The organism is Flavobacterium lacus (genome assembly GCF_003268815.1).
GTDB lineage: Bacteria > Bacteroidota > Bacteroidia > Flavobacteriales > Flavobacteriaceae > Flavobacterium > Flavobacterium lacus.
The window spans coordinates 230686-336611 of the sequence record NZ_QLSV01000002.1 but is presented as its reverse complement, the minus strand read 5'-3'; the positions used below and the strand labels follow the sequence as shown (position 1 = coordinate 336611).

Below are 105926 nucleotides of genomic sequence, written 5' to 3'. Positions count from 1 at the left end.
TTTAGGATGATAATTATTTTTCTAATTTCTCCAATTTTTATAATCCGTGTTCAACAAATGATGCATAAGATTTAGAACACAGATATAAGAAATTATAATAATCTTTAAAATTTAGGTTGATAATTATTTTTCAAATTTCTCCAATTTTTATAATCCGTGTTCAACAAATGATGCATAAGATTTAGAACACAGATATAAGAAATTATAATAATCTTTAAAATTTAGGATGATAATTATTTTTCTAATTTCTCCAATTTTTATAATCCGTGTTCAACAAATGATGCATAAGATTTAGAACACAGATATAAGAAATTATAATAATCTTTAAAATTTAGGATGATAATTATTTTTCAAATTTCTCCAATTTTTCGAATCCGCGTTCAAAAAAATTAATACTCAATCTTCCCCAAATAACTCATCTGTCGCACAATAAATCCTTTTCTTCTATTGATGTAATTAGATGAATTGGAAGCCTTAAATTTTCTTGGATTAGGTAAGATTGCCGCAATTCCCGCCGCTTCTCGTGGAGTTAAATTCTTGGCATCTTTTCCATACCAAACGCGGGATGCTTCTTGGGCTCCATACACGCCGTTACCCATTTCGATGCTATTGAGGTACACTTCCATGATGCGTTCTTTGCCCCAAATGAGTTCGATTAAAACGGTGAAATAGGCTTCCAAACCTTTACGCAAATAACTTCGTCCCGACCAGAGAAAAACATTTTTAGCCGTTTGTTGCGAAATGGTACTTCCGCCACGCAATTTCTTTCCTTTTTTATTGGCTTCCATTGCTTTCTCAATGGCTTTAAAATCAAAGCCGCTGTGGGTTAAAAAATTCCCGTCTTCACTGGCAATTACTGCTTTTTGGAGATTGATGGAAATTTCTTCTATCGGAACCCAATCGTGGCTGCAAATCATTTCTTTACCTTCTTTTTTTTGTTCGATGGCTCTAATTCCCATTAAAGGTGTAAAAGGCACCGGAACAAATTTGAACAGAATCACTAAGAAAATAGAAATTCCAAAAAACCACAACATTGCTTTCCAAAGGAAGCGGACTATTTTTTTTATCATAAATTAATTCATTAAATCTGCTAATTCTTTTCCAATCAAACTACCAATTGCCACGCCCATTCCGCCTAAGCGAACGCCACAAAACACATTTTCACTCAGTTGTCTTACAACTGGGTTTTTATGATTGCCAACGCCCATGATTCCGCTCCAGCGGTGTTCTATTTCAAACGATTGGTTGGGCAAAATTACTTCTTTTAGTAATTGCTCCAACTTATTCTGAATAATTTCTGTTTGACCTAATGCTGTCGTGGTTTCGCCTTCAAAATCTAAATTTCTTCCGCCACCAAGCAAAATCCTATTTTCAAAATTTCTAAAATAATAATACCCTTTATCTAAATGAAAGGTTCCTTTGATGTCCAAATTCGCAATAGGTTTTGTAATTAACACTTGAGCTCTGGCTGGTTTTACTTCACCATTGGTTAATTCTTTAGCAAAACCATTGGTAGCAAAAAACAATTTTTTGGTTTGAAAGGAAAAATCGTCTAAAACAACTTCTACCTCATTATTTTTTTCAACATAGGAAGTAACCGTTTGTTGATTTAGAATGAGAATATGCTTATTCGTAGCCATTCTCAAAAGCTGTTGCATCATATTTCCGGTATCGATTTGAGCTTCGTACGGATTAAAAAGGACATATTCATGAATTCCTTGAAAAGCAAATCGATCAATTTCTTTCGAAAAAACGTCATTTTTAAACAACGGTTTTAGAAGTTCATTGATAAACGGAAGCTTTTGCAAACAGTCTTCATACGTTGATTCATCGTCCTTCAAAAACAATTCATATCCACCATAAGGTTTTAAATCTAAGGCTTCATCGCCAATTCGTTTGCGAAGTAATTGCAATCCTTCCCATCTTTTTTGAACTAGCTGCAACACTTCTTCTTCCGAGTGCGAACGCAAATCATCTAAAATTTCAGAAACCGATCCAAAGCAAGCAAATCCGGCATTTTTCGTACTGGCTCCCTGCGGTAGAATACCTTTTTCAAGCACTAAAATTTTAGCCAAAGGAAATTTTTCACGTAATTCAAGTGCACAATGCAAGCCGACAATTCCGCTACCCACAATAGTGAAATCGATATTTGTAAACCAATTTTTAAGTTCCCAAAAACTTAGTTGCATGTTTCTACAATTTTTTCATAAATGTACTTTTTATTTTAATGGATAGAAAATATTTTCTAAATGGGATGTTTTTTTGCGGTGTTGTTATTTCATTAGTACTGAAATTTAACAAATGTGTTGCCAATATGATAAAGTGTCAAACATAAATTTTTTAAATTGTTAATAAATTAGTAGAATCATCCATTAACGACAACAAAATAATTTTACATTTGGCTCGGTATTAACTAATCAACCAAAAATTTATGAAGCTCAAATTACTCACCATTGCACTTCTGTCAAGTGTATGCTTTTTGAATGCTCAAGAGAAAAGCAATTTCTGGAAAGCTTCTGCTTTAAAAAGTAATGCTATACTTTTAGAAAGTAAGACGGCCCTTCCACAAAACAAAGTTTTTGAATTAGATGTAGCAGGAATTACAGCGGTACTTTCCTCAGCACCGAATCGGTTTGCCCAAACCAAAAATGGAAAAGTGATTTCATTTCCAAATGAAAATGGAGAAGCGGAACGGTTCAGCGTTTATGAAAACTCGATCATGGCTCCTGAATTAGCAGCCAATTATCCTGAAATTAAATCGTATATCGGTATTGGAATAGATAACCCTACCTCAACGGTTTATTTTAGTATTTCTCCGCTAGGGTTTCAATCCATGCAATTGAATGCCGGAAAATCAGCCGTTTTTATTGAACCCTTAACGGAAGATTTAACAACTTATTCAGTTTACAAAAAAGCAGATAAAGTCAAACATTTTTCGCCTTTTGAATGTGGCGTAATTGATGCTGTCAATGAGCAAGTTGATCCGTATGCTTTGCGACCAAATGCTGATGATAGCACATTGCGAACATTTCGATTAGCCGTTTCAACAACAGGTGAATACACGGCTTACTTTGGCGGCACAAAAGCACAAGCTTTAGCGGCTATTAATGCAACCATGACACGTGTGAATGGTGTTTTTGAAAAAGATTTTGCCATACGAATGGTCTTAATTGCAAATAATGATTTAGTAATTTATACCAATGCTTCTACGGACCCTTACACTACAAGTTATAACAGTCAAGTGCAAAGTACATTAACTTCTGTAATTGGCGAGGCAAATTACGATGTTGGTCATTTATTTGTCAGAGCTTCTAACAATGGAAACGCAGGTTGTATTGGTTGTGTTTGCGTGAATGGTTCTAAAGGAAGTGCTTTTACAGCTGCTACAATACCAACAGGAGATTTATTTGATATTGATTATGTAGCTCATGAGATTGGTCATCAATTTGGTGCTAATCATACTTTTTCTTTCAGTAATGAAGGTACAGGTGCCAATATGGAACCAGGTTCCGGATCTACTATTATGGGATATGCGGGTATAACCAACCAAGATGTTCAACCCAACTCGGATGCTTATTTTCATGCTTTTAGTATTCAACAAGTAACAAATAATGTAAAAAACAAAACTTGTCAGACCAATACTGCAACGGGCAACGCTGTTCCAACTGCTAATGCAGGTTTAGACTACACGATTCCAAGAAGTACCCCCTTCATGTTGACCGGTTCCGGAACCGATGCAAATGGAGATGCCTTAACGTTCAATTGGGAGCAATTTGATAATGCAGCTTCAACGGCTACCGGAGCAAGCTCAGCAGCCAGTGCAACCAGAACGACAGGGCCAACTTTCAGATCTTACAATTCAAGTACTTCTCCTGTACGTTATTTCCCAAGAATACAATCTATATTAACAGGTGCCACTACAACAGCAGGTACAGAAATTACTGTAGAAGCTCTTCCTTCTGTTGCTAGAACAATGAATTTCAGATTAACTGTTCGTGATAACAGAGCCGGTGGTTCTGCCAACAATAGTGATGATATGATTGTTACAGTAAATGGAACTGCCGGACCATTTACCGTAACTTCTCCAAATACAGCAGTTTCTTATGCCGGTGGCAGTTCTCAAACCGTAACTTGGAACGTAGCCGGAACAACTGCTAACAATGTAAATTGTGCCAACGTTGATATTTTAATTTCAACAGACGGTGGAAATACTTGGTCAACTTTGTTAACTGCTACACCAAATGATGGTTCACAAGCGGTAACAATGCCAAACGTGAGTAGCTCTACCTGTCGCATTATGGTAAAAGGAAATAATCACATTTTCTTTGATGTTTCCAACGCTAATTTTACGTTGACATCAGCTGTAGCTGATACTACTGCACCAACGGCACCAACGAATTTAACCGCTTCCGGAACAACACAAACATCCACAAATTTATCATGGACTGCTTCCACAGACAATGTTGGTGTTACAGGATATGATGTGTATAGAGGAGGTTCATTAATTGCTTCTGTAACCGGAACAACTTATATTGCTACAGGTTTAGTTGCTTCAACTACTTACTCTTTCTTTGTTCGTGCGAAAGACGCTGCCGGAAATATCTCCGGTAATAGTAACACGGTTTCAGTAACCACTCCATCTGCTCCTGCTCCTGATACAACAGCTCCAACAGCTCCAACATTATCAGCCTCAGGAACTACTCAAACATCCACAAATTTATCATGGTCTGGTGCTACTGACAATGTGGGTGTAACAGGTTATGATGTGCTTAGAAATGGAATTTTAATTGGCTCTACAACCACTGCAACAACGTTTGCTGTAACAGGTTTAACCGCTTCTACAACTTATACTTTTAATGTTAGAGCAAAAGATGCGGCTGGAAATACTTCTGTAAATAGCAACACGGTGAGTGTAACTACTTTGGCCAATACCGTTAACTATTGTGCTTCGAGAGGAAATAGTACGGCAGATGAATTCATCAATAGAGTGCAATTAGGAACAATTAATAACTTGTCAGGAAATAACGGAGGATATGGAAACTTTACGAATCTATCCACTAATTTAGTAAGAGGAACAAGTAATACCATCACTATTACTCCTGCTTGGACTAGCACCGTTTATCGTGAAGGTTACCGTGTTTGGATCGATTGGAATAGAGACGGTGACTTTTTAGACAGCGGCGAACAAGTGGTTAACGTAACCCGAACTAATGCAACTCCTATTGCCAGAAGTTTTACGGTTCCAACAACTGCTCTTTTAGGCCAAACTAGAATGAGAGTTTCGATGAAGTACAACGCTTCGCCAACTTCATGTGAAATATTCTCTTTTGGGGAGGTAGAAGATTATACGGTAAATATTGTTTCATCCGGAAGAGAAGGCGAAGTGGAGGTTGAATTAGTTTCTAAAGCTTCCTTTACACTTTATCCAAATCCGGTGAAAGATGGATTGTTATATGTTTCCAGCGAAACAAATTTCACCTCTTACCGAATCATCAACCTAATGGGACAAGTGGTAGCAACAGGAAAATTAGAGGCTAACAGTGTTTCTGTTTCTTCTTTGGCATCCGGAACCTACTTATTAGAGGTGTCTAACAATGAAACTGTTGACACGAAACGATTCATCAAACAATAATTTAATTACCTATTTTATAAGGCCATCTCTATTGAGGTGGCTTTTTTTATGGCAAAAAATTCCTTACTTTTATCCTTTAAATTTTTATCAAATGAAGAAAATAATTTTAATCGTATCTTGTTTTATGGGATTAACCGCCGCTACTGCTCAACAAGTGCTAACTCCGGAAATGTTGTGGAAATTAGGAAGAGTATCACCTTTAGGAATTACAAAAGACGGAAAAAGTATTCTGTATAAAGTCACTACACCTTCGGTAGAAGAAAACAAATCCAATTCCAAAATCTATAGTATTTCAGTTAATGGAGGCGTCGCAACAGAAATTACCGAAACCAAAGAACTTTTGAATGATAAAAATGTTTCTCCTGACGGAAAATACATTCTTTCCCACAAAGAGGTAAAAATGGAAAAAATCAACGGGAAAGACATTTATCCTGAATTAGACAAATCGGACGTTCAAATTTATAACGGATTGAATTACCGTCATTGGGATACGTGGAACGAAGGGAATCACAATCATGTTGGCTTTGCAGCAGTAAATAAAGAAGATTCTTTTTTTGATATTATGAAAGACGAACCGTACGATGCTCCTCAAAAACCATTTGGTGGCGATGAAGATTATGTATGGTCAAAAGACGGGAAAAGCATTATTTATGTTTCTAAAAAGAAATCAGGAACGGCTTATGCCATTTCCACCAACACCGATTTGTACGAGTATAATTTAGAATCAAAAACCACAAAAAATTTAACCGAAAGCAATTTAGGTTACGACACACATCCCACCATTTCTCCCAACGGCGATTTGTCTTGGTTACAAATGAAACGCGATGGTTTTGAAGCGGATAAAAACGACATCATCGTTCGTTTTAAAGGAATAGACATGAACCTTACCTCGAATTGGGACGGAACTGTTGATAGTTTCACTTGGAGTGCAGACGGAAAAAAAGTCTATTTCTTAGCTCCCGTTGATGGTACAAAACAATTATTTGAAGTGAACTTTCCGGGTGTGACTCGAATTGCCATTACCGTTCGGCAAATTACTTCCGGTGATTTTGATGTAACTGATATTGTAGGTTTTTCAGGCGACAAAGTAATTCTTGGCAGAACCGATATGAATAACGCCAAAGAACTATTTTCGTATGATTTTAAGAAAAAAACGTGGCTTCAATTGACCAAAGTAAATGATGAAACCTATAGCAAATTAGCCTTACCAAAATTCGAAAAAAGATACGTCTCCACCACCGATAACAAGCAAATGTTGGTATGGGTAATTCTTCCTCCTAACTTTGATAAAACAAAAAAATACCCCACGTTATTGTATTGCCAAGGCGGTCCGCAAGGGGCTTTGTCGCAGTTTTATTCTTTCCGTTGGAATTTCAGTTTGATGGCTTCTCAAGGGTATGTGGTCGTTGCTCCCAACCGTCGCGGAATGCCGGGGCATGGTGTGGAATGGAATGAACAAATCAGTAAAGATTGGGGCGGACAAGTGATGGATGATTATTTGTCAGCCATTGATGATGTGGCCAAAGAAAGTTATGTGGACAAATCAAGATTGGCGGCTGTTGGAGCAAGTTATGGCGGATACTCTGTCTTTTATTTGGCCGGAATCCATAACAAACGCTTCAAAACATTCATCTCTCATTGCGGTGTGTTCAACCTAGAAAGTATGTACGGAACCACCGAAGAAGTGTTCTTCACTAATTGGGATATCGGCGGAGCTTATTGGGAAAAAGACAATGTTGCCGCTCAAAAATCATACAATCAATTCAATCCTGTGAAGATGGTGAACAAATGGGACACGCCTATGCTCATTATCCAAGGCGGAAAAGATTACCGTGTACCCATCGGACAAGGACAAGAGGCGTTTCAAGCTGCTCAATTGCAAGGTATCAAAAGCCGTTTTATCCTTTTTCCGGATGAAAATCACTGGGTGCTCAAACCGCAAAACGCCATTATTTGGCAACGTGAATTTTTTGGTTGGTTAAAAGAGACTCTATAAAATAAATGGATAAACAGCCTTTACACATGTGAAAGGCTGTTTTTTTTAATTTCTGCTTCGTTATGAATTCTTTTCCGGACAAACTTCTACACAAACTCAACGAAAGAGAACAAAGAAATTCCTTCCGGAGATTGACCACGCCTACTAATTTGGTTGATTTTTCTTCCAATGATTATTTGGGTTTTGCCAAAAATGAGGAAATTTTTCAGCAAACACATGACTTTTTAGTTGAAAGAAATTGTAAAGTAAACGGAGCCACGGGTTCTCGATTGCTTTCAGGAAACCATTCGATTTACACCGAAACGGAAGAATACATCGCCCACTTTCACCAAGCCGAAGCGGCCTTAATTTTCAATTCCGGTTACGATGCCAATGTGGGCTTTTTTAGTTCTGTCCCGCAACGTAACGACATTATTCTATATGATGAACTCAGCCATGCCTCCATCCGCGACGGCATTCAAATGAGTTTAGCCAAATCATTCAAATTCAAACATAATAATGTAGTCGATTTAGAAAATCTACTAAACAAGCACACCCAGACAACGGATAACCGACAACCGACAACCGACAACGAACAACGGACAACCGTTTACATCATCACCGAAAGTGTTTTTTCCATGGATGGCGACTCACCCGATTTAGAAAAAATGGTACATTTAGCTGAAAAGTTTAACGCCTATTTAGTAGTGGATGAAGCCCATGCTTTGGGTGTTTTTGGAAAAAACGGTGCAGGTTTGGTACAGCAATTGAACTTACACGACAAGGTTTTTGCTCGAATCATCACCTTCGGGAAAGCAGTAGGATGTCATGGAGCCGCTCTTTTAGGCAGTGTACAACTCAAGAACTATCTAGTCAATTTTGCACGTAGTTTTATTTATACCACCGGATTATCGCCCCATTCGGTGGCTACGATTTTTGTGGCTTATCAGCACTTATCAAAAAGTTTGCAAGAAAGAGAACGACTTTTTCAAAACATTACTTATTTTAAGTCATGTCTTCCCTCTACTGTCTTTTCTCTGCCGTCTTCTTCCAGTATCCATTCCGTTATTATCCCCGGAAACGAGCGAGTAAAAACGATTGCTCAACAACTCCAACAAAACGGGTTTGATGTAAAACCGATTTTGTCACCTACCGTTCCCGAAGGTCAGGAACGATTGCGGTTTTGTTTGCATTCGTATAATTCTCAAAAAGAAATTTTTACTGTTTTAGATTTGTTAAGTACTTTTGTATTTTAAGCCACGGATAAAACTGATTTTAACAGATTTAGACAGATGATATGACAAATTTATTACACCAATCAATTACAGATGCAATTTTAAAAGTTTATTACAACGTATACAATGAATTAGGCTCGGGATTTCTTGAGAAAGTATACCAAAATTAGATGTATTTTGAATGAAAATCGTTAGGCCTCAAAGTTGAAGCTCAAAAACAAATTAAAGTCTATTTTAAGAACCAGCTTGTCGGAGATTTTTATTCAGATCTATTAATAGAAGACAAAGTGATCGTTGAGTTAAAAGCGACTGAGTTTCTCATGGATATTCATACCGCACAAATAATGAATTACTTAAAGGCAACTCCCATCGAAGTAGGGATGTTGTTAAATTTTGGAGAAGAACCTGAATTTAAAAGAGTAATTTGCACTAACAACAGAAAGACGAACATAAAAAATCAACTATAATCCGTTCAATCCTTATAATCCGTGGTTAAAAATAGTGCTGCAAAAGGGTAGAAGAAGAAAAGTAACAAGCCTAATTTTAATCTTTTCTAAAATCCTTGTGAACTTTGCGTATTCTTTGCGAACTTTGCGGTTAAACAAACGCCATGAAATTATTTATTACCGGAATAGGTACTGATGTTGGAAAAACAATCACATCCGCCATTATCACCGAAGCTCTGGAAGCCGATTACTGGAAACCTATTCAAGCCGGCGATTTACAATTTTCGGACAGTGACAAAATACAATCACTCATCAGCAATTCCAAAACAAAAATTCACGCCAATAGTTATGCCTTGCAAACACCTGCAAGTCCGCATTTGGCTGCCGCACTTGACGGAATTTCCATCAGCACGCAAACCATCATTGAACCCAACACAACAAATCATTTGGTTGTAGAAGGAGCAGGAGGTGTTTTTGTGCCGCTAAATGATACTGAAACCGTGATGGATTTAATTCAACCTGATTACAACGTAATTGTTGTTTCTCGTCATTATTTAGGCAGTATTAATCATACGTTGTTAACGATTGAAGCATTAAAAAACAGAAAAATTTCAATCGCAGGAATTGTTTTTTCAGGCGATGAATATCCTTCAACCGAATCAATTATTCTATCTAAAACCGGCGTCACTTTTTTAGGAAGAATTGATAACGAACCCTATTTTGATCAAAATGTCATTTCCTATTACGCTGAAAAGTTTAAAGAAAATATTCAACGTATCGCCTAAAAATTCAACCCTCCAACCATGAACCTTTCCCAAAAAGATCAACTTTACAATTGGCATCCGTACACCCAACATCAAACCACCGGACTTTTACCGGCGATTGTTAAAGGAGAAGGCGTTTATTTGTGGGATGAAAACGGCAAAGAATACATCGATGCCATTTCCAGTTGGTGGGTCAATCCGTTTGGGCATTCTAACCCGATTATTGCCCAGGCAATATACAAGCAGTTAACTACATTAGAGCATGTGCTGTTCGGTGGTTTTACGAATAAACCCGCAGTAGAATTGGCCGAAAAATTACTTTCTATTTTGCCTTCCAATCAAAAAAAACTGTTTTATTCTGATAATGGTTCAACCGCCGTAGAAATAGCCCTCAAAGCGGCTTTGCAGTATTTTTATAACAAAGGAGAAAAGCGTACCAAAATCATTGCTTTTGAAAACGGTTTTCACGGCGATACGTTCGGAGCCATGGCGGCAAGTGGCATAACTTTTTTTACTGAAGCATTTCAAGGTTCGCTGTTGGAAGTGGTTCGGATTCCGGTGCCAACAGCAGAAAACGATAGTTTGAATTTATTGGAAAATCTATTGCAATCCAACGATTTTGCCGCTTTTATTTTTGAACCCCTCGTGCAAGGGGCGGCCGGAATGGTCATGTATGCACCGCAAGAATTAGATCGATTAATTTCGCTTTGCAAAAAAAATAAGGTGTTTACCATTGCCGATGAAATCATGACCGGATTTGGCAAAACCGGAAAAACCTTTGCGTGTGATTATTTGAATGAACAACCCGATATGATTTGCTTGTCAAAAGCCTTGACCGGCGGCACCATTCCAATGGCGGTGACAAGTTTCTCACAAGAAATTTTTGATGGATTTTTATCCAATGACGTGAATAAAGCGTTATTTCACGGACACACGTTTACCGGAAATCCGACCGGTTGTGCGGCGGCATTGGCAGCGATTGAGTTGCTTTTTACAGAAGAAATGCAGCACAACATCAAGCGAGTAGCACAACAACAGTATCAATTTAAAAACCGATTAGAACAACATCCAACCGTAGAGCACATCCGAACGTTAGGTATTATTCTCGCTTTTGAAATCAAAAGAGAAACTTCGGAAAGCTATTATGGTGATTTTAGGAATAAATTATATGCTTTTTTTATCGAAAACGGCATCATTCTCCGCCCGGTTGGCAATACGATTTACATCCTTCCACCGTATGTGACCACCAATGAACAATTGGAAATAATTTATAAAACCATTGAAAAAGCTTTGGAGATAGTGTAAATTTGCATTTTATCAATTTCACTCAAATTCCTTTTTTTGAACTCAAAAATCGCCATCACTTCCTTTGCCTCCGTTTCTCCTTTGGGAAATGATTCAGTTGCTGTGTGGGAAGCCTATCAATCCGAACAATCGTTAATCAAGCCCCATCAAATTGGAACTTCTACCGTGTTTAGTTCTTCTATATCCGAAGAAAATAAACAAAAAGTAACAGCGTTGCGGTTATCCGAATCAAAATATAAATTTTTAGACGATTCGGTTTTGTTTGCCATTTTAGCTTCACGACAAGCTTTTTCACTATCCGGATGGGATGCCGATTCAGTTTTCGGAATAAACATTGGTTCTTCACGAGGAGCCACACAATTGTTTGAAAAACACCATGCCGAATTTTTATCTACCGGGAAAGCTCAAACCTTAGCTTCACCCACTACGACCTTGGGAAATATTTCCAGCTGGGTGGCTCAGGATTTGCAAAATAACGGGCCGGAAATTTCGCATTCCATTACCTGTTCAACGGCGTTACATGCGTTGCTGAATGGCATAGCATGGCTTCGGTCGGGCATGGCTGATAAATTTTTGGTAGGCGGAAGCGAAGCCCCGCTAACACCGTTCACCATCGCTCAAATGCAGGCGTTGAAAATTTATTCCTCGGCGGAAAGTGCAGACCCTTATCCTTCTAAAACCTTTGATTTTACTAAAACAAAAAACACGATGGTCTTGGGAGAAGCTGCTGCGGTAATTTGTTTAGAAAGCGGTGAAAACGAAAAAGCCTTAGCTTATGTGGACGGTTTTGGTTATGCCACTGAAAACTTAAAACATTCCATTTCCATTTCAGCGGAAGCGACTTGTTTTCAAAAATCGATGAAAATGGCGTTAGGAACCATTGATCGGGAAGAAATAGATGTCATCATTACCCATTCACCCGGAACGATTCAAGGTGATTTAAGCGAGATGAAAGCGATTGAAATTGTTTTTGGAAACAACCTCCCATTACTCACCAATAACAAATGGAAAATCGGTCACACCTTTGGAGCATCAGGCATGTTGAGTGTGGAAATGGCGTTGTTGATGTTGCAGCATAATCAATTTATTCAAGTACCTTTTTTAAAATTACAACCGCAAACGCGTCCATTGAAAAAAATCATGGTCAATGCCGTTGGTTTTGGAGGCAATGCGGTGAGTATTGTGTTGTGTAAAAACGTGTAGTTTACGTGTTTTTTTCTAACGTTTTCACTTTTTCATACACCCAATCGCTTTCCCATCCTTTTCGGAGTAAGGTATCGCAAAATTTCTTTCGTTTTTTTAGGGCATTTCTTTCGGTAATGGCTTCCCATGTTTTTTCGGCTAAATCGGTAAAGGTGATTTCATATTCTTCTTCGGGAATTTCTTTTAAACCCATTCGAATCAAATAATCAGAAATGTTTCGTTGTTTTAATTCGTTTGAAATGCGTTTCTTCCCCCATTTTTTTTGGTGAAATTTACTAATGGAAAACAGCTTGGCAAACCGTTCTTCATTCAGAAAATTATGATGAATTAAATGCACAATTACTTCGTCCTGCCGGTTTTGAGGAACCGATAACGTATATAACTTTTGCACCACTTCGGCATGGCAACGTTCCTGATACGAACAGTAAAATTCCATCTTCTGAACAATTTCCGAAAGTGAAGTGGTTGATTGTGAACTCAATGATAGAAATTTAATGGTTTTTTGTTAATAATTTAGTAACGCAAAGGTATTGAAATTCTGCAATTTAGCTGTAAATTTGTACCCGCTTAAAAGCCATGGCTAAGGCAATTAAAATTACAAAAAAATATCATTTCCATAAAATGAAAACAAGACTACTTTTATTGGTGCTTTTTATGAGTGCTTTTTCGTGGGGGCAATCAATTTTTACCAATCCGATTACCGGAACGAATCCTGATACAGCTAATCCTTACACAACCGGTCAAGTTGTAGCACCTAATTTAACTGTATCCGGAATTGGAAGAGGTGCAGGAGTAGCAGGAAATAACGCAAATGACCGATACAACGCAAACAGCTGGAATACTGCAGCTATCGATTTAACTGCCTATTTTGAATTTATCTTAACACCAGCTCCCGGATATCAGATAGACTTTGTTAGTTTTGTTTATACAGGGCAAGCCTCAGGAACCGGACCTACAAGTGTTGCTTTTCGTTCGAGTGTAGATGGCTATACTTCAAATATTGGAACGTCAACTGTAGCAGGTACAACAATTTCGCTCACAGCAGCGGCTTATCAAGGAATTACATCTGAGATAAGATTTAGAATTTATGGATGGGGTGCTAGTGCTGCTGCTGGAACTTTTAGTATAAATGATTTCACTTTTAATGGATTTGTCTATTCAACAACTCCTTCTGCACCGGTAATTACTAGTGATTTAAATGCTTCGGGTTTTGTAGGAGTGCCATTTTCATACACTATAACAGCTATAAACAGCCCAACCTCATACAACGCAACAGGATTACCTCCTGGTTTTAGCATCAATACTACAACCGGCGTAATCTCTGGAACACCGGGAGTAACCGGTACATTTTTTATTACCATTACTGCAACGAACGGAAGCGGCTTTGATGAACAAACCTTAATTTTAACCGTCACCAATCCCGGTCCGGAGATCAATATTCGAGGGGCAACGGGTGGAACAAATAATATTGTCAGCGGAAATATAATTCCCAATGCTTTTAACAATACGTTATTTGCCAGTATTGCGGTGGGAGCCAATCAAGACAAAGATTACCGTATACAAAATTTAGGAATTTCAAATCTTACCTTAACGGGTGTGCCAATTGTTCAAATCTCAGGAACGCATGCTGCCGATTTTACGGTTATTACACCACCGTCAACTTCCATCATTTCGGGAGCTAATAGTGTGTTTGTGATTCGTTTTTCGCCATTAGGGGGTGGAGTTAGAAATGCAACCGTTTCGATAATTAATAATGATTCAGATGAAAATCCGTATACATTTGCTATTCAAGGCGGTGGTTTAGCACCGGATATCAATATAGTTGGTAACGGAAACCAAGTTTTATCAGGCAGTACGATTCCTGATTTGAATAACCATACCAATTTTGGAAATGTAAATGAAGCTGGCACAATAAGTAAACTTCGCAACTTTTTTATCATCAATTTAGGGGGCGATATTTTAGATGTTACCGGTGTTACAATAACGGGTACACATGCTACTGACTTTACAGTAGCAGCTTCACCGTCTGCAACAGTGGGATTAAACAATAGTACAACCTTAGGAATTTCTTTTGACCCTTCTGCGTTAGGTTTACGGGAAGCATTGGTAACCATTACGAACAATGTACCCGGTAAAAGTCCGTATACCTTTGCCATTTCAGGGGTTGGAATTAATTTTGATGAGTGTCTAATTGGAGGTTCATCAGCGATAAGGACGCAGCAATTTACAAGCACCGGTGCTACAGCATGGGGATATAGTACTGCAACCGCACTAGGAGCTAATCCTCCAGTTCTAACAAACGGAAGTGCATTTGGTAGTAGTAGAACGGTTGCTTCGGATAAATTTATTACAACGAATAGTTTACAAGTAACGGGTCCTTACCCTAGTACATTTGACCCTAAAGCAAAAGTCATCGTGACATTTGATACAGTTGACACTTCTGCTTATCAAGATGTCTTGCTTGAGATGTTTATAGGTGCCTATTCTACTAATGGCTCGCAAGGTTTAGATGTTTCCGACTGGCTTACTGTTTTTGTAAGTGGAGATGATGGAGTAACGTGGTCTAGAGAAGCTATTGTAAAAGGGAATAGTAACTCTATTTGGAGTGTTGCTGCGGGTGGTACGTTGTTTACAAACCCATTTAAAGGATTAGATATACCGTATGAAGTGCAACCCACTGCCAACTCTGTTGGGAACGGAACAAGAAGACTGCAATTAACTAATTTACCTCAAGTGACACAACTGCGGGTAAAAATCGAGTTTGATGTTGATCGTAGTGATGAGGTTTGGGTTATTGACAATGTGCAATTGAGAGGAAGATTACCTGTTCCAAAAACATGGACAGGTGTTTGGAGTGGCGATGGCAATCCACCTACTTCTGTGGAAAGAGCCATATTCGCAGCTAATTATAACACTAGTTTAAATGGAAATGTTACTGCTTGTGAATGTCTTGTGAATACAAATAGAACCGTAACAATCACCGATGGAAATTACATTCAATCCGCCGGAAGAATTATCAATAATGGAACTTTAACCATACAAAACAATGGTAGTTTAGTGCAATTGGATGATTATGCAGTAAATACCGGAAACGCAACGGTACGAAGAACCGCCAATATCCGTCGTTTGGATTATGTATATTGGTCGTCGCCGGTGGCTTCTTTTCCGGTGTTGAGTATTTCGCCTGCTACTCCGGCAGCGGTGGTATTTAAATGGTTGCCAACTATTTCCGGCAACTTTGGCAATTGGACCAACGCCAACGAAAACATGGTGAGAGGAAAAGGATATATCGTGCGTGGGCCATCTACGTATACGACTACTATTCAGCCCTTTAATACAGCGTTTACAGGAGTGCCTAATAATGGTATTTTTACGCCAACAATCGAACGAGGGAATTATACGGGAGGAGGTTATCCAAGTCCAACAAACCCGGCGATAACGGTTACTGCCAATGATGATAATTTTAATTTACTTGGAAACCCATATCCGTCGGCCATTCGAGCCTTGGATTTTTTAACAGAAAACACAAATATTGAAGGTTCTGTTCGAATTTGGACACACGGGTTGTTACCGGATGTTGCGTTTAACGATCCGTTTTATAATAATTTCGGATACAATTACAGTCCGAATGATTATATCGTACACAACGGAACAGGAACGGTAAGTGGTCCGGGAGGATACAATGGTTTTATCGCTTCGGGACAAGGCTTTTTTGTGTTGATGAATGATGGACCGGCAGCAACAGAAACGGTGACCTTTAAAAATTCCATGCGAAATGTGACGCATGCCAATAATCAGTTTTACAGACAGTCAACTCAACCGCAAGGAGAAGAAGATTTTAAAATTTGGTTAGATTTTATTCCGCAAAATGGAAATGCGGTACGAACGTTGGTGGGTTATGTAGATGGAGCAACGAATGAAAAAGACAGGTTGTTTGACGCCTCTACCAAAGTAGATGGTTCCTCTAAAATGTATTCTTTGATTGATGATAAACCGTTTATCATTCAAGGAAGAGCGTTGCCTTTTGATGAAAATGATACTGTACCAATGGGATACAATACAACAACGGCCGGCACATTTACCATCGCCATCGCGGATGTGATTGGCATGGGGTATAAAAGGGTATTTTTGGAGGATAAACTAGTCAATACAGTCCATGATTTAACTGCCAGTCCGTATATTTTTGATTCTACTGTTGGTGTATTTGATACTCGTTTTGTACTTCGATACAACAATGGGCTATTATCAAATCCTGTTTTTACCGAAGTGGCATCGAGCGTAATTGCATTTGCGTCTAACGGACAGCTTACTGTAAAATCTTCGCACGAAAGGATTAATAAAGTAACGGTGTACGATGTCTTGGGGAGAACCTTGTTTTCTCAAAATATACAAAACTCAAACGAGTTTGTTTCAAACACAACCCTCTCAAAACAAACTGTAATTGTCCAAATTGAATTAGAAAATGGGCAAGTTGTTTCTAAAAAACTGATTTTATAAAATAATTTCTAAATAAATTAAGAAATCCCTTCCATTTTATGGTTGGGATTTTTTATTTGGTAGTGTATTTCGTCGATTTTTTAACAAATAAGTGCTATTTTTTTTAAAATGCAATAATAAAATGGATTTTTTTTGTCATTTTTGAAAGACTAATTTCCAAAATACCATTAAAATGCCCACAACGAAACAAATTCTACTCTTTTTAGTAGTGGTTGTTTTTTCATTTGAAATGACTGCCCAACGCCAAAACCCCTGGCAAAAAAGTTCAACAGCTGTTTTAGAAAGTCAAATAAAAGTAAAAAGAACAAGTTTAGTAACTGAATTTGAGGTTTTTTCTTTAGATATGGCAACTTTCAGAAATCAACTTAGTAATGCTCCTAAAAGAGGGAGTTTAATAGGAGTTTCTAACCATGAGGTTACTTTCCCTGATGTTGATGGAACCACTAAACGCTACAGAATTTACGAAGCTCCTGTCATGCACCCCGAGTTGCAGGCACAGTTTCCTGACATCAAATCTTATGTTGGGGTTTGTCTGGATAATAGATCTTCGGTCATCCGTTTTAGCATGACGATTTTTGGTTTACATGCGATGATTCTTTCTCCAAAAGGGACAGTTTACATAGACCCCTATACTGCTGATTTAAATAATTATATGGTGTACAAGAAGAAAAACGCAATTTCGGGTTCTTCTTTTGAATGTTTGACTTCCGATATAGAAATTCCGGACGATACTCCAGTTCATTTCTCTCCCAGAAACGCTTATGATATTGAATCAAACACCGGAATTTTTAGAACGTATCGACTTGGTCTAGCTTGTACTGTAGAGTATGCTCAATTCCATATTAACTTGGCGGGAGTTGCCGGAGGTACGGTTGCAGAAAGAGATGCTGCTGTTTTATCAGCCATGAATGTAACCATGACTCGTGTAAATGGATTATTTGAAAGAGACATGTCCCTGACAATGGTTATTGTTCCGAACAATACTAACGTGATTTTTTTCCTACCTGAGAAACCTGACACCTTAACAAATAGTGACGGAGGTGCTTTAATCAATGAAATTCAGCCTATTATTAATGCAGGAATTGGCACCGCCAATTATGATATTGGACATGTTTTTAGTACCGGTGGTGGTGGTATTGCTCAGTTAAACTCGCCCTGCGGAACAGGAAAAGCCAGAGGTGTTACCGGTCAAAATAATCCAATTGGAGATCCTTTTGATGTTGATTATGTGGCTCACGAAATGGGACATCAATACGGTGCTACACATACACAAAATAATAATTGTAATCGAACAGGGTCAACGGCTGTTGAACCGGGAAGTGCTTCCACGATATTAGGTTATGCAGGGATTTGTAGCCCGAACGTGCAGAACAATTCTGATGATCATTTTCACGCGGTGAGTAGTGCCCAAATGGACAGTTTTGTTGCCGGCTCCGGAAATTGTTCGGTTAACATTTCAAATAACAATAGTGCACCGGTTATCCAACCTATTCCTAATTACACGGTTCCAAGAAGTACACCGTTAATTTTACCGGGAAATGCAACTGACGCCGATGGTGATGCGTTAACTTATTGTTGGGAACAAATTGATAATCAGGTGTCAACTCAACCTCCGGTGGCTACCGCTACTGGTGGACCTAATTTTCGTTCATTAAGTCCACAAACAAGCCCAGACCGTTATCTGCCTAATTTAGCTACCGTTTTGACGGGAGTAACAGCCAATACTTGGGAAGTAATTCCAAGCGTGAACAGAACGATGAATTTTGCGTTAACAGTAAGAGACAATGAGTTAATAAATGGAGGCCAAACCGCAAGAGCGAACATGACGGTTACAACCAATGCGGCTGCAGGCCCCTTTGTGGTTAACTCACCTAACACCAATGTTTCATGGTTAGCCGGTAGTAACCAAACAATAACTTGGGATGTGGCCGGAACAACGGCTAATGGAATTAATACGGCATTGGTAGACATTTATCTCTCAACAAATGGCGGAACAAGTTTTCCGGTTTTAGTGGCATCTAATGTTCCGAATGATGGTTCTGAAACGATTACAATTCCAAATAATGTTGGAACTCAAAACAGAATTATGGTTCGTGGAGATAATCATATTTTTTATGATGTTTCCAATACCAATTTTACTATAGCAACTAGCACACCTACATTTGCTTTAGCCTTTAATGGTCAAGAAGATGGTCAAAACAAAGGGGTTTGTCAAGGTCAATCCGTTAATTTTGACATGAATTATTCAACAATTGGTGGCTTTTCCGGGAATACAACTTTTTCTGTGAGCGGCAATCCTATTGGTACTACAGTTGTTTTTTCACCCTCAACTATATCTTCAAGCGGGATAGTTCAAATGACATTAAGTGATACAGACATTGTAGCTCCCGGGATTTATCAAATGACTGTGACCGGTACTTCCGGGTCTATTACCAAAGCAGTCAATTTATATGTTGAAGTTTTAAATTCAACTTTTCAAGGGATTTCATCTATTGCTCCATTGGATTTAGCGACAGGCGTTTCCAATAATTCAGTGGTCATCGAATGGTCGGCTGATCCAAGTGCAACCAACTATGATTTCGAATTGGCCAGTGATGTAGATTTTACTACGGTGTTAGTAAGTCAAAACGTGACGACAAATCAATACACTGCCACCAATTTAGATGAAAACACCAATTATTTTTGGAGAGTTTTACCGAAAAATAGCGGTTGTCAAGGGGAATTGAGTGCAGTGTTCAGATTTACTACCGGAAGCGGAATTAGTTGCGATCCAATAGTCAATTCTACCAATGTTCCTTTAACAATATCGGCTTCAGGAACACCAACAATCAATTCAACTTTAACGATTCCAACGAATCAAAATCAAAGTATTGATAAAATAACGGTTACCTTAAATATTACCCATACTTGGGTTAGTGATTTAACAGTTACCTTGATTAGTCCAACAGGTACTCAAGTTCAATTGTTTTCCGGACAATGTGGTAGTGCAGATAATGCGATAGCTACATTTAATGATGATGGTATTACATTAACTTGTCAAGGAACAACACCCGCCATAACAGGAACGTTGATTCCTGCCCAAGCCCTTTCAGCACTAATAGGAGAAAATACTCAAGGGACATGGACATTAAGAGTTTTTGATGCATTTAATCAAGACGGCGGTTCTTTAAACAGTTGGGGTATCACTATTTGTACCATCGAAGATACTCCATTGAGTTGTGGTGATATTACTTCAGTGTGGAATGGAACAACATGGAGCAATGGTTATCCGGTTAATAATGTAGCCGCTGTGATTAATGATGATTTAGTAATTTCCAGCAATCTTGAATGTTGTTCGGTTACGATAAATAATACGGCTCAAGTAGTGGTGGAATCCGGAAATAATTTAATTGTGGAAAATGAAGTATCAGTTGCCGGTACGGCATCACTAGCCATTGAAAATAATGCGAATTTGATTCAGATAACTAACGCTTCAAATAGCGGTATCCTAACTCAGTTTAGAAATACCAGTCCGTTGATGCGTTTAGATTATGTGATGTGGTCTTCGCCGGTTACCGGTGCTCAAAGTTTAAAAGATTTTTCACCGTTAACAATGAATAATCGTTTTTACAATTACATCACCACCACTAATATTTATTCTAGTGTTTCCAATCCATTAAATTTAACATGGACAAAAGGGGTAGGCTATTTAATTCGTATGCCGGATAACCATCCTACTACGCCAACCAATTGGACCGGTGAATTTGAAGGCCAACCAAACAATGGCGAAATCGATATTGACTTAACTTACATTAGCGGAACTCAAAAATATAATGCCATCGGCAATCCGTATCCGTCAACCATAAGTGCAGCAACTTTTCTTCAGTCGAATGCCGCCTCTATTGAGGGAACTATTTATTTTTGGAGAAAGACAAATAATGCTGCAGGTACTGCTTATGCCACTTATACACTGGGTGGGGCTACTACCACATCGCCAACGAGTCCGGTGCCAAACGGAACCGTTCAAGTAGGTCAAGGATTTATAGTGGCTGCTCAAAATGTTGCTAATCCAACCGCATTATTCAGCAATGCTATGCGGGTTGATAACAACAGTAATCAATCGTTCCGTTCCAATTTTGGGCTACCATTTGTCACGCAAAGTGAAATGGAACGGCACAGAATATGGTTGAATCTTACTAATTCAAACGGCTTTTTCAGCCAAATGATGGTGGGATATATGAGCAATGCAACTAATGAAGTAGATCAATTGATTGACGGGAAATATATTGGTGATAGTCAAATTGCTTTATCTTCTTTAGTAAACAATGAAGAGTATGTTATCCAAGGGAAAGCCTTGCCTTTTGAAGTTTCAGATGTGATACCGCTGGTATTCAGAACCAATATATCCGGAAATTTCACGATTTCACTATCCGGTGTTGATGGTTTGTTTGAGGGAGAACAATTGATTTATTTACGCGACAATCTAACCGGAACGGTGCATAATCTAAAATTAAACGACTATTCTTTTTTTACCGAAATTGGTGTTTTTGCTAGTCGTTTTGAACTACTTTATGAAAATGTCACGTTAGGAATTGAAAATCCGGAGTTATCGAATTTGGTCATGGTAGCTACCGGAAACCAACAAATTGAATTACAATCATTCGCTGAAATCATTCAAAAAATTCAAGTGTTTGATGTGTTGGGAAGAACTTTGTACCAAAATGATGCTGTCCAGCGTCAATCGTTTGTTATTCCGGGATTACGTCAGGAAAACCAAGCTCTTTTCTTAAACATTGAGTTGAATAATGGTAAAATGTTGACCAAGAAGATCATTTTTTAAACAATCAACCTATTCTATAGTAAAAGCCGGAAATTATCCGGCTTTTTTAATGCAGTTCATCGATGTTCTTTACCGATTACCGAACTTAACGAATTGATAACCTGTTATTAATTTGTTTCGAAGTAATCTACTTAAATTTGTATTGTCAAAAATTAAAACTATTTATATGATGAAAACAATTTTACAAGATTCTTCCAAGAGAGTATTTCTGTTGGTCATGTTTTTTGCTCTGTCTTTTATAGGCAATGCTCAAACAACTTTGGTTGCTTGGGAAGTTAATGGGCTGACGGCTTATGGGCCTTCTCCATTTAATCCTACCACTGTACTAGCAAATGTTACATCTGTAACGGGCTTGTCAAGAGGTGCTGGAATAACCACAACTCCATCCGCTGCTGGTAATGCGTGGGGTGGAAATGGTATGACTGAAACTTCATTTGCTAATGCAGTTTCTGGGAATGATTTTGTGTTCTTTAGATTTAAAGCCGCAACAGGTTATAAAATGTCTTTAAATTCAATTCCAGCCTATAACATTAGAAGATCTGGTACCGGTTCGACAACTGGTCAATGGCAATATCAAATTGATAGCGGTTCTTGGATAAATATTGGAAGTCCAATCACGTGGGGAGGCACAACTACCTCTGCTGGTAATACACAACCTGTTATCAATTTAAGTTCTATATCAGCTTTACAAAATGTAGGTTCAGATTCAGAAGTTGGATTAAGAATTGTTGTTTGGGGTGGATCTGCTGCTGGAGGAACTTGGTATATTAATAATATTACCGGAAACGATCTAGCAGTAACAGGTACAGTTGAATTAGCGGCTACTCCTGGTACGCCTATTTTAACTCTTTCTGAAGAGGTGTTGTCTTTCGGTAATGTGAACGTAGGAGATAATTCTTCAAGCCAATCTTTCAATGTAGAGGGTAGTGATTTAACCGCTAATGTTGGGGTATCAGCCACTTCTGATTTTCAAGTGAGTTTAAATCCCACTACTGGTTTTTCAAGTGGATTAACTCTTAACCAAGCCAGTGGAAGCTTAATTGGCCAGCCTGTAACACTATATGTTCGTTTTTCGCCAACCTCTTCAGGATTGAATAACGGGACGGTTACTTTAACATCAACTGATGCAGATAATAAAATAGTCACTGTTTCCGGAACAGGTGTAATACCAACACCGGAATTAACAGTTTCAACAAATACGTTACCTGATTTTGGTGATGTAACAGTTGGTGAAGAATCGCCAAGTCAATCATTTACGGTTTCAGGGTCTTTGTTAACGGCAAATACATTAATAGTAGCACCCGGTGATTTTGTGGTGAGTACAAATGATGTAACGTTTTCTTCTTTCTTAAACTTAGGTCAAACCGGCGGGAACATCAATGGGCAACCGGTTACCATTTATGTTCGTTTTCAACCTTCTTTTACCGGTGCAACCGGTGGAGATATTGAAATTTCATCAACCGGAGCCACTTCACAAATTGTTTCTGTAAGCGGAACTGGAGTAGACCCTATTATTGGTGCTCCAATTGCCATTGATGCAACCGATATTCAAACCAATTCTTTTATTGCCAATTGGGAAGAAGTGAGCGGAGCAGCATCGTATCGATTAGACGTTTCAACAAGTGCAAGTTTTTCAAGCCTTGTTGCAGGTTCAACTACAGTAGAAACCTTTACGGCTATAGGTGGTGGTTCTTCAACTTCTTATTTTACCCGTTCTTGGACGGGTGTTGACGGTGTAAATTGGACAGCTTTTAAATCAAGAACAGATCAAGTAGTTAATGCAGGAGATGAGGCTATAACATTACGAAATGAAGCAGATTCGTATATTATTTCTGATGAAATTGAAAATGGTTTAACTGCATTAAGTTTTGATGTGAAACAAAATTTCACTGGAACCGGCGGTCAATTAACTGTTCGTGTTTTTCATGGCCCTGGACTTGCGACAGAGACAAATTTAGGAACATTTCCTTATTCTGCAACAGCATCTACCTTTACTAGTGGTGCATTGAATATTACCGGAAGTTTTATCATTAGAATTGATAATAATACTTCAGCACGTCCGGCCATTGATAATTTAAGCTTTACCAGAAATTTAACTGAGGTGCCTTCGTTTGTTTCAGGTTATGAAGATTTGACAGTAAACGGATTGTCTCAAACCGTAAGTGGATTATTAGGAAACACTGAATATCATTATAGAGTAAGAGCATTTGACGGCACAACCTCTGAAAATTCAAACGTAATTGCTGTTACAACTTTACCTGAAACGGATCCAATTATCACACCTTCTGTTACTTCTTTACCTGATTTTGGTGAAGTAATTGTTGGTACGGATTCAACTTCGCAAAGTTTTACTGTAACGGCTGAAAATTTAGATGAAGTGGTATTAGTAACGGGATCAGCTGATTTTTCGGTAAGTTTAGATGATGTTACTTTTTCGTCAACAGTAGACTTAACACAAACAGCAGGAGTATTAAACGGTGAGCCGGTCACGGTTTATGTTCGTTTTTCACCAACTTCGGTAGGTTTAAATAATGGTACAATTACCTTAACCTCAGCTGGTGCTGACAATCAAACGGTAACTGTTTTAGGAACCGGATATATTCCAACACCTGAATTAACAACTTCGGTTAATTCATTACCTGATTTTGGTAATGTGACGATTGGAGAAGAATCGGCAAGTCAGTCATTCACCGTTTCCGGTTCTTTTTTAACATCGAATACGTTGATCGTAGCACCTGAAGATTTTGTATTAAGTACTAACGATACTAACTTTTCTTCCTTCTTAAATTTAGGACAAACCGGCGGAAGTCTTACTGGTCAACCGGTAACCGTTTATGTGCGTTTTCAACCTTCTTTTGCAGGGACTACCGGTGGTGATGTTGAAATTTCATCAACGGGTGCTACTACACAGGTTGTTGCGGTAAGCGGTACAGGGGTGAATCCAATTATTGAAGCACCGGTTGCAATTGCAGCTACTTCAATTGCAGCTGATTCTTTTACTGCAAATTGGAATGCAGTAGAAGGTGCAACAAGCTATCAAATAGATGTTTACTCAATTGAAGCAGGAAGTCCGGCTGCCGATTTATTCATTTCAGAATATGGTGAAGGAGCACCAGGAAATAGAAAATTTGTTGAGATCTTTAACGGAACAGGTGCCGACGTAAATTTATCTCAATATGAGTTAATTAGAGCCACAAACGGTGCAGGATGGCCAACAACCGGAACAGCAATTTTAGCTTTATCCGGTACGTTAGCAAACGGTGAAACACTTGTGGTAGCTAATAATGCAACTGATGTAACAGGTGCCGATATCTACAACGCAGGTTTTGCAAGTTGGAACGGAGATGATGCCATCGGCTTATTTAAAAATGATGTATTGATTGATGTATTTGGAACTCCTGATGCCGATCCAGGAGCTGGTTGGAGTGTTGCCGGAACTAATAATGCTACAGTAGATAACATACTTGTAAGAAAATCATCAGTAAGTGAAGGAAATACAAACTGGTCTGTTTCAGCAGGAACTTCAACGGAAGATTCAGAGTGGATCATTTCAAGAGTTTGGAGTGCCGTTGACCCGAGTACACCTGCTACTTTAGGTTCTCATAGTTTCGATGGAAGCGGAAATACTATTGTATATGTTTCCGGTTATGAGAATTTAACGGTGAACGGAACTTCTCAATTAGTTTCAGGACTTACTGCTAACACGACCTATTATTATGTAGTTCGTGCTGTTGATGCTGTTTCAACCTCTGAAAACTCAAATGTAATTTCAGTATTAACACTAAATCCAACGCTTTGGTATGCTGATACGGATAACGATGGTTTTGGCGATGATAATGATACGCTTTTAGCTGTTGAGCAACCGTTAGGCTATGTAGCTGTTGGCGGCGACTGCGACGACACGAATAACACCATCTTCCCAGGAGCAACAGAAATCTGCTACGATGGTTTAGACAACGATTGTGATGGTATTGTCGATAACGGTTGTACGCCGATTGTTTCAGTGGTATTGCCTAATCAATGTGGTACGACATTGCCATTTGTAAACAGTTATGTGTATGCTGCTTTAGTGCCCGGAGCTCAAGGTTACCGCTTTAGAGTAACCAATACTGCTACGAATGATGTACAAACCATTGATCAATTGTTACGAGGTTTCCGTTTTACGCAATTGACTACTTATGCCTTTAACACAACCTATTCCGTAGAAGTTTCAGTGCGAATTAACAACGTATGGCAACCGTTCTACGGAACCCCCTGTACAGTTTCCACGCCGGATACTACTACACAAGTTCAGGCTTCACAGTGTAACACTACGTTGAGTAATTTGAATAACTCAATTATTGCTAACATTGTACCGTTTGCAACCGGCTACCGCTTTAGAATCACGAATACATTGAATCCAATTGACGTACAAACGATTGATCGTCCAATTAGAGATTTCAGAATGAGTTCGTTGTCGAACATCCAGTTCAACACGACGTATAATGTGGAAGTAGCGGTTAGAAATACCGATGGCACGTACTTGTCGTATGGTCCGGTTTGTAACATTACAACCCCATTATTCCCAACGATTGGCTTGCAAGATGCTCAGTGTGATGAATACCAAGTTATTTCAAACACTGAAACATTATTTGCTGAGTCTTATCCGGGTGTTGAACAATACCGTTTCTTGTTAGAAAACGTAAGTCAGCCTTACAGCCAGACTTTTGATAGACCATTGAGAACTGTGACGTTGAATAACTTCACCGGATTACTACCCGGAACAGCCTATACGGTACGCGTTGCTATACGCTTAAACGGCGTTTGGGGACCTTACGGTAAGTCTTGTAGTATTATTACTCCAGGAGCCGGAAGACCGGATGCAGTTTCAAGAATGGATGCAACCAATGTAAATGAGTTCAAAGCGATTGCTTATCCAAACCCATTTGCCACGAGTTTTGCTATTGATGTGAAAACTTCCAACACCGAACCAGTAAGCTTGGCCTTGTATGACATGACCGGACGATTATTGGAAGTAAAAGAAGTAAAAGCACAAGATGCAACCAACTATCAATTTGGAGACCGTTATCCATCGGGTGTTTACAACGTGACTGTAACCCAAGGTGAAGAAACGAAAACCGTGCGAGTGATTAAACAATAGATTTTTGTTTTTATCTATCCTACTAAAGCCGCTCCGAAAGGGGCGGTTTTTTTGTTTTTTATTTTCTTTTCGGACGTTTCGCTTGGGATTTACCGCAGATGCGTAGATTTTATTGCTATTGCAGATTGGTGTTTTGCTTGTGAAATTGATAATAGGGTTGGATGGAGAAAAGCCGCTGCATTTGTGGTGTACTGCAGAATGCCACAGTTACTAAAGTGTTTTAGAGTATTCTTGTGGGGTTCCGCCAGTGATTGATTTGAAACTAGTGTAGAATGGCTTGTAAGAGGAAAAGCCTACTTCCATGGCAAGCGATTCCATCGTGCTGGATTTTAAAAAACCAGTTTCCAGCAACTTGGTAGCATCATGAATGCGAACCATTTTTTTATAGTCGACAAAGGTAATGGTGCAGTGGTATTTAAAAACATATAGCAAATGCACCTTGGGAAGGTTTAGTTTTTGGGCAAAATCTTCCACCGTTATCGCGGGATTTCTAAAGGTATTGGTATGAAAAGAAAGGCTTTCTATTTGGTGGATGTAGCTGTTTAGATTGGTTGTCACGATACCACTAATCTTGAGGTCTTTTTGGTTGGTTATCTCTGGCCTTGTGTCTACTATCCAAATAGCATTTAAAACAACATCGGCTTTTTTGAGGGTCTCTATTTTTATTTTCATAAAATCATAGCCGTACAAGAGTTCGGGTGTTGCCAGCAGTTTAATGAAAAAAGCTAACCAAAAAAGTGCTGCAATGGTTATTTGATAACTATTTCCATTCCTGTTGTAATTGAAACCATTGGTAATGAACACCAAGACAATCATCCATCCAAGCAGTACGATGGCGGTATAAAGGTATACAGTCCAGTTCTTGATTGCTTTGGTTTGCTTTGCAAGGAAAGGTGCCCCTCTTTTTTTTGACCAAATGGTATTGCGCAACAATCGGTAGCTAAGAAAATTATAAGTTGCAACACACACGATTAATAAGGCCACATAGACCATTCGGATGGTTGGAGCATGCTCGTATCGTTGTTGGACATTCAATAGATGGAGTAGCACTACTACGAAAGGTACGATAAGGTGGATGGCATCTTTGACACGCCATTTTTTACTGTAAACCAAATCTCTGAAGTATAAATGCGTGCAAGCACCCAGCAAGATCACCATAAACACACTGATCCCAGTAAATATTTCGGTCGGGATTTCATTGAGGTAGACCGAAAAGCCACGAACGAGAAATCGAACGGAAAGGACGCTTAAAAGAATAATTAGATACTTGTTGATAAGCGGGTTGGCTTTGTGACGGAATACGGCAATGGCAGTGGTAATCAAACCCACAATGCCCGTCATTAAAGTCAATAAATTAATCAGCATGTTCTCTTGGGGTCAGGTAGTCAACTGCAAGGCGTTGCGAAAGGCGTTCTTGCTTGACAAAGAAACAACATTTACTGATTTATATTGCTTTTATTTTTGGAATAAAATAACGGCATGAATGGTCAAAATAACGGCATGAGTAAAATATTCATGCGATGTGTTTTATTTTTTGCTTTGAAAGCCAAAACCTTTTGTTAAAGGAACGGCATTCTGGTCCATTTTAACGGCATCGTTCATCTATTGAATAACGCTCCCTTGTTTATCTTTAATTTTGTTTGTACTTTTTAAAATAAAACATTTATGAATTTAAAATTAGAAATACCCAGTAAAATCATTTTAATGGTAGTATTTATGTTCTTTGGTTTTGCACAAGCACAATCCCCTTTAGAACCCACCAGTTTGGTGGTCACTTCCATGAATACCGGGGGGATGATACAATTTACCGGACCTTCCAATAACGGAGGATCTGCAATCTTTAATTATGAGTATTCTACTGATAATGGGGTAAGTTGGGTTACGCCTTCACCCGAAGTAACAGCAAGTCCGCTGGTTATCAGCAGTGGCTTAACCAATTGTGTTACTTATCAGGTGAAGCTACGTGCTGTAAATGCCACAGGCAGTGGCACAGCTTCGGTAGCTATGAGCTTAACGCCCACCACATCTCAGAGTAGTGGAATAATATGGACAAGTAGAGCCTCCGCAGGCAATAATATATGGAATTCCATCACCTACGGCAATGGTCTTTTTGTGGCGGTGGCATCTAGTGGTACCGGCAACCGTTTGATGACCAGCCCAGACGGAATTACTTGGACTTCGAGAGCCTCCGCCGCCGATAATACATGGAATTCCATCACCTACGGCAATGGCCTTTTTGTGGCGGTGGCATCTAATGGTACTGGTAACCGTGTGATGACCAGCCCAGATGGATTTACTTGGACTTCGCGAACCTCTGTGGTGGATAATAATTGGCAAAGCGTTACCTATGGTAACAGTCTTTTTGTGGCTGTAGCAACTTCGGGTGCGGGTAACCGCGTGATGACCAGCCTAGACGGAATTACTTGGACTTCCAGAGCCTCAGCAGTGAATAATAGCTGGAACAGCATTGCCTATGGGAACGGACTTTTTGTGGCAGTGGCAAGCTCTGGTAGTAGTACCCGTGTTATGACTAGCCCAGATGGAATTACTTGGACGTCGAGGACCTCTGCAGCGGACAACAGTTGGCAAAGTGTTACCTATGGCGATGGCCTTTTTGTGGCGGTGGCATCTAATGGTACTGGTAACCGTGTAATGACCAGCCCAGACGGAATTACCTGGACTTCGCTAACCTCTGTGGTGGATAATAATTGGCAAAGCGTCACCTATGGTGACAGTCTTTTTGTGGCTGTAGCAACTTTAGGCACGGGTAACCGCGTGATGACCAGCGCAGACGGAATTACTTGGACGTTGAGAACCTCCGCAGCGGACATTAACTGGCGCAGCGTTGCCTATGGCAACGGACTTTTTGTTGCGGTTGCGCAGTCTGGTTCAGGAAACCGGGTGATGACAAGTAGTTTTTCTTTGGTGCCCGATGCACCGGCGATAACTTCAATTAGTGAAAGAAATAATTCCCTACGGGTTACTTTTACGCAAACCGCTTCGGTACATGCGCCTTTGACTAGCAATTATGAGTATTCAACTGATAATGGGAGCACTTGGACAGTTCGTAATCCAGCCTCTAATCTAAGTCCGATAGACATCGCAGGCCTTAGCAATGGAACAACTTATCCTGTTGTAATAAGAGCGATTAATTCAGTTGGTAGTTCTTGTATTTCCAATGAGGAAGAAGCAACGCCTTCCTTTGGCACGGTTCCAGATGCACCTACCAATTTGGTGGTAACCCCCATTGATACCGGCGGTATTGTACAGTTTACTGCACCTATCAATGATGGAGGATCTGCAATCACTAATTATGAGTATTCAACTGATAACGGAGAAAGTTGGATAACACCTTCTCCATCAATAACCGGTAGTCAATTGTTCATAGGTAGTGGATTAATCAATTGTTTTACCTACCAAGTGAAGCTCCGTGCGGTTAATTTAGCCAGCAGTGGTTCGGCTTCGGTAGCCATTAGTTTAACGCCCAACACATCAGGAAGTAGCGGTATTACCTGGATTGCAGGAACAGCTGCGGCAGAAAGTGAGTGGATTAGTGTTACTTACGGTAACGGCATTTTTGTAGCGGTGGCGGCCACCGGCACTGCTAATCGTGTGATGACAAGCTTGGATGGAATTAACTGGACGGCTAGAACCTCAGCGAATAACAACCAGTGGGTTAACGTTACTTATGGCAACGGACTTTTTGTGGCGGTCTCACAATCTGGTTCGGGAACTCGTGTGATGACGAGTCCGGATGGGATTATTTGGACGGCAAGAACCTCAGCGTCGGATAATAATTGGGTGAGCGTTATTTACGGCAACGGACTTTTTGTGGCAGTGGGACAGTCTGGTTCGGGTAACCGCGTGATGACTAGCCCGGACGGGATTAACTGGACGTCGAGGAGCTCTGCAGCAGATTATAGCTGGAGTAGTGTTACCTATGGCAATAGCGTTTTTGTGGCAGTGGGATTTTCTAGTTCTGGAAACCGTGTGATGACTAGTCCAGATGGAATTAACTGGACTTTGAGAACCTCAGCGGCGGATAATATTTGGCGTGGCGTTACTTACGGAAACGGTCTTTTTGTAGCGGTGGCAGGTAGTGGTTCGGGTAACCGAGTAATGACAAGTCCTGACGGGATTACTTGGACGGCAAGAGCTTCTGCTTTGGATAATGCCTGGGTTAGCGTTACCTATGGCTACGGTCTTTTTGTTGCAGTGGCACAAAATGGAATAAGTAACCGTGTGATGACCAGCCCGGATGGAATTATTTGGACGTTAAGAACTTCCGCAGCTGAAAACATGTGGAATAGTGTCACTTATGGTAATGGAATTTTTGTAGCAGTAGCAGGCAATGGCTCGGGCAACCGTGTGATGACCAGTAGTTTTTTACCATCAGCCGATGCACCCCTAATTACTGAGGCATCGATTAGTGGTACAACTGTTTCAGTTGAATTTACGCAAACTGCTTTATTAGTAGCACCAACAATAACGAATTATGAATATTCTTTAGATAATGGTAGTACTTTTACGGCATTATCACCAGATGTCACTACAAGTCCTTTAACATTAGAATTGCCAAGTGTACCAAGTACTATCATGATTCGAGCAATCAACAGTGTTGGTGCATCTTGTGTTTCAAATAATTATATTTTTTGCACACCAACTACAACAACCGAAACGATCACCGCTTGTGATAGTTATACTTGGGCGGAAAACGATCAAATTTATACTCAAAGTGGTGTCTATACTAATGTGGTTGATTGTGCTACCGCTACGTTGAATTTAACAATCAACATTACTTCTGTAGCACCAACGGCTTCAGCTCAAATTTTTTACGGAAATACTACGGTTGCCGCTTTAACCGCAACGGGAAGTAACCTTCAATGGTATACTTCTGAAACCGGGGGAACTGTTTTACCACCAACAACGCCGATTGCTACAGGAATCTACTATGTTTCACAAACACAAAATAGCTGTGAGACTATAAGAACTGTGGTAACAGTTACAGTAAATAGTACTGCAGCACCCGCTGCTTCATTTCAAACTTTTTGCGGAAATGCTATGGTTTCAGATTTAGTTGCAATAGGTGCTGCCTTGCAATGGTATGATGTTGCCACAGGAGGTGCTGCTCTAAACACTAATACAGTTTTATTATCGGGGAACTATTATGTTTCCCAAACGCTTGATGGACTTGAAAGTGAACGAACACTTGTTGTGGTAACTATTTTAATTCCAATCACGTATTATGCGGATAGTGATAGTGATGGGTATGGAGACGCTGCTATTTCACAACAAGCTTGTGTGGCGCCAGTAGGTTATGTACTCAATAGTTTAGACTGCGACGACAACAATCCAGCAATTAACCCCGGAGCAACAGAAATCTGCTACGATGGTTTAGACAACGATTGTGATGGCACTATCGATAACGGTTGTACACCTATTGTTTCAGTGGTACTACCTAATCAGTGTGGTACGACGTTGCCATTTGTAAACAGTTATGTGAATGCTGCTTTGGTGCCGGGAGCTCAAGGTTACCGTTTTAGAGTAACCAACATGGCAACTAATGAAGTACAAACAATCGACAGATTTTTACGTCAATTCCGTATCACGCAATTAAGCAATTATGCGTTTAATACAACCTATGCGGTTGAAGTTTCTGTTAGAATCAACAACGTGTGGCAACCGTTTTACGGCACACCATGTACAATAACCACACCGGATACGACCACACAAATTCAAGCTTCGCAGTGCAATACAACAATGAACAATATCAATAATGCAATTTTTGCAAACATTGTTCCTTTTGCCACTGGATATAGATTTAGAATTACCAATACTTTGGATCCAATTGACGTTCAAACAAGTGATCGTGTGATTAGGGATTTAAGATTGAATACTTTACCAAACATCCAATACAACACGACTTACAATGTTGAGGTAGCGGTGAGAAATACAGATGGAACGTACTTGTCGTACGGATCGGTTTGTAACATTACTACCCCCTTATTCCCAACGATTGGCTTGCAAGATGCGCAGTGTGATGAATACCAAGTTACTTCAAACACAACAACTCTTTTTGCAGCGTCTTATCCAGGTGCCCAACAATACCGTTTCTTATTAGAAAACGAGAGTCAGTCATACAGCCAAACGTTTGATAGACCCTTGCGAACAGTAACGTTGAATAATTTCACCGGTTTGTTATCAGGTACAACTTACACTGTTAGAGTAGCCATTCGTTTGAATGGAGTTTGGGGGCCTTACGGAAAATCGTGTAGCATTATTACGCCAGGAGCCGGAAGACCGGATGAAGTAACCAGAATGGATGTAACTACAATTGATGGATTCAAAGCCATTGCTATTCCAAACCCATTTGCCACAAGTTTTGGTATTGATGTGAAAACTTCTAACACTGAACCAGTAAGTTTGACCGTGTATGACATGACCGGAAGACTTTTAGAAGTGAAGGAAGTGAAAGCACAAGATGGAACCAACTACCAATTCGGAGACCGTTATCCATCGGGTGTTTACAACGTGATTGTAACGCAAGGGGAAGAAACGAAAACCGTGCGGGTGGTGAAACAATAGGACAAAGGTGCTGAGGGACTGAGGTTCTAAGGTACTGAGTTAATAAAACTAGAACCTCCGAGAAATCGGAGGTTTTTTTATGTGCTTTTGTCTTTACATTAAATAAAGAGTGAAGTAGTTAAATTAATAATTTTATTAAGGGGAGTTCAAAAATGAAAAGTTACATTTGCAACCAATTAAAAATATAAACGATTACTTATTTATGAAAAATTTATTTTACCTATTGATTGCCGTATTTACTTTAAGTTTAACTTCGTGCTCATCTGATGATTCGTCAACCAATAATGATGATGAATTATATGTTCGATTTACATTAAACGGGGAACAAAAAGAGTATATGGATCCTGCCACTATTACATCTCTTAGAAGATTAATACTTGGTGACGATATGGAAAGTGCAGAATATGAAAGAATTTCGTTATGGATGCCGGTTGTTATTGAAACAGGAACATTTACAATTACAAGTGATACACCTACCGATGCAAATTTAGAGACACTTTATTCTGCAAACATTTGGATGGGAGAGGAAGTAATTGATGCTTCAACAGGAACACTTGTTATTACAGATTTAGATGCAGAGTATGTTAAGGGAACTTTTAGCTTTTCTGGCACTAACGATGAAGGTACTACTGTAGTGGTGACAAACGGAACTTTTAGAGCTTACAGATAAAACGTTTGAATTAAAGACAAAAAGACCTCCGAGAAATCAGGGGGGGGCTTTTTGCTTAACCTTTTTCTTGGTTTAATTATTTATTTTTAATAGAAGCATCTAAGTTTCTTTCAATAGTATGTCCGGGTCTTGACCATTTTGGCTTTTCGCCTAAGGCTTGAAATTTTGAATCTTCTGCTTCGACAGTTGTTGGTTGCATGATTTTGATGAATGGTTTTTGAGGTTTTAACCCCAACAAATCAAACATTTTCATGTCTTCATTCACATCCGGATTGGGTGTAGTGAGTAATTTGTCTCCTGCAAAAATAGAATTAGCACCTGCAAAAAAGCACAACGCTTGGCCTTCTCTACTCATTTCAGTTCTTCCGGCAGACAGACGCACTTGTGTTTCCGGCATCACAATTCGAGTGGTGGCGACCATACGAACCATTTCCCAGATTTCAATTGGGTTTTGTTCTTCTAGCGGCGTTCCTTCCACAGCAACCAAAGCATTAATAGGAACTGATTCCGGTTGCGGATTTAACGTGGATAAAGCAACTAACATTCCTGCTCTATCGTCTATACTTTCTCCCATGCCAATAATTCCACCACTGCAAACGGTAACATTTGTTTTTCGCACATTATCAATGGTTTGTAAACGGTCTTCAAAGCCACGGGTTGAAATCACTTCTTTATAATATTCTTCTGATGTATCTAGATTGTGGTTATAGGCATATAAACCGGCTTCGGCCAAACGGTGAGCTTGATTTTCTGTAAGCATACCTAATGTACAACAAACCTCCATGTCCAATTTATTGATGGTTCGCACCATTTCCAACACTTGATCAAATTCGGGCCCATCTTTTACATTCCGCCATGCTGCTCCCATGCACACACGTGAAGAACCGGTTGATTTAGCACGTAATGCTTGCGCTTTTACTTGTTGAACGCTCATTAAGTCATTTCCTTCAATGTTGGTGTGATACCGAGCGGCTTGCGGACAATAGCCACAATCTTCCGGGCAGCCACCGGTTTTGATGGATAGTAAAGTAGAAACTTGCACAACATTTGGGTCGTGGTGCTCCCGATGAATAGAAGCTGCCTCAAAAAGTAAGTCCATCATCGGTTTGTTGTAGATGGCAATAATTTCCTCTTTAGTCCAATTGTGTTTAGTGATGCTCATGGTTTTAATTTATGAGTCAAAAATACTTATTTTCTAAAGATTTAAGTAAAGGAGAAGTGAAGATTTTTTAAGAATTAATCAACAAAATTATTTTTCCATTAGATTTCAATTTTTATCATACAACAAAATCCAGTCATTATGGCCAAAATAATTCCACTCTGCTTCAGCAAAATCAACAGTGGGGTCGATAAAGGTTTTGTAGGGCTTGTTGTTAACGGACAGCTGTGAATCAATAAAAATACTGACCTCTATGTTTTTCTCCGCAAATTCTTTTTTAATGTGTTGAGCCATTTGCCATATTCCGTCCGGTTTACTGGAAACCAAACCAAGCTGTTTTCGGGTTAATTTTTCAACAATATTATACGGTAGTTCTTGGTTTGTTTTTTTATCAATTACTTTAAAATGTGTACTGCCGCTTTTTTGTCTGAGCATCATTCGCCAACTTAAGCGGTGGGCTTCTTCTGTCCAAAGCACATCTCCTTTAATAAAATAATGTCGGATAGGAAGAATGAGTTGAATGACAAAAAAAGGGATAAAAAAATACGTTATTGCTTTTGAATACGAATAGCTTGCACTTAAATCTTCTAATTGAAGTTGTGGTTTCTTTTTGAAAAAGAGGTTTCGAATGGTTTCGGGCGAATAGAAAAACACAATAAAACTTATGGCAAAATAAGGAAAAATACCAATTTGTAATGTAATGGAATTAAATAAGTGAAAAATCAAACTAGCGATTAAAGCACTATTTCTAGTTCTCTTCCAAAGCAGCGCAGGGATGATTAATCCATCAAAGAAAATTCCGGCGTACGCAATAAAAACATGAAACCATTTTTCGGTAAACACAGTGCCCAAAACGGGGAAGTTAGAAAGGTTTGAAAATAAAATACCTGTAAAAGTTCCATCTAGCCAATCCGGATAAAATTTCGCCAACGTTGCATAAAAATAGACAATGGTCATTTGAATAATCATCACCCATGCACTCCATCTAGGCATGGTAAGACTCTTTATGTTCGGATTTCTTTTAGCGTCTATAGCGGCATAGTGATTGGCAGGAAGAAAAAGCATGATTAAGCAAACCAAAATGAGTAAATAATAATGATTGTTGTAGGATGCTTTTTGCATTAAGTAAACACCAATCCACAACAATGTAAAAAAGCCTAAAGAATAGCGATATTTATAGCCAAGCATAATAAAAACGCCTAAAATCCCCATTATTACATAATACAAATACATGCCGTAACCGGGTAGAGGAACTAAAAAATCAAAACCAATATGTGGAATGTGAACTGTGGGGTCAATTAAATTTTTTTTAACCCAACCGGTAAAAATGGCTACAATGCTTTCTGCTGCAATTAAAAGCCCAAGTGTAATTCTAAATAGAATTAAAGGAGCATTATCGATGGGTTCAAAAGCTTTTTTTAGCATCACAGAGAATTTATATATTGAATGGCTGCTGTTTTATCTTTTAAAAGTTGCTCTTTTAATTTATCAACATTTTCAAATTTCACTTCATCACGAATTCGATCCAAAAACTGAATTTGAATTTTTTTAGAATACAAATCAGCATCAAAATCAAAAAAGTGTATTTCAATTGATTTTGAATCGCCATTAACCGTCGGATTAAATCCAATGTTCATCATTCCGTAAACCAATTTATTTTTCATCAAACTTTGAATAATATAAACGCCGTTTTTTGGAATCAATTTATAGGATTCGTGTAGTTGTAAATTAGCGGTGGGAAAATCCAACGTTCTTCCGATTCCTTTTCCCTTCACGATTGTTCCGGTTAAAAGATAATTGTATCCCAGGTAGTCATTTGCCAATTTTATCTGACCATCAATCAAAGCATTGCGAATTTTTGTAGAACTAACCGAAACTTCATCAATTTCCTGAGCCGAAATTTGTTCTACTTCAAAATTATATTTTTCGCCATATTCAATTAAATCATTTATGTCAGCCGTTCGATTTCTTCCGAAACGATGATCGTAGCCAATAATAATTTTTTTCACATTAAACTGATTTACTAAAATAGTGTAAACAAATTCTTCTGCCGTTAATCTGGAAAATGCTTGATCAAAAGGATGAATGATTAGGTTGTCTAAGCCGGATTTTTTTAATAATTCAGTACGTTCTTCAATGGTATTTAAGAGTTTAATTTCTGTACTGTCTTGGAGCACCATTCTTGGATGAGGAAAAAAAGTGAGCACCAAACTTTCGCATTCGCACAAAGTCGAATTTTGGATTAGTTTTTCAATAATTTTCTTGTGTCCAAAATGAACCCCGTCAAAGGTGCCAAGTGTCAACACAGTTTTGTTTTTGGGTTTGAAATCGTAAATAGATTGAAAAGTTTTCAAAGATTTTTTTTTACAAATTTAATTATTATAAAAATAAATCCAACAACTTTATAATTAATAAGAATATTCTAGATGAAAGAATTAAAAAATGATGTAAATCTTTAAAAATATTAAAGAATTATTAAAAATATGATATATTTGTCCCCTAATTAATTTCCAAAAAATGAAAAAAATAGTACTTTTAACCTTATTTACAGTGTTGTCTTTTCTAGACAGCAATGCTCAAAAAATTAATTTTTGGACACCTGTAAATGAAAATGTTACAGCAGTATCAAAAACTGCTCAAAGAGAATCATTTCCTTTAAATTTTACTTTGTATAGTCTCAATGTTGAGGCGTTTAAAGCTGTTTTGGTTACAGCACCGGATCGCTTTTTGTCTGAGAAAGGAGTCATTGTTACGTTGCCAAATGCACAAGGTGAAATGGAACGCTTTGAATTGTTTGAAGCTTCAAATTTTGAACCGGAATTGCAAGCCCAATACCCAGAAATCAGATCCTATATCGGAATTGGGATTGATGACAAAAAAGCTCAATTAAGAATGAGTATTGATCCAAAAGGAGTTCAAACCATGATTTTAAGAGCCGGTAAAAAAACTGAATTCATGGAGCCATATGCAGAAAGTGGAGTAATTTATGCTGCTTATGTATCTGCAAGACAAAAAGGAAAAATGCCATTTACATGTTCTACCGTTGATCATTCAGTAAGCAATAGGCTTTCTGAAGGGTTAGATAATCAAGAGGTTATGGCTAATAATGGTGTTTTAAAAACATTTCGATTAGCTTTATCATGTACCGGAGAATACGGTACTTATCACGGTGGGGCTGCAGGAGCCTTAGCGGCAATGAATGCAACAATGACCAGGGTTAATGGTGTATTTGAAAAAGATTTAGCCGTACGATTAAATATTATTGCTAATAATAATTTGGTCATTTATACTAACCCCGCTACTGACCCCTACTCTCCTGCTTCAGGTATAAATAATTGGAATAATCAATTACAAACAACGCTTACGAATGTAATTGGTGAAGCAAATTATGATATAGGCCATTTATTTGGTGCTACAGGTGGAGGTGGAAACGCAGGATGTATTGGATGTGTTTGCGTAGATGGCCAAAAAGGAAGTGGAATAACTTCACCGGCAGATGGTGTTCCTGCAGGGGACTTTTTTGATATCGATTATGTAGCTCATGAACTAGGGCATCAGTTGGGAGCCAATCACACTTTTTCTGAAAGCTTAGAGCCTTTTGGTGTAAATGTAGAACCCGGTAGTGGATCAACAATCATGGCATACGCAGGTTTAACAGATTTTAATGTGCAAAACAATAGTGACGATTATTTTACATATCGAAGTATTTTACAAATTCAAAATAATTTGGCCAATAAGCCTTGTGCCAATAATATTCCGCTTAATAACCCTGCTTTAACCATAACTTCAGGCGGAAATTGGACTATTCCCAATGGAACAGCATTTATTTTAACCGGTACAAATCCGAGCAATAACCCCGGAGCAACTTTTTCATGGGAGCAAAACAATAATGCAACCAGTGCGGTTACAGGCGCGAATAGTGTTTGTTACCCTACCAAACCGGCAGGGCCAAACTTTAGATCATTGCCTCCCGTTGACACGCCTATTCGTTATATGCCTGCATTTAGTTCGGTATTAAGCAATAATTTAACTACTACTTGGGAATCTGTTTCAACCATTGGAAGATCAATGTCATTTACGTTGACAGCCAGAGATAATATAGCGAATGGAGGACAAACCAGTACCGCAACTTCAAACATTACAGTGAGTGCTACAGTGGGTCCTTTTGCGGTTACTTCGCAAAATACTGCCGGAGTTTCATGGAATCAAGGGTCTACTCAAACCATCACTTGGTCTGTTAATAACACAACAACTTTACCCGGTTCAGCGAATGTTGATATTTTATTATCAACTGATGGCGGGCTAACGTTTCCAACCGTTTTAGCAGCCAATACACCTAATGATGGTTCAGAAACCATCACTGTTCCTACTGTTGCAGCCGTAAACTGTAGATTGTTGATTCGGCCTACAGGGAATATTTATTATGCTTTAAATTCAACCCCCTTTGCAATCGGCTATACCGTTACGGTAGCGTGTAATACTTATAGCGGTACCTCTTTGCCAATTATCACTGCTGCTGGAGTTCCTGCAAATCAAATTGGAACGATTAACGTACCGATGACCGGTGAGATTAACAGTATTTCTGTTTTCAATAACATCACACATACCTATTTATCAGATGTAATAACAGACATTAGTAGCCCGCAAAATCCAACTAACTTTGTACGTGTTTACAATCGATTATGCGGCCAAACAAATGGGACATTGAATTTGAAGTTCATGAACTCAGGTAATCCAATTAATTGTACAGCAGGTGCTGCAACATTGCAAACCTTACAATCTGCTGAAAGTTTTTCTGTTTTCAACGGACAAAACCCACAAGGAACATGGAGGTTAAGAGTGTATGATACTTTTCAAGGAGATAATGGAACATTAAACTCGTGGAGTATTGAAATTTGTACACAAACAGTAACTTTGTCGACTGAAAATTTTGGTTTTGATGCTTTCACGGTTTATCCAAATCCGAACAAAGGAAACTTTACCGTTAGTTTTGATAATCCTTCAGACGAAACGGTAATTATTGCAGTGATGGATATGAGAGGCAGAAAAATATTTGAAAAGAACTACCAATCAGGGTCTACTTTTAACCAAGAAATTCAACTAGAGAATGCCCAAACTGGGGTTTATTTATTGAATCTTACAAACGGTGACAGAAAAGAAGTAAAACGTATTGTTGTTGAATAAAACGCATAGTTTTTATCAAAATCATAGAAGACCGTCAGCTTTGACGGTCTTTTTTTTGCGTTTTCTAAATAAAATTCATTATTTTAGAGCCGTAAAACTAAATTTCATGAAAAAACTATTATTTTTAATTTTTTGCGTACTGATTTCTTTTTCAAGTTATTCTCAAAAGAATTACTGGGAAAAGAGCACTAAGGAAAATTTATCACCAATTCAAAGAGTACAAAGAACAACTATTCCCGTTGAATACGAGGTGTTTACTTTGGATTTGCAAAATTTTAAAGCAGAATTGCTTAAAGCCCCTAAAAGAGAATCATCACAATTACTTTCTAATGTGATCGTAAATTTTCCAAATGCCGAAGGAGAATTTGAAAGCTTCAGAATATACGAAGCTTCTATTATGCATCCCGATTTACAAGCTCAATTTCCTGACATAAAATCGTATGTTGGAGTAGGGTTGGGAAATAAGTCGGCCATGGTCCGATTCAGCACGACTCTATTTGGTGTTCATGCTATGCTTTTCGCTGCGGATAGAGAAGTACATTATATCGATACTTATACAAGCGATTTACGTCAATATATGGTTTATTCCAGAAAAAATATTTTACCAAGTTCTGCTTTTACTTGTCTTGTAGAAGATGAAATTATGGAAGAGGTTGAAGGGATTCATTTTTCTCCAAGAAATAGCAATACTATTTCATCCAATACGGGAATTTTCAGAACGTATCGATTAGCCTTAGCATCTACTGTAGAATATTCTCAATATCATATTAATCAAGCAGGTTTAGCCGGAGGAACGGTAGCCCAAAAAAATGCTGTGGTTTTGGCTGCAATGAATGTAACAATGACGCGTGTAAATGGTGTTTATGAACGGGACATGTCTTTAACGATGCAGATTGTCCCAACCAATACTAATATAATCTTTTTTACACCGGAAAAGCCTGATACATTAGATAATAATAATACAGGTAATGCATTGTTAAATCAAATTCAAGGTGTAATTGATACGGGTATTGGTTTTAATAATTATGATATTGGTCACGTATTTAGTACAGGTGGCGGCGGAGTTGCCTCTTTAGGATCACCCTGCACCGCGAACAAAGCGAGAGGAGTTACAGGATCTTTTGCCCCTGTTGGCGATCCATTTGATATTGATTTTGTAGCCCATGAAATGGGGCACCAGTTTGGAGCTACACATACACAAAATAATAGTTGCCAACGAACCGCTGCAACCGCAATCGAGCCAGGAAGTGCCTCAACCATTATGGGATATGCAGGAATTTGTGCACCAAATGTTCAAAATAATTCAGATGCTTATTTTCACGTAGCCAGTTTACTTCAAATGGATAATTTTGTTGCCGGAACCGGAAATTGTTCGGCCAATATCAATAATAATAATGATGCCCCAATCATTCAACCGATTCAAAATTATACTATTCCAAGAAGTACAGCTTTTGTTTTAGAAGGAAATGCCACCGATGCGAATGGTGATGCGTTGACCTATTGTTGGGAACAGACCGACACTGGAATTGCCATCCAACCTCCAACGGCAACTGATGCAGCAAACGGACCACGATTTCGTTCTAGAAATCCATCTACTAGTCCCAATCGATTTATGCCAATAATGTCAACCATTTTAACAGGAGCAACCGCAAATCAATGGGAAGTTGTTCCCTCCATCGCAAAAACGATGAATTTTTCCCTACTTGTTAGAGACAATGGTTTTCCTAATGGAGGGCAAACAGCACGAACAACTATGACCGTGACAACTGTGGCCAATGCCGGACCTTTTTTAGTTACCACACCAAACACCAATGTTGCTTGGGTTGCAGGTTCTAATCAAACAGTTTCATGGGATGTTGCCGGAACTACAGCCAACGGAGTAGATACTCCCTATGTAGATATTTATTTATCAACAAATGGCGGAGCAAGTTTTCCAACTCTTTTAGCAAGTAAAGTGCCGAATGATGGTTCAGAAATAATTACTGTGCCAGGGAGTATTGGAAACTCCAATAGAATAATGGTAAAAGGACACAACAATATATTTCTAGATGTTTCCAACACAAACTTTTCAATCACAGCTCCAGTATCAACAATGGCTATTGCCTTTAATGGGGTAGAGGGAGAGCAAAATAAATCAGTTTGCCAAGGAAGTAACGCCGTTTATAATTTAGCGTATCAAACTTTTGCCGGATTTACCGGTACTACAACCTTTTCTGCAACCGGCAATCCTTTCGGGACAACCGTTTCATTTGTGCCGGCTTCAGCCTCCGCTCAAGGAACTGTACAAATGCAAGTAACCACAAATGCTTTAACGCCAATAGGTATTCATGCAATTACTGTTACGGCAACTTCAGGAGCAACGATCAAAACAGTTAACATGTATCTGGAGGTTGTTAGTGGAAACTTTAGTTTAGTAACCTTAAATTCACCTGCCAATGCCGCAGTTGTAGAGCCTTCAGGTGTTTCTTTCACTTGGACAGCAGATCCAAATGCAACACTTTATTCTGTTCAAATTGCTTCTGATGCTTCATTTACAACAATCGTTGAAGCGAATGTAGTGTCTACCAACAGCTATATAGCCTCTAATTTACCAAATGCAACTACTTTATATTGGAGGGTTTCTCCCGGAAATGAATCTTGTTTAGGAGTGTTCTCTTCAGTATTCTCTTTTTCAACTACCTTTTGTGGCACGGCAATTTCAACTAATGTCCCCGTTGTGATTCCTGCTGCAGGAACACCAACAGTAAATTCAACCTTAACCATCCCTGCAGGAGACAATGTAGTAATTCAAAAAGTTACCGTTACCGTAAATATTGCTCATACTTGGATAAATGATTTGATTGTAACCTTGATAAGTCCAACCGGAACACAAGTTCAGTTGATGAATAGAGAATGTAATCCAAACCAAGGTATTCCAAATGCGATAGCGACATTTGATGACAATGGAATTGTTTTGGTATGTGGAACAAATCCCGGTGTTTCCGGAGTTATACTTCCCGAACAACCTCTCTCTGCTTTAAACGGTCAAAATTCGCAAGGGGTGTGGACACTTCGAGTACAAGATGTATTTAATCAAGACGGTGGTGCAATTAACAGTTGGAGTATTGCTATTTGTAGTGAAAATGCTCCGGCAAGTGTTGGGGACGTTACCCCTTTAAATTTCGGTTTGTATCCAAATCCAACCAAAGGGAACTTTACCGTTCAACTGGACCAAGTGCAGTCAGAAAAAGTTGGAATTACTGTTTATGATATGCGTGGACGTACAATTTTTGATCAATTCTTTTCTAATAACGGAGCTTTCAATCAAGAAATTCAACTGGCAAGTCCGCAAATAGGTGTTTATTTGGTGAAAGTTTCTGATGGAAATAGCACTGAAACAAAACGATTGATTATTGAATAATTTTTAGATAGTCTATACAACCCATTAGCAAATTTTGTTAATGGGTTTTTTTATTACCTTTTAGTTTCGATGAATGTAATGATCTGAGGCACCTTTTCGCAAATTAAAGAAAGACTAAAAGTAACTTCCTTTTTATTGGATGTTAATTTCAAATTTCCTTGATCAATTTTAAAGTAACCGGTTTGTCCTTTACAGAAGCAATGACGACCAAAAATAAGTTTGGTTTGCTGTAGAGCAGAATCAGTTAAATCCAGCGAGGTGTCTGAATTTTTAATTTCAAAAATAATGTCTTCACGATAATGACCGTCCTGCACATTAGCTTCTGTAGTTCGGTTGTATTGATAATGGATTACCGTGGTTCCTTCTTGATCCTTAATATCATAATACATGCCACCTAACTCATCATGAAGTAGAATGAGCTGTTTGTTTTTTAAAATTTCTACTTCGCATGTTCCGTCTTGCGGACATTCGCTGCTGAGTGTTGGCATAGCTGTTGAACTGTTTTTTTGAGCGTTACAGGAAAATAATAATCCAAATAAAAAGAGTGCAATTATTTTTTTCATGGTTGAGGTTTTTATTACTAGTTTCAAAAAGTAAGCCAATTATTTTCCGTTGAATTCGTTCATTGTATTGTTTAATCCGGCTAAGGCAAAGGATTGAATAATTTGAGCGGATAGTTCTAATCGTTCGGTTAATTTTGATTTTTCTTCTTCGTCCCATTCGCCCAAAACGTAATTCACTTGTTGACCTTTTTTAAATTGGTCACTAATGCCAAATCGGAAACGCGGATATTCCGTTGTGTTGAGTAAACTTTGGATACTTTTCAATCCGTTGTGACCGCCGTCGCTTCCTTTGGTTTTGATGCGGATGGTTCCAAAACTGAGGTTTAAATCGTCGGTGATAACTAACACATTTCCTTTTTCGATGTTTTCCTTTTCCATCCAATATTTCACCGCTTTTCCGCTGAGGTTCATATAGGTGTTGGGTTTGAGAAGAAGCAATGTTCGACCTTTGATTTTGAATTCGGCTACGTCGCCCAACTTGGCGGTTTGAAAACGGATGCTTTCTTTTTTGGCAAAATGGTCGAGTATTTTGAATCCGATGTTGTGGCGGGTATTGGCATATTCGGCTCCGATGTTTCCGAGTCCGACGATTAAAAATTTTTTCATATCCGATTCTGTAACGGTTTTTTGGGTTTGAAAAAGTGATGTTATCCAGTTGATCATGTTGCAAAAGTACGAAAGTTTCTAATTCTAGCCGATTTTGATTTGGAGCAGGTTCTACCCCTGATGGTAACGGAAAGCCTTGTGCGGCCAAAGCCGATTTTTTCTTGCTGACCCAAAGCGACCAGCGGTCCCGATAGCTATCGGGACTTGGGGCGGCTTAGAAAAAACGGGTTTGGCAAACAAGCTTGTAGTGGACAGCGGGATTGGGTTCTAAAAAAGTTGTCGGTTGAGAGTTTTCTGGGATTGCGATTCTGAAACAAGTTCAGAATAAAAAAAAGCACCGGCGTGAACCGATGCTTTTGCTATTGAGAAAATTGAAATTATTTTTTCTTTTTTGCTCCACCTTTTTCTGCTTTTGCAGCTTCTTGAGCGGCTTTCATAGCGGCACGTGAAATTCTCACTTGAGCTACCACAGTATTGTCCGGGTGCATTAATTTGAAGTTGTTGGTTTCAATTTTTGTAACGTATAATTTGTTACCCATTTCTAATGGAGAAATGTTTGCTTCTACGAAATCAGGAAGATTTTTTGGTAAAGCTTTCACTTTTAATCTTCTTTGGTTTAAACGTAAAACTCCACCGGCTAATACACCTGGTGATGTTCCTGTTACTTTTACAGGGATTTCCATAACGATTTCTTTGTCGTCTTTTAACGCATAGAAGTCGATGTGTAAAATTTTGTCTGATACCGGGTGAAATTGGATGTCTTGTAAAATCACATCTGCTTTTTTACCGTTATTTAGTTCGATTACAACAGTGTGTGCGTTGGGAGTGTACACCAAGTTTTTGAACGCTTTTTCTTCTGCTGTAAAATGCACTGGTTGATCTCCTCCGTAAATAACGCAAGGAACCATTCCAGCATCACGTACGGCCTTCGTTGCCTTTTTGCCTACGTTTTCTCTTTCTGATCCTTTAATCGTAATCGATTTCATTGTAAATAATATATAGTTAATAAATAAAAATTCGTTGTCTGTTGTCATTTGTCGGTTTTCTGTTGTCTGTTATTTGTGTCGGTTATTTTATATTCCAAATCACCAATTACCTTTCACCAATCACCCATTACCTTTCAAAAGCCTACATTAAAAATTTTCCACTAATGGAATTGTTGTGTTGCACCATGTGCATTACTTCTGCAAAAAGCGGTGCACAACTCACCACTCTGATTTTGTTAGATTCTTTCTTTAACGGAATTGAATCGGTCACTATTAATTCGCTCAATTTTGATTTTTCGATTTTTTCGTACGCATCGCCGGATAAAATGGCGTGTGTACAAATGGCTCGAACGCTCAGAGCTCCTTTTTCAATCATTAAATCGGCTGCCTTTGCGAGGGTTCCGCCGGTATCAATCATATCGTCTACTAAAACGACGTTTCTTCCTTTTACTTCTCCGATAAGTTCCATAGTGTCGATTACGTTGGCCACTTTTCGTTGTTTGTAACAAATTACAACATCCGATTCTAAAAATTTAGAATAGGCGTAGGCTCTTTTGGAACCGCCCATGTCGGGTGAAGCAATGGTCAGATGCTCCAAATTCAAACTTTTTACGTACGGCAAAAAGATGGTGGATGCGAATAAATGGTCAACCGGTTTTTCAAAGAAACCTTGAATTTGATCGGCATGTAAATCCATCGTCATAATTCGGGTTGCTCCGGCAGTTTCCAGTAATTTGGCTACTAGTTTTGCTCCAATTGGCACTCTTGGTTTGTCTTTTCTGTCTTGTCTGGCCCATCCAAAATAAGGAATTACAGGGGTTATGTGTCTGGCTGAGGCTCTTTTGGCAGCATCAATCATTAACAAAAGCTCCATCAAGTTATCCGCACTTGGAAAAGTGGAACAAACGATGAAGACCCGTAATCCGCGAATGGATTCTTCAAAAGACGGTTGAAACTCACCGTCACTATATTCAGAGAACGTTACTTTACCTAGCGGAATTCCATAGTTTTTGGCTATTTGTTCGGCTAAGTATACACTTTTTGAACAAGCAAATATTTTTGCTTCCGGTTCGTTGTGTGACATTTTAATTGGTTGTTATTACTCCGCTACGCTCCATACAATTCGGCTTCAGAATTCTGCTAAAACAAAACATATGTAAGCACCTCGGGTGTAGTTAGTTAGTTGTGTGTCGTCGAAACGAGGTGCAAATTTAGAAATAAAAATCAACTTGGAAAGCAATTTTTCCACAAATTTCTTTAAAATGTGTCAAAAAATTATTTACATTTGCACCCACAAATAAGCATCCCTGCCCGGATGGCGGAATTGGTAGACGCGCACGACTCAAACTCGTGTACTTAGGTGTGTGGGTTCGATTCCCACTCCGGGTACTTTTAAAGACCTCTAAAGTGTTGTAATTCAACAATTTAGAGGTTTTTTGTTTGGGTTTTTGCCGGAATTTTGCCGAAAATCATTTCTTAAATTTGCTAAAACATTTCTTAATTAGATATTGTATAGTTTCATTTTTAGCAATTAAATCTTTCTCATAAATTAGATTTTCATTTAATTTGTTTTCTATCATTTTAAGTAATTTGTATAATTCATCGTAGTTAAGATGAATTGCAACATTATAAACTGTCTCAGCTTTCATTTAAAAAATTTAGTTTTTTCAAAATATTCGTAAAGCCTTTGATCAATGTCTGGCTTGATTTCTGTTTTTTTTAATATTTATCCAAGTCCGATTTTAATTTTTATTGGATATTAATGAAAAACAATGTTTACTTATTATTATTTTTAACACGAATAAGGTAATATACTTAGCCCAAAACTCATGAAAAGGTTTTTAATACTTTTATTTCTTTTGCTCGGATTGTTTAGTTTTTCACAAACTAAATCTTTTAAAGTTGCTTTAAATAAAGCATATGATTTTGAAGTTGATGAAAATTTTGTAAAAGCAAAAAATATTTTTAAATCGATGAAAGATGGCAATGAAATTAATGTATCGGAGAAGAAATTTATCAATAATTATATTATTTTTTATGATTATTTATTGTCAGACAGAAGCGATGTTAAAAGCATTGATAATGTCATAAAAAATCTACTTTCTATTGAAAAAAGAAAGTATTACGAGACAGAGTTATTAATTAATGTAATTACATCTAAATATCATTTTTTAGCCAGTAATATTGGATGGAAAGAGGCATTGATTACTGCAGAAGTAGGATATAGTTTAAAAGATTTTAAGCAAGCAAAACAAGAAACTCAAACAGATTACTTATATGATTTGGGATATTTATACGACAAAGTAGGAAACTCATTTGAAGGAATTAAATTTTATAAAAAATCACTAAACTTATACATAAAAAAATATGGAGAGGTCAATAACGAAGTTGCATTGAATTATAATAACTTAGCCTATGCCTACACTAATGTTTACAATCAAAAAAACACAATTGCTTATTATGAAAAAGCAGCAAAAATCTGGGAAACTTTAAACAAGAATTCAAATGATAACAAAGATTATTTAGTTAGAGTTTATCATAATTTAATTTTTCAATATATTAATTACGGTGATTTAGAAAAAGCACAATTAAAATTAATAAAGTTAAATAATTATATCAAGAAAAAATACCAAACAGATGTTTCTAAAAGCGAAAACACTTATTTTCTCTCTTTTTCAGATTATTCATTGAGTAATATTAGAATGAGTTTAGCTTTAAACAAACAGAAAGAGGCACTACAATTTTTGAAGGTTTTTGAAGAAAATCAATTTTTACCTTACAAAAAAACTATACATTCTAAATATTTGATACAATGTTATGAAGAAGTTGCTGATTTTTTGATTGAAAAAAAAGAATATGAAACCGCTTTCAACCTTATTAAAAAAGGACTTTCTCTTGCTGATAAATATGATCAAAAACAATACTTAGTTACTTTAAACTCAAAAATAGCCACTATTTATAAATTTCAGAATAAAAATGATTTGGCTGTAAAATTTTACACAGTAGCACAAAACAACAATAATAACACCTATTTTAATTCAACCAAATATACACTCGAATTTTTAAAATCTGAAATATTTTTTGAAACAAACCAGACTAATAAAGCGGTTTCAATTATTAAAAATAATATTGAACAGTTACTTTTTGACTATGGCCAAAAGAAAAAAACTATCGATAAGCTCAAATTCTCAGACGTTAGAGAATTAGTCTCGACAGAATTTATAAACTTATTCTATAAATCAGGAAAGATCTATTTTCAAAATTATAAGAAATTTAAAAATAAAAATGATTTACAAATAGCTGATAATCTCTACAATATAAGCAATAAATTATTTAGAGAGTATTATTTAAAAGGCGAATACAACGAAGAGTTAAGTAAATACCACAGCGAAATTATCGAAGGGCTACTAGAGATTAGCTTAGAGAAAAAATTAACTTTCCAAGATAAAATAAATCTAATTAATGAAATCGAAAAAAGTGCATCACAACATCTAGCACAAGAATTTTTCAAAAAAATTACAACGAATAACAATGAGTCAAATGTAAATTTAGAAAAAATTAAAGAACTAAAAAACGAACTTAATTTTTATAAAAATCAAAGCAATTCAAGCGGTGAAAAATTAAATAAAAATAAAATTATTGAAATCGAAAATAGTATTGCCAGCTTAACTAAAAAAACATCAAGAACGTATCAAGATATTGATAAAAACTCTTTAGATAATTTTGACATAGTAAACGTTCAAAAAGTTGTAGATAAAGATGAGTTGGTCATTAAATATTATACATTAAAAAATTATGTATTCGCAATTTACATATCTTCAAACCATATTGATATTCAAAAAATTGCAACCACTCATCATCTTAAAAAAGAGGTTATGTTGTTTTTGCAACAAACCAAAAAAGTAAGTCAAGAAAGTTTTCCCGTTTCTAAAAATTTATCTGTAAGTTTAACGAAGGATTTAAATGCCAAAAAGGTGACTATCATTGCAGATGGATTTCTGAATTATTTGCCATTTGAAATGCTTTATGATGCAGCAAATCAAAAATATTTAGTACAAAAAAGCAGGGTTTCTTATAATTATACATTGCCATTTTATTTGTTTAACAAGCAAAACAACATAACAGTAAATAATGATAAATTAATTGCATTTGCTCCAAACTATGACATAAAAACAATTGCAACGGTCAGAAGCGGATTATCAGATTTAGAACATGCTAGAAAAGAAGCAGATTTAATATCAAAACTATTTAATGGTACAAGTTATATAAACGAGAAAGCCTCAAAAGCAAATTTCTTTAAAACTATTAACCAATTTGGATTTTATCATTTTGCGATGCATTCTTTGGTTGATGAAAATAACATAAATGAATCGTGTTTAGTCTTTTCAAACAATGAAAAGCTTTATTTTTCTGAACTTTATGGTCTAAATTTTTCCTCAAAAATGGTTGTTTTAAGTGCCTGCGATACAGGAAACGGTAACCTAAAGTCAGGCGAAGGCATTATGAGTTTGTCGCGTGCATTAACCTATTCCGGCGTACAGTCATCTGTGTTTAGCCTCTGGCAAGTGCCCGACAAAGAAACCTCAGAAATTATGATTTCTTTTTATGAAAATTTAAAAGATGGTCAATCAAAAGATGAAGCTTTAGCGAATGCCAAGCGTGATTTTATAGAAAATAATCCGATGAAAAACCATCCGTTTTATTGGGCTGGATTTGTGGTGAATGGTGATGTTTCTCCAATTCTGGAAGGTACAAACTGGTGGTTGTATATCGGAATTGGTTTAGCGATGGCTTTGCTGATTTTCCTATTCAGAAAAAAATTATTCTAATTCCGCCACTAATTTTTTAGCCATTTGTTGTTGCGGATTTTCCTTTTCAGACAATTCTTTTAAAAGTTGAATAGCCTTTTCTTTTTCATTTATTTTGAGATAAGAAAGGGCTTTGTACCATTTGACAAAAGGTGTAAAGGCATTGTTCTCCGATGTTTTAAATTGGTCAAATGTAGTAATAGCTTCATCGTATCGATTCAATTCCATTAACGACATGGCTTGATAAAAAAGAGCATAATCTACTTCTTCATCTACATAAATTTTTGAAAATAATTCAAGTGATTTTTGATAATTTCCGCTGTCATATTCATAAAATGCATCTGATTTTAGATTGCGGTCGTTATCGCCACGAACCGTTGGAGCCACTACATTTGGATACGATTGATAATATTCCTGATACAATTTTTCAGGTGAATCTTGCATAAATTGGAACCACGCCAATCCGCCAAAAAACAACAAAAACACAGCAGCAATAGACCAGAATTGGTAGGTTTTTTTTGGTTGTTTTTTATTTGATTCAAACGATTGTAGCGTTTGTTTTAGCGTTTCTCTTTCGTTTAACGTGATTGCTTTCTTTACATTTTTTTGATAGGCAACTTCTTTCGCAAATTCACTGTCATTTTGCAATAAAGATTCAAACACAACTTTTTCTTCTTCAGAAAGTTGCTGCTCAAAATACTTATTTACTAACTCTTCATTTTCCATTCTACTTTACTTTTTTGTTAAGTCTTTCAGTTGCTTCAAACAACGTGATTTTTGACTTTTTAAAACATCTTTGTTAGCGTAACCTAACAGCATTTGAATTTCATCTAACTTTTTCTCTTCATAATAAAATAGGGTTAATACTTTTAAGCATTGTTCTCCTAATTTTTTCAAATTTTCTCGGAGAGAGATAAGTTGAATATTAATTTCATCTTCTGAATAATCATCATACTCAAATTCAAAATGCTCCAGTTCATCACTCGGAATTGTTTTGTTTTTTTTCTTTAATCGTTGAAAAATCATAAATTTTCCGATACCAAATAAATAGGTAGTCAAACTACTTTTCAACTCATCAATCTTTCCTTTTTTAGCATTTTCAATCAAAGCAATTACGGCATCTTGATAAATATCAATTAATTCTTCTTTGTCTAATGTATAACGATTGGCAAAGAGTAAAAAACCATTTTTATTGTCTTCGTAAATTTTTCGAATGGTTTTTTCGTCGCCGGATTTTAATTGCTCAATCAAATTTGGGACATTTATCATTAGTGCAATTTTTTTTTGAAAGTAAACAAAGCTACCTAATTTTTTTTTTCTGTTGGCATGTTTACCTTTTTAAATTCTACACACTAAATGAAAAATAAATGAATGTTTAATTAAAATTTTATACAAATGAAAAATTTTTTAACCGGGTTAGTTTTTATGATTACCATCCAATTTTCTTTCGCACAAGAAACAACAGTTGGAGAACGTGTAATTAAAAACGCGAAAGACAAAACGTATGGTAGGGGCGAACAAAAAGGAGACGAAACTGTTGACAAAGCTTTAAACAAAGTAGAGGAAGGAATCACAGGTTTGTTTAAGAAAAAAGACAAAAAGAAAAAGAAAGAGGAAGCGGAACAACAAGAAGATCGTTCTGAACAATCATCCGATGAAAATCAAGAATCCAAATCACAATCATCTTCATCAAAAAAACCAGTAAAATCCAATTCAAAATTTGATTTTGTGGCGGGTGAAAAAGAATTGTATTTCGACAATTTTGAACGATTAGCTATGGGAGATTTTCCGGCAGAGTTCAATACCAATGCAAGTGGAGAAATTGTGAATGTGGATGGACAGTTCGGAAAATGGCTTTCGATGACCAAAAATGGAGCTTTTATTCCGGATAACATTAAAAATCTTCCTGAGAATTTTACGCTTGAATTTGAAGTAGGAATCAATACTGATCCAACCAATAATTATTCAGGTCTGGGATTAAATTTCACTATAAAACAACAGGAACTCATGAAAGATATGTTTTTCTCCAGAGGAACTTCAATTGTGTATTTACATCCTGGAGCTGGCGAAGCAGCGGTTTATGTAAATCCAAGTAGTGGAACAGCAATTGAAAACAATGTAAAAATGCCGCAATGGGATGTAGATACTAACACAAATTTTGTAAAAATTTCGGTTTGGAGACAAAAAGGGCGTTTGCGTGTGTATGCTAATGAAGACAAATTACTTGATATTCCACGATTTTTCTCGGAAACGACTAATTATGATTTTGCTTTTTTCAGAAGTTTTTTTGGCGACTGCGAAGTTTATTTAACTAATATCCGGTATGCAGTGGCCAGTGCCGATACACGAAATAAACTCATCACCGAAGGTCGTTTTGTGACCAACGGAATTCTCTTCGACGTAAACAGCGACAACATTAAACCTGAAAGCGGAACTGTGTTAAAAGAAATTGCCACAACATTACAAGAAAACTCGACGGTTAGAGTAAAAATCATTGGTCATACTGATAGTGATGGTGCCGATGCTGCCAATTTATCACTTTCACAAAAAAGAGCAGTTGCTGTTAAAACCGCTTTATCCAGTTTTTACGGAATTGAAAGTTCGCGATTAGAAACAGACGGAAAAGGAGAAAGTCAGCCACTTAATAAAAATGCAACTTCGGCTGAAAAAGCACAAAACAGACGAGTAGAATTTATAAAATTATAAAGATGAAAAAATTTTGCTTTTCTATAGTTGTATTGAGTTTAATCTCCTGCAATAAATTGAAAGAAAGTACTCAAGATGCTCTAACCAATTCGATGGAAAAAGCAATTGAAAGTAAAACCGGAACGCAAGTTGATTTGCCTGATGCAGCCGATATCGAAAACAATGGTGCATTTGTTAATTATAAAGTTGCTGATAAAGTTTATTTAAAATCTGATGAAAAGTTACAAGCCACAGCGATTTTCAATAAAGACAACAACGGTTTAGCTATTGCCTTGCAGTTAATTGGTGAAAACGGAAAATCATTTATGATAACAATAAATCACATTCCAGAAAATTTTTCATTGCCATTGACAGGAAATTTTTCCATGAGCAATGAGTACGATGGTGTTAACCCATCCGCCACAATTCTCTTTATGAACACCAATCCAAATGTATTGGACACTTCTGAGATGCCGTTTGAAGGACAAATTACGATTTCTCAACTTTCTTCAAAAAACATCGAGTTTACGATAAAAGGAAAAGGAGGTGATGCTTCCGATGTAGAAAGTCCAAGAAATTGGAAGCCTATTTCTGGAGACGGAAAAATCAGTAATCCAATCATTTTGAGTTACGGAATCGATAAAAACAAAATTTTAAAATAATATAAAATTAATTAAAACAATGAAAAAAATTATCACATTATTACTACTATTTATTGGTTTACAAAATAGTGCACAGTCAATGTCTGATGGAGTTTACAGTACAAATTTTGGAACCATCAATCTCACTTTTGAAGTTGGAAATGAATATCCAAATGGCGGAATAGTTTACGGTGATTATAAAGATAACGGAACCATTACCGGAAGCACAGCCAACAACGGAAAAGAAATCACCGGTAATTTTCATAACGGTGCTGCCGAAGGGAAATTTATATTCTTTTCACCCAGTGGAAAACAACATTTTTTTGATAGCGGAATAACCTCTTTTAATGGAAATTGGGGATATGGAACGGATAACAAATATTCTACTAATCCTGATTTTATTTGGAAAGCGACAAACAAAACAGCCGGAAAAGAGGTAATCAAAAATGTAACCAACGTTTGGAGTGGAAAATGGAACACCACCGATGGCAATCTCATCTTGCAACAAGTTGGCAATAAAGTGACCGGAACATACAAAGGAATTGGTACTGTTAATGCTACTTATACTCCACAAACCAGAAAATTAAAGGGAACATTCTATAATAACAATACCAAAAAAACAGGCCATTTTGAATTTAATTTTGAAGGCAATAGTTTTAAAGGGAAATGGGGTTGGAATACTTCAATGACTGATGGAGTGTGGAATGGAGATAAACATATAAAAAACAATAAAGAACTGCCAAAAGTAACGGTACCTTCAACAAATACTGCTTCTGGCTCAACAAAATTCACAGTTGCAGCAATAAATATTCAAGCATCAAATGATAATATTTATGGTTTTTGGGGATTTAAGCTATTTAAAGTTTCAGCCGCCGGAAGACAACAAGTGCAAAATTTCGGAAATAAATCTTCCGATGTTTATAATCAAACTGAAAATGGGTCAAAAATAATTACTTCAAAAAACCACAACTTTTCTCATAGTCCAGAATTTTTTAGAGAATTTATTATTCCAAATGCCGATCTAAATAATCCAGCTATAAAATTTGAATTGGAGGTATATGTCCATGCAAAAAATAAGAGAACGGGCACAAACATAGATTATGGAATGAGAAAAGAGATTTACAGATTAGATACCGTAGGTATTAATAAAAATATCACAATCCCTTTTTCGGCAGATGGAAATATTTTTACGTCTGGCATAGGGTCTTTTACATTTAAAATCGCGAAATCATAGTTATGAAAACAACGGTCATAGTCTTAGTTAGTATTTTCCTATTTGCATTTAGCTGCGAAGGAGATAAAAAAGAAAACAATTCCTCCATGGAAACAGAACTCAGTCAAGTCATAGAAGAGAACGTACTAATCGCAGAAGATTTCAAAGGCAAACTAGACGAATTGCTAACCCTTGAGATGGCTGCCGAAACAAGTGGTTATCCAGTTTCGGAAGCCAAAAAAAGTCCAAATTCTGAAATCGAAAAAAAGTCTAACAAAATTTCCGTTTCTTACTTTTGGGACAAAACAAACAGAACCCAACAAATTGAAATGATGGGGAGAAAAATGGATGTACCGGTAAATGATGAGGTAACGTTGAGTTGGGTGGAAAACATCACTTTAGACGGATTCAAAAAGAAGTACCACAATCTAACCGAAGCTGAAATCGAAGCTTCCAATCAAGGTATCGATGAAAAAACCGCAGAAATGAATGCTGACGGAAAAGCAACCCAAGAACAAACCGACATGGCAAAATCACTAGCTAAAAATGCCATGAAAAACTTTAGTGTAGAAGAGGTGCCTAATGTAGGCGAATATGCTGTTTTTGTCAATCAAAAATTTGCCGGAGTTCCTACACGTGAACTAAAAGTTTTTTACAAAGGTTTGTCTTTTTCGCTCTTGATCAATCTTTCGGAGGACGTTTCGTTCAACGATAAAAAAGCCATCGCTTTAGCACAAAAAATTATTAATCAAAAATTAAAATAAACATGAAAACAATTCAATTGTCAATACTACTTTTAGTAGTTTCTATTTCAACTTCTTTTGCTCAATCCTTACCTCAATTGGTAAAATATGATTTCAAATTCGATTGGTTTGCAGCACACACAGTCAATCAAAATATAAATATTGGCACCGAAAGTGTTCACGGAATTGGTTGGTGTCGTTTGTTTGTGAAAAATAAAACGACAGGCAACGAAGATCAAATTCAACCCACAGGATTCAAATACATTGGTGATTACGGACGCGTTTTTGAAGTGCCAAGAAAAAGCGGAATGAAAGTGAGCAACGGAAACATCAAATCGTTAATGAATACCAAAGTTCGTTTTCAATTTGAACCGTCAAAATACGGTTATAAAACAATGAAAGAATTGGAGGACAATGCCTACTTCAAAATTGTTTACGAATTAAAAGTATATAAACCGGCGAAAGATGAAATCGTAGGTAAACAAGAAGCTATCGTGTTTTTAAAAGATGCTAAAGTTCCTCCTGTTACTTTGGAACAAGCGAAAAGAACAAGTAACATTCCTACTCGACCCGGCTATATGCGATTTAATAAAGCAAAGTATAACCTTGGAATTGTCTACAGTATTGTCCCGGTAAATTAAGCAGAAATGAGATATCTTATATTTTTCCTTTTACTTGGATTAACAACGCAGGCTCAAATTAAGTTTTGGAATACCGATCCTACCTCTAATATGCCCAAATTTGAAGTTGTTTGGGGGACAAAAACCACTATTTTTAGTAAGGTGGGAGGTGATGTAAAGCCATTGTACGTATTCAATAAAACTGCTCAACAAACCTTTAATGGTGACGGAAGAACCAAATATCAAATGACGGTGGCCAGCACGGATAAAGTAGCCAAACGCACTTTTGAAATAAGTTATACCCACCACCGTCAAACCAATAATTATTTGGGCTATATTAAAGCAACGTATGTGTACTTTGATAAACGCCCTACTAAAGTGTTGGAAGAATATTTTGAAACAGTAAAAAACCCTTAAAATTGAAACAATGAGAAAAATTATTGTAACAGCAATTGTATGCTGTTTTACCTCAATTTCTTTTGCACAATTAGTGCAAGGCGAACTAAAAATAAAAGAACAATCTAAATTGGAGTTAACCGTTCAAAGCAATAAAGCCGTTAACTTATATGCCGATTTTAGAGAAAATAAATACCCAATTCAATTTGCGTTTACAGGAAATTCTATTCCTGTAAACAGCGATAAAAAAATGGTAGTTCAATTTATTTTTACAACTACTGTAAAAAAAGAAGGAAAAATTATTGGAACCACCAAGCGAAATCCTATTCCGTTTTTCCCGGGAGATATGTTCATGCCGGTGGAAACGTTTGATTTTATTTCGATTCTTTCCAATTTACAAACCAATTCAGAAGATAGAATTTCTGAGATTCCTAAAGGAAATTATGAAATTTTGTTAGAAGCAAAACCTGTTGGCGTGAAAGGTGAAATTGCCTCTGCACGGATGTATTTGAAAATCTAAATTCGTTAAATCCACTTATTTTTTTAAGTGGATTTTTTTTGATGTTTACTTTTTGGAAGATGTGACACTAATGAGAAATTAAAATAGGATTATCATGAAAAAAATTACATCTTTCTTAGTATTGTTATTTACACTACAAAATTTTGGGCAAGTAGAAGTGGTTGAAAACTTTCCGATTTACGGTTCAAAAATGGTGAATAGTAAAATTATTTTTGCACGGAATTCTCCTGAGTTTGGCAACGAATTATGGGTTTCAAATGGTACCGCAGGAAATGCTCAATTATTGAAAGATATTTTTGTAGGGTCACAAAGTAGTAATCCCGAAATAGGCACCGTAATTGGGAATAAGGTCTATTTTGTAGCCAATCAACACCAAATTTGGCAAACGGATGGTACCACAAGCGGTACATTTTTAATGGTCAATAATAATCAAATTACAAATCCTTCAGAATTTGTAGAGGTAGGTCAATTCATATTTTTTAAATCGGGAGGAAATTTATGGAAAATGTTAGGTACACCAAACAGTGAATCATTGGTAAACAATACTCCTGATATTTTTTTTACCGCTATTTCAGGAATAACAAAGTTGAATGATAGTGAAGTGTTATTCAATGCTAGACGAAATAGTAATAATACATGGGGAATATGGAGGTCAAACGGAGTGGTTCCACAGTTTGTTATTGATATAAACACAGGTACGGGTTCGTTAGAAATTGCACAAATGCGTTTACCCAAGAACATCGACGGAACCATCTATTTTGATGGATATTCAATTGAAACGGGTGGAGAATTATGGAAAACAAACGGTTCGGCAACCGGAACAGAATTAATTCTTGACATCTACAGTGTTAACGACAACCCATTTACAAGTTTTTCAGGGCCTCGTTATTTCACGGCGGTGAACGATATGATTTTCTTTTCTGCCAGAAATGCTCTCAATGGAATTGAGTTATGGAAAACAAACGGAACTTCCGCAGGAACTATGATGGTAAAAAACATCACACCCGGTAATAATACTAATGGAGGACCGTTCAGTCTAACGGCAGTAAACGACTTACTTTACTTTGTACAAAGTGACACTGAAAATACAGGAAGTGCTCAAATTTGGAAGTCAGATGGCTCAGAAATTGGGACAACTAAAGTAACTAATTTAACCGGCAGTTATTTAAATGTTTATGATTTGTTTGAAAGTAACAGTAACATTTATTTTAGTTATTTTCAACCTTCAACCGGACAAGAGTTATGGAAATTAAATACAGTAAATGATACTTATTCACTAATTGCAGACATTGCTCCAGGAACAATAAGCTCCGAACCAAGCGGTTTTTTTGAAATGAATGGTTATATTTATTTTAATGCAACGGATAACGGTTTTTTAGGAGGAACAAAATTCTACAGAATAGCTGATCAATCTTTGTCAACTGTTGATGGAAATAAAAAAGTAACATCTATTTATCCTAATCCAACCCATGGAATTATCACTATTCAAATAGAAGATTCCAACAATTTTGAAGTTGAACTATATGATGTATATGGAAAAAAAATAGCACACTTTTCAAATCAAAAAAAGATTGACATTTCAAACCTTACTAATGGAATGTACGTGCTTAAAATCGTGGATTCTGAAAACAACTTGATAAGTAACAATAAAATTATAAAAAAGTAAAATACAATCATTTTTCATCTACTTTCAAATTTGGAAATTTAGTTAGTAGTTGATCCCCTTTCGATTAGTGGTTTGCGGAAGGGGTTTTTTTTCTACGCTCATTTACGTATTTCAAAAAAGTTTTACTATTTTTAATATTGCATAGTAATTCTTTACGCATGAAAAAACGAATTGGTATTGTGGAAGACGACCGCGATTTGCGAGAGGCATTGGGCATGATGATTCAATTTACGGATCAGTATGAGCTGGCAGGAAGTTTTGAAAATGCCGAATTGGCTTTAAAAGAATTACCTGCTTTGGATGTTGATGCGGTTTTGATGGATATCAATCTACCAGGCGAAAGTGGCATTTGTTGTGTGAATAAACTCAAGACTTCTTGTCCGCTAGTATTTGTTCTAATGTGTACTTCCTATGAAGATGATGATAAAATTTTCCAGAGTTTAGAAGCCGGAGCCAGTGGTTATATTCTTAAAACCGAAGGGCCTGCAAAAATCATTGGAGCATTAGATGAATTGTTTGAAGGCGGAAGTCCGATGAGTAGCAGCATTGCCCGAAAAGTGGTGGCGAGTTTTTCTAAAATGGAATCGCAAAATAAATTAACTGAAATACTTACCACCAGAGAAAACGAAATTTTGAATTTATTGGCCAAAGGACAAATGAATAAAGAAGTTGCCAACCAATTGGAGATTAGTAATGGAACGGTTCGAAAGCACATCCAAAACATTTATGAGAAATTGCATGTCAACACAAGAGTTGAGGCGGTAAATTTATATCTAAAACGCTAAAAAAAGAGCATGAAATTTTTTTTAAATATATTTTTGCTTTTGATTTTTGCTGCCGGAAAAGCTCAGGATTTATCGTATAAAGTTAAACTGCAAGAATTCAAGAACTGTACAAAAGCAGAATGTAAGGTGACCAAGTCATTTCTTTTGGCGGAGCATTTTTTAGAAACCGATGACATTCAATCTTCTCAAAAATGGTTAGACGTTACCAAAGATTTAATTTCACCCGCACAATCTGATACCACCACTGTTTTTATTCACAGCTTACAGTCTGAACTTTTTTATTACGATGGATTATTTCAATTTGGTATTAATGAGGCAGAAAAAGCCATTCAAAAGGCTAAACAATTGAGTGAAAATTTGCTCATTGCCAATGGTTATTTTTTTAAAGGAATTAACCAAATGGAAATGAATCAGTTCAATGAAGCTGAAAAATCGCTTTGGAAAGCCAGAGACTTTCAACCGGATAATATAGCGAGATCATCTATTCGGAGTACTATTCAGGAAGAACATATTTTCAATAACATCGCACAATTAAAGCTAAAAATTTACCAATCGGACTCGGCGGTTTGGTATAATTCCAAAGCGTATCAATTTGCAAAAAAAGTAAATAGCAAAAGAGGAATTCCAAATGTTGAACAAACGTTTGGTCAAATTTATCTGGAAGAAAAGAAAATGGATAGTGCTGTTTTCTATTTTCAAAAGAGTATTCTTTCGGCCCAAAAAAGCGAATATTTTGACATTGTGCTGCTCAATTATGGCTTTATGATGCAATGCTATGAAGAAAATCAAATCGAAAATAATCGATGGTTTGAAAAAGGACTGGAATTGATTAATCAAAAGATAATTAATTCTACGTTTCAACATTATTTTTACAAAGTTGCATTGAATGTTTTTAAAAAGACAAATCAAATCGGAAAACTTTCTTTTGTTCAGGAGAAATTAATCAGCATCAATGAGGAAACTCGCTTAAAAGGGAACTTGAACATTCAAAACATTACCGAACAATATTCTAAGAATGAAAATAAACTCCTTTTACTTCAGGTAGAAGAATTAAAAAAACAACGAAAGTTTACTATTCTTCAACTGATTGCCGCTCTGCTTTCAGTAATTATTTTGTCCTTGGTGATTATCATTATCCGAAGAAAAAATAAAATACAGAAAACCTTACTTCAGCAAAAAAATGAAATCAGCAAAGATTTGCACGACGACATTGGAAGCGGTTTAAGCAGCATTCTCATTCACGCCGATTTGTTGTTAAAAAATGATGAAACATCTGACAAACAAAAAATATTGGCTTCGAAAATTAACCTAACCGGAAAAGAAATTTCACAACGGTTAAATACCTTTATTTGGTCATTAAACGCCGAACATAATACACTTCAACACTTTTCAGAATATGTAAAATTATATGGAGCAACACTTTTTGAAGAAACGCCAATTGCATTCTCCTTTAGCACTACCGTTGAAGACAGTGAATTAATAAAAATGCATGGTCATTTACGAAAGAACTTATTCTACGCCATAAAAGAAGTGCTAAATAATTCACTCAAACATGCTCAAGCCACTAAAATTGATGTGAAGATGAAGTTGATTTCCTCCAAACAATTTCAAATAGCCATTCAAGATAACGGAACCGGAATCAGTAAAGAAAATGCATTTGGAAATGGGTTGAAAAACATCCAAAACAGAGTTGAACAAATGAATGGAACTTTTTCAATGAAAACCGAAAAAGGATTGCTTACCCTCTTGATAATTCCGCTATAAATTGGAGTAAAATAAGTTTGTAAGAAAATTAGAATACGCTAAAAGGCGTATTTTTTTGTGCTTAAACAATTCATGTAAGTATAAATTGAATGGATTGGTTTTGTAAAGCCTTCTATTTGCTGACTTTCTTCTTTATAAATTAAATAAATGTAGTACGGATAAAATCGTATTGTGGTATTGTATTGATAGTGTGAATTTTATACTTCAGAAATAACTAAAAATAGTTCGTTCTGTTTTTTCAAAAAACCACTGTCATGAAGAAATTAATATTTTACTTTTTTGTATTGTTTTCCACTACCCTTTTAGCACAAGTGGGAATCAATACCACCACACCGAATGCACAATTGGATATCAGATCATCTAATCAAGTTGCTCCGGCTTCCACTGATGGAATGTTGATTCCTAAAATAGACACATTTCCGGCAACAAATCCTGCTGTGGATCAACAAGGAATGTTAGTTTATTTAACTTCAGATGTTGGAAGTAATCAACCGGGTTTTTATTATTGGGATAATATAACAACGAGTTGGATTCCGATAAAAGGAACTGATACGGGAACGCTAGATCAAGCCTATGACTTTGGAGGTGTGGGTAATGGAAGATCCATTACGGCTGATGGAGGTGCTGTAACCATAAATGGAACGGATGGGTTAGTATCTACAGGTACTTTAAGCTCTGGTGCAGTAGCTCCAAGTGGTGCAGGAACAAGAATGGTTTGGAATCCGCGAAAAGCAGCTTTTAGAGCGGGAAATGTCTCATCAAGCGGAAATTTTGCTTGGGATGATAATAGAATAGGCATAGGTTCAACAGCATTTGGACATACAACCCAAGCAACTGGTCAATATTCAACTGCCTTTGGTGATATGGCCGAGGCGACAGGATATGCTTCAACCTCCTTTGGGTTTCAGAATACAGCAAGTGGAAATATCTCAACCGCTTTTGGTGGAGGGAACGCTGCAAGCGGAGAATTATCTGTTGCTTTTGGTAATGGAGCAACTGCATCTGGTATGCGTTCAACAGCCTTTGGGACACAAAATGAAGCAAGTGGGTTTAATTCAACCGCTTTTGGCCAAAATAATCAAGCAAGAAGTTATAGTGAAACTGTAATAGGAATTGGTGCCACAACTTACACACCATCTACAAACGGAGCAACACAATTTAGAACCGCTAATGCGACTGATAGATTATTTGTAATTGGGAATGCCATTGATTCTAATAATAATAGCTCCGTTGATGCTACAGAAAGAAGCGATGCGATGGTGGTATTAAAAAATGGGGCAACCGGAATTGGCTCTTCTACACCAAATGCTTTATTAGATATAGATTCAAATGATAAAGGAGTATTAATACCACGAGTGATATTGGCATCAGCAAACATTGCTGCTCCAGTTGCAAACCCTAATGGAGGAGCAATTTTAGAGAGTACTTTAGTTTATAACACTGCAACTTCTGGGGTTAGTCCAAATAATGTTTATCCAGGATTTTATTATTGGAATGGAACTAGGTGGGTTCGTTTTAATGTTGATGGAGAAAATAATCCAACATATTATACAGCAGTTGGAACTTTTGATTCTTTTTCATTTTCTAGTTTCACTACACTTTCTCAGATGACAATCACTTTTACACCAAAAGATGATATTGCACTTGTAAATTTTTCAGCAGCAGGTCATCGATTTGATGCTAATTGTATTAATAGAGTTATTTTTTTTCAAATTGTAGTAAATGGAGTTCCGGTAACTGGTTGGCAAACATCAGCAAATCAATCTATTGTGAATTCTTCTTTTTTTGGAGACGACGACATCACAACTTGGGAAACAAATTTTTCATATCCAGTTAATGTTACAGTTGGAATCCCTCAAACAATTCAAATACAATGGACTACTCCCAATTGCCAAATGAGAAACAGTCCATCAACACCTTTTTCAGCATTTGGTTTTATTTTTAAGTCTTACAGGGTTTTAACGGTGATAGATCCTAATGGGGGAGGAGGAATTGTAGGTACACCTCCTGTGACAACAAATGTATGGTCACAGAATGGGAATACAGGTACAAATCCTTTTTTAAATTTTGTGGGTACCGCAGATGGTCAACCTTTGATTTTAAAAAGTAATAATAATGAAGGAATAAGAATAGCTACAAATGGGAATGTAGGTATTGGTTCAAATTCTCCACTAGATCGGTTACATGTAAATGGTAACATTCGAATGGTTGATGGCAATCAAGCCGCAGGTAGAGTGTTAACTAGTGACATAAATGGAACTGCCTCATGGCAAAATGCTCTTGCGAACGCATGGGGGATAACCGGAAATTCTGGAATTAATCCAACTACCAATTTTATTGGGACATCAGATAATCAGTCTGTTGCATTTAGGACGAATGATTTAGAGCGAATGCGATTAGACACAAGTGGAAATTTAGGACTGGGTTTAACAACCCCATCTGAAAGATTACATGTAGCTGGTAGATCTCTTTTCACAAATGGCTTCTCAGCAGATAATGCAGCACTTTTATATCAAAACAATACTGACTATATGTTCCTTGGTCCGCAATCCGGGAGTAGTTCAAATGGTGCGGCAATGGCACTTTTTGGAAGTACAAATAACAATGGTTCAAATCTAGGAGGGATTAATTTTAGTGTTCCGATTGGTGAAGTTAGAATAAATCATAACGGCGGGAATCATGTTTTCAGAGCAAATAGCACTAGCGGTTATTCTTCAACTTTTGAATTAAATGATGTAGGATTTCAAATCGGACATAATTCTGCAAGCCGTTCTATCTTATTTAATCCAAATAATACGGAACAGATGCGTTTAACTCCAGTTGGAAATTTAGGTATCGGAACACCAGCACCCACACGAAAATTGCATCTTTCAGAAAATACAACCTCAACAACTAACGGACAATTTTATATAGAACAACAAGGAACAGGTGATGCTTTAATGCATATTGGAAACACAGGAGGCAGACATTTTAATATAGGAGTAGACACTTCCACCGATAGCTTCAAAATAGGAACAAGTGCAACAACTGCAACTGCGATTACGACGGGTACGGTAATGACGCTGCAAGCTACCGGAGAAGTGGGAATTGGTACGATAACACCATCCGAAAAACTCCATGTTTCCGGACCTGCTGGGTTAACAGCAGTTCGAATTGCAAACACTTCATTAACAGGTAGTACAAGTAATGTGGCCTTAGATTTTTTAAGAGGAGGAAATGCTAATACGGACTGGAGAATATTTAATAGTGGAGCTAACTTAACTTTAGGGAATAGTGCTGACGATTTAGCAACTATAAATAATTTATATCAATTTCAAGGAGTGCGTTTTATACCGATGACCGATGCTACGATTAGTTTGGGACAAGGACTGAATCGTTGGAATACCGTTTTCGCTTCCAACGGTACAATCAACACCAGTGATGCAAGAGAGAAAAAAAACATACAAAATTTAAATTATGGTCTAAACACACTCATGCAACTACGTCCCGTGAGTTTTGAATGGAAAAAAGACGATGGAAGCGGAACAAAATTGGGTTTAATTGCTCAAGAATTACAACAAGTAATACCGGAAGTCGTTCGCGATTGGGATTGGGAAGAAGACGAACAAGGAAATCAAAAAAAAGTAAATTCTCCCATTTTAGGTGTTTATTACAGTGATTTGATTCCGGTTTTGATTAAGGCCACTCAAGAACAACAGTTGGTTATTGAACAACAAAAAGAAGAAATTAATTTACTAAAACAACAACTTCAAGAACAATACAAATCAATTGTAGAACGGTTAAAAAAAATAGAAAATAAATAAAAATCAAAAATCATGAAAAATAACATAATTACAGCATTACTCTTCATTTTTTTTATCAGTGTAAATGCTGTTTCTCAAAGTAATCAAACAACTATAAATTACTCTCTTGGACAATCATTAAACGGACAAGTAGGAGGAGATTTGGTCATTGATGGTAACGCTACTACTTGTACCCAAAAAAACGGCAGCATTCAGAATCTTTTTGAAACGCCAACCAATGCTACAGTTTTTATTGATATTAATAATCAGGGTGGTGGCAATAGTTGTGTAGCCTTAGTGGTAGAAACAGCGACGGGAAGAATTACTACAGTGATTCCGGAAGATTCACAATCCGGTGTTATGCGATTTAATAGAGTTAGAAGGGCTTATTTAACCATGTCAAGCATTCCACGCGATACTACAGTACGTTTTGCAACCAGTATAGGAACTGCTACAATTTGGTTTTAACGTAAGTAAAAAGGAATAAAAATAATTAAAAATTGGAAATTTAGTTTTAGTGGTTGATCCCCTTCCGGCGAGTGGTTTGCGGAAGGGGATCTTTTTTGGTCTAAATTCATACCTTGGTAAATTGCCATATTAACCTATTGCCACATTCCCAAACTATATTGTATTTTTACACTCAAATTTAGAAAAAAAGATGGCTTCAGGATTTTTTGCACTGTTAGACGATATTGCGTTATTGATGGATGATGTAGCAACCATGAGTAAAATGGCCACCAAAAAAACAGCCGGAATTTTAGGCGATGATTTGGCCGTGAATGCCGAAAAGGCTTCGGGTTTTGTATCCTCAAGAGAATTGCCCGTTCTGTGGGCCATTACCAAAGGTTCCGCTCTGAATAAAGTCATTATTTTACCTATTGCCTTTCTACTTTCCTATTTTTTGCCATGGCTCATTACGGTGATTTTAATTTTAGGAGGATTGTATTTGGCGTATGAAGGAGCAGAAAAAATTTATGAATATTTTTTTCCACATGCTCCTGCAAAAAAAGTAGAAGCGTTCAAAGAACTATCGGAAACTGAAATTTTAGCCTTAGAAAAAGGTAAAATTAAATCAGCCATCGTAACCGATTTTATTCTTTCTGTTGAAATCATTATCATCGCCATGGGAACTGTAGTTGGTGAGGATTTTTGGATGCAAGTCATGGTCGTAAGTGTCGTTGCGTTTATTGCAACGGTGGGTGTTTACGGCATTGTGGCCTTGATTGTTCGAATGGACGAAGCTGGGTATAAACTGATTCAGTGGAGTGACGGACGAAATAAAATACTTCAATCGGTAGGAACGCTTTTAGTAAAAGCATTACCACGCGTTATTCAATTTTTAGCGGTGGTGGGAACTCTCGCACTATTGCTGGTTTCCGGTGGGATATTTTCACATCAATTGCCTGCTTTACATCACGCAGTTGATTTTATACCAAGTATGTTACTCGATTTTCTATTGGGTCTAATCGTGGGTTTACTTTGTGTTTTTGTAGTGAATGTTTTCAATAAAATAGCTAAGAAAGACAAAGTGACACAGTAGTTTTAAAAAAGCCATTACTACTTTTTTTGATTAAATACGTCACGATTCCCCAATTAATTAATTGATTTTACTCCCAACATTTGATGGGTTCAAACGCTTTTTCAATTGCAGCTAGAAAGTAAACAAATCGCCTACTTGGAAAGATCCAAAAAACCGACAACAGATAACCGACAACCGACAACCGTCAACTCACAACACCTTTTCATACGCTCGTCTCGGACTTCCTCTGAAATGCACAATGCCACAAAATACAAAACCTGATTTTTCAAAGATGTTCATCATGGCATAATTATCGTGGTTGGTATCGGCTTTGAGGCTGTGGATATTATTTTTTAAAGCAAATTCTGCAATAAAATCAATCATTTTTTTAGACAAGTTTTGACCGATGTACTCCTGAGCAATCGCCACCCGATGAAAAACTACAAAATCGCGAATGGTTAACCATTCGCCTTGCAAGTTATCATATTCCGGTTCGTCGTTGATTAAAACGGCAGAATAACCCACAATAATTTCCCCATCGGTCAGCACATAACCAATTTCTTTTTCAATATCTTGTTGAACAATTTCCGGATTGGGATAACCGTCTTGCCATTGATTGCTCCCATCTGCTTTTCGTCTAAGGATGGCGTTTTGGAGGATGGTCCAGATTTGTGGAGCATCGGTGGTGGTGGCTTTTCGGAAGTGGTAGTTCATGTTGCAAATTTAATATATTTTTCTGTAGGGACAGGTCGCGACCTGTCCCTACAGAAAAATATATTAAATTCTTAGCAGAATTTTTTATTGAAGCAGAATTTGCGTTAGGGATTGAAGTGAAAAGCCCGGAACCTCAAAACAGCAAATTTTCTTAGGCACAAAAAGCGACCAGCGGAAGCTTTTTGGGTCTTTAGAAAATTGCTATTTTGTGGTGAGGACTTGTAACGCAAAGCCCGACCCTTGGGAAACGCCCAAATTATTTTTATAATTATTCCAATTTTTTAAATCTGTGTTCTATAAAATAAAAAAACGTCCCGATTGCTCGAGACGTTTGTCATTTCATTCGGTAATCTAAATAATATCTATTATTCGATCACAGCTACTTGAGCTGCTACTTTACCTTTTCTACCTTCTTCTTCTTCGTAATGAACTCTGTCACCCTCTCTTAGCTCTTCAGCTTTGATTCCGGTTGCGTGAACGAAGATGTCTTTTCCAGTTTCTTCATCTGTGATGAATCCGTAACCTTTCGACTCATTGAAAAATTTTACTGTACCTGTACGCATTGTGATAATAAAAAAAATTAATAATGCTCAAAGGTAATCTATAATTAAATACGAATGTTAAAACAATGTTACTTTTTTGTGAAAATTATTGATTTTCAGTATTTTCAGTATTTTTATTATCAAATTTGAAACGATAGTCTTCTAAATTCTTGTTTTTATATCGATGCCATAAAAAAATGGGCATAAGGACTAATGCACTGATTAACACACCGATACCCACCCACTTATCGCCTGCTGCTCCGGTTGAATTTTTGATATAAAATCCGTAGCCAATAAAGGCTAAAACAATAAAAAACAGGATGCGAATGACGTATTTCATGGTTTTATTTTAAGTCTAGTTTAATGTGTAATTCGTTTAATTGTGCTTCATCGATGGTGGATGGAGCATCAATCATAACATCGCGACCGCTATTATTTTTTGGGAAAGCGATAAAATCACGAATGGTTTCTTGTCCGCCTAAAATAGCCACCAAACGGTCTAAACCGAACGCTAAACCTCCGTGTGGCGGTGCTCCGAATTGGAAGGCATTCATTAAGAATCCGAATTGGTTTTCGGCTTGTTCAGGAGAAAATCCTAATAACGAGAACATTCTACTTTGCAAATCACGGTCGTGAATACGGATGGAACCGCCACCGATTTCGTTTCCGTTTAGCACCATATCGTAGGCATTGGCTCGCACTTTTCCGGGCTCGGTTTCAATCAACTTCATGTCTTCCGGTTTTGGCGAAGTGAACGGGTGATGCATGGCGTGGTAGCGTTGCGAATCTTCGTCCCATTCCAATAAAGGAAAATCGACTACCCAAAGCGGAGCGAATTCGTCCGGTTTTCGTAAGCCTAAACGAGTGGCCACTTCCATACGAAGTGCAGATAATTGTGTCCGGGTTTTATCAGCTTTTCCGGAAAGAATTAGAATTAAATCGCCCGGTTTGGCGTTGGTGATTTCAGCCCATTTTTGTAAATCGGCTTCGTCATAAAATTTATCGACAGATGATTTTAGACTTCCGTCTAATTCATATTTCACATAAACCATTCCTGTTGCACCGATTTGCGGACGTTTGATCCAATCGATTAACGCATCAATTTCTTTTCTGGAATAGGATGCACAGCCGGGAACGGCAATTCCGACTACTAATTCGGCGGCATTGAATACCGGAAAATCTTTGTGTTGAGCAACGGCGTTTAACTCGCCAAATTTCATCTCAAAACGAATGTCCGGTTTGTCGTTTCCGTAGGTTTTCATAGCGTAATCGTAGGTAATTCTTGGGAATTTATCGACTTCTACACCTTTAATTTCTTTTAATAAATGACGGGTCAATCCTTCAAAAACATTCAAAATGTTTTCTTGTTCAACGAAAGCCATTTCGCAATCGATTTGGGTGAATTCCGGTTGACGGTCGGCACGCAAATCTTCGTCTCTAAAACATTTTACGATTTGAAAATATTTGTCCATGCCACCCACCATCAATAATTGTTTGAAGGTTTGCGGCGATTGTGGTAAAGCATAAAATTGTCCTTCGTTCATGCGACTTGGCACTACGAAATCTCTTGCTCCTTCGGGAGTTGATTTAATTAAATAAGGTGTTTCGATTTCGCAAAAACCTTGTTTAGACAAATAATTTCGAACTGCCATCGATACTTTATGACGGAAAATTAGTGAATTTTTTACCGGATTTCTTCGGATATCCAAATAGCGGTATTTCATGCGGATGTCTTCACCACCATCGGTTTCGTCTTCGATGGTGAAAGGTGGAAGTTGAGCGGCATTTAATATAGTTAACTCAGACACCAAGATTTCAATATCTCCGGTGGCGATGTTTTTGTTTTTGGCTTCACGTTCGATTACGGTTCCTTTCACTTGAATCACGAATTCTCTTCCGAGTGATTTTGATGCTTCAAATACGGATTTTTCGGTACGGCTTTCGTCAAATATTAATTGAGTGATTCCGTAGCGATCGCGTAAATCGACCCAATTCATAAATCCTTTATCACGTGATTTTTGCACCCATCCGGCTAAGGTAACTTCTGTATTGATGTGCGAACTGTTTAATTCTCCGCAAGTATGACTTCTGTACATTTTGATTCGAAATTTTTTGAGTTGCAAAAGTACTATTTTGTTTGAAGAATTTTGATTTTTTTGAGGTAAAAGGTGATGAGGGATGGGTAAAGGGTTTGAGCGAATTTGATTTATCAGTTTACATCATTAAAATAGCACACGGATTAGAGGGATTGAATAGAGTCTTACAGATTTTTGATTCGCCTTGCGAAAATGGATAGAAGCGGATTTCTTGGTTTGCGGATAGTTTTCTCGCAGAATCTTTAGAATTTTGATGTCCCGATTGCCCATTACCGATTACCTATCACCATATTTCCAATGTTAAGTTTTCATCTAATGTTACCAAATTGTTACCAAAAAGTTTTTTTAATGTAAACTTTTGTGTAAATTTGTTTTGTAATTGTTAACCTGCTAAAAATTAAAGCGTATGAAAAAGTTATTTATTGCAGCAATGCTGGTAGTTTCAGGGGTTATTTCTGCACAAGAAAATAACGCCAAACACGAAGTGGTTGACCAAATGGTTAAATCAACTTTTTATCATGATAATGGTCAAGTGCAACAAGAAGGTTTTTATAAAGATGGAAAAGTACACGGACAATGGGTTTCCTATGATGCAAATGGAAATAAAGTTTCCATGGGTCAATACCAAGACGGAATGAAGATTGGTAAATGGTTCTTTTGGACCGGAGCCGATTTGACAGAAGTGGATTATTCTGAAAGCAGAATTGCCCAAGTTAAAAAATGGTCACAAGGAGCGATAGTTCAAGTGAATAAAAATTAACTATACCTAAACTCAACCTTAAAAAGAGCTTCAGAAATGAAGCTCTTTTTTTTAGTGTATTTTCTTTTTTGTACGATTCAATTCTTTAAAAGAAGCGATGATGTTTTGCATGGATTTGGAATGATCATCTTTTCGTTGCAGTTCGGTCCAGTTGACAATTTGATAGTATCGATCTTTTCCTTTCACAAATCCGAATTGATAATAAATAGCAATATCATCTACGGTTCCGCTCACGTTCATCAGTTTGGCTTCCATTCCATTTATTTTAGTGTCTTCAAAGTTGGAGAATTTTGCATTTTTAACGGAAACCGATAAATTATCTTTCAATAAATTGGAATATCCGGTTAAGTTAGGCTTGTAATTTTCTGCTAAATATTCATCTTGGATGACAAGATTATTGTAATCTGAAATCGGTTCATCAATCACAATCGTATAAAATTCACTAAATAAATTTTGGTATTGCAAAGATGCGTCTTCATGCAGGTTATCTGCTTTGGAAAGTGTTTTAGGTAATTCTATTTCGTATTGCCCTTTGATTTTAACGGATTGAACTTCTTCGTTGGCACAGCTTATGTACAGTAAGAACATTAAAATAAGGGATGTAATGCTGCTTGTTTTCATGTGAAAATTTTTGTGCAAGATAAAAAAAACCACGCTTTCACGTGGTTCAATTGGTTAATTTGTTTCGGTATTTAAGTCTAGTTTTTTCTTCTTTTTCTTTTTTACTTTGATTTTTCCTTTGTGGAGTAAAAAGAACATCACCGGAACAATTACTAAAGTAAGAAAAGTGGCAAAAATTAATCCGTAGATAACGGTTTTGGCCAATGGTCCCCAGAAAATCACGTTATCTCCTCCCATATAAATATTAGGATTATAATTGATGAATAGGCCAAAAAAGTCAACATTCAATCCCATTGCCAGCGGAACTAAGCCTAAAACGGTGGTGATTGCGGTTAATAAAACGGGTCGTAAACGCGAACGTCCTCCCTCTACAATAACGTCTAAATATTCTTGTTTGTTTAACAATCCATCTTCATCCAGCCCCTTTTCATGTAATTTTCGGTCAATGAGTAATTGCGTATAATCAATTAACACAATGGCATTGTTTACTACAATTCCCGCTAAGGAAATAATTCCCATCATGGTCATGATGATGACAAAATCGTTTTTGAAAATGACCATTCCAAAAAATACACCGGCAAAACTCAGTAGAACCGAAACCATAATAATGATTGGTTTGGAAACCGAATTAAATTGAGCCACCAAGATTAAAATGATTCCGCCTAAGGCAATTAATAATGCTTTTATCAAAAAACTCATGTTTTTGGCTTGCTCTTCCTGCTCTCCAGTAAATGAAAAGTTGATATCATTTCCAGTTCGATAGTCTTCTAATTCTTTTTTAATTTTTTCTACAATTTCATTCCCATTATAGCCTGTTACAACGTTAGAGTAAACGGTAATCACACGCTTTAAGTTTTTTCTTTTTATGGTGTTAAATGTTGTTGAATTCTCACTGGAAGTAATAGAAGAGATAGGAACTTGAACTAATTTTCCGGTCGCTTGATCTCTAAAGGTTATGGGCTGATTATAAATGATATTATTGTCATTTCGTTGAGCTTCCGGTAAACGGACATTGATTTCAAAATCATCTTTTCCGTCTTTGTACGTTGAAATTTTTTCACCAAAAATAGCTCTTCGCAAGGTTTGACCCACTTGACCTGACGTGATGCCGAGTTGACCTGCTTTGTCTAAATCTACTTTTACATCAACGCCCGGTTTTTCTTTGTTTACATCAATTTTAAGTTCTTCAATTCCGCCAATATTTTTTGCATCAATATAACTTTTCATTTTTTTGGCTTCCCAAAGCATGGCATTATAATCTTCGCCTGAAATTTCGATGTTAACTGGATAACCTGCCGGCGGGCCGTTTTGTTCTTTCTCAACGATCACCGAAACACCGGCGTAACCTTGCACAGCCGATCGGATTTCTTCCATGACATCCAAACTATTTAACCCCTTGCGGTATTTAAATTCACGCATCGTTAAGGTTACTTTTCCGCGGTTGGGCATATCGTTTTGAGCCCCACCTTCGGTTTGTGGATTTCCTGCACCTTGACCTACTTGACCAATGGCACTTTCTACCATGTAATTATCACCGTCTTCCAAATATTTGTTGGCGATGGTGTACACTTTCTTCTCAATTTCTTTGGTAAATTCATTGGTTTTTTTGATGTCTGTTCCTTCAGGAAATTCAATGTAAACCATAATTTGGTTTGGTTGATTTTCGGGGAAGAACAATACATTTGGTTGGGCAATTCCAACCGCAACAAAGGACAAAATTAACAACACGAATGTACCAAGAAAGAACGCCCAAGGTTTTCTTCCGCCCAAGGCAAACTGTAAAAAGTTACGGTATTTGTTTTCGAGCCAAACTAAAATAACGCGTTGAAAATAATCTTGTGCTCCAACCAAAAAATATTTATAAATCCACAACATAATGGCAAAGAAAAGCATCAAGTTTCCAAGACCTTTTAATCCGCCAGAGTTAGCTATAAATCCAGAAATAAGCATGATTAATCCAATTCCGCCAACCATTCCGCTGATTTTTACAAGTGCTATTTTACTCATTTCTTCTTCTTTTATTTTCATAAAATCGGATGTTAGCATGGCATTAATAACCAACGCCACAAACAACGAAGAAAATAGTACAACCGATAAAGTCATCGGAAAATAAATCATGAATTTACCCATGGTTCCCGGCCATAATCCTAATGGGAAAAAAGCGGCTAATGTGGTGGCTGTGGAGGCGATAATTGGCCAAGCAATTTCGCCAATACCTTCAATGGCAGCTTGTTTTCTGGACATTCCCTGACTCATCAAGGTATAAACGTTTTCCACTACTACTATTCCATTATCGACGAGCATTCCGAGTCCCATCACTAATCCGAAAAGCACCATTGTGTTTAGTGTAATTCCGAAAGAGGCCAGAATCATGTACGACATAAACATCGAAAGCGGGATAGCAAATCCAACAAACAAGGCATTTCTAAATCCTAAAAAGAACATCAATACACCAATTACCAGAATTACTCCAAAAATGATGTTGTTTACCAAATCATCTACTTGAGCAATTGTTCTTTCAGATTGATCGTTGGCATAAGTAATGGTTAGTCCTTCCGGAAAATAATTTTCTTTCGCTTTGTCGATGATGGCTTTTAAACCTTCCACGGCTTCCACCATGTTTTTACCACTTCGTTTTTTTATGTCCAGCATTACCACCGGTTTGCCATAGTCTCTGGCATAAGTAGTCCGTTGTTTTTCTTGAAAAGTAATTGTGGCTATATCTTTTAAATAGACGTTTCCATCTTGTTTTTTAACAATGATGTTTTCTAAATCCGAAGGTTTTTTGATTTCTCCGATTACACGAATATTTTTCTTAATTCCGTTGTTGGAAACGCCCCCGCCAGAAACGGTTTTGTTTTCATATTTAACAGCATTGATGATGTCGTCAAAACTCACTTTTGCAGACGCCATTTTATACATATCCACTGCAATTTCTACTTCTTTGTCTTCGGCACCACGAATGGCTGCCTCTTTAATTTGTGGAAGTCGTTCGATGCGTTCTTCTAGATATTCGGCATATTCTTTTAGTTTTTCGGATGAAAAATCGCCGGTGATGTTAATGTTCAAAATCGGAACTTCTTCGGCAATATTCAAGTCAAAAACATTGGGTTCCACTTTACCGCCGCCGTCTATGGTTGGCCATTCGGTATCTGATTTTACAAGATCAACCTTATCTTTTACTTTTTGTTTGGCATCTTCAACCGAAATATCTTCGTCAAATTCAACCAAAATCATCGAATAATCTTCTAAAGTATTAGAAGTGATTTTAGTAACTCCCGAAATATTATTGAATTCTTCTTCCAAAGGTTTGGTGATCAGTTTTTCAACATCTTCAGCCGAATTTCCGGGATTAATCGAACTAACGTAAATTTTAGTTTCAATAATTTCCGGAAAACTCTCTCTCGGCATCGAATAATATGACATCAATCCACCAATCAACAGAATGGCTGTGATGACATAAACCGTCATTTTATTGTTAATTGCCCATGTAGATATAGCAAATTCTTTGGTTATTTTAGTACTCATCAGAGGTTTGTTTTATGCGTTTATTTACTTGATTACTTCAACATTAATGCCGTCTTTCAATGATTTTGCACCATCAGTAACTACCGTTTCTCCGGGTTCTAAACCTGATTTTATTTCAACATAAGCTCCACTAGTGTAACCTAGCTCCACGGTTTTTTGAATTGCTTTTGCCGTGTTTTTGCTGTCAACATCTTTAACAACATACACAATTTTGTTTCCACTGGCATTTTCTTGAATGATATTTTCAGGAAGCAATAACGCTTTCGGATTTTTATAATCTTCAATTTTTAACACGGCAACTTGGTTAGGGCGAAGTAAATTATCCGGGTTAGGTAATGCAATTTCAATTCCGAATGTTCGGTTATTTGGGTTGATGTAATTGCCCACCTGACGTACTTTTCCTTGGTATGTTTTCCCTAATGAATTCAAATATACTTCTACAACAGCACCTACTTTTAATTGACTGATGTAATTTTCAGGAACGTTTGCAGTTACGTACATGTTATTTAAGTTGACGATTCTAAACAAATTCATTCCCGGAGCCACTACTTTTCCTTTTTCTGTAATTACTTCATCAATAGTTCCTGAAAAAGGGGCTGTTACATTGGTTTTATTTAATTGCGATTTAATTTGAGAAACTACTTTTTGCTGACTTTCCAACGAAGTTTTAGCTTGTAAAAACTGAATTTCTGAACCTATTTTTTGGTCCCAAAGATTTTTTTGCCGTTCAAAAGTGGTTCTAGCCAAAGCGAGTTGTGTTTCGGCTTGGGCCAATTGCGAACCCATTCCACCATCGTCAATTCGTGCTAAAAGTTGTCCTTTAGAAACTTTTTGACCGGCTTTTACATATACTTGTGTAAGAATTCCTGAATATTCCGGACTGATTACGATATTTTCTTTGGTTTCAACATTACCTTGAATTTCGATGTAGTGCGTGAACAAAGAATCTTTTAAAGTAACCGTTTTTACTAACGGATTTTTTTTGTTCGGATCTAATTCGGCGATAGCTTTATCTAATTTTGCTAAATCGGCAACAAGTTTTTCATATTCTTTATGAACGATTTCACGAGATGTTTTGATTTGATTTAAATCTTTCGATTGAACAATATCATCCACATTAACTTCACCTTTTTCGCCTGAACAAGCTGAAAGGAAAAGTGAAAAAGCAGCTAAGTATAAAATTTTTTTCATGATATAAAGGTTGAGTTTTGATTGATTTAATTTGTTTTTCCAATTGCTTTTTCTAGAGCAGCTTTTCTACTGATGACGTCCACCATCGATTGTAAATAGCTTTGTTGAGCAGAATATAATTGACGTTGAGCGTCTGTAAACTCAAAACTAGTTGAAAGACCTTCGGTAAATTTTACTTGTTGTTTTTTCTCGATGCGTTCTGCCAAGGATAAGTTTTCTTTTGAACTGAAATATTGTTCTACACTATATTCATAATCACTTTTGGCATTTTGGTATTGAAGTTTTAAACGTTGTTCGGTTTCTGTTAACTGAGTTTGGGCTTGCTCTAATGCAATTTTTGATTGTTGCACTTTTGCATTTTTACCAAAACTGCTAAAAATCGGAACGTTTAGACCAACACCTAAATTGGAATAGTTGAACCATCTTTGATTTTGTGTAAAGAACGCAAATTGATCACCAAAAGCATTATATCCAAAATTCAGATTGGCTGAAAGCGAAGGTAAAAACTTGCTTTTTTCCAATTTCATTTCCAATGTTCGTTGTTCTACAAAGTTGGTTGAAAGTGCATAATCGATACTGTTTTTTACTTCAAATGATGATCCTGTTAAAGCCATGTCCAAATTAGAAGTTGTCAGATTTTCTAATTTGTCTGTTAAAGAAAGCTCCTCTTCCAATTCAATCCCCAGATTTATTTTTAGCATATTATACGAAATATCTTTTAATCGTTTCGTATAATTCAAACTGCTGTTAATACTGGAAAGTGTAATTTTTAGTTGTTCAACATTTTCTTCTTCAATTAAACCGTTTTTAAACGTTTGTTCAGTGTCAAATAATGTTTTATCCAATGTAGCTTTGTTTTTTTCTAAAATTGCAATATTCTCTTCTGCTAATAACACATTTCCATAGGAATTGATAATCATTTCACGCACTTGTAAATCGGTTTTCTTTTTGGAACTTTCATAATATTGCAAATACGTTTTTGAAGCTTGGAGAGCAACAATATAAGAACCATCAAAAATTAGTTGACTTAAAGTTGAACGAGCTACCATAGAATGCTTGGTGCCAAAAGCAAATGTTGAAATTTGGTTTGGATCGCCATCGGGATCAAATAAATTACCTGAAACGGCTTGTGTTTGCAGTTTAAAATTATTTGCATAATCTAAACCCGCATTAATTTGTGGTAAACCCGATGCTGTGGTTTCCCATTTTTTCTTTTTGGCGGCTTCAATATCACGACCGGAATTGATGACCGAGTAATTATATTGTAAAGCATGTTCGATCGCTTGCTTTAGCGAAAACGAATAACTTTGTTTAGTTTCTTGAGCTTGAATACCTAGACAAGCGAGCAAGAGGAAGAGTGATAATTTCTTCATGAGTATTGATTGATGATTAGTTTGATTTTTGTGTGATTTTTTCTAAAACTTTTAATCCTTTCTCAGTTGAAATAGCCCGGATGTGATAATCGAGATAGAGTTCTTCTAACATCCTAAAATTATAGGTTTCATCTAAAAAAACATTTTTATCTTTTAAAGCATGAACGCAGGAATAATAAATTCTACTGATAAAGTCAATGTCAATGTTAGAACGATACAAATCAGTTGCTACTCCTTTTTTTAAATTGGTTACGACACAATCTTGCATTTTGCAATATTCTTTACCGTGTAATGTTTTATAAATTTTTGGAAAATATTTTTGTAATTGAAAGATGGGTGATGCTTTTTCATCTTTCAATTTGTGTAAAACAAAATCTTTGATTTCAAACAATTCTTCAATGGCATTTTTTTCAGGCTGACATATTTCATCAATTCCACATGAAATTGAATCAAACATTTGCATCGTTACCGCTTCTACCAAATCATTTTTATTGGCAAAGTGTTGGTAAATTGTTTTCTTTGAAATTCCCATTTCATTGGCAATATCATCCATTGTAACACTTTTAAAACCTAGTGTTAAATACATTTCCGTTGCTTTTTCAATAATTTGTTCTTGCATTTTCTTTTCTTTATTTTAGACTAGCACGAAATCAGAAGTTTAAATTTCCGCACAAAAGTAATTCGGAAACTTTTAACACCAAAATAGTTTCCAAAGTATTTACATTTATTTAACATTTGTTTTGAATTGAAACGGATGATATATTTTCGGTTTCGGGTTTTTTTGATTTTCTTTGTATTCCTAAAAACAAAAAGCGTCACCAAATGCATTCAATAGCAGCCTATCAGGAACAATTTTTAAACTATCTAGAAGGGCAAAAAATTCTGAAAGAACCCACTCATCTTTACCAACCAATTACCTATATTTTAGGTTTAGGCGGAAAAAGAATGCGTCCAGTTTTAACATTAATGGCCGCTGAGGTTTTTGATGTGGACTATAAAAAAGCACTTCCGGCGGCTACTGCGGTTGAAGTTTTTCATAATTTCTCATTAGTTCATGATGATATTATGGATGATGCTCCACTGAGAAGAGGTAAAGAAACCGTACACGAAAAGTGGAATTTGAACACCGGCATTTTATCTGGTGATGCGATGTTAATTTTGGCCTATCAATATTTTGAGAATTACGAACCAAGCACTTTTAGAGAATTAGCTAAATTGTTCAGCAAAACTGCTTTAGAAGTCTGCGAAGGTCAGCAATACGACGTTGATTTTGAAACTCGTGATGACGTTACGATTCCTGAATATTTAAAAATGATTGAATATAAAACCGCCGTTTTGGTGGGAGCAGCTATGAAAATGGGAGCCATTATTGCCGAAACATCAGAAGAAAACGGTAATTTAATTTATGATTTCGGATTGAATTTGGGCATCGCCTTTCAATTGCAAGATGATTATTTAGATTGTTTCGGAAATCCTGAAACCTTTGGCAAACAAGTTGGTGGCGATATTATTGAAAACAAAAAAACCTATCTTTACTTAAAAGCAATCGAATTCGCCAAAGCAGATGAACGTGAGCAATTGTTACATTTATATTCCATTCAACCTAATGATAATTCAGAAAAAATTGAATCGGTAAAAGAATTTTTCAATCAAACCGGAGCATCAAAAGCAACGCAAAAGGCTATAGAAGAGTTCACGATGAGAGCTTTCGAAACTTTATCTAAAATGCAAATAGGAGAAGACAAAAAAATGGTTTTGCGAAGCTTTGGAGAAAAGTTGATGAAGAGGGATGTGTAAGTTGCGGGTTTGCAAGTTGCGGGTTTCGGGTTCTTTGTCATTCCGCAAGAGGATGAAGTCGAAATAGAATACGAGCGAAAGCGAACTGGCGTAGTAATCTCCTGCGAAGCAGGTAGTTTTCAGTCGGGAGTTAGGCGTTTTTAGTTAGGCGTTGACATAAAATAAAAATCTAACAAAAATAAAATCCATCTAAATCCATTTTCGCTTGCGAACAAAAATATCAGCGTAAATCCATTTAATCCAACCTATCCGTGTTCCATTAAAATAAAAAATTAAATGTATCCCATCCCAACATCAACCGACCATCTTCTAACCGAAGCAGAAAAAGAAAATCTTTACCTCAAACTCATTGAACAACTCAACAAAGATTTCAATTTTGCCAACGAACCGGTTGATTTCCCACTAAGCACATCGCCAAACGAATTAAAAATTCAATTGCACGAGAAAGTATATCGACTTATTCAATACAAATTTGCTGAATATTTGAATTTGCTTTATATCATTGATGTTTCCGAAGAAGAAGTCAAAAAACTCAACGGAGATGATATCGCAGAACTGGCTGAACAAGTGGCTTTTTTAATTTTAAAAAGAGAATGGCAGAAAGTTTGGTTTAGAAATAAACTCTAACAAACGGCATCCAAGCTTCAGAATAAACATTTTTATCTTTATTGTGAAGCACATTATAACGCAAACCTATTGTAACATTATCCGAAACATAACCTACACCTAAAAATAATCCGGTATTCCAAAAATTATCTTTAAAAGAGCCAAAATTATCTTGAAAGGTCGAATTTACTCGCAATTGTTCCAATTCTGCTGAAAGTTGTATTTCCGGAATGGGATTTCCCAAAACAATCATGTTTGGTCCATAAATATACGATTCAAAAAAATTCTTTTGTCGTACATAACTTCCTTGCAAGCCAAAACCTAAACTAATGTATTCGTTAAAATCATAAATCGCTCCCGGTGCTAATGTAATATCGGTGAAATTATTTCCAAAGGCTAATCCAAAACCACCTCCGAAACGAACTTTTGACCAAAATTCACTTTTTTGATCGGTTGAAACTGACTCTTCTGACTGAGCAACTGTGTTTTCCACACAGAATATAAAAAACAAAATGATAATTAAAAAAGGAAGTTTTCCAGCGTTTTTCATATCTATATCTTTTTAGCAATTTAAAACATAAAAGTATGCAAAAATAAATGAAAGATTATTTCAATTATCGTACTTTTGCAAAACTATTTCTAACAAATAAGGTTTATTACTACTAATTATGGATAGGTTTTCCTTTTTAAACGCAGCACACACTCAATTTTTTGCCGATTTATACGAACAATATACCGTTAATCCGGATGCTGTTGAACCAAGTTGGAGAGCCTTTTTTCAAGGGTTCGATTTTGGTCTAGAATCGGCAAGCGACAATGAAGCCGTTACACAACTAGCTGATTTTTCTGCTGGAAATCAAGACTGTAGTCTGGTTTCTGATAAATTACAAAAAGAATTTAATGTTCTCAAATTAATAGATGCCTACCGAACGCGTGGTCATTTATTTACCAAGACAAATCCGGTACGCGAACGAAGAGTGTATGCTCCAACATTAGCCGTCGAAAATTTCGGATTAGCAACGTCTGATTTAGAAACTGTTTTTGATGCTGCCAAAGTATTGGGTCATGAGCCTCAAACGTTACGTCAAATTATCAGGCATTTAGATAATGTCTATTGCCAATCCATCGGAATTGAATACATGTACATCCGTAAACCGGAAGTAATTGAATGGATTCAACGACGATTAAATATCAACGATAATTTACCTGCTTTCTCTGGAGATCAGAAAAAGCACATTCTTAATAAATTAAACGAAGCGGTTTCTTTCGAAAACTTTTTACATACAAAATATGTAGGTCAAAAACGTTTTTCATTAGAAGGAGGAGAGAGCATCATTCCTGCTTTAGATGCATTAATTGAATCAGCTGCCGAAAAAGGCGTAGAGCAATTCGTGATGGGAATGGCTCACCGTGGTCGTCTCAACATCTTAGCCAATATTTTTGGCAAACCAACTCAAGACATTTTCTCCGAATTTGACGGAAAAGATTATGATAAAGAATATTTTGACGGCGACGTAAAATACCATTTAGGGTTAACGGCCGATAGAAAAACAAAATCCGGTAAAAACATCAACATCAATTTGGCTCCAAACCCTTCTCACTTAGAAACGGTTGGTGCGGTGATTGAAGGAATTACCAGAGCAAAACAAGACAAATATTTCCCGAATGATTTCTCTAAAGTGTTGCCAATCGCCGTTCACGGTGATGCCGCAGTAGCCGGACAAGGAATCGTGTATGAAATTGTTCAAATGTCGCAATTAGACGGTTATAAAACCGGTGGGACTATTCATATTGTTATCAATAATCAAGTAGGTTTTACTACTAATTATTTAGATGCACGTTCTTCTGTTTATTGTACGGATGTTGCAAAAGTGACACTTTCGCCGGTATTACATGTGAATGCAGATGATACTGAGGCGGTTGTTCATGCGATGCTTTTTGCCTTGGATTTCCGAATGACCTTTGGAAGAGATGTGTTTATCGATTTATTAGGCTATAGAAAATATGGGCATAACGAAGGCGATGAACCTCGTTTTACGCAACCGGTTTTATACAAAATCATTGCAAAACACAGTAATCCAAGAGATATTTATGCTGAAAAGCTAATTGTTGATGGTATTGTAGACCAAGCGTATATAAACAAAATTGAAAGTGATTACAAAGCCAAATTAGATCAAAACCTCGAAGCTTCTCGTAAAAAAGAGCTGACCATCATCACGCCCTTTATGCAAAATGAATGGGACGGATTTGAGCAAGTGAGCGACGATGAAATGTTGAAAAAAGTAGAGACTACCTTTGATAAAGAAAAATTAGATGCCATACTAGAAACTATCTCGACTTTGCCATCCGATAAAAAATTCATAAGTAAAATCAACAAAATCATTACCGACAGAAAAACAATGTACGATAATGATACCATTGACTGGGGAACAGCCGAAACATTGGCCTACGGAACTTTATTAACTGAAGGTTATGATGTTCGCATCTCTGGTCAAGATGTTGAAAGAGGAACGTTCTCCCACCGTCACGCTGTTGTAAAGGTGGAAGACAGCGAAGAAGAAGTAATTCCATTAGACGGATTAAAAGATAAAAAAGGGAAATTCAACGTATTTAATTCCTTCCTTTCAGAATATGGTGTTTTAGGTTTTGATTACGGTTACGCCTTAGCCAATCCAAACGCATTAACCATTTGGGAAGCCCAGTTTGGCGATTTCTCCAACGGAGCCCAAATTATGATTGACCAATACATTTCGTGTGGCGAAGACAAATGGAACAACCAAAACGGAATCGTGCTATTATTACCGCACGGTTACGAAGGTCAAGGTGCCGAGCACTCTTCTGCCAGAATGGAGCGTTTCTTACAACTTTGTGCCCGGCATAACATGTATGTAGCCGATTGTACAACGCCAGCAAACTTTTTTCATTTGTTAAGAAGACAAATGAAAACCAAGTTCCGCAAACCGTTAGTGGTGTTTTCACCAAAAAGCTTGTTGCGTCACCCCTTGTGTGTGTCAACCAAAGAAGAACTATACAACGGAAGTTTCCAAGAAACCATCGACGACAATTCCGTGGACAAAAAGAAAGTAAAAACACTCGTGTTCTGTACCGGAAAATTCTACTACGACATCCTAGCCGAAAGAGAAAACTTAGGAAGAAATGACGTAGCTTTGGTTCGAATCGAGCAATTGTTCCCGCTACCGGTCGAGCAGTTAAAAGAAATCATCGCCAACTATCCCAACGCCGACGATTACGTTTGGGCACAAGAAGAACCCAAAAATATGGGAGCATACAGTTTTATGTTAATGAATTTTGACTTAGTAAAATGGCGATTAGCCTCGTTAAAAGCCTATGCAGCGCCAGCCGCAGGAAGTCACACCAGAGACAGAAGACGCCATGCCGATGCAATTAGAATGGTATTTGACAAAAATTTATTTAGATAAGAAGCTAATCCTGCTATCCGCTTCAATCTTTTACCCTTTTTTGTTGTTTTTGTAAGTCAAAAAAAGAGCTCCCAGGGTCGCTTTTTTTTGCCAACAAAAACTAACAAAAAAAGCCAAAAGGATTTTCGCTGCTATCAGGGCTAAAAATAGACAACAACACAGAATAAAACATAAAATTCATAATTTAAAATATAATACGATGATTTTAGAAATGAAAGTTCCCTCTCCGGGAGAATCTATAAAAGAAGTGGAAATAGCAACTTGGTTAGTACAAGACGGCGATTACGTAGAAAAAGACCAAGCCATTGCTGAGGTCGATTCAGATAAAGCTACCTTGGAATTACCTGCTGAGGCAAGTGGAATCATCACCCTAAAAGCAGAAGAAGGCGATGCCGTAGCTGTTGGAGCAGTCGTTTGTTTAATCGATACGTCAGCTGCAAAGCCAAGCGGTGATGCACCAAAAGCGGAGGTAAAACCAGTTGCCGAAGCACCAAAAGCAGAAGCACCAAAAGCCGAAGAAAAGAAAGTAGCTCCAGCTCCTGAAAAAACTTATGCAACACAAGCACCTTCACCCGCTGCTCGTAAAATTTTAGACGAAAAAAACATTCAACCTTCCGATATCGTTGGATCCGGAAAAGGTGGAAGAATCACCAAGGATGATGCAGTAAATGCTACGCCATCCATGGGAACACCAACCGGCGGCAGTCGTGGTTCAGAACGCACAAAATTATCCATGTTGCGTCGTAAAGTAGCTGAAAGATTAGTTTCGGCTAAAAACGAAACCGCAATGTTAACTACGTTTAACGAAGTTAATTTAACCAACGTAAATAAATTAAGAACCGAATTCAAAGATGCTTTTAAAGACAAACACGGTTTAGGCTTAGGCTTTATGTCTTTCTTTACCAAAGCTGTAACCAGAGCTTTACAACTTTATCCGGATGTCAATTCTATGATCGATGGCGATCACAAAATTGCTTATGATTTCTGTGATATTTCTGTGGCAGTTTCCGGACCAAAAGGATTAATGGTACCTGTGGTGAGAAATGCAGAAACATTATCATTCCGTGGAATTGAAGCAGAAATTAAACGTTTGGCCATTCGTGCTCGTGATGGTCAAATCACAGTAGATGATATGACCGGAGGAACATTTACTATTTCAAATGGCGGTGTATTCGGAAGTATGCTTTCTACACCAATCATCAACCCACCTCAATCAGGAATTTTAGGAATGCATAATATTATTGAGCGTCCAATTGCTGTAAACGGTCAAGTAGTGATTGCTCCAATGATGTATGTGGCGTTGTCTTATGATCACCGAATCATCGATGGTAGAGAATCAGTTGGATTCTTAGTTGCTGTGAAAGAAGGATTAGAAAACCCAACCGAATTGTTGATGGACAACAATCCTAAAAAAGCATTGGAACTATAGTTTTCCAATTTCTATAAAAATAAAATCCCGATTAGAATTTTCTAATCGGGATTTTTTATAAAATAATTTTACTATCTCCTAGAAATAAAATCATTCAATTCATCTGCACTCGAGGTAAAATCAAACACATTATTTACTTTAAAGTAATTTTGAGGTTCAACACATGCATCAAAAGCAAATTTTGCAAAATCTAAACGCGTTTCTTCAAATCCAAAAATTTTACAAATTTCCACAATTTGATTCGTATTCAAACAATTGTTTTGGGCAATTTGTTTGGCTGTTTTTAGTCTAGATTCGTCAAAGCCTTGGTTTCTGATGGTTTGTAAAGCACTGTTAAAATTGCCGTTATTCATCGGTATTGCACCATAGCATCCTTCTTGCAAAGGCTCTTGTACGACAACCGCACCACCACCGGTTGTAACCGTTGTAGTTTCTGTAATGGTGGTACTACCCGACATAAATGGGTCATTTATCGAAATATTCACACCAACACCTCCAACACTCACACCGGCATTTACTCCGCCAACTGATGTAGTTGTTGTAGTGGTTTGCTGCACAACGCCAACCGGAGCGGTTTGTTGCACAATCACTTGTTGAGGTGGTGCTGGCTGACCCCAACGTCTAACAAAAACATTGGAAGGTGGTATAAAACCGTCCACGACAGGTATCATCGAAAAGAAATTCAATTTCATTTTCGATGGTTTGTTTTTATCACGACGTATTTTATAGGTTACGTCCATAAAAGCACCATCTACATCCGCAATTTGAAGGAAGTTTTTAGAGATTTCCTGACGCGTTTTATCTTCAAAAATAATTTTAGCGTTGTAATACGGTTGTACTAATTCTTCTACACGAAGGTTCGTTTGTGGCTCATCATTCATTCGTTCACCGTTTAGAATTAAGTAGAATTTATCACCGTCTTCTGAAAATATTGTCAGATGACCAAATGGCTGAATCTGCCCAAAGGAAAAGGCTGACACAATAAGTAACACACAAGTAAGAGTAGTTTTTAGTTTCATATACAATTGATTTAAAGTTCTAAAATTAAGTAATATGAAGTGAGATTTCCAAAAATAATGCCATTTTTTTTAGTTCTCATTCATTCAAATACAAACAATGGTTATAATAATCAATAATCGCTTTTCCATCCAGCAAAACATCGGCTCCAATAATTCCGTGAACGGGTTTGGCTTTGTATTGTGTCAAGGCTAAATTCACATGCGTTAAATCAAAAATAACCAAATGCAAATTTTTGGTTTTCCATCTGCCAATTTTTAACGCTACATTTTTGCCGATCTGCGTTTCCATTCCCGTTGCTCCGGCACCTGCTGCTTTGGTTTTAGAAGCTTTGGCATTTACATTAAAATGCTCAACTTGATCAAATCCAATGCAACTGTTGGAGGCACCGGTATCTAAAATAAAATTTCCTTTCACACCATTTATAGTAGCTTTTATCAACAAATGTTGGGTCTTAGAAACCTTAAAAGCAATTTTTTTATATCCTGAATCTTTTAAAAGCTCTTGTAAATTCTTCATTTTTCAATTTTGAAATTCAAAAGTAATTCAAATTAAAGTCAAAACAAAGCTGTAGATATTTTCTTGAAATTTACTTATTTTTGCCGCATGATTTTCACCGACACCCATACCCATTTATATTCTGAAGAATTTGATTTTGATAGAAATGAAATGATGCAAAAAGCTATTTCAAAAGGAGTAACTCGTTTTTTTGTGCCGGCGATTGATTCCACTTGCACGAACGCAATGTATGAATTGGAAAAAAATTATCCGGAAAATGTTTTTTTAATGATGGGATTGCATCCGTGCTACGTGAAAGAGCATTATTTGGATGAATTAAATCACATCGAAACCGAATTATCCAAACGAAAATTCATCGCTATTGGCGAAATTGGTATCGATTTATACTGGGATAAAACTACGTTGGAAATTCAGAAAATAGCTTTTAAATACCAAATTCAATTAGCCAAAAAATATAAATTGCCGATTGTGATTCATTGTCGCGAATCATTTGATGAAATTTTCGAAGTATTAGAATCTGAAAAAAGCGATGATTTATTTGGAATTTTTCATTGTTTCACCGGAAATTTTGAACAAGCTCAACAAGCGATTTCATACAATATGAAATTAGGAATTGGAGGTGTTGTAACTTTCAAAAACGGAAAAATTGATCAATTTCTTCATCAAATAGACATAAAACATATTGTTCTTGAAACCGATTCACCTTATTTAGCTCCTGTTCCTTATCGCGGCAAGCGGAATGAAAGCAGTTATGTTACTTTGGTTGCCGAAAAATTAGCCACTATTTATGGTGTTTCGGTAGAAGAAATTGCAAAAATTACAACCCAAAACTCAAAAGCAATTTTCGGCTTTTAACGTAACCTTACCTCAAAAGTCACATTTTTTTTGTTCATTTGTGAAATAAATAGCTGATTAATGTCAAAATTTGATACGATTCGACCTTATTACGACAGTGAAGTAAACGAAGGGATCCGTTCGGTGATTCATCATCCAATGATGAAAGCGTTGATGAACTTTACTTTTCCGGATGTTGATGAAAATGTTTGGATAGAACAACTTCAAAAAACACATTCAATCAGGGATTTTCAAATAAACTTTGTTTATCATTCCGTGCAAAAAGTGCTTCAACGCAGTTCGGAAGGATTAACCACGTCCGGGTTTGAAAAGTTGGAAAAAAATGCATCTTATTTATTCATTTCTAATCATCGTGATATTATTTTAGACACTTCGTTGCTTAATGTGGCCTTGTATGAACACGGTTTGGTGATGACAGCTTCGGCAATTGGAGACAACTTAGTTAAGAAGGATTTCTTATATAAATTATCAAAACTCAATCGGAATTTTTTAGTTCAACGGGGATTATCACCAAGAGAATTATTGCAAAGTTCAAAATTGATGTCGGAATACATTGGTCAATTATTATTAAGAGAAAACCGCTCGGTTTGGATTGCTCAACGAGAAGGAAGAACCAAAGACGGAAATGACGCTACGCATCAAGGCGTTTTAAAAATGTTGGGAATGGGTTGCGATGAGGAAAATGTCATGGATTATTTTAAGAAATTAAAAATTGTTCCTGTTTCTATTTCGTATGAATATGACCCTACCGATGCCTTAAAAATGCCTCAATTGATGGCTGAGGCAAAAAATGAAGTATATATTAAAGAGAAAAACGAAGATTTTATCACACTATTGAGCGGAATAATGGGGCAAAAAAAACGTATTCACATGCATATCGGAGATGTTTTAGAGAGTGAAATGGATCAAATTAAAACGAACGAGGACAATTCTAATCGTCAGATTCAAGCTGTAGCACAAGTGATTGACGATTCTATATTGAGTTCTTACAAATTGTGGCCAACCAACTTTATTGCTCATGATTTAATGTATGCTTCCAATCAGTATAATCATTTGTATACAGAAGAAGAAAAATCATTATTTGAAAGAAGGTTAGAAATGAAAATTGACTCAACTAATCCAAAAATGGTTGAAAGTTTTTTGGCTATGTATGCTAATCCGGTGACCAATAAGATGAAATATCAAAATGCATTCTAAAGCCAACATACTTTTAATTTATACCGGAGGAACCATCGGTATGATGAAAGATTTTGAAACCGGTGCATTAAAGGCTTTTAATTTTAAGAAATTGCTTCAGCGAATTCCGGAATTAAAACAATTGGAATGTGCTATTGAAACGATTTCGTTTGAAAAACCAATTGATTCTTCCAACATGAATCCGCAAAAGTGGATTGAAATGGCACAAATTATTGAAGATAATTATGCAAATTTTGATGGGTTTGTAGTGCTTCATGGCTCCGATACGATGTCGTATTCTGCTTCAGCATTGAGTTTCATGTTTGAAAATCTATCAAAACCAATCGTGTTTACAGGTTCTCAACTGCCAATTGGTGATTTGCGAACCGATGCCAAAGAAAATTTAATTACAGCGATTCAAATAGCTTCGCTTAAAAGAAACGGAAAACCTGTTTTTAAAGAAGTTTGCCTCTATTTTGAATACAAATTATATAGAGGAAATCGAACCAGTAAAATTAATGCAGAACATTTTATGGCTTTTGCATCACCCAATTTTCCGGCTTTGGCCGAATCAGGAGTGCATATTAAAATAAATAACGAATCACTATTTCAAGTTAGTACAACCAAAAAGATGGTTGTTCATAAGGAATTAGATTCGAACGTAGCAATTATAAAAATGTTCCCGGGACTAAATCAGAATGTTTTAACGTCTTTATTCGACATACCTAATTTAAAAGGAATTGTTTTAGAAACCTACGGATCAGGAAATGCTCCCACAGAAGAATGGTTTATTTCTGTTTTAAAAAAGGCAATAAAAAAAGGAATTTACGTTATTAATGTGACACAATGTTCAGGTGGAAGTGTCAACATGGGGCAATATGAAACGAGTACGTATTTAAAAAAGATAGGAGTAATCTCAGGAAAAGACATCACTACGGAGGCAGCCATCACAAAATTGATGTACCTTTTAGGGCAGAATGTTTCTGCTAAAGTGTTCAAAACCATTTTTGAAACTTCTTTGCGGGGAGAATTGTCATAAAAATAACAAAATTAATTTTCCCAAGTGAGTTTTTTTTTGTTATTTGGCACTCTTAAAATACGTTGTAAGCAATACGGAGAGGTGTCCGAGTGGTCGAAGGAGCACGCCTGGAAAGTGTGTATACTCCAAAAGGGTATCAAGGGTTCGAATCCCTTTCTCTCCGCCATTTTTTATAATGTATGATTAATTAAAAATAAATTTATACCTTTAACCTGATTAACTAATTAAATTAAGAACAAAAGCAATGAAAAGATTATTTTCTATTTTGGCAATCACAGGTCTAATGACGTTTGGAACAGTTCAAGCACAAGAAGACACAACTCAAACAACTGAGCCGGCTGTTGAAACAGCAGCACCAGCTTCTGCAGAAGAAGCAGTAACTCTCGCTGACGACGAAACTGTAGCGGCCGACAAACCATTTACGCAAGAGTTAAAAGAAAGATTTATTCAAGGGGGTCCTGGATTTATGGGGATCGTTTTGTTGTGTTTAATTTTAGGTTTAGCTATTGCTATTGAAAGAATTATTTACTTAAATCTTTCTACAACAAATTCAAAAAAATTAATCAAAGATGTTGAGGATGCTCTTCAATCTGGTGGTGTAAATGCTGCAAAAGAAGTATGTAGAAATACTGCTGGTCCTGTTGCATCAATCTTCTATCAAGGTTTAGATCGTATCGACCATGGTATTGAATCAGCTGAAAAAGCTGTTGTTTCTTACGGAGGAGTACAAATGGGTCAATTAGAGAAAAACGTATCTTGGATTTCATTATTTATCGCTTTAGCACCGATGTTAGGGTTCATGGGAACTGTAATCGGGATGATTCAAGCATTCGATAAAATCGAAGCTGCCGGTAACATGGATGCATCACTTGTAGCAGGAGGTATTAAAGTAGCGTTATTAACAACGGTATTTGGTCTTATTGTTGCGATGATTCTTCAAGTATTCTATAACTATATTATTGCTAAAATCGATTCAATCGTAAACGATATGGAAGATGCTTCTATCAGTTTGGTTGACATCCTTGTAGATTACAAAAACAAAAGATAATTTAAAATAACTATCAGTATGAACTTAAAAAAGTTATCCAGATTAATAGTTATTGTATTAAGTATAATTTCTATTGTGTTTCTGGCAACAATTATGGCCTCTGACGCTCCTGATGGAGGGATGATCGAGCCGTTTATTTATGTTGCCTACTTAACACTTGCAATAGCAATTGTATTGGTGTTGTTATACACGCTTAAAAATCTAGCTTCAAAAGACTTGAAAAAAACACTTATCAGTGTTGGAGCATTTTTAGGAGTTATTCTAATCGCCTTTATTTTTGCTGACGGAACACCCGTGCCATTAAAAGATGGCGGAGAAGTTTCTTCGTTTGGCTCAAAAATGGTTAGTACAGGTTTAAATGCTTTTTATATATTAGCTTTATTTGCCGTAGGACTAATGTTTTTCTCAGGATATAAAAGAATTAAAAAATAAAAAATGGCTAGAAAAAACAGAGCTGGTGCACCGGAAGTGAATGCCGGATCGATGGCAGATATTGCGTTCCTGCTGTTGATTTTCTTCCTTGTAACCACAACTATTCAAACCGATCAGGGGATAAACAGAAAGTTACCTCCCATTGAAGATGTAGTTGATCCACCTGAAATTAAGGAGAAAAATATTTTCACCGTGTTGATTAATAAAAATGATCAATTGTTAGTTGATGATGTTCCTATGGATCTGAAAGATTTAAGAAAAGCGGCTATTGCTTTTCTTGACAATGGTGGAGATGGTTCCTGCAGTTATTGTAAAGGTACAAGAGACGTAACGTCATCTGATAACCCGGATAAAGCTGTAATATCATTACAAAATGATGCTGAAACATCGTATGAAGCTTATATTTCGGTTCAAAATGAATTGGTAGCGGCTTACTATTTTTTGAGAGATAGAGAATGTAAAGCAAGGTACGGGAAGACTTTTCGTGAATTAGAAGCAATGTTTGATGACCCGAAAACAAAAGAAGCTCAACGTTCAAGAATTGAACCTCTTATCAAAGATATACAGACACTATTCCCTCAAAAGCTTTCTGAAGCAGAACCGAAACGTAATTAATTGTAAATTTTAGAAGTATGTCTAAATTTAAGAAGAAAAAAGGAGGCGAAGTGCCAGCGATTTCGACAGCATCTTTGCCCGATATTGTTTTTATGTTGTTATTTTTCTTCATGGTGGCTACTGTGATGAAAGATAATGATTTAATGATTCAAAATGCTTTACCAAAAGCAGATCAGGTAACGAAACTGGAAAAGAAAGACCGTGTGATGTTTATTTTTGCGGGAAAACCGCATGAGCAATACCGCAGACAATATGGAGAAGGTGCTCGTATTCAACTAAATGATCGTCTTTCGGATGTTTCTGAAATTAGGAATTTTGTTTTGGCAGAAAGAGCCGCAAGAGATCCTGAATTAGAGAAAGTTCTAACTACTTCGTTAAAGGTGGATAAAGAGGTGAAAATGGGTCTTGTTGGTGAAATCAAACAAGAATTGAGAAAAGTTGAAGCATTAAAAATTAATTATACTACCAATCAAGGTAAAGTAACTAATTAATGCAATAATTTTAAATACATAAGCCACGCATTTGCGTGGCTTTTTTTGTATTTTTATATTTCAAATGAGTTTTTATGAAGTTAAGTCTTTTTTTATTTTTCTTTTCATGTGCAATGCTGGCACAAGATTCGTTGTATTATGAAAAGAAAGTAGATTCATTATACCGCGAAGATCAATTCTATTTTGGATTTGCCTATAATGTTTTACAAAATAAACCAAGAGGTGTCTCACAAGATGGTTTTTCTACCGGATTACATTTTGGTTTTCTTCGTGATATGCCCATAAATAAAAATAGAACGTTTGCTTTGGCTGCCGGTTTAGGATTGGCTTATCAAGCCTATAATCAGAACTTACTTATTTCAGACCTCAATCAAGGTTTTAATTATACGGTTATAGAGTCGGATGTTTCATTTAAAAAAAATCAATTTTCATTTGTCAATATAGATCTTCCAATTGAAGTGCGTTGGCGAACATCTACACCGGAAAGTCATAAGTTTTTTAGATTATATACGGGCTTTAAATTGAGCTATATGCTATTTAATAACTCTCGGTTTATCTCTAATTCCGGTGATATTAAAATTAATAATAACAAGCAATTTAATGCTTTTCAGTATGGTGTATATCTTGCAACGGGTTATAATACTTGGAATTTTTATGCCTATTATGGTTTTAATACTATTTTTAAATCGGAAGCAAAATTTGATGGAGTTCCAATGGAATTGAGTACATTGAATTTAGGGCTGCAGTTTTATATTTTATAACCAAAAGTACCACAAACAAAACTGCGGAATTGCTCCACAACAGAAACCCACAAATAATTCAAACATGGTGTGAGCTTTCATTTGTAACCTGGAGGAAGCCACAAATCCATTAAGTGTGATAAAAGTAGCGACAGTATATAGTAAAGGTACTTCTACTCTTGAACTTAATGCAATTATAAAAAACGTTAATGCTGCTATTCCAAGCATGTGTAAACTCGCTTTTATCTTTAAGAATAGAAATATAATGGCTAAGATTGTACTCCAAAAAGCTCCAAAATAGAAAAAGTAGAGTTCAGGAATTCGATCAATTGTGATGCTTTTTTGAGTAAGAATAAGTAATAAAATGCAATTGATGGTTAATGGAATTTTTCGTTGTGAAACTTGTGCAATCATAATCGAATCCACCTTTCCCAAAGACAAAAGAAGATAAAATAATGAAATAGGAATCAGAACCGTAATAATCACAATCTGAATCATATAAAGGTAGATTTCCTGCAATGCAAAAAAATCCCAAAACAAAACAAAAAAGAAAGCAGAAGCATAAACCGATATAAACAGCGGATGAAAAAGATAGGAGAATATGGGGAGAATGCTTTTCAAATAATTTATATTTTTTTTCGCATGCGAGCAACGGGAATATCTAATTGTTCACGGTATTTGGCCACAGTTCTTCGGGCGATTGGATAGCCTTTTTCCTTTAGAATTTCAGCCAACTGGTCATCCGGAAGAGGTTTTTGCTTGTCTTCTTCCTCAATCACATTTTGAAGAATTTTTTTAATTTCCAACGTAGAAACGTCTTCACCTTGATCATTTTTCATTGATTCCGAAAAGAATTCTTTGATGAGTTTCGTTCCATACGGAGTTTCCACATATTTACTGTTGGCAACTCTGGAAACGGTGGAAATATCCAATCCAATCATATCGGCAATATCTTTTAGAATCATCGGACGAAGTTTGGTTTCATCACCTTCTAAAAAATATTCTTGCTGATAGTGCATGATGGCATTCATTGTGACAAACAAAGTCTCCTGACGTTGTCTAATAGCATCGATAAACCATTTTGCAGAATCTAATTTTTGTTTGATAAATTGAACTGCATCTTTTTGAGCATTCGATTTGTCACGAGAATCTTTATACGTTCGCAACATGTCTTGATAATCTTTTGAAACATGAAGTTCCGGTGCATTTCTGCCGTTTAATAATAGTTCAAGGTCGCCTTCCACAATTCGAATGGTAAAATCGGGAACAACATGTTCAATCATTTTGTTGTTTCCTGTAAAAGCTCCGCCCGGTTTGGGGTTCAACTTTTCAATTTCTTCAATTGCTTTTTTAAGTTGGTCTTGAGAAACGCCGTATTTATGAAGAAGTTTATCATAATGTTTTTTGGTAAATTGTTCAAACTGATTTTCAAGAATATCAATAGCCAAATCAACCGATTCTGTTGGGGTTTTATGTTTAAGTTGCAGCAACAAACACTCTTGCAAATCACGAGCTCCCACACCTGATGGTTCTAATTCGTGAACAACATGAAGAATTCGCTCAACGGCTTGTTCATCGGTATAAATACCTTGCGTAAATGCTAAATCGTCAACAATATCAGCTACCGTTCTACGAATGTAACCCATGTCGTCAATGCTTCCCACCAAAAATTCAGCAATTTCTCTGTCTTCTTCCGATAGGATAAAAGTATTTAATTGGTTGATTAAATCTTGATGAAAAGTAACCGGAGCAGCAAAAGGCGTTTCACGGTCTTCGTCATCATCGCTGTAATTATTGGCTTGGAGTTTATATTCCGGAGTTTCATCGTCACTCAGGTATTCATCAATATTAATGTCTTCTGCATCAATTCGATCGTATTCATCTTCTTCGTAATCGTCGAATTCTTCTTTTTCAAATTCATCTTCAAATTCATCTTCCTCTTTTCCGCCTTCCAATGCCGGATTTTCATTCATTTCCTCTTTTAATCGTTGTTCAAAAGCCTGCGTAGGCAATTGAATTAACTTCATCAACTGAATTTGTTGAGGAGATAATTTTTGAGATAATTTGAATTGTAGATTTTGTTTTAACATTTTTTATTTATGTTTAAAAGTTTAAATGGTTAAAGGTTTATAAGTTGAAGTAAGGTAAATAACCCAGTGCCTCCTAAACTTTTAACCTATTAAACTCGTAATCTCGATTATTAAAATTCTGCGTTCTGCGGTGTTCTCGGAAACGGAATTACATCGCGAATGTTAGTCATTCCGGTTACAAAAAGAACTAATCGTTCAAATCCTAAACCGAAACCGGAGTGTACCGCTGTTCCAAAACGACGCGTATCTAAATACCACCATAATTCTTCTTCATCAATTCCTAATGCTTTCATTTTTTCAACTAAAACATCATGACGTTCTTCTCTTTGTGAACCACCAACAATTTCACCAATTCCCGGGAATAGAATGTCCATTGCTCGAACGGTTTCTTTTCCTGGCTCTGTATTGTCATTCAAACGCATATAGAATGCTTTAATTTTTGCCGGATAATCATACAAAATTACCGGACATTTAAAGTGTTTTTCAACTAAAAAACGTTCGTGCTCACTTTGCAAATCGGCACCCCATTCTTCAATTAAATATTGAAATTTCTTGTTTTTATTTGGTTTTGAATTTCTTAAAATATCAATTGCTTCGGTATAAGTAACTCGTTTGAAATTATTTTCGAGGACAAAATTTAATTTTTCCAACAAACTCATTTCGCTACGTTCTGCTTGTGGTTTGTTTTTTTCTTCATCCAATAACCGTTGTTCTAAAAATTTCAAATCATCTTCATGTTTATCAACCGTATATTTGATAACGTATTTGATAAAATCTTCTGCTAAGTCCATGTTATCTGCCAACTCATTAAACGCTACTTCCGGTTCAATCATCCAAAACTCAGCTAAATGACGCGATGTGTTTGAATTTTCGGCTCTAAATGTTGGCCCAAACGTGTAAACCTGACCCAAAGCCATTGCATACGTTTCAGCTTCCAATTGTCCGGAAACGGTTAGATTGGTTTCTTTACCAAAAAAATCTTCTTTATAATTTATTTTTCCTTCTTCTGTTCTAGGTGTATTGTCGAATGGAAGTGCGGTTACTTTAAACATTTCACCCGCACCTTCAGCATCAGAACCTGTAATGATTGGCGTATTCACATAGAAAAAACCTCTTTCCTGAAAATACTGATGAACAGCAAATGAAAGTGTTGATCGCACACGCATAATTGCACCAAACGCATTGGTTCGCACACGCAAATGAGCATTTTCTCTCAAAAATTCTAATGAATGTTTCTTAGGTTGCATCGGATATTTTTCTGCGTCAGAATCGCCTAAAATTTCAATTTTTGAGACTTGAACTTCTACTTTTTGGCCGGCTCCTTTACTTTCTGCTAATGTTCCGGTTAACGAAACAGCTGCTCCGGTGGTAATTCTTTTTAAGGTTTCTTCCGGTGTGTTTTCAAAATCTACAACACATTGGATATTATTGATGGTAGAACCATCATTTAAAGCAATAAATTGATTGTTCCTAAACGTTCTAACCCAACCTTTTACGGTTACTTCGGTTAAAACAGGTGTGGCTGTTAGTAATTCGATAACTTTCGTTTGCTTCTTCATTTTGTTTTAAGTTTACTATGCAAATATACTAGATTATAATTTTTTTGACTAGGAATTAGATTCAGTTTCTTTTTCGTCTTCTTCCACCAAAATGTCAATAGTGGGTTGAAGAAATTCTTCTTGATTGGCAATTGTTTTTTCTAAAGATAGTAATAATGCCGGCAATAATAATAAATTGGATAACATGGCAAAAAGCAAAGTAGCCGAGACTAATCCGCCTAAAGCAACTGTACCGCCAAAGCTGGAAATCATGAATACCGAAAATCCGAAAAATAAAACAATGGAAGTGTAAAACATACTCACACCGGTTTCTCGCAGAGCATTGAACACCGATTTTCTGATTTTCCAGTTATTTGCTTGTAATTCCTGACGGTATTTGGCTAAGAAGTGTATCGTGTCATCAACCGAAATTCCGAACGCAATGCTAAAAACTAAAATGGTTGAAGGTTTTATTGGAACACCCAAATAACCCATCAAACCGGCTGTAATTATTAACGGTAGTAAGTTTGGAATTAAGGAAATTAGCACCATTTTGAATGAGCGAAACAAATAAGCCATGAAAAGGGAAATCAGAACAATGGCGAATAATAGCGAAAGAACCAAGTTGGTTACCAAATAATTTGTTCCTTTTTGAAACACTAATGCTTTTCCTGTCAAGGTAACTGTATATCGATCGGGTGGAAAAACTTTATTGATTTTGTCCCAAAGTTTTTCTTCAATTTTTTCCATTTTTTCGGTGCCAATATCTTTCATAAAAGTGGTTATTCTGGCATACTGACCTGTAGAATCAACATAACTTTTCATGAAATTTTCTTTACTGTTTTGAGTTGCATTTTTGGCATAACTCAAAATGAAACCTTGCTCTTGAGCAGTTGGCAATTCATAGTAATCGGGATTGCCGTTGTAATAAGCTTGTTTAGAATATTTTACTACATTTACAATCGACATAGGTTGAGAAAGTTCCGGAATTTCACTGATTATTTCTTGCACTTCTTCCATTTTTCGCAAAGTCGAAAGTTTCATCACACCTTTTTTTCGTTTGGTGTCAATCATTATTTCTAATGGCATTACACCATCAAATTCTTCTTCAAAGAAAAGAATGTCTTTAAAAAATCCGGTTTTTTTAGGCATGTCTTCAATCAAACTACCTGAAATTTTCATTTGGTAAATTCCAACAATGCTCAAAACCAGAAGAACTATCGCAGTAATGTATATTGAAATACTTCTGTTTTTTACAGTTTTTTCAGTCCAATTTACAAAAGTTTTGGTGTATGTTTTGTTGAGATGCTCCAAATGTTTATCCTTTGGTAAAGGCATAAAACTGTAAATAATTGGTATAACCAGCAAACAAAGAATAAACAATAAAACAATATTGATGGAGGCAATAATTCCAAATTCTGTTAGCAATTCACTATCGGTTACAATAAATGTAGCAAAACCTGCAGCGGTAGTTAAGTTAGTCATCAAAGTAGCATTTCCAACTTTAGAAATAACGCGTTGCAATGATTTGGCCTGATTTCCGTGTTTTTTTACTTCCTGTTGGTATTTGTTGATTAGAAAAATACAGTTAGGAATTCCGATTACGATGATTAATGGCGGAATTATGGCGGTTAAAACGGTGATTTCAAAACCCAACAAACCTAGCGTTCCAAAAGCCCACATTACACCAATAATTACGACGCACATGGAAATGAATGTCGCTCTGAAACTTCGGAAAAAGAAAAAAAATATTAGGGATGTGACCAAAAGTGCTGCTCCAATAAAAATGCCAATTTCATCGACAATGTTTTGTGAATTAAGCGTCCGGATATAAGGCATTCCGGAAACTTTTAAATCAATGTTGGTTTCTTTTTCAAACGCTTCAATTTTCGGGATTAGATTTTCAACCACAAAATCTCTTCGGACGCTGGTGTTAACAATTTCTTTGTCTAAATAAATGGCTGCTCTCAGTGTTCCTGTTTTTTTGCTGAATAACAAGTGCTCATAAAACGGCAAGCGTTCAAAAAGTTCCTCGCGTTTTTCAAGAAGATACTTGGCATTATTAATTTTCGTCGAATCAATAAAATCGACCAATTCAAACGTTTCTAATGATTCGTTTTTGTTTAATTTTTTTAAATCATCAACCGAAATTATCAAATCAACTTCTTTTGACTTTTTTAAGTTTGTCATCAAATTTTTCCAAGCGGTAAATTGCTTTGGAGTAAAAAAAGTTGAGTCTTGAACACCGATGATAATTAGGTTTCCCTCTTCTCCAAACTTGTCTAAAAATTGATTGTATTGTTCGTTTACTTCATGATGATCGGGTAGAAGATTTGCTTCCGTATACGTAAAACGCATGTGTTTCCATTGCAATGCTAAAAACACTGTCAATAGAAAAACGATGGAAAGAATTGTGATTCTGTTTCTGAGGATTATTCGTGCGATAGATTCCCAAAAACCTACGCTAAACCATTTAGCCATACGATAATTTTAACGGATGCAAAGGTAGTGAAATCAATGCTAAATAGATGGTTTTAACTGTAATTTAATCTTTGAAATAATCGATAAAAAGAATCGCTTTTACAAACCTAAATCGAGCACGAAAGTTAGTTTGATAGCAATATTATCTTCAAAACGACTCAATTGATTTGGCCCATAGCGATAAAATCCAGCCAATCCAAATCCGCTGAAAATTTGGTTTAGTTCTATTCCGGATTCAAAGTAACCTTCGTTTATGGTTTTATAATTGAGCCCCAAATGCTGCTCGGGCTTATCCATGTTGCCCCAGGCCATTCGACTAACTAAAACCAAAGAGGGTTTTATTTTTTTAAATAGTTCTACTCTTTTAAATCCGTGTTTAAAATGAAGCATTACATATTGACTTGAAAAAAATTCATTAAAACGCATGGTTTCAAAACTGTTTTTTCCCGCTACGGTGATTCGTTGTAATAATGCATCGCGGTCTAAGTTGTTAGGTGAATTATTGTATAAATGCGTTAGTGGAACATCACCAAAAGCAAAACCAGCTTGAATTAAAACGGCCGATTTTTGGCCATTAATAAATTGTTTTTCATATTCTGCTCGGGCATCAATTTTTCCAAACTGAAAATCATTATCCAAAAAATCAGGTAACGACTGGGTGAACTGAAACGTAAATTTTGGAAATCTTTTTTCTATTTCAATTTTTCCATTTGGTGTGTGCATGTAATCGCTAAACGGATTCCATTGAATGGAAACAGAAGCGGTGGTCATGGTGTACCGATTGTATAAATTTTCACCATCGAAAAAGGTATAATTAAACAAAGGTTCAATTTTGGAATGATTCAGCTGCCAAATACTTTCGGTTTTGGGTAAAAAATTAGTTTCTACATAACTTTTCCATGTTTGATGATGGTAAAATGTGCTTAAGTTGATTGGACGGGGATCATAGATTTTAAAAACCCGTTTGTCTATATTAAATTTGGTACTACCAATTTCCAGCACATCGTCAGTATAGGAAATACCAGCCCAGGTGTTTGAAAAATTCCCTACACGTGTTGAGCCACCCAAATGGTATTTGTTTTTTTCATCCTTAAGACCATAGGCAATATAGCCGTCTAGTTTAAAATTTTTAGAAAATCGTTCGTTGGTTACTCCTCCAAGACCAAAACGGAATCCTTCATAGTTATTGTAACTTACTAAGTAGCGTAAATCAAAATCAAAAAAACCAACTGGAACATAGCCGTTTATGATTTTTCTGCCAAAAAAAAGTTTGGCATTTATTCCCTTAAAAAAAGCCAAACTATCCTTTACTGCAAATGTGTTACGGTCTCTTTTAGAAAAACGGTCTTTTCTGTTTTTTACCCAAAATGTGGTGTCTTTTTTGGCAACATCTTCATCAATTTCGATAGCAACAGAATTTCTGACTATCATTAGAGGGATATTTATTTCACGATCATAAAAAAAAGTTTTGGATTGCAGATAGGAATAATCAGAAGCAACTTTTTCGCGTTTTGTTCCCAATTCATCATATTCTCCTTCAAATTCGATGGTTCCTCCTAAAATTTTTATCGAATCATCATTTTTTCCTTTGACTATTTTTAGCTCGTACGTGTTAGGAAACCAAATTTTTTCATTCAAAAGAAATTCATATTCATGAATAGCGGTTAAATCGATGATTCCTCGCACACGCATAATGGCTTTGGCTACAGCAAAATTTTCTTGATCAATAAAAAGTAATCCTTCCATTCCTTTTTTGTTGATTCTTTTTTTGTTTTTAAAATAGACCAAAACTGTTTGCCGGTTAGAAAGTGAAATTGTGTCCAACAATTCAAAATCATAATCGCGAAGACCTTGTTTTGAAATCGGATTGACATACTTTGTTTCCAATAATTCATAACGAGGTTCATAAACAGAATAGGATTGAAGGTTAAAGCCAATGACTTCATAAATTGGATTTTTGAAGCCCGACATTTGTGATCCTAATACCGTTTCTTTGAATTTAGCATCGCTATATTGAAATAAAGAAACCTTTTCGGTAACAAATAAATGTTGTTTTGTAATTAGTTTTTTAAACTTAAAATCGGTTGAATCAATTTTAATTTTATTCGATTTTTTGATTGTGTCAATTTTCCCTTTTATTGAATCGGGATGAGCCGTAACAACGATTTTGTTATAGCCTCTGTATTGAAACGTTGAAAGTGCTTTTTTGGGGTTGTTTTGATCTATGGATGCATAAACAGCGTTGAGAAATGCTTTTGATTGCTCTTGTTTTTGACTTAATTCTGTTTCAGATAATTTTGGTTCAGATTCTAAAAACACTGAAAAGTAGCCGGTTTTTTCTATAACAAACTCTTTGCTACTATAATTGAGGTAAGAAATAACCATTTTTTCGCCTGCTGATGAACTGATGAATTCAAATTTTCCGGTTACATCGGCAATGGTTGTCCTGCCGGATGACGATTGAATTGTGGCAAAAGGGAGCGGTGTTTTGGTAGTTTCGTCTTTAATAATTCCGGTTACTCTAAATTGTGCCTGAACACAAATCGAGCAAAAAAGGAATAGAAAAACGAAGTGTTTCATGTGTTATAAAAATGCGAATCACAAATGTACTTTATTATAACAAAAAATCCACTCTTTCAAGTGGATTTCAATTTATACTTTCATGATTTCAGCTTCTTTAACAGCCAAAACATCATCGATTTTTTTGATGTAAGCATCGGTTAATTTTTGGATGCTTTCTTCGGCCGATTTACAAATATCTTCCGAAGTTCCATTTTTTTCTTCTTTTTTGATGTCGGTATTGGCATCTTTTCTTGCATTTCTGATTCCGATTTTGGCATCTTCCGCTTCTGATTTGGCTTGTTTAACCAAATCTCTTCTGCGTTCTTCTGTTAATGGTGGTACAGAAATGATAATGTTATCACCATTATTCATCGGATTAAAACCTAAATTGGCAATCATAATTGCTTTCTCAATCGGATGCAACATTCCTTTTTCCCACGGCGTAACCGTGATGGTTCTTGCATCGGGAACGTTAATATTAGCCACTTGCGAAAGCGGCGTCTGCGAACCATAATAATCAACAAAAACACCGCCCAACATTTGAGGTGTAGCTTTTCCGGCTCTAATGTTTAAAAATTCCTTTTCCAAATGAGCAATCGAACCATCCATGTGTTCTTTTGCGGTATCAATGATAAAATCTATTTCTTCTGTCATGATAGTCTATTTTTAATCGTATTCAATTATTCAAAAATAAAGCCAAATTATATAGTAACTGTAGTTCCGATGGTTTCGCCATTGCAAACTTTAAGCAAATTACCTGGTTTATTCATGTCAAACACAATAATTGGTAATTTATTTTCTTGGCTTAGTGTAAATGCGGTGGTATCCATCACGTTTAAACCTTTGCTTAACACGTCTTCAAACGAGATATAATCAAATTTCACGGCATCTTTGTGTTTTTCCGGATCGGCATTATATACACCATCGACGCGTGTGCCTTTTAAAATTACATCTGCACCCACTTCAACACCTCTCAAAACAGCAGCAGTATCGGTTGTGAAATAAGGATTTCCTGTTCCTGCTCCAAAAATAACAATTCTACCTTTTTCCAAATGGCGAACAGCTCTTCTTTTAATGTAAGGTTCTGCAATCGCTTCAATTTTTAAAGCGGTTTGCAAACGCGTTAACATTCCTGCTTCCTCCAAGGCTCCTTGCAACGCCATTCCGTTGATCACTGTGGCAAGCATTCCCATGTAATCGCCTTGTACTCTATCCATTCCGTTGCTGGCTCCGGCTACACCTCTAAAAATATTCCCACCACCAATAACGATGGCAATTTGTACTCCTTGATTGTGAATTTGTTTAATTTCTTGAGCATATTCTGCTAGTCTTTTTGGGTCAATTCCATACTGACGGTCGCCCATTAAAGCTTCTCCACTTAGTTTTAGAAGTATTCTTTTGTATTTCATGAGATGTTTTTTGTGGTGCAAATATAAAGAAATATTGATTTTATCACTATAAAAATCAGAGTAGTTTACCGATTTTCGATATGTGAATGAAAGTCGGAAAATGATTTTTTTGCGGCTTCGTAACCGAGGTTATAAATAATTTCCATTTTTACTTTATTGGTTTCAAATGTTCCGTACTTTGTTAACTCTTCCGGTTCAATTACCCAATCGCATAAAGTGAATTTTTGCATAGTTGTGTTGGCTGTTAATAAATCAAAAGCTCGCGAGGTAACAGCTTTGATGGAGTTTAAATCTTTTGCTTCAATTTTTTGAATCGGACTTACATAAACCCCAATAATACTATCGCATCTCCCTTGTAAAATATCAGTGGGAAAGTGGTTCAAAATCCCACCATCGCTATACCAATTATCGTCAATTACATAAGGTGCAATAATTCCCGGAAATGCACTGGAAGCCAAAATTGCATCAACAACAGAAGTGTCTTTGTCAAAAATTTTGATCTTTCCTTTTACCATATCAGTTGCCGTTACGTGAATTGGAATTTTTAATTCGCCTAAAGTTGCTTCGCCAAAAACATCCGTAAAATATTCCTTAAAAGATAAGCTATCTATAATTCCCGCTTTACTGAACGTAAAATGCTTCCAATGAAAAAAATAAATCGACTGAAAAAAAGATAAAATTTCTTTGGGTGTTTTTCCAAAACTGTATAAGGCCGCTACAATAGAACCGGCACTGCTTCCTGCAATTTGTGAAGGCTTAATGTTTTGTTCTTCCAAGAACTGAAGCACCCCGGCATGAGCCAATCCTTTTGAACCGCCACCTGATAGCACTAAACCAATATTTTTTGATTTGATGTTCATAATAAATCAAAATTACATTTTTATTCGGAACTGTGACAAAGGTTACCCAGTTAAAGCAAAATAAATTCTATTTTTGTACCATAAAATTAAAATTCATGCAAGAGATTATTAAAAACAGTTTAGCAAAAAGTTTGACTTATTTGGAATACCGTAAGCAAGTTACAGATTTATTGAAAGAAGGTAAATCTACTGGCAGTGAGCAATCGGAAGCTTTAACAAAATATAGTGAACTGAATGAAGTTCGTATGAATCGATTAGAAAAAACCATTCAAATCACAGAGGATGCAACAGCCAGTTTAATTAATCTCAAAAGCAGTTATACTTGGATTGTTATTTCCGAAGGTTGGTGTGGCGATGCCGCTCAGTTGTTACCCATCATCAACAAAATGGCTGAACTTTCTGAAAAAATCGATTTGCGAATTGTGCTACGTGACGAAAACGAACCCTTGATGAATCAGTTTTTGACAAATGGCGGAAAAGCCATCCCAAAATTATTGATTTTAGATGCGGAAACCTTAACCGTTTTAAGCGATTGGGGTCCAAGACCGGAAGGAGCAAAAAATTTAATTGTAAACTATAAAGCTCAACATGGCGTAGTAGATGAAACTGCTAAAACCGAATTGCAAAAATGGTATTTGCACGATAAAGGGATTAGTACACAAAATGAAATTTTGGCTTTGGTAGAGAAATATGAAAAGCAACTAGTTTAATTTTCCAACAATTTTTATTTTTTTGGAAGTAGAAATTCCACCAGGATTACAACCCAATTTTCCTTCCGGGATTTCTATTTTTAAGTTTTGATAGTAGTCAACCCAAGCGGGGAAAAATGCATTGGTCTCCGGTTGCTTGAAGGTCATCGGCTGTAATTCGAAAAAAGGTTCGCCGTAACCATTTAAAAAAGCATCATAAATTAATTCAGAACAATAATATTTTCCGTTATCATATAAATAATCATCGTCATACGGAATTCCGATTTGCTGTTTGGAAAACGAAATAACTTGCGGAATTAGTTTTTTGTATTTCGATTTTACTCTTCCAATAAACATAGTTGTTTTTGTGTTTTTTGAAAATTGTTCCAACGTCACTTTTCGAACGGCATTTCCGGCAGCTTCGATGATAAAGACAGTATCATTTTCAATTAAAACCAAACCCAAATGACTAAAATCATTGCCGTCATATCCTTTGGTTACAGCGTGAATGGCTTCGCATAAATCGCCACAATTCATCTTTTGAAAAAGTAAATCGCCGGTTTTTAATTTGGAAGATTGTCCAAAAATGATAAAAGAAACAAGAAGAAAAATAGAGGAGAATAAATTGCGAATCATGTTTTGATTTTTCTAACTTGTTTGATGATTTTTGGCGAACGACTTCCGTGAAAAGCTCTTAACACTTCAATTTTATTGGCTCGAATACGATAAATAATAAGGTAAGAACCTAAAATGATATTTCTGTACATCTTGGTTTTGGTTTCTAGATGACGACATTCGGGATGAAGTAAGTATTGGGTTTCGAGGTTGTCAAGTAATCGATAAATTTCATCAATAAAACTTTGAGCTAATTTCTGTCCAAACGTAGCTTCTCCATATTCGTAAATATCGAATAAATCTATGTTGTCAAACGGAGTGGAAGTAATTACTTTTTTCTTT

The 105926-nt window shown here is 36.5% G+C and carries 78 protein-coding genes, 2 tRNA genes and 1 pseudogene (2 of these 81 only partly in view); 45 read left to right on the top strand and 36 right to left on the bottom strand.

All coding sequences use genetic code 11. The annotated features are described in order from the left end of the window. Positions 1–389: 389 nt before the first annotated feature. Together mtgA and B0I10_RS03070 are read right to left on the bottom strand one after the other, a co-directional pair. Positions 390–1070 (bottom strand): monofunctional biosynthetic peptidoglycan transglycosylase, encoded by a 681-nt coding sequence (gene mtgA / locus B0I10_RS03075; protein WP_112085024.1) that lies wholly within the window; start codon positions 1068–1070, stop codon positions 390–392. Positions 1071–1073: 3 nt separating this feature from the next. Beyond that, entirely contained in the window at positions 1074–2189 is a 1116-nt protein-coding gene (locus B0I10_RS03070) for an NAD(P)/FAD-dependent oxidoreductase (RefSeq protein ID WP_112085023.1), read from the bottom strand. Between the two features lie 242 nt (positions 2190–2431). Between B0I10_RS03070 and B0I10_RS03065 the strand changes: the two genes are divergently transcribed. The 7 genes and pseudogenes from B0I10_RS03065 to B0I10_RS03035 all read left to right on the top strand — a co-directional run bounded on the left by B0I10_RS03065 (position 2432) and on the right by B0I10_RS03035 (position 12560). Beyond that, positions 2432–5632 carry a reprolysin-like metallopeptidase gene (locus B0I10_RS03065; RefSeq protein ID WP_112085022.1) on the top strand — a complete coding sequence of 1067 codons (3201 nt, stop codon included), beginning with the start codon at positions 2432–2434 and terminating at the stop codon, positions 5630–5632. 91 nt (positions 5633–5723) lie between these two features. Further along, entirely contained in the window at positions 5724–7628 is a 1905-nt protein-coding gene (locus B0I10_RS03060) for a S9 family peptidase (protein ID WP_112085036.1), read from the top strand. A 62-nt stretch (positions 7629–7690) separates the two neighbouring features. Next, the gene (locus B0I10_RS03055) at positions 7691–8863 is read left to right on the top strand and encodes an aminotransferase class I/II-fold pyridoxal phosphate-dependent enzyme (protein WP_112085021.1); all 1173 of its coding nucleotides are present in this window, start codon (positions 7691–7693) and stop codon (positions 8861–8863) included. Between the two features lie 41 nt (positions 8864–8904). Next, positions 8905–9309, top strand: a pseudogene (locus tag B0I10_RS03050) (GxxExxY protein). Between the two features lie 143 nt (positions 9310–9452). Beyond that, positions 9453–10073: a dethiobiotin synthase gene (gene bioD / locus B0I10_RS03045; RefSeq protein WP_112085020.1), complete on the top strand. Its 621-nt coding sequence runs from the start codon at positions 9453–9455 to the stop codon at positions 10071–10073. Positions 10074–10091: 18 nt separating this feature from the next. Next, positions 10092–11357, top strand: coding sequence for an adenosylmethionine--8-amino-7-oxononanoate transaminase (gene bioA, locus B0I10_RS03040; protein WP_112085019.1), 1266 nt, complete (start codon positions 10092–10094; stop codon positions 11355–11357). A gap of 36 nt (positions 11358–11393) precedes the next feature. Beyond that, positions 11394–12560: a beta-ketoacyl synthase N-terminal-like domain-containing protein gene (locus B0I10_RS03035; RefSeq protein WP_112085018.1), complete on the top strand. Its 1167-nt coding sequence runs from the start codon at positions 11394–11396 to the stop codon at positions 12558–12560. Position 12561: 1 nt separating this feature from the next. Here the strand turns inward: B0I10_RS03035 and B0I10_RS03030 are convergent, their stop codons facing one another. After that, positions 12562–13041 (bottom strand): regulatory protein RecX, encoded by a 480-nt coding sequence (locus B0I10_RS03030; protein WP_245942941.1) that lies wholly within the window; start codon positions 13039–13041, stop codon positions 12562–12564. A 140-nt stretch (positions 13042–13181) separates the two neighbouring features. On the opposite strand from B0I10_RS03030, the gene B0I10_RS03025 reads away from it, so the two are divergent. The 3 genes from B0I10_RS03025 to B0I10_RS03015 all read left to right on the top strand — a co-directional run bounded on the left by B0I10_RS03025 (position 13182) and on the right by B0I10_RS03015 (position 27016). Further along, positions 13182–17057: a choice-of-anchor D domain-containing protein gene (locus B0I10_RS03025; RefSeq protein WP_181456877.1), complete on the top strand. Its 3876-nt coding sequence runs from the start codon at positions 13182–13184 to the stop codon at positions 17055–17057. Positions 17058–17229: 172 nt separating this feature from the next. Beyond that, positions 17230–21876, top strand: coding sequence for a reprolysin-like metallopeptidase (locus tag B0I10_RS03020; RefSeq protein WP_112085016.1), 4647 nt, complete (start codon positions 17230–17232; stop codon positions 21874–21876). A 166-nt stretch (positions 21877–22042) separates the two neighbouring features. Further along, complete coding sequence (locus B0I10_RS03015; RefSeq protein ID WP_112085015.1) at positions 22043–27016, top strand: choice-of-anchor D domain-containing protein; 4974 nt, start codon at positions 22043–22045, stop codon at positions 27014–27016. Positions 27017–27226: 210 nt separating this feature from the next. Here the strand turns inward: B0I10_RS03015 and B0I10_RS03010 are convergent, their stop codons facing one another. Continuing rightward, positions 27227–28381 carry a helix-turn-helix domain-containing protein gene (locus B0I10_RS03010; RefSeq protein ID WP_112085014.1) on the bottom strand — a complete coding sequence of 385 codons (1155 nt, stop codon included), beginning with the start codon at positions 28379–28381 and terminating at the stop codon, positions 27227–27229. 300 nt (positions 28382–28681) lie between these two features. Here B0I10_RS03010 and B0I10_RS03005 point away from each other — a divergent pair, with 300 nt between their 5' ends. Beyond that, the gene (locus B0I10_RS03005) at positions 28682–33601 is read left to right on the top strand and encodes a MopE-related protein (RefSeq protein ID WP_112085013.1); all 4920 of its coding nucleotides are present in this window, start codon (positions 28682–28684) and stop codon (positions 33599–33601) included. A gap of 202 nt (positions 33602–33803) precedes the next feature. Further along, the gene (locus B0I10_RS03000; RefSeq protein WP_112085012.1) at positions 33804–34271 is read left to right on the top strand and encodes a DUF6252 family protein; all 468 of its coding nucleotides are present in this window, start codon (positions 33804–33806) and stop codon (positions 34269–34271) included. A 76-nt stretch (positions 34272–34347) separates the two neighbouring features. On the opposite strand, the gene bioB is transcribed toward B0I10_RS03000, so the two are convergent. From bioB to B0I10_RS02985, 3 genes are all read right to left on the bottom strand, one after another. Further along, complete coding sequence (gene bioB, locus B0I10_RS02995; protein WP_112085011.1) at positions 34348–35433, bottom strand: biotin synthase BioB; 1086 nt, start codon at positions 35431–35433, stop codon at positions 34348–34350. Between the two features lie 105 nt (positions 35434–35538). Continuing rightward, positions 35539–36855 carry an HTTM domain-containing protein gene (locus B0I10_RS02990; RefSeq protein ID WP_112085010.1) on the bottom strand — a complete coding sequence of 439 codons (1317 nt, stop codon included), beginning with the start codon at positions 36853–36855 and terminating at the stop codon, positions 35539–35541. Continuing rightward, positions 36855–37784, bottom strand: a complete 930-nt coding sequence (locus tag B0I10_RS02985; RefSeq protein ID WP_112085009.1) for a bifunctional riboflavin kinase/FAD synthetase — start codon at positions 37782–37784, stop codon at positions 36855–36857. Before B0I10_RS02985 ends, B0I10_RS02990 begins: the two co-directional genes overlap by 1 nt. Before the next feature lie 163 nt (positions 37785–37947). Here B0I10_RS02985 and B0I10_RS02980 point away from each other — a divergent pair, with 163 nt between their 5' ends. After that, on the top strand, positions 37948–40614 hold the full coding sequence (locus B0I10_RS02980; RefSeq protein ID WP_112085008.1) for a zinc-dependent metalloprotease: 2667 nt from the start codon (positions 37948–37950) through the stop codon (positions 40612–40614). 106 nt (positions 40615–40720) lie between these two features. Further along, positions 40721–44014 carry a reprolysin-like metallopeptidase gene (locus tag B0I10_RS02975; protein WP_146740301.1) on the top strand — a complete coding sequence of 1098 codons (3294 nt, stop codon included), beginning with the start codon at positions 40721–40723 and terminating at the stop codon, positions 44012–44014. A 53-nt stretch (positions 44015–44067) separates the two neighbouring features. Here the strand turns inward: B0I10_RS02975 and B0I10_RS02970 are convergent, their stop codons facing one another. The 4 genes from B0I10_RS02970 to B0I10_RS02955 all read right to left on the bottom strand — a co-directional run bounded on the left by B0I10_RS02970 (position 44068) and on the right by B0I10_RS02955 (position 47253). Further along, positions 44068–44577, bottom strand: coding sequence for a hypothetical protein (locus B0I10_RS02970; protein ID WP_112085006.1), 510 nt, complete (start codon positions 44575–44577; stop codon positions 44068–44070). 39 nt (positions 44578–44616) lie between these two features. After that, positions 44617–45240 (bottom strand): aminoacyl-tRNA hydrolase, encoded by a 624-nt coding sequence (gene pth, locus B0I10_RS02965; RefSeq protein ID WP_112085005.1) that lies wholly within the window; start codon positions 45238–45240, stop codon positions 44617–44619. A 320-nt stretch (positions 45241–45560) separates the two neighbouring features. Continuing rightward, on the bottom strand, positions 45561–46169 hold the full coding sequence (locus B0I10_RS02960) for a 50S ribosomal protein L25/general stress protein Ctc (protein ID WP_112085004.1): 609 nt from the start codon (positions 46167–46169) through the stop codon (positions 45561–45563). Between the two features lie 142 nt (positions 46170–46311). After that, the gene (locus B0I10_RS02955; protein ID WP_112085003.1) at positions 46312–47253 is read right to left on the bottom strand and encodes a ribose-phosphate pyrophosphokinase; all 942 of its coding nucleotides are present in this window, start codon (positions 47251–47253) and stop codon (positions 46312–46314) included. A gap of 225 nt (positions 47254–47478) precedes the next feature. Here B0I10_RS02955 and B0I10_RS02950 point away from each other — a divergent pair. Beyond that, positions 47479–47558 (top strand) — tRNA-Leu (locus tag B0I10_RS02950). 440 nt (positions 47559–47998) lie between these two features. Beyond that, complete coding sequence (locus tag B0I10_RS02940) at positions 47999–50998, top strand: CHAT domain-containing protein (protein ID WP_112085001.1); 3000 nt, start codon at positions 47999–48001, stop codon at positions 50996–50998. On the opposite strand, the gene B0I10_RS02935 is transcribed toward B0I10_RS02940, so the two are convergent. Beyond that, positions 50990–51703: a tetratricopeptide repeat protein gene (locus tag B0I10_RS02935; RefSeq protein ID WP_112085000.1), complete on the bottom strand. Its 714-nt coding sequence runs from the start codon at positions 51701–51703 to the stop codon at positions 50990–50992. The genes B0I10_RS02940 and B0I10_RS02935 overlap by 9 nt on opposite strands. Positions 51704–51709: 6 nt before the next feature. Further along, a complete protein-coding gene (locus tag B0I10_RS02930; protein ID WP_112084999.1) occupies positions 51710–52246 on the bottom strand; it encodes an RNA polymerase sigma factor in 537 nt (178 codons plus the stop codon). Between the two features lie 126 nt (positions 52247–52372). Between B0I10_RS02930 and B0I10_RS02925 the strand changes: the two genes are divergently transcribed. The 13 genes from B0I10_RS02925 to B0I10_RS02865 all read left to right on the top strand — a co-directional run bounded on the left by B0I10_RS02925 (position 52373) and on the right by B0I10_RS02865 (position 67332). After that, positions 52373–53683, top strand: a complete 1311-nt coding sequence (locus tag B0I10_RS02925) for an OmpA family protein (RefSeq protein ID WP_112084998.1) — start codon at positions 52373–52375, stop codon at positions 53681–53683. 2 nt (positions 53684–53685) lie between these two features. Further along, positions 53686–54324 carry a hypothetical protein gene (locus B0I10_RS02920; protein WP_112084997.1) on the top strand — a complete coding sequence of 213 codons (639 nt, stop codon included), beginning with the start codon at positions 53686–53688 and terminating at the stop codon, positions 54322–54324. 19 nt (positions 54325–54343) lie between these two features. Continuing rightward, on the top strand, positions 54344–55537 hold the full coding sequence (locus tag B0I10_RS02915) for a hypothetical protein (RefSeq protein WP_112084996.1): 1194 nt from the start codon (positions 54344–54346) through the stop codon (positions 55535–55537). A 2-nt stretch (positions 55538–55539) separates the two neighbouring features. Then, the gene (locus B0I10_RS02910; protein ID WP_112084995.1) at positions 55540–56280 is read left to right on the top strand and encodes a hypothetical protein; all 741 of its coding nucleotides are present in this window, start codon (positions 55540–55542) and stop codon (positions 56278–56280) included. 2 nt (positions 56281–56282) lie between these two features. Next, entirely contained in the window at positions 56283–56900 is a 618-nt protein-coding gene (locus B0I10_RS02905) for a hypothetical protein (protein ID WP_112084994.1), read from the top strand. 6 nt (positions 56901–56906) lie between these two features. Beyond that, positions 56907–57296, top strand: coding sequence for a hypothetical protein (locus tag B0I10_RS02900; RefSeq protein WP_146740300.1), 390 nt, complete (start codon positions 56907–56909; stop codon positions 57294–57296). Positions 57297–57306: 10 nt separating this feature from the next. Further along, positions 57307–57795 (top strand): hypothetical protein, encoded by a 489-nt coding sequence (locus B0I10_RS02895; RefSeq protein ID WP_112084992.1) that lies wholly within the window; start codon positions 57307–57309, stop codon positions 57793–57795. A 94-nt stretch (positions 57796–57889) separates the two neighbouring features. Further along, complete coding sequence (locus B0I10_RS02890) at positions 57890–59461, top strand: T9SS type A sorting domain-containing protein (protein ID WP_112084991.1); 1572 nt, start codon at positions 57890–57892, stop codon at positions 59459–59461. 158 nt (positions 59462–59619) lie between these two features. Beyond that, the gene (locus B0I10_RS02885) at positions 59620–60246 is read left to right on the top strand and encodes a response regulator (RefSeq protein WP_112084990.1); all 627 of its coding nucleotides are present in this window, start codon (positions 59620–59622) and stop codon (positions 60244–60246) included. Positions 60247–60255: 9 nt separating this feature from the next. Continuing rightward, positions 60256–62010, top strand: coding sequence for a tetratricopeptide repeat-containing sensor histidine kinase (locus B0I10_RS02880; protein WP_112084989.1), 1755 nt, complete (start codon positions 60256–60258; stop codon positions 62008–62010). A gap of 254 nt (positions 62011–62264) precedes the next feature. Continuing rightward, positions 62265–65813 carry a tail fiber domain-containing protein gene (locus B0I10_RS02875; protein WP_112084988.1) on the top strand — a complete coding sequence of 1183 codons (3549 nt, stop codon included), beginning with the start codon at positions 62265–62267 and terminating at the stop codon, positions 65811–65813. Positions 65814–65825: 12 nt separating this feature from the next. Beyond that, positions 65826–66260, top strand: a complete 435-nt coding sequence (locus B0I10_RS02870; RefSeq protein ID WP_112084987.1) for a hypothetical protein — start codon at positions 65826–65828, stop codon at positions 66258–66260. 190 nt (positions 66261–66450) lie between these two features. After that, positions 66451–67332: a DUF808 domain-containing protein gene (locus tag B0I10_RS02865; RefSeq protein WP_112084986.1), complete on the top strand. Its 882-nt coding sequence runs from the start codon at positions 66451–66453 to the stop codon at positions 67330–67332. Between the two features lie 189 nt (positions 67333–67521). Here B0I10_RS02865 and B0I10_RS02860 read toward each other — a convergent pair whose 3' ends face one another. From B0I10_RS02860 to aspS, 4 genes are all read right to left on the bottom strand, one after another. Continuing rightward, on the bottom strand, positions 67522–68025 hold the full coding sequence (locus B0I10_RS02860) for a GNAT family N-acetyltransferase (protein WP_112084985.1): 504 nt from the start codon (positions 68023–68025) through the stop codon (positions 67522–67524). Positions 68026–68390: 365 nt separating this feature from the next. Then, positions 68391–68588 (bottom strand): cold-shock protein, encoded by a 198-nt coding sequence (locus tag B0I10_RS02855; RefSeq protein ID WP_112084984.1) that lies wholly within the window; start codon positions 68586–68588, stop codon positions 68391–68393. Between the two features lie 85 nt (positions 68589–68673). Next, positions 68674–68907 (bottom strand): hypothetical protein, encoded by a 234-nt coding sequence (locus B0I10_RS02850; protein ID WP_112084983.1) that lies wholly within the window; start codon positions 68905–68907, stop codon positions 68674–68676. A gap of 4 nt (positions 68908–68911) precedes the next feature. Then, complete coding sequence (gene aspS / locus B0I10_RS02845) at positions 68912–70663, bottom strand: aspartate--tRNA ligase (RefSeq protein WP_112084982.1); 1752 nt, start codon at positions 70661–70663, stop codon at positions 68912–68914. A gap of 41 nt (positions 70664–70704) precedes the next feature. On the opposite strand from aspS, the gene B0I10_RS15600 reads away from it, so the two are divergent. Together B0I10_RS15600 and B0I10_RS02840 are read left to right on the top strand one after the other, a co-directional pair. Next, on the top strand, positions 70705–70863 hold the full coding sequence (locus tag B0I10_RS15600; RefSeq protein ID WP_181456876.1) for a hypothetical protein: 159 nt from the start codon (positions 70705–70707) through the stop codon (positions 70861–70863). 206 nt (positions 70864–71069) lie between these two features. Next, positions 71070–71423 carry a toxin-antitoxin system YwqK family antitoxin gene (locus B0I10_RS02840; RefSeq protein WP_112084981.1) on the top strand — a complete coding sequence of 118 codons (354 nt, stop codon included), beginning with the start codon at positions 71070–71072 and terminating at the stop codon, positions 71421–71423. Positions 71424–71474: 51 nt separating this feature from the next. On the opposite strand, the gene B0I10_RS02835 is transcribed toward B0I10_RS02840, so the two are convergent. The 5 genes from B0I10_RS02835 to B0I10_RS02815 are packed head-to-tail and all read right to left on the bottom strand — an operon-like array spanning position 71475 to position 78755. Next, complete coding sequence (locus tag B0I10_RS02835) at positions 71475–72044, bottom strand: hypothetical protein (RefSeq protein ID WP_146740299.1); 570 nt, start codon at positions 72042–72044, stop codon at positions 71475–71477. A gap of 54 nt (positions 72045–72098) precedes the next feature. Then, positions 72099–75572, bottom strand: a complete 3474-nt coding sequence (locus B0I10_RS02830) for an efflux RND transporter permease subunit (RefSeq protein ID WP_112084979.1) — start codon at positions 75570–75572, stop codon at positions 72099–72101. Between the two features lie 24 nt (positions 75573–75596). Then, on the bottom strand, positions 75597–76763 hold the full coding sequence (locus tag B0I10_RS02825; protein ID WP_112084978.1) for an efflux RND transporter periplasmic adaptor subunit: 1167 nt from the start codon (positions 76761–76763) through the stop codon (positions 75597–75599). Between the two features lie 26 nt (positions 76764–76789). After that, complete coding sequence (locus tag B0I10_RS02820) at positions 76790–78136, bottom strand: TolC family protein (protein WP_112084977.1); 1347 nt, start codon at positions 78134–78136, stop codon at positions 76790–76792. Positions 78137–78152: 16 nt separating this feature from the next. After that, positions 78153–78755 carry a TetR/AcrR family transcriptional regulator gene (locus B0I10_RS02815; protein ID WP_112084976.1) on the bottom strand — a complete coding sequence of 201 codons (603 nt, stop codon included), beginning with the start codon at positions 78753–78755 and terminating at the stop codon, positions 78153–78155. Between the two features lie 203 nt (positions 78756–78958). Between B0I10_RS02815 and B0I10_RS02805 the strand changes: the two genes are divergently transcribed. Together B0I10_RS02805 and B0I10_RS02800 are read left to right on the top strand one after the other, a co-directional pair. Further along, a complete protein-coding gene (locus tag B0I10_RS02805) occupies positions 78959–79933 on the top strand; it encodes a polyprenyl synthetase family protein (protein ID WP_112084974.1) in 975 nt (324 codons plus the stop codon). A gap of 276 nt (positions 79934–80209) precedes the next feature. Beyond that, on the top strand, positions 80210–80560 hold the full coding sequence (locus B0I10_RS02800) for a hypothetical protein (protein WP_112084973.1): 351 nt from the start codon (positions 80210–80212) through the stop codon (positions 80558–80560). Here B0I10_RS02800 and B0I10_RS02795 read toward each other — a convergent pair. Further along, entirely contained in the window at positions 80544–81089 is a 546-nt protein-coding gene (locus B0I10_RS02795) for a hypothetical protein (protein ID WP_112084972.1), read from the bottom strand. The genes B0I10_RS02800 and B0I10_RS02795 overlap by 17 nt on opposite strands. 118 nt (positions 81090–81207) lie before the next feature. Between B0I10_RS02795 and B0I10_RS02790 the strand changes: the two genes are divergently transcribed. Then, positions 81208–83979: a 2-oxoglutarate dehydrogenase E1 component gene (locus B0I10_RS02790; RefSeq protein WP_112084971.1), complete on the top strand. Its 2772-nt coding sequence runs from the start codon at positions 81208–81210 to the stop codon at positions 83977–83979. A gap of 199 nt (positions 83980–84178) precedes the next feature. Continuing rightward, a complete protein-coding gene (gene odhB, locus B0I10_RS02785) occupies positions 84179–85408 on the top strand; it encodes a 2-oxoglutarate dehydrogenase complex dihydrolipoyllysine-residue succinyltransferase (RefSeq protein ID WP_112084970.1) in 1230 nt (409 codons plus the stop codon). A gap of 71 nt (positions 85409–85479) precedes the next feature. Here the strand turns inward: odhB and B0I10_RS02780 are convergent, their stop codons facing one another. Continuing rightward, positions 85480–86427 (bottom strand): DUF4476 domain-containing protein, encoded by a 948-nt coding sequence (locus tag B0I10_RS02780; RefSeq protein WP_112084969.1) that lies wholly within the window; start codon positions 86425–86427, stop codon positions 85480–85482. A gap of 76 nt (positions 86428–86503) precedes the next feature. Further along, positions 86504–86944, bottom strand: a complete 441-nt coding sequence (locus B0I10_RS02775) for a retropepsin-like aspartic protease (RefSeq protein ID WP_112084968.1) — start codon at positions 86942–86944, stop codon at positions 86504–86506. A gap of 87 nt (positions 86945–87031) precedes the next feature. On the opposite strand from B0I10_RS02775, the gene B0I10_RS02770 reads away from it, so the two are divergent. From B0I10_RS02770 to B0I10_RS02730, 9 genes are all read left to right on the top strand, one after another. Beyond that, entirely contained in the window at positions 87032–87799 is a 768-nt protein-coding gene (locus B0I10_RS02770; protein ID WP_112084967.1) for a TatD family hydrolase, read from the top strand. 60 nt (positions 87800–87859) lie between these two features. Then, a complete protein-coding gene (locus B0I10_RS02765; RefSeq protein ID WP_112084966.1) occupies positions 87860–88996 on the top strand; it encodes a 1-acyl-sn-glycerol-3-phosphate acyltransferase in 1137 nt (378 codons plus the stop codon). Beyond that, a complete protein-coding gene (locus tag B0I10_RS02760) occupies positions 88986–90014 on the top strand; it encodes an asparaginase (RefSeq protein ID WP_112084965.1) in 1029 nt (342 codons plus the stop codon). Before B0I10_RS02765 ends, B0I10_RS02760 begins: the two co-directional genes overlap by 11 nt. Before the next feature lie 75 nt (positions 90015–90089). After that, positions 90090–90180: transfer RNA gene (locus tag B0I10_RS02755), tRNA-Ser, on the top strand. Positions 90181–90258: 78 nt separating this feature from the next. Beyond that, the gene (locus B0I10_RS02750; protein ID WP_112084964.1) at positions 90259–91062 is read left to right on the top strand and encodes a MotA/TolQ/ExbB proton channel family protein; all 804 of its coding nucleotides are present in this window, start codon (positions 90259–90261) and stop codon (positions 91060–91062) included. 18 nt (positions 91063–91080) lie between these two features. Next, positions 91081–91494, top strand: coding sequence for a hypothetical protein (locus tag B0I10_RS02745; RefSeq protein WP_146740298.1), 414 nt, complete (start codon positions 91081–91083; stop codon positions 91492–91494). Positions 91495–91497: 3 nt separating this feature from the next. After that, positions 91498–92109 (top strand): ExbD/TolR family protein, encoded by a 612-nt coding sequence (locus tag B0I10_RS02740; protein WP_112084962.1) that lies wholly within the window; start codon positions 91498–91500, stop codon positions 92107–92109. A 17-nt stretch (positions 92110–92126) separates the two neighbouring features. After that, the gene (locus tag B0I10_RS02735) at positions 92127–92600 is read left to right on the top strand and encodes an ExbD/TolR family protein (RefSeq protein WP_112084961.1); all 474 of its coding nucleotides are present in this window, start codon (positions 92127–92129) and stop codon (positions 92598–92600) included. Positions 92601–92674: 74 nt separating this feature from the next. Further along, positions 92675–93361, top strand: coding sequence for a porin family protein (locus tag B0I10_RS02730; protein ID WP_112084960.1), 687 nt, complete (start codon positions 92675–92677; stop codon positions 93359–93361). Here B0I10_RS02730 and B0I10_RS02725 read toward each other — a convergent pair. From B0I10_RS02725 to B0I10_RS02690, 8 genes are all read right to left on the bottom strand, one after another. Then, positions 93356–93961 (bottom strand): hypothetical protein, encoded by a 606-nt coding sequence (locus B0I10_RS02725; protein ID WP_112084959.1) that lies wholly within the window; start codon positions 93959–93961, stop codon positions 93356–93358. The two genes, B0I10_RS02730 and B0I10_RS02725, sit on opposite strands and share 6 nt — an antisense overlap. A 5-nt stretch (positions 93962–93966) precedes the next feature. Next, positions 93967–95430, bottom strand: coding sequence for an RNA polymerase factor sigma-54 (gene rpoN / locus B0I10_RS02720; RefSeq protein ID WP_112084958.1), 1464 nt, complete (start codon positions 95428–95430; stop codon positions 93967–93969). A 110-nt stretch (positions 95431–95540) separates the two neighbouring features. Next, on the bottom strand, positions 95541–96989 hold the full coding sequence (asnS, locus tag B0I10_RS02715) for an asparagine--tRNA ligase (protein ID WP_112084957.1): 1449 nt from the start codon (positions 96987–96989) through the stop codon (positions 95541–95543). A 48-nt stretch (positions 96990–97037) separates the two neighbouring features. Beyond that, on the bottom strand, positions 97038–99449 hold the full coding sequence (locus tag B0I10_RS02710) for an efflux RND transporter permease subunit (protein ID WP_112084956.1): 2412 nt from the start codon (positions 99447–99449) through the stop codon (positions 97038–97040). A gap of 99 nt (positions 99450–99548) precedes the next feature. Further along, positions 99549–102029, bottom strand: a complete 2481-nt coding sequence (locus tag B0I10_RS02705; protein ID WP_112084955.1) for a DUF5686 family protein — start codon at positions 102027–102029, stop codon at positions 99549–99551. A 72-nt stretch (positions 102030–102101) separates the two neighbouring features. Continuing rightward, a complete protein-coding gene (gene frr / locus B0I10_RS02700) occupies positions 102102–102665 on the bottom strand; it encodes a ribosome recycling factor (RefSeq protein ID WP_112084954.1) in 564 nt (187 codons plus the stop codon). A 47-nt stretch (positions 102666–102712) separates the two neighbouring features. After that, positions 102713–103420: a UMP kinase gene (gene pyrH / locus B0I10_RS02695; RefSeq protein WP_112084953.1), complete on the bottom strand. Its 708-nt coding sequence runs from the start codon at positions 103418–103420 to the stop codon at positions 102713–102715. A gap of 65 nt (positions 103421–103485) precedes the next feature. Further along, positions 103486–104280, bottom strand: coding sequence for a patatin-like phospholipase family protein (locus B0I10_RS02690; RefSeq protein WP_112084952.1), 795 nt, complete (start codon positions 104278–104280; stop codon positions 103486–103488). Positions 104281–104375: 95 nt separating this feature from the next. Here B0I10_RS02690 and B0I10_RS02685 point away from each other — a divergent pair, with 95 nt between their 5' ends. Continuing rightward, positions 104376–104990: a thioredoxin family protein gene (locus tag B0I10_RS02685; RefSeq protein WP_112084951.1), complete on the top strand. Its 615-nt coding sequence runs from the start codon at positions 104376–104378 to the stop codon at positions 104988–104990. Here the strand turns inward: B0I10_RS02685 and B0I10_RS02680 are convergent. Continuing rightward, complete coding sequence (locus tag B0I10_RS02680; RefSeq protein WP_112084950.1) at positions 104982–105605, bottom strand: YiiX/YebB-like N1pC/P60 family cysteine hydrolase; 624 nt, start codon at positions 105603–105605, stop codon at positions 104982–104984. The two genes, B0I10_RS02685 and B0I10_RS02680, sit on opposite strands and share 9 nt — an antisense overlap. After that, positions 105602–105926 carry the 3' portion of a type II toxin-antitoxin system RelE/ParE family toxin gene (locus tag B0I10_RS02675; RefSeq protein WP_112084949.1) on the bottom strand. 11 nt of this gene lie beyond the right edge of the window, so the window shows 325 of its 336 coding nt (coding positions 12–336); its start codon lies off the right edge, out of view — the gene reads right to left on this strand; the stop codon is at positions 105602–105604. The genes B0I10_RS02680 and B0I10_RS02675 overlap by 4 nt, the downstream gene beginning before the upstream one ends. Next, on the bottom strand, positions 105913–105926 hold the end of the coding sequence (locus B0I10_RS15595; protein WP_181456875.1) for a hypothetical protein. The gene runs 151 nt beyond the window's last position; only the last 14 of its 165 coding nucleotides appear in the window; its start codon lies off the right edge, out of view; its stop codon occupies positions 105913–105915. Before B0I10_RS15595 ends, B0I10_RS02675 begins: the two co-directional genes overlap by 25 nt.

Excerpts from the sequence above, each read along its gene's own strand:
- mtgA (WP_112085024.1), bottom strand. The coding sequence starts at position 1,070 with ATGATAAAAAAAATAGTCCGCTTCCTTTGGAAAGCAATGTTGTGGTTT.
- B0I10_RS03070 (WP_112085023.1), bottom strand. The coding sequence starts at position 2,189 with ATGCAACTAAGTTTTTGGGAACTTAAAAATTGGTTTACAAATATCGAT.
- B0I10_RS03065 (WP_112085022.1), top strand. The coding sequence starts at position 2,432 with ATGAAGCTCAAATTACTCACCATTGCACTTCTGTCAAGTGTATGCTTT.
- B0I10_RS03060 (WP_112085036.1), top strand. The coding sequence starts at position 5,724 with ATGAAGAAAATAATTTTAATCGTATCTTGTTTTATGGGATTAACCGCC.
- B0I10_RS03055 (WP_112085021.1), top strand. The coding sequence starts at position 7,691 with ATGAATTCTTTTCCGGACAAACTTCTACACAAACTCAACGAAAGAGAA.
- bioD (WP_112085020.1), top strand. The coding sequence starts at position 9,453 with ATGAAATTATTTATTACCGGAATAGGTACTGATGTTGGAAAAACAATC.
- bioA (WP_112085019.1), top strand. The coding sequence starts at position 10,092 with ATGAACCTTTCCCAAAAAGATCAACTTTACAATTGGCATCCGTACACC.
- B0I10_RS03025 (WP_181456877.1), top strand. The coding sequence starts at position 13,182 with ATGAAAACAAGACTACTTTTATTGGTGCTTTTTATGAGTGCTTTTTCG.
- B0I10_RS03020 (WP_112085016.1), top strand. The coding sequence starts at position 17,230 with ATGCCCACAACGAAACAAATTCTACTCTTTTTAGTAGTGGTTGTTTTT.
- B0I10_RS03015 (WP_112085015.1), top strand. The coding sequence starts at position 22,043 with ATGATGAAAACAATTTTACAAGATTCTTCCAAGAGAGTATTTCTGTTG.
- B0I10_RS03010 (WP_112085014.1), bottom strand. The coding sequence starts at position 28,381 with ATGCTGATTAATTTATTGACTTTAATGACGGGCATTGTGGGTTTGATT.
- B0I10_RS03005 (WP_112085013.1), top strand. The coding sequence starts at position 28,682 with ATGAATTTAAAATTAGAAATACCCAGTAAAATCATTTTAATGGTAGTA.
- B0I10_RS03000 (WP_112085012.1), top strand. The coding sequence starts at position 33,804 with ATGAAAAATTTATTTTACCTATTGATTGCCGTATTTACTTTAAGTTTA.
- bioB (WP_112085011.1), bottom strand. The coding sequence starts at position 35,433 with ATGAGCATCACTAAACACAATTGGACTAAAGAGGAAATTATTGCCATC.
- B0I10_RS02990 (WP_112085010.1), bottom strand. The coding sequence starts at position 36,855 with ATGCTAAAAAAAGCTTTTGAACCCATCGATAATGCTCCTTTAATTCTA.
- B0I10_RS02980 (WP_112085008.1), top strand. The coding sequence starts at position 37,948 with ATGAAAAAAATAGTACTTTTAACCTTATTTACAGTGTTGTCTTTTCTA.
- B0I10_RS02975 (WP_146740301.1), top strand. The coding sequence starts at position 40,721 with ATGAAAAAACTATTATTTTTAATTTTTTGCGTACTGATTTCTTTTTCA.
- B0I10_RS02970 (WP_112085006.1), bottom strand. The coding sequence starts at position 44,577 with ATGAAAAAAATAATTGCACTCTTTTTATTTGGATTATTATTTTCCTGT.
- pth (WP_112085005.1), bottom strand. The coding sequence starts at position 45,240 with ATGATCAACTGGATAACATCACTTTTTCAAACCCAAAAAACCGTTACA.
- B0I10_RS02960 (WP_112085004.1), bottom strand. The coding sequence starts at position 46,169 with ATGAAATCGATTACGATTAAAGGATCAGAAAGAGAAAACGTAGGCAAA.
- B0I10_RS02955 (WP_112085003.1), bottom strand. The coding sequence starts at position 47,253 with ATGTCACACAACGAACCGGAAGCAAAAATATTTGCTTGTTCAAAAAGT.
- B0I10_RS02940 (WP_112085001.1), top strand. The coding sequence starts at position 47,999 with ATGAAAAGGTTTTTAATACTTTTATTTCTTTTGCTCGGATTGTTTAGT.
- B0I10_RS02935 (WP_112085000.1), bottom strand. The coding sequence starts at position 51,703 with ATGGAAAATGAAGAGTTAGTAAATAAGTATTTTGAGCAGCAACTTTCT.
- B0I10_RS02930 (WP_112084999.1), bottom strand. The coding sequence starts at position 52,246 with ATGATAAATGTCCCAAATTTGATTGAGCAATTAAAATCCGGCGACGAA.
- B0I10_RS02925 (WP_112084998.1), top strand. The coding sequence starts at position 52,373 with ATGAAAAATTTTTTAACCGGGTTAGTTTTTATGATTACCATCCAATTT.
- B0I10_RS02920 (WP_112084997.1), top strand. The coding sequence starts at position 53,686 with ATGAAAAAATTTTGCTTTTCTATAGTTGTATTGAGTTTAATCTCCTGC.
- B0I10_RS02915 (WP_112084996.1), top strand. The coding sequence starts at position 54,344 with ATGAAAAAAATTATCACATTATTACTACTATTTATTGGTTTACAAAAT.
- B0I10_RS02910 (WP_112084995.1), top strand. The coding sequence starts at position 55,540 with ATGAAAACAACGGTCATAGTCTTAGTTAGTATTTTCCTATTTGCATTT.
- B0I10_RS02905 (WP_112084994.1), top strand. The coding sequence starts at position 56,283 with ATGAAAACAATTCAATTGTCAATACTACTTTTAGTAGTTTCTATTTCA.
- B0I10_RS02900 (WP_146740300.1), top strand. The coding sequence starts at position 56,907 with ATGAGATATCTTATATTTTTCCTTTTACTTGGATTAACAACGCAGGCT.
- B0I10_RS02895 (WP_112084992.1), top strand. The coding sequence starts at position 57,307 with ATGAGAAAAATTATTGTAACAGCAATTGTATGCTGTTTTACCTCAATT.
- B0I10_RS02890 (WP_112084991.1), top strand. The coding sequence starts at position 57,890 with ATGAAAAAAATTACATCTTTCTTAGTATTGTTATTTACACTACAAAAT.
- B0I10_RS02885 (WP_112084990.1), top strand. The coding sequence starts at position 59,620 with ATGAAAAAACGAATTGGTATTGTGGAAGACGACCGCGATTTGCGAGAG.
- B0I10_RS02880 (WP_112084989.1), top strand. The coding sequence starts at position 60,256 with ATGAAATTTTTTTTAAATATATTTTTGCTTTTGATTTTTGCTGCCGGA.
- B0I10_RS02875 (WP_112084988.1), top strand. The coding sequence starts at position 62,265 with ATGAAGAAATTAATATTTTACTTTTTTGTATTGTTTTCCACTACCCTT.
- B0I10_RS02870 (WP_112084987.1), top strand. The coding sequence starts at position 65,826 with ATGAAAAATAACATAATTACAGCATTACTCTTCATTTTTTTTATCAGT.
- B0I10_RS02865 (WP_112084986.1), top strand. The coding sequence starts at position 66,451 with ATGGCTTCAGGATTTTTTGCACTGTTAGACGATATTGCGTTATTGATG.
- B0I10_RS02860 (WP_112084985.1), bottom strand. The coding sequence starts at position 68,025 with ATGAACTACCACTTCCGAAAAGCCACCACCACCGATGCTCCACAAATC.
- B0I10_RS02855 (WP_112084984.1), bottom strand. The coding sequence starts at position 68,588 with ATGCGTACAGGTACAGTAAAATTTTTCAATGAGTCGAAAGGTTACGGA.
- B0I10_RS02850 (WP_112084983.1), bottom strand. The coding sequence starts at position 68,907 with ATGAAATACGTCATTCGCATCCTGTTTTTTATTGTTTTAGCCTTTATT.
- aspS (WP_112084982.1), bottom strand. The coding sequence starts at position 70,663 with ATGTACAGAAGTCATACTTGCGGAGAATTAAACAGTTCGCACATCAAT.
- B0I10_RS02840 (WP_112084981.1), top strand. The coding sequence starts at position 71,070 with ATGAAAAAGTTATTTATTGCAGCAATGCTGGTAGTTTCAGGGGTTATT.
- B0I10_RS02835 (WP_146740299.1), bottom strand. The coding sequence starts at position 72,044 with ATGAAAACAAGCAGCATTACATCCCTTATTTTAATGTTCTTACTGTAC.
- B0I10_RS02830 (WP_112084979.1), bottom strand. The coding sequence starts at position 75,572 with ATGAGTACTAAAATAACCAAAGAATTTGCTATATCTACATGGGCAATT.
- B0I10_RS02825 (WP_112084978.1), bottom strand. The coding sequence starts at position 76,763 with ATGAAAAAAATTTTATACTTAGCTGCTTTTTCACTTTTCCTTTCAGCT.
- B0I10_RS02820 (WP_112084977.1), bottom strand. The coding sequence starts at position 78,136 with ATGAAGAAATTATCACTCTTCCTCTTGCTCGCTTGTCTAGGTATTCAA.
- B0I10_RS02815 (WP_112084976.1), bottom strand. The coding sequence starts at position 78,755 with ATGCAAGAACAAATTATTGAAAAAGCAACGGAAATGTATTTAACACTA.
- B0I10_RS02805 (WP_112084974.1), top strand. The coding sequence starts at position 78,959 with ATGCATTCAATAGCAGCCTATCAGGAACAATTTTTAAACTATCTAGAA.
- B0I10_RS02800 (WP_112084973.1), top strand. The coding sequence starts at position 80,210 with ATGTATCCCATCCCAACATCAACCGACCATCTTCTAACCGAAGCAGAA.
- B0I10_RS02795 (WP_112084972.1), bottom strand. The coding sequence starts at position 81,089 with ATGAAAAACGCTGGAAAACTTCCTTTTTTAATTATCATTTTGTTTTTT.
- B0I10_RS02790 (WP_112084971.1), top strand. The coding sequence starts at position 81,208 with ATGGATAGGTTTTCCTTTTTAAACGCAGCACACACTCAATTTTTTGCC.
- odhB (WP_112084970.1), top strand. The coding sequence starts at position 84,179 with ATGATTTTAGAAATGAAAGTTCCCTCTCCGGGAGAATCTATAAAAGAA.
- B0I10_RS02780 (WP_112084969.1), bottom strand. The coding sequence starts at position 86,427 with ATGAAACTAAAAACTACTCTTACTTGTGTGTTACTTATTGTGTCAGCC.
- B0I10_RS02775 (WP_112084968.1), bottom strand. The coding sequence starts at position 86,944 with ATGAAGAATTTACAAGAGCTTTTAAAAGATTCAGGATATAAAAAAATT.
- B0I10_RS02770 (WP_112084967.1), top strand. The coding sequence starts at position 87,032 with ATGATTTTCACCGACACCCATACCCATTTATATTCTGAAGAATTTGAT.
- B0I10_RS02765 (WP_112084966.1), top strand. The coding sequence starts at position 87,860 with ATGTCAAAATTTGATACGATTCGACCTTATTACGACAGTGAAGTAAAC.
- B0I10_RS02760 (WP_112084965.1), top strand. The coding sequence starts at position 88,986 with ATGCATTCTAAAGCCAACATACTTTTAATTTATACCGGAGGAACCATC.
- B0I10_RS02750 (WP_112084964.1), top strand. The coding sequence starts at position 90,259 with ATGAAAAGATTATTTTCTATTTTGGCAATCACAGGTCTAATGACGTTT.
- B0I10_RS02745 (WP_146740298.1), top strand. The coding sequence starts at position 91,081 with ATGAACTTAAAAAAGTTATCCAGATTAATAGTTATTGTATTAAGTATA.
- B0I10_RS02740 (WP_112084962.1), top strand. The coding sequence starts at position 91,498 with ATGGCTAGAAAAAACAGAGCTGGTGCACCGGAAGTGAATGCCGGATCG.
- B0I10_RS02735 (WP_112084961.1), top strand. The coding sequence starts at position 92,127 with ATGTCTAAATTTAAGAAGAAAAAAGGAGGCGAAGTGCCAGCGATTTCG.
- B0I10_RS02730 (WP_112084960.1), top strand. The coding sequence starts at position 92,675 with ATGAAGTTAAGTCTTTTTTTATTTTTCTTTTCATGTGCAATGCTGGCA.
- rpoN (WP_112084958.1), bottom strand. The coding sequence starts at position 95,430 with ATGTTAAAACAAAATCTACAATTCAAATTATCTCAAAAATTATCTCCT.
- asnS (WP_112084957.1), bottom strand. The coding sequence starts at position 96,989 with ATGAAGAAGCAAACGAAAGTTATCGAATTACTAACAGCCACACCTGTT.
- B0I10_RS02710 (WP_112084956.1), bottom strand. The coding sequence starts at position 99,449 with ATGGCTAAATGGTTTAGCGTAGGTTTTTGGGAATCTATCGCACGAATA.
- B0I10_RS02705 (WP_112084955.1), bottom strand. The coding sequence starts at position 102,029 with ATGAAACACTTCGTTTTTCTATTCCTTTTTTGCTCGATTTGTGTTCAG.
- frr (WP_112084954.1), bottom strand. The coding sequence starts at position 102,665 with ATGACAGAAGAAATAGATTTTATCATTGATACCGCAAAAGAACACATG.
- pyrH (WP_112084953.1), bottom strand. The coding sequence starts at position 103,420 with ATGAAATACAAAAGAATACTTCTAAAACTAAGTGGAGAAGCTTTAATG.
- B0I10_RS02690 (WP_112084952.1), bottom strand. The coding sequence starts at position 104,280 with ATGAACATCAAATCAAAAAATATTGGTTTAGTGCTATCAGGTGGCGGT.
- B0I10_RS02685 (WP_112084951.1), top strand. The coding sequence starts at position 104,376 with ATGCAAGAGATTATTAAAAACAGTTTAGCAAAAAGTTTGACTTATTTG.
- B0I10_RS02680 (WP_112084950.1), bottom strand. The coding sequence starts at position 105,605 with ATGATTCGCAATTTATTCTCCTCTATTTTTCTTCTTGTTTCTTTTATC.